Raw genomic sequence first — 111,295 nt, forward strand, 5'->3', positions numbered from 1 at the left:
CGAGCGCGTCCACGCTCTGGTAGTAGCCGCGGCGGGTGGCGACGGTGGCGAAGCCGGAGCGCTCGTAGAGCCCCCGGGCCGCGGCGTTGTCGGCGCGGACCTCGAGCATGATCCGCTGCGCACCGGCCTGGCGGGCCCGGGCCACGAGCTCGTCGAGCAGGCGCTGCCCCAGCCCGTGGCCGCGGCCGCGGGGGTGCACCGCGATCGTCATGACGTCGCTGACCTCGCCGCCGTGGTCCAGCCCGGCGTAGCCGAGCACGCCGTCGGGGTCGGTGAGCACGAGGTAGTCGCGGCGCGGGCGGCCGGCCAGCTCGTGCCACCACGAGGCGAGGTCCCACGCGTCCTGCGGGAAGAGCTCCTGCTCGAGCGCGGCGACCTGCTCCAGGTCGGGCCACCCCAGCTCGCGCAGCACGATCTCGCGCGTCGCGGCGCTCACTGCTGCCCCTCGCTCTGGTCCTCGGTCACGGCGGCGCGGGTCGGCTGCACCTGCTGGCGGCGGGCCCCGGTGCCGCGTCCCGCGGGGCGGTTGGGGCCACCGGCGGCCAGCGCCGACTTCGCGGTGCCGGGGGTGGCGGCGTCCGGACGGCGCAGGTAGAGCGGTTCTGCGGGCATCGGGGCGCCGGAGCGGATCCGGTGCACGGCGAGCTCGGCGAGCGCCGCGGCCGAGACGTCGAGGGGCTCGCCGCCACGGGTGAGCAGCTCGGGGTAGAGCAGCGGGCCGCGGCCGACGGTCGGCAGGGCCCGCACCTCGTCGGAGAGGTCACCGGGTCGGGTGACCGCGGGCTCCTCCAGCGGCTCGGCGCGACCCTCGGTGCAGCGGTAGCGGGCGTGGTAGACCTCGCGGCGCCGGGCGTCGGTGGCCACGAGCAGCTCGCCGGTGGCACCCGCCGCGGCCGCCTCGTGGGCCAGCGCGTCGAGGGAGCACACCCCGTGCACCGGGATGCCCAGCGCGAGGCCCATCGTGCGTGCGGTGACCAGCCCGACCCGCAGCCCGGTGAAGGGGCCGGGTCCGGTGCCGACGGCGACGTCGGTCAGCTGGTCCGGGGTCAGCCCGGCGAGGTCCAGCGCCTCCTGCACCAGCGGGGCCAGCAGCTCGGTGTGCCGGCGGGCGTCCAGCGCGGTGCGCTCGGCGAGCACCCGCTGCCCGTCGTGCACGGCGACGGTGATCGCCGAGGTCGCGGTGTCCAGCGCCAGCAACCTCACGACGTCTCCCCCGTCGGCCCGCCCGTCGTCTCCCCCAGCCGGGCCAGGACCGTCTCCGCGCTCGTGCCCTGCCAGCGCTCCCCGACCGGGCGCACGACGAGGTCGCGGGAACCGTCCCCGTCGGCGACCAGGGCCAGCTCGAGCCGGTCCTCGCTGAGGGTCTCGGCCAGCCCCTCGCCCCACTCGACGACGGTCACGGCGGCGGCCAGGTCGGTGTCCAGGTCGAGGTCGTCGAGCTCGGCGGCGCCGCCGAGGCGGTAGGCGTCGACGTGCACCAGCTCGGGTCCGCCGACCAGCGAGGGGTGCCGCCGGGCGATGACGAAGGTGGGCGAGGTGACCGGTCCGCGCACCCCCAGCCCCTCGCCGAGACCCTGGGTGAAGGTGGTCTTGCCGGCGCCGAGGTCCCCGGTGAGCACGACGAGGTCACCGGCCCGCAGCAGGCCGGCGAGCGCCCGGCCGGCCGCGGCGGTCTGCTCGGCGGTGCGCAGGCGCAGGCTCATGCCGCTCCCCCGGCGGCCGCCCCCTTCGTCCGGCGGGTGCGGCGACGACGGCCGCGTCGGCCACCGGCGCTGCCGGTCGCGGCCGCGGCGACGTCCTCGGCGTCCTCGTCGCGGCGGCGGCGCACCAGCGCCAGGACGGCGTCGGTGACCAGGTCCGGGCGCTCCAGGGGCAGCAGGTGGCCGGCGCCGGCGACGACGATGTGCTCGGCGTCCGGCAGCGACTCGACGAGCGAGGCGCTGTGCTGCGGCGGGGTGAGCTCGTCCTTGCTGCCGACGACCACGACCACCGGGACGCCGACCAGCCCGGGGAGGTTGGCGTGGATGTCCACCTCGTCGAGCTGCGGCAGCAGCTCGCCGATGGTCTCCAGCGGGGTGGAGAAGATGACGTCGCTGACCCGCCGCAGCAGGGCCTGGTCGACGGTGCCGCCGAAGCCGTAGCGCTGCACCGCGCCCATCTCCAGGCTGCCGCCGACCCGGCGCATCCCGGTCCACACCTCGGCGCGGCGGGCGAGGTTGGTCAGCACGCCCGGGCCGAGGCGGACGACGGCCAGGTCGAGCACCTTGCCGAGGCCGAGCCGGACCAGGCCGGTGCCGCCGGCGCTGGTGGAGACGAGGGCGACCCCACGCACCCGGGAGCGCACGAGGTCGGGGTAGTGACCGGCCAGGCTCATGATCGTCATGCCGCCCATGGAGTGCCCGACGAGCACCAGCGGCCCCTCGGGGGCGGCGGCGTCGATGACCGTGCGCAGGTCGCGGCCGAGCTGGTCGATGGTGCTGCGGTCGCGCTCGCCGATCCCGGACTGCCCGTGCCCGCGCTGGTCGTAGGTGACCACGCGATAGCCCTCGGCGACCAGGGCGTGCCGCTGGAAGCACCAGCCGGAGGCGTCCAGGCAGAAGCCGTGCGCGAGCACCAGGGTCGGGGCGCCCTCGGCGGGCTCGGTGGGCTCGTCGATCTCGACGTGCAGCACGGTGCCGTCGCTGGCCGCCGCGGTGAGGGTGCGGGTGGGCCGGCACTCCAGCAGGGGGACGTCCTCGGGCAGGCGCGGGCGGCGGCTGTGCCTCACTCCGAGACCGGCGGCCCCGGCGGCGGCGGCCGCGACCCCGGCGGCCCCGGCGACCTGGGCGACCCGCTTGCCGACGCCGGCCATCAGCCGGCCTCGCCGAGGTAGCGGCGCGGCACCCGCGCCCCCAGCCGGGTGACGATCTCGTAGTTGATGGTGCCGGTGGCGGCCGCCCAGTCCTGCGCGGTGGGCTCGCCGTCGGCCTCGCGGCCGAGGATGACGACCTCGTCGCCGGCGGCGGCGTCGCTGCCGGGGCCGAGGTCGAGGACGACCTGGTCCATGCAGACCCGGCCGGCGACGTGCAGCCGCTGAGCGCCGAGGGCCATCGGGCCGACGTTGCCGCCGGCCCTGGGGATGCCGTCGGCGTAGCCCAGCGGCACCAGGCCGAGGCGGGTGGCCTGCGGGGTCGTGTACTCGTGACCGTAGGAGACCCCCTGCCCGGCGGGGGCGTCCTTGACGTTGACCAGCCGCGCGGTCAGGCGCATCGCCTCGGTGAGCCCGAAGTGCGGCGGCCCGCCGATGTCCGGGGTGGGGCTGAGCCCGTAGACGGCCAGCCCGGGGCGGACCATGTCGAGGTGGGCGTCCGGGTTGGTCAGGGTGGCCGCGGAGTTGGCCAGGTGGCGGATCCGTGGCCGCAGCCCGGCCCGCTCGGCGTCGCCGATCGCCTCGAGGAAGGCCTCGCGCTGGCGCTGCACGGTGGGGTGGGCGGGCGCGTCGGCCCAGGCGAAGTGGGACCACATCCCCTCGACGTCGATGACCCCTTCGGCCTCCAGCCGGGCCGCCTGCAGGAACATCTCGGCGAGGTCCTCGCCCCAGGCGCCGCCGCGGCCGAGGCCGCTGTCGACCTTGATGTGGACCGTCGCGGTGCGCCCGGCGCGGCGTGCGCCGTCGGCGATGAGGTCGAGCGACCACGGGGTGCCGGCGGAGAGGATGAGGTCGGCGGCGACAGCCGGCTCCAGGTCGGCGCCGGGCGGGTAGAGCCAGGTGAGCAGCGGCGCGGTGATCCCGGCCGCGCGCGCGGCCAGGGCCTCGCTGAGCTGGGCGACGGCCAGGTGGGTGGCGCCCCCGGCGAGCGCGGCGCGGGCCACCGGGAGCAGCCCGTGGCCGTAGGCGTCGGCCTTGAGCACGGCCATGACGGCGGCGTCGCCGCTGAGCTCGTCGAGGCGCTCGACGTTGGCGCGGATGGCGGCCAGGTCGATGTCCGCCCAGCCGGTGAGGCTCTCGGTCGGCACGGGAGCCGCGCTCCCTTCCCGAGGGGTCGGCGAGGTCGTGGGAGTGATCTCGGGCTGCGACATGACCGCTCGATCCTATGCCGGGTGCGAGTCTGGCTGTGAGAGGCAGCGCCGCACGGCGGTGGCGTGCCCGGCGCCCCGAGTCCCCGGCGCACAGCGGCCTTGGTCGGTCGACGACGCAGAGCCTGACCTCTTGACCGAGCGTTTCCTGATTAATACTGTTTCCTGGTGACAGGAAACGCCAGGAGTGAGGAAACATTGCTGCTGCGGTCCGCGGTCGACAGGCTGAAGACAGCACTTCCTCGCACATGGACCCTCGACCTCGATCTCGACCCTGGGCGAGACGGCACGGTGACAGCGGTCGCCCCAGACGCCCGGCTCACGATCAGGACACCCTCAGGAGCCAGCGCCACCTTCACCATCGAGGTGAAGCGCGCATCCCGAGGGAGCGTCCGAGGCGCGCTGGAACGGCTGCTCCTGCTGAGCGACGGACAGCCGGCACTCGTCATCACCGACTTCGCCAACCCTGCGCTTCGGAAGCAGTGCGAAGAGCTGGGAATCGGCTACGTCGACCTCACCGGCTGGGTCTTCATCAGGAACGACTCCGCCGGGATCTTCGTCCGCACGCAAGGACCGGCGCGCCAGGCACCGCTCCCCGACGGACGAACCACCGCGACCAAGCGCCTGGACGGCCCCGGCGCGAGCAAGGTCGTCCGTGCCCTCTGGGACGTGACGTCGACGACGGGGGTCAGGGAGCTTGCACAGAGGGCTGGCGTGAGCGCAGGAACGGTGACGAAGGTCCTTCCGGCTCTGGCGGCGTACGGCGCCGTGACCCGCCTTCGCGATGGCGGGGTCACGGACGTCGACCGGCGCCTTCTCATGGAGCGTTGGACTCTGGACTACAAGATCTACCGGACGAACCCGGAGGTCCTCTGGCGACTGGCGCCACGCGGCCCGGACCTCGCTTACGCCGATCTGCTGGCGACCGACCTCGGCAACGACCCGACGGGACGAACGATCGCCTACACAGGCTGGCTGGCGGCCACCGTCTCTCTGCCCGAGGGCAACTATCCGGTCGTCCCGAACACCCTCCTGTCCATCTACTCCGCTGATCCCGGTGCCCTTGGCGACGACCTGGGGCTCAGGACAGCCTCGCCGCAGACTGCCAACGTCGTCCTCATCCGTCCTCGCGACGAGACACTCCTGACAGGGGTTCCGCTCCCCGTGCCAGAGCCCCAGATCATCGCGGATCTCATGACCATGGGTGGGCGGTACGACGAGCTCGCGACCCAGCTCAGCGAGGCTACGAGCGTCAGGACAGAGACACCGTGACGCGTTCTCCTGACGAGTACATCGTCGCCAGACGCACCCTGCTCGACGCCCTCGACGTCCTCTCCGAGCACACGGAGGCGATGGTGCTCGTGGGTGCACAGGCGGTGTATCAACGCACCGGAGACGTGCCCGGCACAGGCATCCCGATGACCACTGACAGCGATCTGGCCATCGACGCGGACCTCCTGGCAGACGCACCGGAGATGTCGGGCCTGCTCACGGACGCTGGCTTCTCCGCAGCATCGCAGCCTGGTCACTGGATCAGCTCGCACGGTATCGGCCTCGACCTCATGGGCGTTCCTCATCAGGTACCGCGCGTGCTCGTCGATCTGCGGGCTTCACGGGGCACGACAGATCGGTTGCCCGGGTCACCCCCGGTCTGGAACCGTCGTTGGTCGACTGTTCCCACATGACGCTCGGGAGTCTGGAGGACACCGATCCACGCACAGCACGGATCAAGGTAGCTGGACCGGCAGCCTTGTTGACTGCCAAGGTCACCAAGCTCCGGGAACGCCACGCTGATCATCTCCGGAGGCCTGATCGGCCTTCGCGCCTCAAGCAGAAGGACGTGCTCGACTGCTACCGCCTCCTCGTCGCCATACCGACGGAAGAGCTGGTCGAGGGGTTCGCCCGCCACAACCGCAGTGCCGAGGCACGGCAGGTGTCCAGGCACGCAGTCGACTTCCTTGTCCGTCAGAGCCGCCCCGGGGAGCACGCGCTCCTGACGGATCTGCTGTCCGAAGCCTTGCCCGGCGACCTCACGGCACCAGCAGCGTTCGGTGCCTTGGTGGAAGATCTCGAAGCGGCACTCACCAGCTCCGAGCGGCCCGGGCCCGGCCCGTCGGGCAGCTAAGGGCTGGAGGCTCAGCAGCTCGCGGAGGCGGTAGCTCCACGGTCACCCTCGGCGCCACTCGTAGGGGGTGGTCGTCGTCACCGCGACCAGCCCCGAGCGCTCCAGGACCGGCCGGGACGCGGGCGTGGAGTCGGAGTGGATCCAGCGGATTCCCTGAGCCAGCGCCGAGCGGGCCCGGGCGGCGGTGAGCGCCCGGTAGATCCCGCGGTAGCGCCAGGTCGGCAGCGTGGCGCCACCCCAGACCCCGGCGACGCTGCTCCCGAGGACCGGTTCGAGACGACCGCTGCAGACCACCGCGCCGTCGCTCTCGGCCACCCACATCTCCAGGTCGCCCCGCCCGGATCGCACCCGGCCGACGATCTCGGCCTCGATCCGCTCGGCCTCCCGCGGCGGGGAGGCGAAGACCTCTGCGGCACAGCGCACGGCGGCCCGCACGTCACCCTCCCTGGTGACCTGCCGGATGCTCACCCCGTCGGGCGGGTCCGGGGCGTCCACCAGGGCTGCGGCGGCCCCGAGCATGACGACCTCCGGCTCCTGCGGCAGCAGCCCGTGAGCGCGCAGCGCCTCGTCCAGGCCGGGCGCGTCGTCGTGGCCGCGGGTCTTCCACTCGATCTGCTCGATCTGCGGGTCGGCGCGGTAGCGCTGCACCACCTGCGCGACCAGGTCGCCGATGCCGGCGGCGTCGAGGCCGCCCAGGTCGCGGTAGGTGACGAAGCCTCGCTCCCCGCCGTACCACCCCATGAGCACCGGACCGACCCGCTCGACGCGGTCGGCCGAGGCCATCTCGCCCTCGCGCAAGGTCGCGTCGTAGAGCGCGCGCAGCTCCGCGGGCTCCATCTGCTCCCCCCGCTCGTCCGGCGTCACCCGCGAGACTCGGCCAGCAGGCGGGCGACGGTCCGGGGGATCTGCTCGGCGACGCCGAGCGCCCGGACCGGGCCGCCGGGGTTGGCCTGCTCGGCGGCCCGCCCGTGGACGTGGGCGGCCAGCGCCCCGGCCAGCAGCGGCGGCAGCCCGGCGGCGAGCAGGGTGCCGGCGAGACCGGCGAGCACGTCCCCGGCCCCGGCGGTGGCCAGCCAGGCGGGGGCGGCCGACTGCACGTGCACCGGGCCGCCCTCGGGGTCGATGACGAGCGTGGTGCCGCCCTTGAGCAGCACCGTGGCTCCGGAGGCCTCGGCCAGCGCACGAGCGTGCGCAACGGGGTCGGCGCGCACCTGCTCCCAGGTGACCTCGTCGCCGAGACGGGAGAGCATCCGGGCGCACTCGCCGGCGTGCGGGGTCAGCAGGGTGGGGGCCTCACGGGGGGCGGTGAGCAGGTCGAGACCGCCGGCGTCGAGCAGCACCGGCTCGTCGCCGTCGAGCGCCTCCCGGGCCTGGCGCAGCTGGGCCGTCGCCCCCTTCGCCCGGGAACGCACGTCGAGACCGGGACCGATCGCCCACGCCTGGACGCGGCCGGCGCCGTGCACCGCCTCGGGGACGGCCGCGCGCACCAGCGCCTCCGGGGTGGGGGTGCCGACGTAGCGGACCATCCCGGCGCCGGCGCAGACCGCGGCGGTGACGCTCAGCAGCGCCGCCCCGGTGTAGCCCTCGCCACCGGCGAGGACCCCGAGGACGCCGCGGGAGTACTTGTCGTCGGCGGCGTCCGGGACCGGCCAGAGGGCGGCGACGTCGTCGTCGTCCAGCGCGGCGGCCACGGGTTCGCCGGCGCTGAGGTCGAGGCCGATGTCGATGACGGTGAGCAGCCCGCAGGCGGCCTCCGTCGGCGGCAGCAGGTGCACCGGCTTCGGCGCGGCGAAGGTGACCGACTCGTCCGCGAAGACCCCGCCGGGCGCGAGGTCACCACCGCTGACCGGCTGCCCGGACGGCGAGTCCACGGCGATGACATAGGCGTCCTCCGGGATCGCGGCGACCCACGAGACGGCCAAGTCGGGCAGCCCCGAGCGGCCGCCGAGCCCGACGAGGCCGTCGAGGACGACCTCGGCGTCGGCGATGACGTCGAGCGCGTCGGGGTCCTCCCCGGTGAGGATGCGGGCGCCCTTCTTGCGGGCCTTGCGGGCGGCCTCCGCCTGGGCGGCCTGCACCTCAGGGTCGCGGCAGACCGCGGCGGCGTCGTAGCCGCGCTTGGCCAGCCGGGAGATCGCCCAGAGCGCGTCGGCGCCGTTGTTGCCGGAGCCGACGAGCGCCACCACCCGTCGCGCGCCGCGCTCGTCCATCCGGGAACGGGTCACCGCCGCCAGCCCCTTGGCCGCGCGCTGCATGAGCGTGCCGTCGGTGAGCAGCTCTCCGGTGGCCTCCTCGGCCGCGCGGACGTCCTCGGTGCCGTATGCCTCGATCACCCGACCGACGCTACCGGGCCTCGAGCAGCACGATGGCCGTCGCGATCCCCCCGTCGTGGCTGATCGAGACGTGCCAGTGCGTGCCGCCGAGCGCCTCCGCGCGCAGCGCGCACGAGCCGGTGACGACGAGCTCCGGCTGACCGGACTCCAGGCGCACCACCTCGGCCTCCTGCCAGCGCAGGTCGCCGGGCGAGCCGAGCGCCTTGGCCACCGACTCCTTGACGGCGAAGCGGCCGGCGAGGTTGGTCAGCGGCAGGTCGCGCTCCCCCTCGGTGAACAGGCGCTCGCGCAGGCCCGGCGTGGACTCCAGCCGCTCGCCGAGGCGGGCGACGTCGCAGACGTCGATCCCCACCCCGACGATCACGGCCGGCTCACTCGACGGTGACCGACTTGGCGAGGTTGCGCGGCTGGTCCACGTCCAACCCCTTCGCCGTGGACAGGTGCAGCGCGAAGACCTGCAGCGGCACCACGGTCAGCAGCGGCTCCAGCAGCGGGGACGCCTGCGGCACCCGGATGACCTCGTCGGCGAAGGGCACCACGTCCTCGTCCCCCTCCTCGGCGATGACCAGGGTGCGCGCTCCGCGGGCCCGGATCTCCTGGATGTTGGAGACGACCTTCTTGTGCAGGTCGTGCGGGGTGTCCGGGCCGGGCACGACGATGAAGACCGGCTGGCCGGGCTCGATGAGCGCGATCGGTCCGTGCTTGAGCTCGCCGGCGGCGAAGCCCTCGGCGTGGATGTAGGCGAGCTCCTTGAGCTTCAGCGCCCCCTCCATGGCGATCGGGTAGCCGACGTTGCGGCCGAGGAAGAGCACCGAGCGGGTGTCCGCCATGAAGAAGGCGATCTCCTTGACCCGCTCGGTGTCGTCCAGCAGCGCCTGGATCTTGTCCGGGATGCCGTGCAGCTCGGCCATCACCTGCTTGGCGTCGTCGGCGTAGGTCTCGCCGCGCAGCTGGGCCAGGTAGAGGCCGAGCACGTAGCACGCGGCGATCATGCCGAGGAAGGCCTTGGTCGAGGCCACGGCGATCTCCGGCCCGGCGTGCAGGTAGAGCACCGCGTCCGACTCGCGCGGGATCGTCGAGCCATGGGTGTTGCAGATGGCCAGGGTCTTGGCACCCAGCGAGCGGGCGTGCTTGACCGCCATCAGGGTGTCCATGGTCTCGCCGGACTGGCTGATCGAGACCACCAGGGTGCGCTCGTCGACGATCGGGTCGCAGTAGCGGAACTCGTGCGCCAGGGCCACCTCGACCGGGATCCGGGTCCAGTGCTCGATGGCGTACTTGGCGGTCATCCCGGCGTAGGCCGCGGTGCCGCAGGCGACGATGTAGATGCGGTGGATCTGGGAGAGCTCCTCCTCGCTGATCCGCATGTCGTCGAGCACGAGGCGGCCGTTCTCGTCGGTCCGCCCCAGCAGGGTGTCGCGCACGGCGGCGGGCTGCTCGTTGATCTCCTTCTCCATGAAGGTGGCGTAGCCCCCCTTCTCGGCGGCGGCGGCGTCCCAGGTGATCTCGTAGGTGCGGCCGTCGGCGGGGGTGCCGTCGAAGCCGATGACCTCGTAGCCGTCGGGGGTGATGGTGACGATCTGGTCCTGGTCGAGCTCCAGCGCGCGGCGGGTGTAGCCGATGAAGGCGGCCACGTCGGAGCCGAGGAAATTCTCCCCGTCGCCGAGGCCGACGACCAGCGGGCTGTTGCGGCGGGCGGCGACGATCCGCTCGGGGCAGTCGACGTGCACGGCGAGCAGCGTGAAGGCGCCCTCGAGCCGGTTGACCACCGCGCGCATGGCGTCGGTGAGGTCGCCGGTGCGCTCGTAGGCGGCGGCGACGAGGTGGGCGGCCACCTCGGTGTCGGTCTCCGAGCGGAACTCGACGCCCTGCTCGAGCAGCTCGTTCCGCAGGGCGTGGAAGTTCTCGATGATGCCGTTGTGCACCAGGGCGAGCTTGCCGTCCTTGCCGCCGCGGTGCGGGTGGGCGTTGCCGTCGGTCGGGCCGCCGTGGGTGGCCCACCGGGTGTGCCCGATGCCGGTCACCGCGTCCGGGACGTCGTCCGCGGCGAGGGCGTCGCGCAGGTTGACCAGCTTGCCGGCGCGCTTCTCGGTGAAGACGTCGTCCCCGGTGACCAGGGCGACCCCGGCGGAGTCGTACCCGCGGTACTCCAGGCGGGCCAGCCCCTCCATGACGACGTCCAGCGACTTGGTGCCGGCGCTCGGGCCGACGTATCCGACGATTCCGCACATGGCAGGGAATGCTAATGGGCCGGAGCCCCCGCAGCCGCATCGCCACCGTCGCCCCCCTTCACCACCGGGCCCAGCACCCGCTCCCCTGGCCTCCCCTCCCGCTCCCCCCGACCGACAGTCCTAGGAGTGTCGCCCTGGACCGGCCGCGCGCGCGGGCCCGGGAGACAGTCCTAGGACTGTCCGGTTCGGCGCGGGGAGACCGTACCTGCCCCGCCGAAGGGGGCACTGCGCAACAATGCCCGGGTGTCCGTCGCCAGCCCGGGAGCCCTGTCCTCCCCGTACGTCGAGCTCGACCGCAGCGACTGGGCGCGGCTGCGCGACCACCACCCGCTCGACCTCAGCGCCGCCGACGTCGCCCGGCTCAGCGGGATCGCCGACCCGGTCGACCTCGAGGAGGTCGAGGAGGTCTACCTGCCGCTCTCCCGGCTGCTGACCTTCTACGTCTCCGCCTTCACCCGCCTGCACCGGGTGACCTCGACCTTCCTCGGGGAGCACCCACCCAAGGCCCCCTTCGTCATCGGCGTCGCAGGCTCGGTCGCGGTCGGCAAGTCGACCACCGCCCGCATCCTGCGCGAGCTCATGCTGCGCTGGCCGGACACCCCGCACGTCGAGCTCATCACCACCGACGGCTTCCTGCTGCCCAACGCGGAGCTGGAGCGGCGGGGTCTGCTGCAGCGCAAGGGCTTCCCGGAGAGCTACGACCGGCGGGCGCTGCTGCGCTTCCTCTCCGCGGTCAAGTCCGGCCAGCCCGAGGTGGCCGCGCCGGTCTACTCGCACCTGACCTACGACATCGTCCCGGACGAGCAGGTCGTCGTGCGCCAGCCGGAGGTGCTCATCGTCGAGGGGCTGAACGTGCTGCAGCCGCCGGGGGCGCACGCGGACGGCCGGACCGGGATGGCGGTCAGCGACTTCTTCGACTTCTCCGTCTACGTCGACGCCGGGATCTCCGACATCCGCGAGTGGTACGTCGAGCGGTTCCTGCGGCTGAGGGAGACCTCGTTCGCCGACCCGCAGTCCTACTTCCACCGCTACGCGGAGCTGACCGACCAGCAGGCCCGGGCGCGCGCGCTGCAGATCTGGACGACGATCAACGAGCCCAACCTCGTCGAGAACGTGCTGCCGACCCGCAGCCGGGCGACGCTGGTGCTGCGCAAGGGCAGCGACCACCAGGTGGCCCGGGTGCGGCTGCGCAAGCTCTGAGCCGGCGCGAGCCTCAGTGGCCCGTCAGTGGACGAGCCTCAGCGGCCCGTCAGTACCAGTGCGGGTCCTGCTTGTTCCAGAACTCCCAGGCCTCGCACGGCGATCCGTAGGCGTCCTTGATGTAGGTGATCCCCCACTGCATCTGGGTGATCGGGTTGGTCTTCCAGTCCTTGCCGGTGGTGGCCATCTTGTCGGCCGGCAGCGACTGCGGGATCCCGTAGGCGCCGGAGCTGGCGTTCTCCGCGTCCCAGGTCCAGTCGCTCTCGCCGGTCCACAGCGACTGCAGGCAGCCCCACTGGTCGTCCTCGAAGCCGGCCTCGCGCATCAGCTCGACGGCGTAGGGCTTCGGGTCCTTCTGCACGGCCTCGACCCACTCCGGGTCCTTCGCCTGCTCGGCGTAGCTCTCGGCGAGGCTCTGACCCTCGGCGCTGCCGCCGCCCGGCAGGGTCTCGGCCTGCTCCCGAGCCTCGGCGGCGGCCTTCTCCCGGGCCTCCTTGCGCTCCTTGGCGGCCTTCGCGGCGCGGGCGGCGGCCAGCCGGTCCTTCTCCCGGGACTCGCTGCGCGAGGCGTTGACCTCGCGGCGGTCCGAGGACAGGCGCTCGGTGTCGGCGGGCGCCACGACGGCCTCGACCGGGGCGCTCGGGGTCGGCGAGACGGCGGCCAGCGGGGTCTCGCCCTCGTGGCTGGGCTCGCCGGTGGCCACGGTCGCACCGACGGTCGCCAGCATCCCCACGGCGAGGGCGGACCCCACGACGGGACGACGGATCAGCGCACCCGCGCGCTGCGCCCGGCCGGTGCGGGCGGACCCGCCGTGCCGGGACTGATAGGTCGTGCGTGCCACGTGGCCACCCCTGCGAAGACGTGCTCGATACGTACGGCAGCCACCCCGGGTCGGGGTGGCTGCGTTACCAGATCGAGATGCTAACTCACGCGACGACCTGCGACAACGCGAGGTCCACAGGCCGGAGACCGGCGCGCGCCGGCCGGGGACGACGGCCCCTGCGGACCTCGCTCCCCCGGCCAGCGGGCCGCTCGGCTCAGCCGATGTCGTGCCCCTCCAGGAGATCGGTCACCAGCGCCGCCACCGGGCTGCGCTCGCTGCGGGTGAGGGTGACGTGGGCGAAGAGCGGGTGCCCCTTGAGCGCCTCGATGACCGAGGCCACCCCGTCGTGGCGCCCCACCCGCAGGTTGTCCCGCTGGGCGACGTCGTGGGTGAGCACGATCTTGGAGTTCTGCCCGACCCGGGACATCACGGTCAGCAGCACGTTGCGCTCCAGGCTCTGCGCCTCGTCGACGATGACGAAGGCGTCGTGCAGCGAGCGGCCCCGGATGTGGGTCAGCGGCAGGACCTCGAGCATGTCCCGGTCCATGACCTCCTCGACCACCTCGGCGGAGACCAGCGCGCCGAGGGTGTCGTGCACCGCCTGGGCCCAGGGGCCCATCTTCTCCTGCTCGCTGCCGGGCAGGTAGCCCAGCTCCTGGCCGCCGACGGCGTAGAGCGGGCGGAAGACGACTACCTTGCGGTGCTGGCGGCGCTCCATGACCGCCTCCAGCCCGGCGCACATCGCCAGGGCGCTCTTGCCGGTGCCGGCGCGACCACCGAGGCTGACGATGCCCACGTCGGGGTCGAGCAGCAGGTCGAGGGCGATCCGCTGCTCGGCGCTGCGCCCGTGCAGGCCGAAGGCGTCCCGGTCGCCGCGCACCAGGCGCACCTGCTTGTCGGCACCGACCCGGCCCAGGGCCGAGCCACGCGCGGAGATGATCTTCAGGCCGGTGTGCACCGGCATCTCCGCCGCGCCGAGGTGCTCGACCCGGCCGGTCTCGTAGAGGGTGTCGACGTCCTCGGCGGCCATCTCCAGCTCGGCCATCCCGGTCCAGCCGGAGTCCACCTTCGACTGCTCGGCGCGGTACTCCTCGGCGTCCAGCCCGACTGCCGAGGCCTTGACCCGCATCGGCAGGTCCTTGCTGACGACGGTGACGTGGTGGCCTTCGACGGCGAGGTTCTTGGCGACCGAGAGGATCCGGGTGTCGTTGTCGCCGAGCCGGAAGCCCGAGGGCAGCACGGTGGGGTCGGTGTGGTTCAGCTCGACCCGCACGCTGCCGCCGTCCTCGCCGACCGGCACCGCCGCGTCCAGCCGGCCGGCCTGGATCCGCAGGTCGTCCAGCAGCCGCAGCGCGGTCCGGGCGAAGTAGCCCAGCTCGGGGTGGTGGCGCTTGGCCTCGAGCTCGGTGACGACGACGACCGGCAGGACGACCTCGTGCTCGGCGAAGCGCAGCACCGCCCGCGGGTCGGAGAGCAGCACCGAGGTGTCGATGACGTAGGTGCGGCGGGGCTCGTCCTGGGCGGGGAGCGTCACGGGCGGCTCGTCGAGGGCCGGGGTCGCGGTGATGGTGGTCTCCACAGCAGTTCCTCCTGCACGCCCGCGCCGACGAGGCGCGCGCGCCTCACTCTCGGTGCTGGTGCCGGGACCGGGCCTGCCGGCTGAGCCGGGGCCGGGTCCGACCCCTTCTCCGGAGCGAGATCTGCTCCATGCCGTGGGCCTCCCGGAACGGGGATGCGGGTGCGTCCCGTTGTCGGCGACAGTACGCGCCGGGCGGTCCGCGACGACCCACCGACCGGGCGTGTCGCCCGGTGGCGGCCAGAGTTCACGCCCCGGTCACGCCCGCGTCAGCCGCCGAAGCGGCGGTGCCGGTCGGCGTAGGAGCGCAGCGCCCGCAGGAAGTCCACCCGACGGAACTCCGGCCAGTACACCTCGCAGAAGTAGTACTCGCTGTGCGCGCTCTGCCAGAGCAGGAAGCCGGAGAGGCGCTGCTCGCCGGAGGTGCGGATGACCAGGTCGGGGTCGGGCTGGCCCTTGGTGTAGAGGTGGTCGCCGATGTCCTCGACGGTCAGGTCGCGGGCGACCTCGGCCAGGTCGGCGCCCTCGGCGGCCCGGGTCAGCAGCAACGAGCGCACCGCGTCGGCGATCTCCTGCCGACCGCCGTAGCCGACGGCGACGTTGACCACGAGCCCGTCGACCCCTTCGGTCATCTCGGCGGCCCGGCGCAGGGTCGCTGCGGTCTCCACCGGCAGCAGGTCCAGCGCACCGGCCGGGTGCATCCGCCAGCGGCCGGACGCGGCCAGGTCGGCGACCACGCCCTCGATGATCCGCAGCAGCGGGGTCAGCTCGTCCTGCGGGCGGCGCAGGTTGTCGGTGGACAGCAGCCACAGGGTGACCACCTCGACCCCGGCGTCCTCGCACCACTCGAGGAAGTCGGCGATCTTGGCCGCTCCCGCCCGGTGCCCGGCATCCGCGGCCGCGCCACGGGCCTTGGCGAAGCGGCGGTTGCCGTCGACGATCATCCCGACGTGGCGGGGCACCGCGGTGCGGCCCAGCTCCTTGACGAGGCGGCGCTCGTAGGCGGAGTAGAGCGGGTTGCGCACCGGTGGCTCTCCTTCACGTCGACGGGCCGCGGGCCGGCCCGGACCGCGGCGTCGGGTCGGCGCCCGGCGGGGCGACCCGAGGGCCTCCAACGTACCCCGCGTGATCCGCGCCACCCGAGCGGGCCGACCGCTCAGCGCTCGGACAGGTCACACTCATGGGCAACTTACGGGTCCGTAGGTTACCGTCGTGGGTATGGAGTCCCCCCGTGCCGAGATGAGCCACCTGGCCCACGAGGTCGGCGAGCACGTCGAGCAGGTCGTCGACGCGGTCAAGCCGCACCTGCGCGGCTGGCTGCACCTGGTGATGGCCCCGCTGGTCATCGTCGGCGGCAGCATCCTCATCGGCACGGCCGCCACCGGCACCGGACAGGTCGCCGCCCTGGTCTTCACCATCACCGCGGCGCTGCTCTTCTCCACCTCGGCGCTCTACCACCGGGGTCGGTGGTCCAGCCGGACCGACGCCATCCTGCGGCGCTGGGACCACGCCAACATCTTCCTCATCATCGCCGGCAGCTACACCCCCTTCGGCCTGCTGCTGCCGCGCACCGAGGCGATCACCCTGCTGGCGATCGTCTGGTCCGGGGCCATCGCCGGGGTGCTCTTCCGGGTGCTGTGGATCAGCGCGCCGCGCTGGCTGTACGTGCCGATCTACCTGGCGCTCGGCTGGGTGGCGGTCTTCTACATCAAGCCGCTGCTGGAGCACGGCGGAGGGACGATCGTCACGCTGATCGTCGCCGGCGGGGTCTTCTACACGGCCGGCGCGATCGTCTACGGCACGAAGCGGCCGAACCCCTCACCGCGCTGGTTCGGCTTCCACGAGATCTTCCACGCCTGCACGATCCTGGCCTTCGTCTCACACTTCGCCGCGGCCGCGCTCGCCCTCTCCGCGCCGGTCGGGCTCACCGGCTGAGCCGGGCTCGGTGCCAGGGGCACGCTGCCCCGGGTCGGCTCCGGCCTGCTGCTCGCGCTGCCGCTGCTCGTCGGCCAGCCGCATCCGGCGCAGCCTGGTGAACATGCTGCGCATGAGCAGCCACAGCGCCACGGCCAGGAAGAAGAAGGCGACGAAGGCCCACCAGCCGGGGCCGATCTCGGTGCTCGGCCCGGTCATCGGGGCATCTCCACGGTCGGCTCCACCCGGTCGTCGATGACCAGCTCGGGCCGGGAGCGCGCCAGGGCGTCCGCCTGCGCCGGGTCGATGCCGGCGAAGAGGTCGCGCTCGTCGTCGTCGGTCGCCACGTAGGACATCGCCAGCTCGTACTCCTCGATCGGCCAGATCTCGGCCTGCAGCTCGTTGGAGACGGCGAAGAAGGCGCCCTTCGGGTCCACCTGGGTGGCGTGCGCGCGCAGCGCGTCGTCCCGCCGGGAGAACCACGGGGCGACGTCCACCCGGGTGGTCACCCGGCGGTCCGGGCGGTCCCCGCGGCGCTCCAGCCACTCCGCGAAGGGGGACTCCTGACCGCGCTCGGTGAGCGCCGCGTGGAAGGCCTCGAGCCGGGCCTTGGAGAACCCGCCGTTGTAGTAGAGCTTGAGCGGCTGCCAGGGCTCGCCCGCGTGCGGGAAGGCCTCCGGGTCGCCGGCGGCGAGGAAGGCGGCGACGCTGACCCGGTTGGTCATGATGTGGTCCGGGTGCGGGTAGCCGCCGTTCTCGTCGTAGGTGGTCATCACGTGCGGTCGGAAGCGACGGATCTCGCGGACCAGCGCCTCGCTGGTGACCTCCAGCGGCTCCAGCCCGAAGCAGCCGGTCGGCAGCGGCGGGCGCGGGTCGCCCTCCGGCAGCCCGGAGTCGACGAAGCCCAGCCAGGTGTGCTGCACGCCGAGGATCTCCTGCGCCTTCGCCATCTCCTCGCGGCGCACCTGGACGATGTCCCGCAGGATGTGCGGGTCGTCCTTGAGGGCCGGGTTGAGGATGTCCCCGCGCTCGCCGCCGGTGCAGGAGACGACCAGCACCTCGTGACCGTGGTCGACGTAGCGGGCCATCGTCGCCGCACCCTTGCTCGACTCGTCGTCGGGGTGGGCGTGCACAGCCATGAGCCTGAGCGCATCCACTGCTGAGATCCTCCACGGGTCGTCGGGCGAGCGCGACCCGGTCGGGGTGCCCGGCTCGCCGTCACGGACAATGGATCTCATCCTCTCACCGCGGGCGGACAGCGCCTGCACCGAGCCCGACGACCAGGGGCGTGCATGACCAGCCAGCCGGGGTCCTCCGCGGCCGAGCCGCCGGACCAGGAGCCGTCGGACCAGGAGCCGTGGGACGCGGAGGCCGAGGAGGCCGCCCTCGACCGGGCACGTCCGGCCCGCCGGAGCACCGACCGCCGCTGGTGGATCGTCGGTGGGGTGCTCCTCACGGCGGTGGTGGCAGTCATGGTGTGGTTCGGCCTGTCCGCGACCCAGGGCAGCGTGACCGCCGAGGTCATCACCTATGAGCCCGGGGAGCGCGAGACGTCGGTGACCTTCGAGGTGACCCGGCCCGAGGGCGAGGCGGTCAGCTGCACCCTGGAGGTCGTCGACGGCCAGCACGCCAGCGTCGGCCGTCGCGACGTGACCATCCCGGCCGGCCCCTCCCCCACCCGGACGAGCGCCGTCGTGCGCACGACCACCCCGGGCAGCAACGTCGACGAGCCGGAGTGCCGCCTCACCGGCTGATCGCCCACCTGTCGTGAGCGGCACCCGACAGCGAGCGCGGCGTCAGGCGTTGCGCCTCGGTGGAGGTGATACGCCCGGGTGGAGGTGAACCCACGCGCCCCGGCGCGTCCGGATACCTCCACCGAAGGGAGGCACCAGCCCGGTGGAGGTGAACCCACGCGCCCCAGCGCGTCCAGATACCTCCACCCGAGCCTGATACCTCCACCGAGACCGGCGAAGGGCGCGTCCGCCGAGTGGCCGGAGCGGGGTCGGGTGCCCCCTTCGCCCTCCTTCGCCGCCCACCTTCCCGCCTTCGGACCTGCGTCCGGCGCTCCGGTCCGTTAAACTGGGCGCTTCGCACGTGATCGAGGGTCTGGGCCGCTTGGTCCAGACCCCTTGTGCATGGGGGCGCTGATCGCCCGTCGTGCACGTCCGCACCACCCGCGACACCGGACATCGGTCCGGGTCGCGGCGCTACCCCGAGGAGTTCCAGTGAGCCAGACCGCGCCGGCCGGGTCGTACCTGACCCAGGATGCCTACGACCGCCTGCAGCAGGAGCTGACCGAGCTCTCCGGACCGGGCCGGGTCGAGATCGCCAAGCGGATCGAGGCCGCCCGGGAGGAGGGCGACCTCAAGGAGAACGGCGGGTACCACGCGGCCAAGGAGGAGCAGGGCAAGATGGAGGCCCGCATCCGCCAGCTGAAGCAGATCCTGGAGAACGCCACGGTCGGCGAGGCCCCGGCGGACGACGGCATCGCCGAGCCCGGGATGGTCGTGACCGTCGAGATGTTCGGCGACGAGGAGACCTTCCTGCTCGGCTCCCGCGAGATCGCCGACGGCAGCGACGACATCGACGTCTACTCCGAGCAGTCCCCGCTGGGCGCGGCCATCAACGGCAAGCGGGTCGGCGAGACCGTCAGCTACGAGGCCCCCAACGGCAAGACCATCGAGGCGAAGATCGTCTCGGCCAAGCCCTACGAGGTCTGAGCCAGCACGAGGGCTGATCAGGCCCGAGGTCTGCGGACCGCACGCCTGCCGACGGGGGCCCGCACCGGTCGGTGCGGGCCCCCTTCGGCGTGCGGGTGCTGCGGCGGTGCGGTCAGGCGCCGCCGCCGCTGACGTCGAAGCGGTCCAGCCCGAGCCAGCCCCCGACGTCCCCGCCGAGGCTGCTCGCCCCGGAGACCAGGTCGTGCGGGACGACGACCGACGTCTGGGTGCTCTCCCCGGCGCCGGGCCCCGGGTCGGTGGCGGGTGCAGCCTGCGCCTCAGCCGCACCAGCGGCGTCTGCTGCCGAAGAGCCCGGATCGGTGGGCAGCATCTGAGCCGCGGGCGCGTCGCCGCTGCCGGCATCCGCTGCGGCGGCCAGCTCGACCTGCTCGAAGGCCGCGCCCTCACCACTGCTGGCGTCCGTCCCGGCCCCCGCCTCGACCTGCTCGAAGGCGGCACCTTCGCCACTGCGTGCGTCCGTCCCGGCCCCCGCCTCGACCTGCTCGAAGGCGGCACCCTCGCCACCGGCACCCGCCGCATCCGCGCCAGGGGCCGCCTCGACCCGCTCGAAGGCCGCGCCCTCGCCCCCTTCGGCGGGCGGCACCTGCGCGAAGGCCAGCTCGCCGCCCTCGGCGTAGGGCTCCGCGGTCGGCAGCCCGCCGGTGGTGAGCTCGCCGCCCTCGGCATGCGGCTCTGCGGTCGGCAGCGCCTCGGTGAGCAGCTCCCCGCCGCCGATCCCGGGCTGGGTCCACAGCGCGTCCGACGGCTGGAAGCCGGTCTCCACCGGCACCCGCTGGAAGGCCACGCCCTCGGGGCTGGCCGTCGTCCCCTCCGCCGTCGGGCGCAGCACCCCGCCCTCGCCCTGCGCAGAGCTCGCCGGACCGGCCCCGCCGGTGGGCTGCAGGCTGAGCCCGGAGCCGTCGCCGCCGTGGCGGAGCGCGCCGCCCCCGCCGTGGGCGCCGCCGGCGGAGGGACCACCGGACGAGCCGCGCTGGCTGTCCGCCTCGTGGTTGAGCTTGCGGCTGTAGGTGCGCAGCGAGTCCTCGGCGTCGTCGATCTGCCGGTGCGCCGCCCGCCACTCCTTGCTGAACTCCTCGAAGTCGGGGCCGTCCCACAGCGCCCGCAGCTTCTCCAGCAGGGCAGAGCCGCGGCCGCCGACGTCGTGCATGCGCTCGCTCTGCCGACGCAGGCTGACGGCGATCTCGTCGAGCTGATCGACGTCCGCGCCGTGCGTGACGCGCTGAGGCATGCACCCTCCCTTCCTCGTGGGTGCTCTCAGGGTACGGAGAGGCCGCTGCGGCCAACAATGGGGAGCGCTCCCCTGCACAGCCGGCTGTCAGGTGGGAGTGCTTCAATCGAGGTATGTTCGGACTGCGCTCCCACCCCCCGATGCCGACCGCCGAGACGGCGCTGCGTGGCCGTCCCGAGCGCCTCGTCGACGTCCCCACCACCCACCGCGTGCTCGGTACCCCGCTGGAGGGACCCTGGCCCGAGGGCACCGAGGTGCTCTACGTGGCGATGGGCTGCTTCTGGGGCGCCGAGCGGATCTTCTGGCGGATGCCCGGGGTGGTGACCACGGCCGCCGGATACATGGGCGGCTTCACCGAGAACCCGACCTACGAGGAGACGTGCACCGGGCTCACCGGGCACACCGAGTCGGTCCTGGTCGCCTACGACCCCGAGCAGACCCGCCCCGAGCTGCTGCTCAAGGCCTTCTGGGAGAACCACGACCCGACCACCGCCAACCGGCAGGGCAACGACGTCGGCACCCAGTACCGCTCGGCGGTCTACTGGACGACGCCGGGGCAGCAGGCAGCACTGGAGGCGACCGCGGCCGCCTTCGGCGAGGAGCTGGCGAAGGGGGGCCACGGCCAGATCACCACGGAGATGCGACCGGCGAGCGAGGTCGGCCCCTTCTACTACGCCGAGCCCTTCCACCAGCAGTACCTCGACGCCAACCCGGCCGGCTACTGCAACCACGGGCCGAACGGGCTGACCTGCCCCGTCGGTGTGGCGAACCTGCCCGCACAGACGGACGTCGAGCCGCCGCGCTGAGCCTCGCCACGGGTGGGGGCGGGCGGTTCGTCCGCACCTGTCGGTCGTCGGTGCGGCTGAGTAGCGTCGCGACTCCCACCCCACCCGCGGCAGGAGCGAGCCATGGCCCACGGCGACATCACCCACATCGACATCCCGGTCTCCGACGCCGGACGTGCCCGCGAGTTCTACGCCGGGCTCTTCGGCTGGCAGATCAACGAGATCCCCGGCTTCGAGGGCTACCCGATGTGGCAGGCCCCGAACCAGATCAGCGGCGGTGGCCTGGCCCCGCGCGGCGAGGGCTTCACCCAGCCGCGCTCGTACGTCGAGGTCGACTCCATCGACGACACCCTGGCGAAGGTGACCTCCCAGGGCGGCACCGTCGTCATGGAGAAGAGCCCGATCAGCGAGACCAGCTGGTGGGCCATCTTCACCGATCTCGACGGCAACGTCGTCGGGCTCTACGAGGGCATCACCGAGGCGCCCGAGGCCTGAGCGGCGTTCTGGGGCTGGCCGGCCGAGGGGATCAGCGCGACGAGCGCCGGGCACGCCACCGCGACCACCACGAGCGCCGCGACGCGGCGGTGGGGCCAGGGTCGGCAGCTCCGGCAGGCCCGCTCACGCTCTCGTGCGCGGCGACCTTCTCCCGCAGCGCCCGCCAGCCGACCACCATCTCCTCGACGTCCACCGTGGGCGCGAGCACCGGGGAGGCCGGACCGGCCACGGGGCGGCGCCGCTCGCGCAGCACCCGGGCGTTGTAGTCGCGCAGGATCTCGCGCACGTCGTCCTCGACCCGGATACCGACGAGCGAGGCGGGGTAGCCGGCGGCCTCCCGGCGCAGCTGCAGCGCAGGGGGCAGCGCGTCGCCGGCGTCCAGCCCCTCGTCGGCCATCTTGCGACGGATCCACCAGTCCGGGTCGCTGGTGTCCACCTCGCGCAGCGGCCGACCGGCACCCGGCAGGTCGTCGAACTCGCCCCGCTCGGCGGCCTCACGGATCTGCCGCTCCACCCAGGTCTCCTGCGGACGCACCCGACGCTCCCTCAGATCGCCGCGGCCAGCTCGGTGCCCTGCTTGATCGCGCGCTTGGCGTCCAGCTCCGCGGCCACGTCCGCGCCGCCGATGACGTGCACCTGCACGCCCGCCTGCTGCAGCGGCTCGAGCAGGTCGCGCACCGACTCCTGGCCGGTGCAGACGACGACGCTGTCCACCTCCAGCAGCTGCGGCCGGCCGTCCACGGTGAGGTGCAGGCCGTCGTCGTCGATCTTCTCGTAGGTGGCGCCGGTGATCTGGCGGACCCCCTTCGCCGTGATCGCGGCGCGGTGCACCCAGCCAGAGGTCTTGCCGAGACCGGCGCCGATCTTGGTGGTCTTGCGCTGGACGAGGTAGACCTCCCGGGCGGGCTGCTCGGGGTGGGCCTGGGTCAGGCCGCCGCGCTCGGCCGAGGTGGGGTCGACGCCCCACTCGTCCTGCCACAGCTTGACGTCCAGGGCGGGTGACTCGTCAGTGGTCAGCAGCTCGGTGACGTCGACGCCGATGCCGCCTGCCCCGATCACCGCCACCCGGCGACCGATCTCCCGGGTGCCGAGCACGGCCTCCGGGTAGGTGACGACCATCGGGTGGTCGATGCCCTCGATCTGCGGCACGCGGGGCTCGACGCCGGTGGCGAGCACCACCTCGTCGAAGGCGGTGAGGTCGGCCACCTCGGCGCGGCGGCCCAGGTGCAGGGTCACCCCGCGACGCTCCAGCTCGCCCCGGTAGTAGCGGATGGTCTCGGCGAACTCCTCCTTGCCGGGGATGCGCATGGCCAGGGCGAACTGGCCGCCGATGTCCTCGCCGGCCTCGAAGAGCTCGACCTCGTGGCCGCGCTCCGCCGCCGAGACGGCCGCGGCCAGGCCGGCCGGGCCGCCGCCGACGACCGCGACCCGCTTGCGGGTGGCGGTGGGGCCGAGCACGAGCAGCGTCTCGTGCGCGGCGCGGGGGTTGACCAGGCAGCTGGTGGTGCGGCGCTGGAAGGTGTGGTCCAGGCAGGCCTGGTTGCACGCGATGCACGTGTTGATCTGCTGCGCCTCGTCGGCCTGCGCCTTGCGCGCCCAGTGCGGGTCGGCGAGCCAGGGCCGGGCCATCTGCACCAGGTCGGCCTCGCCGTCAGCGAGCGCCCGCTCGGCCTGGTCGGGCATGTTGATCCGGTTCGAGGTGACCACCGGGACCCCGACGTGCGGTCGCAGCCGGCCGGCGACCTCGGTGAAGGCGCCCCGGGGCACCGAGGTGACGATGGTCGGCACCCGCGCCTCGTGCCAGCCGATGCCGGTGGAGATGATCGTCGCGCCGGCCGCCTCGATCTCGGTGCCCAGGGCGAGGATCTCCTCCCAGGTCTGGCCGTCCTCGACGAGATCGAGCACCGAGAGCCGGTAGACGACGATGAAGTCCTCGCCGACCGCGGCCCGCACCGCCCGGACGATCTCGGTCGCCAGCCGGCGCCGGTTCGCCGGGGTGCCGCCCCAGCCGTCGCGCCGCTGGTTGGTTCGGGGGGCGAGGAACTGGTTGATGAGGTACCCCTCGGAGCCCATCACCTCGACCCCGTCGTAGCCGGCACCGCGGGCCAGCTCGGCTGCACGGGCGAAGCCGCGCACCTGCCGCCGCACCCCCCGCTCGGACAGCTCCCGCGGGCCGAACGGGGTGATCGGCGACTTGCGGGCCGACGCTGAGACCGACCACGGGTGGTAGGCGTAGCGCCCCGCGTGCAGGATCTGCAGGGCGATCTTGCCGCCCTCGGCGTGCACCGCCTCGGTGACCTGCTCGTGCCGGCGGGCCTCGCGGCGGGTGGTCAGCTTGGAGGCGAAGGGGTAGAAGGTGCCCTCGACGTTCGGAGCGAAGCCGCCCGTGACGATGAGGCCGGCACCGCCCTTCGCCCGCTCCGCGTAGAAGGCGGCCAGCCGCTCGAAGCTGCTGGCCCGATCCTCCAGGCCGGTGTGCATCGAGCCCATGATCGTGCGGTTCGCCAGCGTGGTGAAGCCGAGATCGAGCGGCTCGAAGAGCCGGGGATAGGCGGTCATGCGGGTCTCCGTCCGGGCCGGGCGCTGCGGGGGCACTGCCGATTCTGCCTGACAGTGACCTGGCCGCCGGTGGGTCGCGGGTCACGGCTGACGCCCAGGCTCGTGTGACAGGGTTGGGCGAGAGGACGATCCGAGCCGTGGGAGGAGACGCATGAGCCAGCTGGCACGGGTGGCCGGCCGGGCCGCGGTCGGCACGGCCGCCTCGGCGGCGGCCGGCGCAGCCTTGGCCGGTCTCGGCTACGGCCTGATCCAGGTCGAGGGGCGGATCGCCCGGCGGATCGTCGGCAACCCCTTCGACGGCGCACCGGACGACGACGGCACCTACGGCGCCGCTCCCGGCGACCCGGTCGGGCTCATCGTCCTCGGCGACTCCACCGCGGCCGGGATGGGCGCGGACCACCGGTACCAGACGGTCGGGGCGATCCTGGCCACCGGCCTGGCAGCGATCATGGGCCGCTCGGTGCGGCTGACCAACGAGGCCGTCGTCGGCGCCGAGTCGGCCGACCTCAGCGCCCAGCTGAGCCGGGTGCTGGCGCGGGTGGACCAGCCGGACGTCGCGGTGATCCTCGTCGGCGGCAACGACGTCACCCACCGGATCGACCGGGCCACCTCGGTGCAGCACCTGGAGCGGACGGTGCGCTACCTGCGCACCCTCGGCATCCAGGTGGTCGTCGGCACCTGCCCCGACCTCGGCACGGTCGAGCCGATCCCCTTCCCGCTGAGCCAGCTGCTGCGCCGGTGGAGCCGCGACCTGGCGGCCGCGCAGACCGTGGCCGCGGTCGGTGCGGGAGCCCGGACGGTGTCGATGGGTGACCTGCTCGGGCCGGAGTTCGCGGCCAGCCCGAAGGAGCTCTTCAGCCAGGACCGCTTCCACCCCTCGCCGGCCGGTTACGCCCGGGTGGCCTCGGCGCTGCTGCCCTCGGTGGCCGCGTCGCTGGACGCCTGGCCCGACGGCGCGACCGGGGACACCGAGCCCCAGGCGAGCCGCGGCGAGGGCATCGGCCTGGTCAGCGAGGCCGCCGACCGGGCGGTCGCCGTGGCCGGCACCGAGGTCGGCCCGGCCGAGGTCGGCGAGGGCGAGTCGACGCCGCGCACCCGCTGGGCGATGCTGCGCCGCCGCGCCCGCTCGGAGTCGACGGACGCCCCCGCCCACACCCCCTCCCCCTGACGCCCTCCCCCCTCCCTCCCGCTCCCCTTCCCCAACTTTGAGGTTGCCCCGGTTCGGCGGACATCTTGATGGCTCGGCCTGGTTGGGTCGGGCAGGGAAGGATGGCCCTTATGGGTGCGAAGAGGAAGAGCTACACCCCGCAGTACCGGCGTGATGCTGCGCGTCTGGTGATCGACTCGGGCCGCACGATCTCGGCGGTGGCTGCGCAGATCGGTGTGGGTGAGCAGGTGCTGGGTCGGTGGGTGGCCAGGGAGCGTGCGCGGATGGATCAGCCGCCGGAGGCGGTGGATCTCGACGAGCGTGCCGAGCTGGAGCGGTTGCGCGCGGAGAATGCTCAGCTGCGGATGGATCGGGAGTTCCTGAAAAAAGCAGCGGCCTTCTTCGTGGCGGAGGGGGCGTCGGAGCAGACGCCGCGTTCGCAGTGATTCACGCGGAGAAGGCCTGCGCCGAGGGTGTGCGGTCCACGGTCGGTGACATGTGCGAGCTGCTGGGGGTGTCGCGGTCGGGCTACTACGACTGGCTCGCCCGCCAGGCGGCTGGGCCGGGGCCGCGTGAGCAGCGGTTGCGGGATCTGGCCGCGAAGGTGGTGAGCGCGCACCAGGACTCCGACGGGGTGTACGGCGCGCCCCGGATCACCGCGCAGCTGCGGGCGGCGGGTGAGGTCGTGACCCGCAAGACGGTCGCGAAGGTGATGCGCGCGAACGGGATCGAGGGCATCAGCCCGCGCGCGTGGCGGCCGGCGACCACGGTCACCGGCCCGGCGCCGCACCGCATCCCGGACCTGGTCCAGCGCCGCTTCGACCAGGGCGAGCTGAACCGGGTGTGGACCTCGGACATCACCTACCTGGCCACCGGTCAGGGCTGGCTGTACCTGTGCGCGGTCCGGGACGGCTGCTCCCGGCGCGTGCTCGGGTACGCCTTCAGCGACAGCCTGCACACCGACCTCGTCGAGGACGCGCTGCGGCGGGCGGTCACCTTCCGTGACGGCCGCACGGCCGGGGTGATCCTGCACGCCGACCGCGGCTGCCAGTACACCTCCGACCAGCTCGAGCGCGCCGCCCGCGCCCTGGACGTGCGACTCAGCGCCGGACGTACCGGCGTGTGCTGGGACAACGCCCAGCACGAGAGCTTCTGGTCCACCCTCAAGACCGAGCACTACCACCGCCACGAGTTCACCACCCGAGCCGCCGCGATCCACAGCGTGACCCACTGGATCGAGACCGTGTACAACCGCCGACGACGCCACACCGCCCTCGGCAACATCAGCCCCGTAGCCTTCGAGCACGGACTCACCACGGCGGCACCAGCCGCCTAAACCGATGTCCACCAAACGGGGGCAGCCCCAAACTGCCTAGGTGTACCCGGCCAGGAGGTGGGTAGCAGAACGAGGCGGTTGACGTACGTGGAACCTCCGGGTGAGGTGTGGCTTGTCGAAGGCCCGTTCCATCACCCGGAGGTTCCATGTCCCACGGTAATGCGCGGCTGACCGTCTACGGTCGGCGGCTGATCGTCGAACGCCGTCAGAAAGGCTGGGCCAAGGCCCACATCGCGGCATCGCTGGGCGTCTCACGCAAGTGCGTGAACACCTGGATCGAGCGCTACGAGGCCGAGGGCGAAGCCGGGCTGGTCACCCGCTCATCCACGCCGCGGACCACCCCGACCAAGACCAGCGCCGAGGACGAGCAACGTGTCCTGGCGGCACGGCACGAGTACCGCGAGGGGCCCGACCTCCTGGGCCCAAGGGTGGGGGTCGCGCCCCGGACGGTGTCGCGGATCCTGCGCCGCCATCAGGTGCCCTACCTGCACGAGTGCGACCCCATGACCGGCCAGGTCATCCGCTCCTCGAAACAGACCACGCGACGCTACGAACGCGACCGTCCCGGCGAGCTGGTCCACGTCGACGTCAAGAAGATCGGCAAGATCCCCGACGGCGGCGGATGGCGCGTCCACGGCAGAGCCGCGACCGAAGCAGCCAAGACCTGCCGGCCCCGCATCGGCTACGACTACATCCACGCCATGGTCGACGACCACACCCGCCTGGCCTACTGCGAAGCCCTGCCCGACGAACAAGGCCCCACCTGTGCCGGGTTCATCCTGCGCGCCGCGGCCTACTTCGCCGCGCACGGCATCACCCGCATCGAACGCGTCATCACCGACAACCACTGGTCCTACCGACGCTCACGCCACGTCCGCGAGGCCCTGGCCACGCTCGACGCGCGCCACCTGTTCATCCGCCCCCACTGCCCCTGGCAGAACGGCAAGGTCGAACGGTTCAACCGCACCCTGGCCACCGAGTGGGCCTACCACCAGCCCTACACCACCAACGACCAACGCACCGCAGCACTTGCACCCTGGCTCGAGCACTACAACACTCAACGCCGCCACAGCGCACTCGGCGGACACCCACCCACCGACTGCCACCAACCTGATGGCCGAGTACACCTAGGTGTGAGGTCCAGGGACGTTGTTCAGGGCTCAGCGTGCTGGGGTGACGTGCGAAGGCCTCCTGTTGTGAAGTGGTGCTGTCAGAACAACCAGCTCTCATCCAGGAGGCCTTCATGGCTCACATTACCGGCGCGCTCTCACCGGGCGCGAGGCTCAAGCTGGCCCGGCTGATCGTCGATCAGGGGTGGACGTGCACCGCGGCAGCGCAGCAGTTCATGATCAGTGCCCGCACGGCCAGCAAGTGGGACTGCTGCACGAATCGGTGACATCTGATCTGTGGTGCCGAGGGGTGCCGCTGGAAGGATGTGGATCGTGCCCAAGCCCTATCCGAAGGAGTTTCGCGACGATGTCGTGCGGGTCGCGAGGAACCGTGAGCCGGGTGTCCGTCTCAAGCAGGTGGCTGCCGACTTCGGGATCAGCGAGTCGTGTCTGACGAACTGGCTCAAGCGGGCCGACGTCGAGGACGGCGTCAAGTCCGGGACCACCACCGCGCAGTCGGCGGCCGAGCGGGAGCTGCGCAAGCGGGTCCGACTGCTGGAGCAAGAGAACGAGGTCCTGCGCCGTGCTGCGGCGTATCTGTCGCAGGCCAACCTGCCGGGAAAATGATGTACCCGCTCGTCCGCGAGCTGGCTTCCACCGACGCCCCGCTGCGGGTGCCGGTGGCGGTGACGTGCCGGGTGCTGAGTCTCGCTCGCCAGCCCTACTACCGCTGGCTCGCCGCGCCGGTCACCGACTCTGAGCTCAAGGAGGCCTACCGAGCGAACGCGTTGTTCGACGCCCACCGCGACGACCCCGAGTTTGGCTACCGGTTCCTGGGCGACGAGGCAGCCGAGGCCGGCGTGAGTATGGCGCAGCGGACCGCGTGGCGGATCTGCTCGACCAACGGCTGGTGGAGCGCGTTCGGCAAACCCAGGCGCGGCAAAGCCGGACAGACCGGGCCACCGGTCCACGACGACCGGTGCGCGATCGTCGATCCCGACGGCCGGGTTCGGCACGAATTCACTGCGGGCGCCTCGAACAGGATGTGGCTCACCGACATCACCGAGCACTGGACCGGCGAGGGCAAGCTCTACCTCTGTGCCGTCAAGGACGCCTGCTCCAACCGGGTCGTGGGCTACTCGATCGACTCCAGAATGACATCGCGGCTCGCGGTCACCGCGCTCGAGTCCGCCGTCGCCAGACGACACGCTCAGGGCGCCGATGTCGCCGGCTGCATCGTCCACAGTGACCGCGGCAGTCAGTTCCGCAGCCGCAGATTCGTGCACGCCCTGAACCGCCACGATCTCGTCGGATCGATGGGCCGAGTCGGGGCCGCCGGCGACAACGCGGCCATGGAGAGCTTCTTCGCGCTGCTCCAGCGCAACGTCCTCGACCGCCGCTCCTGGGCCACCCGCCAAGACCTTCGGATCGCGATCGCGACCTGGATCGAGCGCACCTACCACCGCCGCCGCAGACAGGCCGCACTCGGACGATTGACCCCTGTCGAGTACGAGACCATCATGAACGCGTCAGCCACTCAGGCTGCCTGACCCAACCTGTCACCGATTCGTGCAGCAGTCCCTTCCTTTATCTGCCGGGATGACGTCTGGGCCAAGTTGGCCGCGATGGAGGAGTACGCGCTCACGAAGCTCGGCGACGACCCCTCTGCAACGTGCAGGTAGAGACGTGCGGGGTCGAGACTCCCTCCGTGGAAGCTGCATGTGAGGCATGGCACGAGCATGGGACCCCCTAGAGCGCAGTCACTGCTTCCACTCACACCGAACCGCTACGTTCAACGTCGCACTTGATGCCGCATCCTTAGACAAGTACGACGTCCCGATCCGCAGCAACAAACAGCAAGTTGTCTGCCACTTGCTGCATCAGGAGCGCTCTCCAGATGCTAAGCCCCCAAGCACTTCAGGAACGCGACACTAGAGCAGCAACGGCCCCTCTAGAGCCGTCCACAGGGTGCCGGCAACGATCCCGAGGGCCAGGCTCGCGGTGGCGGCGACACCGGCGGTGGCGGCAGCCCAGGCGTCCCCGCCCGTGCGGCGACGGGTCGCGGATTCCTGGGTGGGGCGGGCGAAGACGGGACCGAACCAGCGGAGGTAGTAGAAGAGGCTGAGCAGGCTGTTGAGCATCACGAGCAGGGCCAGCCAGCTGTGTCCACCGTCCCAAGCGGCGGTGGCGGTGGTGAGCTTGCCGACGAACACGGCCGTCGGTGGGGTGCCCACTAGGCCGAGCAGTGCGACGAGCAGGGCGAGTGCGAGCCCGGGGCGTTCGTGGACCAGCCCGCGGTAGGCGGTCAGGTCTCGGCGCTCGGGAAGGGCCGCGGTGACCGCGAAGGCGGCCACGTTGGTCAGGGCGTAGGCGGCGAGATAGAACAGCAGTGAGGGCAGGGCGAGGTCACTACGGCCGGCGGCGGCCACAGGAACGAGGAGGAACCCGACCTGGGCCACGGTCGACCAGCCCAGCAGCCGGCGGGGATCACGCTGCCAGTAGGCGGCGAGGTTGCCCAGGAACATCGAGGCCGTGGCCAGGGCTGCCGTGACGATCAACCATGTCTCGTTCCCGGCAGAGATCGTGGCCACGAACCGGTAGATGGCCACCAGCGCTCCAATCTTGGGCACGGTGGTCAGGAAGGTCGCGGCGGTGACACCGGCACCTTGGGCGGCGTCGGGCACCCAGAAGTGGACGGGCACCCCGCCGGCCTTGAAGAGCAACCCGACGAGCACACACAACACGCCTGCGCCCACGGCTGCGCCCGGCGCCCCAGGCAGTTCCTCCTTGAGCCGGGCGTAGTCGGTGGCGCCGGTCAGGGCGTAGAGCACGGTGACCCCGAGCATGAGCAGGATGCCCGAGAGGGCCCCCATGAGGTAGGTCTTCAAGGCCGCCTCGGCCCCGGTGCGCCCGCCGGTGAGTCCCACGATCCCGTACAAGGGAATGCTGGCGAGGAGGAATCCGACGATGAGCACGAGCAGATCGGTGGTTCCGGCCAGGACCATGACCCCCGTGGTGGCGAAGAGCAGCAGTGCGTAGGTGTCGGACTCGCGGGCTGAACCAGCGATCTCCCCGGAGGCCACGCCCAAGATCAGCAGGGTGGTCAGTGCGGCGATCACCCGGGCGGCGCCGGTGGCGGTGTCCACGGCAAAGGTTCCGGAGAACGCGGTCTGAGCGGGCCCGGCCATGGCCAGGACCGCTGCGGTCGCGGCGCCCAGCAGCGCGAGGGCGGCCACGGCGCGGGCGATCCACTGACGGTCTCGGGGGAGGAATGACCCGCCCAGCAGGACGATGAGGCCACCGATGAAGGTGGTGATCTCTGGTAGTAGCAGTGCCGGTTGCATCTGCATCGAGCCGTCCATCCGCTATCTCCCGACGAGGTCGACGAGGGCGGCGGAGGCCGGCTCGATCACCCCGAGCAGCACCTGGGGCAACACCCCGATGAGCAGCGACAGGGCCAGCAATGGACCGATCGACCACAGCTCCCGGCCGTGTAGGTCTGCAAATCCGGGCGATTGGCCCTGCGTGGGGCCGGTGAAGACTCGCTGCAGCGCTAGCAGGAACAAGGCGGCGGTGACCAAGATGCCCGGCAGAGCGATCGCGGTGACCGGGGCGACTGCGACGCTGCCGGCAAAGATCTGGAACTCAGCGATGAACCCGGACAATCCGGGCAGGCCCAGCGAGGCGAACGCCGCCACCGCGAACAGCGTCGCGTAGCGCGGTGCAGGCTTGGCCAGACCGCCGTAGGAACCCAAGTCGTAGGTGCCGGCGCGGGTGTGCATCACCCCGGCCAGGAGGAAGAGCGCGGCGGTGATCAGCCCATGGCTGACCATCTGCACGACCGCGCCGGTGACTGCCACCGAACGGGCTTGGGCGGAGTTGTCGACGACGAGGCCGACCGCACCCAGGGCGAGGACGATGTAGCCCATGTGGTTCACGGAGGTGTAGGCGATCATCCGTTTGAGGTTGGTCTGGGCCAGTGCCACGAACGCTCCGTACAGGACGGAGACGATGCCGATCACCACGATCGCCCAGGCCCATGCGCGCCAGGCCTCGGGCAGGATCGGCATGGCGATGCGCACGAAGCCGTAGGTCCCCATCTTCAGCAGCACGCCTGCCAGCACGGCCGAGCCGGTGGCCGGTGCGTCGGTGTGGGCTGGGGGCAGCCAGGTGTGGAACGGCACGGTGGGGGTCTTCACGGCCAGACCCACGAGGATCGCCGCGAGCACCAGCCCTCCGGCCAGCGGGTTGTCCTCCAAGGGCGCGGCCGCGACGAGCTCGGGGATGTCGAAGGTGTGCGGATCCGAGGCCACGTACAGCCCGATGAATCCCAGCAGCAGGGCGAGAGATCCCAGGAACGTGTAGAGGAAGAACTTCAGCGCGGATCGGGCGGCGTTCCCGTGGCCCCAGCCGGCGATCACGAAGTACATGCCCACGATGGACAGATCGAAGAACACGAAGAACAAGATGAGGTCGGCGGCCACGAACACCCCGAGACTCACGCCCTGCAGGAACAGGAACAGTGCCGTCTGCGCGCGGGGCCGTTCCCAGTCGCGAAGGGCGTAGACGGCACAGGCGAAGAAGACGACCGCCGTCATGGCCACCAGCGGCAACGACAGCCCGTCCACGCCAACGTGGTAGCTACTGCCGACCCCCGGGATCCACGGCACCTGCTCCTCGAAGGCCAACCCATTCGATCCGGGGTCTTCGTAGCCGGCCCAGAGCACGCCGACGAGTACCAGTTCCACGGCGCTTACCGCGACCCACACCCACCGAGCGGCTGCGGCGCCGAGCGTGGGAACCGCAGCCACGACCGCGGCGACGACCAAGGGAAGGAAGACGATCAGACTCAGCATGCTCAACCCATCACGGAGTAGACGGACCAGACCACGGCGCCTGCGGCGAGGACGGCGACGGTCTGAAGGAAGTACTGGTGGATGGCCCCTGTCTGCGGGGCCCGTGCCAAGTGTCCGAGGCGGCGGACCCGTCCGGCGACGGATGCAACGGCCCGGTCCACCACGACGTCATCGACACGCGCGGCGACCCGCGCCAGCACAAGGGCTGCCCCAGCCAGGGCATTTACAACCCTGTCCACCACGAGGTCATCGACGCGCGCGGCGACCCGCGCCAGCACAAGGGCCGTCCCAGCCAGAGCATTCACGGCCCTGTCCAGGACGTGGTCGTCGAACCGCGCCAGAGTGCGTGCCAAGGTCAAGGACGGACGCACGACGACTCCCTGCGCAGCCGCTTCCAGCCCCAACCACCCGAGCGCCCATCTCGGCGCAGGGGCACGCAGCCGCAGCATCAGCAGCACCACGACCACCGCGATCACGGCAGAGACGGCCAGTTCGACAGTTGGGACCTCACCGTGACCGCCCACTGCGTCGGCGAGCAGGCCACCGATCGGAGGCAGAGCGAGCACACCCAGGACGGCCGCACCAAGGGCGAGCATGACCAGCGGCGCCTGCTCCCAGGCGCTCACCTCATTGGCGCCGTCAACCCGGACTCCCGCGTGAGAGTCGCGCCGCCAGATCGCCCACAGTGCCTTGCCGGCATAGGCGGCCGACAATGCCGCGGCCAGTAACCCTGCGGCGTAGAGCCACGGGGATGTCTCGAGCGCAGCGGTGAGCACGGCCTCCTTGGTCGCCCACAAGGACAGCGGCGCGACCCCGGCCAAGGCCAACGCCGCCACGCTCGCGGCCACACCCACGACCGGCCACCGACGGGCGACACCCCGTAGTTTCGTGAACTCCTCGGTGCCCAGTGCCGTCAGCCACGCACCCGCGGCCAGGAACAGCAGAGCTTTGACCCAGGCGTGCGCCACCAGGTGGGCGGCGCCGCCGCTGACTGTGCCCACGCCGGCGGCGAGCACCACGAAGCCCAGCTGGGCGGCCGTGGAGGCGGCCAACAGCTGCTTGAGCTCCCGCTGCGCCAACGCCACGATCCCCATGAGCACCGCCGTGGACACGCCGACCCACGCAGTGAGCGGCCCGGCCCAGGCGGTCGAGGCCAGCAGGGGCTCCACGCGCAACAGCAGGTATCCGCCCATCGCGACCATCGCTGCGGAGTGCAGCAGCGCGCTGACTGGGCTGGGTCCTTTCATCGCTCCGGAGAGCCAGAAGGAAAAGGGCAGCTGCGCTGCCTTGCCCAATGCCGCCACCACGATCCCGGCGGCGGCGACGTGGCGCCACGATCCCTGCGCGGCCGGGAGGTCGGCCAAGGCCATCCCCGTCCCTCCGGCCAAGGCAGCGCCCGCAGCGACGTAGAGGCCCAGGTCGGCCGTGCGGGTCGTGACGAACGCAGTGAGGCCTGCTGAGACGCGGTCAACATCTCGCCACCAGAAGCCGATCAGGGCGTAGGAAGTCGCGCCCATCACCTCCCAGGCGAACAGCAGTGCCGGGATGCTGGCGGCGGTCGCAGTGACCAGGGCGGCCGCCGAGAAGATGAGCATCAGCCCGTGGAAGCGACCCTGGGACTCTCGAATGTTCCCGGCCGAGAAGACGAGGACGAAGAAGGTGACTGTGGTGATCATCGGCACGATCAGCGCGGCGAGAGCGTCGACGTCCAGCGCGAAGTCAGCGCCCACGATGAAGGGGTACGACACGGCCGGGCGAGTCAGCGCAGTGCCGAGCGCCAGGGCAGTCGCGAGCCCTGAGGTCACCAGAGCAATCGGTGCCGCGGCGCGGTGCGGGCGCAGAAGGGCGAGTGCACCGCCAACGGTGGCTGGGAGCACCACCATGGCCACGAGTGCGGTCTGGGCGCCGGTCATCGGGACAGTTCCTGGGCCATGTCGGTCATGTCCGTCTGCTGCCGGCGATGCAGCAGCGTGGCCACGGCGAAGCCCATGGCCATTTCCACCGTCATCGCGGCCAGCACCACCAGCAGCAGGACCTGCCCGGAAGGGTCCGGGGCGAGGAAGAACCAGAATCCTGCGGCAGCCAGGAGCACTCCGTTGATCATCAGCTCAAGCCCCATCATCACCATCACGACGACCTGCTGGGACAGGGCACCATAAAGACCTACCGCGAACAGTGCGGCAGCCACCACGAGCACGGCTTCGAGGGTCATCGGCCCGCATTTCCCCGTTGTGGGCCCTCGGCCGGGCGACGCTGCAGATCATCGCCGAACCGGTCATAGCGGGTGCGGTGGGCAGCCAGGACCACCCCGGCCACGATCGTTGCGACCATGACCGGCCCCAGCACGGCCATGACCAGCATCTTCTCGCCCATGATCTCCAGACCGAGGGCGCGAGTCAGGTCGTCGGGGGCGGCGCCGCGGCGCTGCGGCCAAGGGATGAGCAGGGCACCACCGGCCAGCAGCACGAAGGCCCCGACCGATGCGCCGATCGCCGTCTTCTTTCCGTGGGTCATGTCCATGGGCATCAGCGCCGGATTCATGCCCATGAACATCACCATGTAGATGGCCATCACAGCCATCTCCATCACCATCATCAGGATCGTGATCAGCCCGAGGTAGCCCTGTTGCAGCAGGAGGATCTGTATGCCCACGGCGATGAACGAGAGGGCCAGTGCGTACGTGGCTCGAGCCATGGAGTCCACCACGAACACGGCGACGCCCGAGGCCACAGCCGCTACGGCCAGCGTCCAGAACGCGACTCCGGTCAGCACGGTTCAGCCTCCCCGGATGACGATGAGGGACACGAGGAGGTCCTGGAGCACGGCCGCCGGGAGCAGCACCATCCACCCGATCTCCATGAACCGGTCCGGGCGCACCAGCGGAATCTTTCGGCGCAGCCACACCAGCACGGCCAGCACAACCACGGTCTTGGCGAGCATCCATGCCCAGCCAGGCATCACCGGCCCGGCGCCACCGCCCAGGAACAGCGGCACGGAGAAGGCTGCTCCGGCGGCCAGGAACAGGTAGCGCCCGGCCTGGAAGACCAGGCGGTCCACAGCCGAGAGCTCGGCCAGCACCCCACCGGCGATGTCTGGCGCCAGCGCGGGGGCGAACGGTCCCCACACGGAGAACCCGGTCACGCCCACCAGGTAGATGACAAACGCCACCGGCATCCACACCACGAACCACAGGCCGTCCTGCGCGGCCACCACGTCCCCGACGCCGAGGCTGCCGGCGGCGATCGCCGGAGCCACCAGGGCGAACATCAGCGGCAGTTCGTAGGCAAGTCCGTGGGCGAGAAAGCGGTAGCCCCCCACCAGGCTGTGGGTGGAGTTCGCGCCCCATCCCGTCAGCCACACCAACGCCCAGACCATGACGTCGACGACGTTGAACCACACAATGCCGACATCGGGATCGGCCAGCACCCACCGGCCCATCGGGATCACTGCGACCATCAAGAACGCGGCGACGAACATCCCGGCGCCACCGATCCGCCACAGCAGGGTGTCCGCGGCCACGGTGGTGCGTCGCCGCTGCCGCAGCAGCCGGGCAGTGCGGCTCAGTGGCGCGGCCCACCCGCCGCCAAGGCCGTGCTCGCGGGCCGACAGCACCGCATCCAGCGCCACCGCGAAGTAAGCCAGAGCGCACAGGAGGATGCCGGCCAGCACGGCCCACCCCACAGGAATGGTCACCAGCACACCTTCAGGCATGCCCCACCCCCTGGGTGGCAGCGAACGGTTCCAGACCCAAACTGGCCACGGCCAGTCGCGCGGTGGCCAGCTCCAACCCGACCACCAGCTGCGGCACAGCCTCCCACGGCACTGCGTCGGTCACGGCCGGCGCCAGACCCGCGCCGCCGATCTCGGCCCGAAGCCCCTCCACCATGGACGAAAGACGGTCGTGGGCGTCTCCTCGGCAGCCCTTCGGCAGGTCGTGACGTGCCAGATCGGACTGATCGAGCGGCAGTACACCACGTAGGGACCAGCGCAGGAGCCACGACTTCCGCACCGTGCGGTGCAGCGCCTCGATGGCCTCTCGGGCGGCGGGCTGATCACCACGCAACAGTGCGTCCCGGGCATGGCGAGCACATGTGGTCGCGTGCCCGGCCCCAGCGATCGCCAACAGTGCCATCACGCCGTCGCACCGCAGCGCAGTGGCTGACGCAGGATGCGCCTCAGGCTCGCTCCCGCCGGAAGTCTGGCCCGAAGCATCGACGATGGACGCCTCGGCATCGACCACGACGTCACCCTGCAGCGAGCAGAGCAGCACCAGACCGGCCGGCCAGAACGGAAGGACAGGACCAAGTGGGAGATGCAGGACATCCATCTCCAGACCGTCCCGGTCCTGACCGCCTTGGGCCAGCGCGATCCCAGCCGGGGCCATATCCATGCCTTCGTGGTCTCCGTGGTCCATGCCTTCGTGGTCTCCGTGGTCCATGCCTTCGTGGTCTCCGTGGTCCATGCCTTCGTGCCCGCCGTGGTCCATGCCTTCGTGCCCGCCGTGGTCCATGCCTTCGTGCCCGCCGTGGTCCATGCCCTCGTGGCCCATATCCTGATGGTGGCCGTGACCCTCAGGGTCCATCTGGCCGTGGTCGTCCGGAATCTGAGGCTCTCGCGCCCGTGCTTGGGCGTCCATCCGGTGATACGGGGTGTCGAGCAGGAGCGATGCGGCGGCATCGAGGGCGCCGCCCACAGCTGTGGGCGAGGGGACGTCGGCGCGCACCCGTGGGCCGGGCATCTGCTCCCACAGGCGCTCCACGAGTTCGCCTAGCTCGGGGCCTGGCACACCGCACACGACCAGCACGTCAGCCTCTGCCGGCGTCCATGCGGCACGCCAGCCTCGACGCAGCATCTGCTGCTCGAGCTCCGCGCGCGTGAGCCACTGACCCGGTGCCTCGACGATCAGGACACGGGCGGTGCGGATCGCCAGATGGGCGAGCATCCGGGTCAGACCCATCGGAAGACCCCCTCCCGCCATGCCCACGTCACGGCGATGAGCAGTGCTCCCAGGAACAGGAACATCTCCACGACCGCAGAGATCCCTTCCTCGGCCACGATTACTGCCCACGGGTACATGAACAGCATCTCGACGTCGAAGGCGAGAAAGACGATCGAGGCGGGATACCAGCGTGCATGGAACCGAGACAGAGCATGCTCCTGCGGAACCCACCCCGACTGAGCAGGAAGCGCAGTCAGCGGATCGGCCAACACACTCACAGCCCGGTGGAGCGCATAGAGGGACACCACAGCGAATACAGCCACCAGCGCCATGGCCACGATCCCGTACACCGCGATCCGCCCTTCTCGACCTTTAGACAACGAACTCTCGTGAGGCAGCAGATGGATCGACCCTACAAGGCGTCCTCTGCCACGACCTGCGCACTCAGCACCACCTCAGCGGAGTGACCACAGCCATCAGCTGGGTTGTCCTTGAGCGACCACAGGCATCCAGACGGCCCTGGCGCGGGGGTGCCGCACAGTTGCGCGGCACCCCGCGTCGAGGTCACTCGGCTGGTTGGATCTCGCTCTCGACGATCCATTTGTGGTTGGTCATCTTCATGCCGTCCATCGTGAGGTCGACCATGTACACCGTCTCGTCGGTCGAGCTCTCGATCGTCGCCTCGGCGCCGGCCATGCCGGCCATGTGGTCGGCGTTCAAGACGACCTCGGTGCCCTCTGCGAGCGGCGCCTCGCCGGGGTTCTCGAGCTCCTCGTGAACGACCCACTTGTGATCGGTGACCCGCTCACCGCCATCCATGGGCGTATAGCTGACGGAGTAGGCCGTCGTATCGAAGGCGCCCGAGATGGTCGCCTCGGCTCCGTTCATCCCCGGCATGTGATCCGCGGTCAGAGTCACCTTCGTGCCGATGGGATACGTCGGCGAGCTCGCCTCTTCAATGCCCTCCGGAGGAGGCCCGCCATCAGGCTTGTGGCTGCCCATTGCTTCGCTGGTCTCACTGCCGGACGCAGACGAGTCAGACGTCACCGACGACTGCGTCGCATCCTCCTCAGCTGTTCCTCCGCAGCCTGCAAGCAGCGCGACTGCCGCCGCGGCAGTCGCCGCCACGCGAACCCGCCGATTGGCCGTTGTCATGCCATCTCCCTTCTTTCGTGTCCTCCCACGCTATACCCCTAGGCGGTATCGCCTGTGCAGGGCGAACCGGGAAGCCCCTAGCGTCAGTCTGTCCAGAGAGAGGGCGCCATGCTGACCAGCAGTGGCAACGCCGGCATCCCAGCGACGATCCGCTCTTGGGCAATGCCGAGCGTGTTTCGGCATACCTCGCCCGGGTACCACGAACTCGTCTGCGCGCCGCACCGACCATCGTGCGCGCCGCACCATCGGATGAAGGAGCAATACATGCACACCGTGGAACAGATGCTCGATACCTACCCCAAGGACTTGGGTGGCATCGACAGGGCCAAGCTGACCGAGTGCATCCAAGCCTGCTTCGAGTGCGCCCAGACCTGCACAGCCTGTGCCGACGCCTGTCTGAGCGAGGACAAGGTGGCTGATCTCACCCAGTGCATCCGCGCCAACCTCGACTGCGCGGACATCTGCACCACGACCGGATCGGCGCTCTCGCGCCACACCGGTTACGACGCCAACGTGACGCGGGCCCTCCTCGAGGCCTGTGCAACAGCATGCACGTCGTGCGGCGACAGCTGCGAGCAGCATGCCTCGATGCATGAGCACTGCCGCATCTGCGCCGAGGCGTGCCGGCGTTGTGAGCGGGCCTGCCGCGAGCTGATCAGTTCGCTCACCTAACCGTTTACCCGAGTGCAGCTCGCGCGGCCATCGCTCGTCCGTTCAGCCGGACGTGCGATGGCTGTCGCGCTCAGAGTTCGCGCTGCATGGCCTTGATCTCGGCCTTCTGGGCCTTGACGATGGCCTTGGCCATCCTCTCGACTGCATCGTCCTCAGTCGTGGTGAGAACTTGCTCTGCCATGGTCACAGCGCCCTGATGGTGCTTGATCATGAGGGTGAGCCACTGCTTGTCGAACTCGGCGCCAGTGGCGGACTCGAGTTTGGCCATCTCCTCCTGCGTCATCATTCCGGACCCGTGGTCCATGCCGGAGGAGTTTGCGGTGGGGGCGTCCCAGTCCTCGAGCCAACCTTCCATCGTCTGGATCTCCAGGTCTTGGGCGTCCTTGATGTCCTTGGCGAAGTCACGGACCTGCCCTGATGCCTTGGCGGACGGATCGAGAGCGAGGTCGGCCATCGTGATCGCTTGCTCGTGGTGGGGGATCATCATCTGGGCGAACATGATGTCGCCTTGCCGACCGTCCGCCGTCGTAGAGGTATCGCTGGCGCTCATCGGTGTCTTGTCATGGTCCATCCCGGACATGGATCCGTCTGAGCCGCTGGAGCAGGCAGCCAAGGCGCCTGCGGTGAGGGTTGTCGCGACCACGAGGGCAGCGCGCCGTCCAGGGGGGGTCATTGGGGACTCCTTCGCAAAATTGTCGAGGACAGGGCCACCCTCACGTCGCGAGATGATGATTCGATCCCGCTTTCGTTGAGGTTGGATGAAGGCCACCCGGTGCCGGTGGAGAATCGGCGAATCGCAGCGCCTGACCTGCAACAGGGATGACGGCGACGAGTCACTGCCCCAACGTCTGGGTGGTCGCTCCTGCGTCCGTGGTGCTGATCACGCGCCCTTCGACAGACGCGATGATCTCCAGCTGCCCGTCACTGGTGCGGCCCGCCCACAGCGCTTCGGCTGGGCCGATGCTCTTGGGGTGGAGGGTCCAGGTCTGGCCGGCGTCGCTGCTGGTTGCCAGTCTTCCTTCGGCTGACGAGATCACGATGGTCTCTTCGTCGGCCCAGGCGGCGAGGACGGCGGTCTCCGGTGGGGCGAGGGAGGTCCAGGTGACGCCGTCGTCCTGGCTCATGAGCAGGCCAGCGCTGGTGGTGGCCAGCAACGTCCCGGACGTGGGAGAAGCGGCCAGTACCCGTGGTGGCGAGGGGATGTCCCGCGTGTCCCAGGTCTTTTTGTCGCTGGTGTGTCGAAGCGTTCCGTCGAACCCGATGACCCCGTTCGGGCCGGCGGTCAAAGCGTGGAAGTCCGAGCGTCCACCGAGTGAGGCGACCTGCCACGTGCGGCCCGTGTCCTGCGAGGTGATGAGACCCACCGGCTGGGGGAGGTCGGTGCCGGGCGCTGGGTGACCGGAGGCGTAGAGAGTGCCGTCGTCGCCGATGGTGAAGCCCATCAGGTCGATGGCAGGACCCTTGCGGACGAGCTCGCCGTCGACTCGATGGAACAAGCCGTGGTGAGTGGCCACCAGCAGGTCGTCGGTGCGTGGGTGACGAGCGATCCCATGAACATGAATCAGGGGCGTGGGCTGCCCGGCCGCGCCGTCCTGTGCTGTGCCCGTCGATGACTCGACGCCGGCGGACTCGTTCCCGGTGTCGGATGTTGAAGAGCAGCCGGCCAGCAGCGCCAGGACAGCGACGGCAGCGACACCAAGGACGCCGCGACGTCGACGGGGCCTCATGCGGTGTACTCCAGGGCGGTCATCATGCCGGCCTCTGCGTGGTAGATGTTGTGGCAGTGGATCAGCCAGTCACCCTTGTTGTCGGCGTCGAGGTCGATGGCGAAAGACTGCATGGGGGCCATGAGAACAGTGTCCTTCCTGAGCCCGGAGGGCAGGGCAAAGGTGTGGCCGTGCACGTGCAACGGGTGGGTCATCATCGTCATGTTGGTGGCGTTGATTCGCAGTCGTTGCCCGGCCTGGACGGTCAGGGGCTCGTTCTCGCCGAACGGCGCCCCGTTCATCCCCCACTCGTAGGGCTGCATCGATCCGTTGAGCGTGAGCCGCGTGGTCGCATCGGGTGTCCTGCTGGGCAGTTTGGCTGCCTGGACCGGTCTCAGGTCAGAGCCGACGAGGACTTCTCGAGTGAGTTCTCGTGGGTTGGCGTCCGCTGCGGGGGCGGCGCCGCTTCCGGTGCGGACCAGGGCCATGGCCTGGCCGCCGCTGGTCTTGCCGACCGGCTTGGCCACCAGGGGGAAGGCCCCGTCCTCGAGGGTGACGATCGCGTCGTAACGTTCGCCCATCCCGATGTAGAACGCATCCGTTTCGGTCGGCTCGACCGGGAACCCGTCGCTGTGCGTGATCGTCATCCGGTGTCCCCCGAGAGCGACGGTGAAGATGGTGTCGGAGGCGGCATTGATGATTCGCAGACGAATCTTCTGCCCCGGCTTGGCCGTGAGCGTCTCGGGGTCTGCTGGCGGCCGTCCGTTGATGAGGAAGTAGGGGTAGGTCACGTCGCCGGCGTCACCCCAGGGCGCGGCCTCGTCCATGGCGCCTTGGTTCATGCCATCCATCTCGCCGTGGTCCATGCCACCCATGCCTCCGGATCCGGAGTCGTTGGCCAAGAGCTTCTCCAGGACCTCGTCGGGCGTGGTGCCCGTTCCGTCGATCCAGTCATCGAGGACGAGGACCCACTCGGTGTCGTAGTCGCCTGGCTCGTTCGGGTCGTCGATGATCAACGGGGCGTACAGTCCCCGGTCGAGCTGGACGCCGACGTGGGGGTGGAAGAAGTACGTGCCCGGGTCGGGCGCTGTGAATTCGTAGACGTAGGAGGTTTCTGGCTTCACCGGGTCCTGGGTCATGCCGGGGACGCCGTCGGCCGGGTTGCGCAAGCGAAGACCGTGCCAGTGGATGGTGGTCTCGTCCGGAAGTCGGTTGTCGAGAGTGACCCGCAGGAAGTCGCCGGCGGTGGCCCGCAGAAGTGGGCCAGGCACGGCGTCGCCGTATCCCCAGGTCGAGACGGTGCGGCCCGCCAGATCGAGGGTGATCGGCTTGGCGGTCAACGTCTTGGTCACCACCCTCTGGCCCGGGTCAGGTGAGACCGGCGTCGGAGCACCGAAGGTGCCCCGCGGCATACCTGCACCCGATCCTTGGGTGGCGGCATAGGCTCCCAAGCCCGCTGCGCCAGCGGCACCGAGACCGCCGACAAGCAGGCCACGGCGAGTGATGGTGTTCATAGTTCCCTTCCAAGCGTCGATGTACCGACGCGCGTCAGCGGCCGTGAATGATCAGGTGACGTCGCTTCTCGTACTCATCCACGCTCAGGTCGCCGCGGGCCAGTCCTTCGTCGAGAAGCGTCAGCGCGTCGGCCCGGGTAGGGCCTGTGGCGGTGCTGCTCTGGCCGGGGAACAGTGCGCGCACGGCGAGCACGACGATCACCCAGAAGGCGAGGACGCCTGCGGCCATGCCCAGCCACATCATGTCGCAGCCGTGGTTCCACATCATCGGAGACTCCTTCCTGAAGCCGACCTCCCGGCATGCATACAGACTCCGGCAGGAAGGTCATGGGTTGGTGGTCGCCGCGTTGAGGTTTGACGAAGATCCTCATCGATTCACCGCTGACGTCGGCCGTGGTGCGGCCCTCGGGTGAGACTGTCTGTCGTGAGCACACGAAGCCCTGTCGAGCCGTTGGCGAAGGTGCTCATCATCGAGGACGAGAAGACGCTGGCGGAGATGATCGCCGCCTATCTCGCCCGCAGCGGGTACCAGACCACAGTCGAGCACGACGGCGTCGCGGGAGTACACGCAGCACGAGAGCAGTCCCCAGACGTGGTGATCCTCGACCTGGGACTGCCCGGACTGGACGGCATCGAGGTCTGCCGCCAGATCCGCACTTTCAGCGACTGCTACGTCATCGTCGTAACCGCCCGGACGGAAGAGGTAGACACCCTGATCGGCCTGTCCGTGGGCGCCGACGACTACGTCACCAAACCCTTCAGCGTGCGCGAGCTGGTGGCACGCGTGCAGACGGTCCTGCGTCGCCCGCGGGGCGGGAACCCCGGCAACTCCACCGCTGCGGCAACCCCATGGGTATTCGGCGATCTTCAGGTCGACCCGCTCGGGCAGCAGGTCCACCTGAAGGGGGAACCAGTTCCGCTGACACCTACCGAACGGGATCTGCTGATGACCCTGGCCCAACGGCCCTCGATGGCCTTCTCCCGCACGCAGCTCATCGAGGAGGTCTGGGGTGGCGGCTGGGTCGGGGACGAGCACCTGGTCGACGTCCACATCGCTCACCTGCGACGCAAGCTCGGAGACAACCCCGATCTCGCTCGCTACATCACCACGGTGCGCGGCATCGGTTACCGGATGGGGCCTGGATGAACAAGCGCGTCAACAAGCTCTCCAAGGGTCTGGCGCCTCGATTACTGGCGGGCCAGATCCTGGTACTCCTTGCGGGAGCACTGACAGCCGGGCTCGTCGCCGCCGTTATCGGCCCCCCGATCTTCCACGACCACCTCCTCCAAGCGGGGCACCAGGAGAACACGCCCGAGCTGGTCCACATCGAGATGGCCTTTCGGGACGCTTCGCTCATCGCCCTGGGCGTGAGCCTGCTCATCTCTCTGACTGGGGCGACTGCGGTGGCCTGGTTCCTCGCCCGACGGCTGCGCCAACCGCTGGCGCAGATGACCTATGCCGCGCGCGAACTGAGCCGTGGCCATTACTCCACCCGCGTGCCTCATGTCGGTGCGGGGACTGAGCTCGAGACCCTCGCCGGAGCATTCAACGTGATGGCGGCCCGCTTGGAAGGAGTCGAGGACACCCGACGGCGGATGCTTTCCGACCTCGCCCACGAACTTCGCACGCCGATCGCGACCTTGAGCGCCTACCACGAGGGACTGCACGACGGCGTGGTGACCCTGGGTGATGACTCTCGTCTCGCGTTGACCGCCCAGACGGAACGGCTGGCGCGACTGGCCGAGGACATCAACGAGGTCTCCACGGCCGAAGAAGGACACCTCGTCCTCGACATCCAGCGACACAAGGTGGCCGACTTGTTGTGGGCGGCCTACGGGGACATGCGTGACAGCTACTCGGAGAAGGGCATCAACCTGGTCCTGGACGTTGACCAGGCGACAGGACTCGAGACCCTGGTCGATCCCGTCCGATTCGCCCAAGTCATGACCAACCTCCTCACCAACGCACACCGGCACACCCCCGCAGGCGGAACAGTCACCCTGACGGCCACCCGTGAAGACGGTGAGGCCATCATCACCGTCACCGACACCGGCGACGGCATGACCCCCGAGCAGGTACAGCACGCATTCGAACGCTTCTACCGCGGGGACTCGGCCCGCACCAACGACCAACGAGGATCTGGCATCGGCCTGACCATCAGCAAGGCCATCATCGACGCGCATCACGGAGGACTCACCGCATCCAGCCCCGGTCCGGGGAAGGGTTCGTGCTTCACAATCTCCCTGTCGCTCGGGCGCTGAGGCGCAAAGGCATCCTGGGAGCCAGTCGCGTTGCCTATCGTCTACGCACACCGGTTCCGTTCCAGGCTCGGCGAATCGGGAGCACTGCTAGCGCTTGGACCGCCGCCGCTTGACGTTGGCCTTTAACTGGGTGCGGAGCGGATCTCCGCGACCGTTGTCCCAGTCGCTCGGAATCGCGTCACCGATGACCTGGTAGGTGTTCCGATTCGCTTCGCGCTCAAACGCCGCCCCGCTGTTCCCCTTACGGGCATGCGATCTGGGCTGACGCCTGTGACCGAGTGTTCAGTGCGCGCTGTATAGTTCAGTCCATGCTGACTATTGCTTCGCGTCTCGACGTGATGAACCGCCTGGGTCGTGCACTGGCCGACCCCACTCGATCCCGGATCATCTTGACCCTGCTCGACCATCCCGCTTACCCGGCGGAACTGGCCCGAGATCTGGACCTGACACGCCCGAACGTGTCCAACCACCTGGCATGCCTGCGCGATTGCGGGATCGTCGTCTCCGAGCCCGAGGGTCGTCGGACACGATATGAGATCGCCGATTCGCACCTGGCGCAGGCGCTGACGGCACTGGTCGATGCCACCCTGGCAGTGGACGAAGACGCCCCGTGCATCGATCCCGCCTGCTCGCTTCCCGGATGCGACGCAGCTGGGGAGGGCGCATGATCCTCACCTCGGTCTTGCAGGCGATGGGCCTGTTCGCAGCGACCAACATCGACGACATCATCGTGCTCTCCCTCTTCTGCGCGCGAGGGGCAGGCCAGCGCGGCACTACCGCCCGCATTCTGGCCGGCCAGTACCTCGGATTCGCCGGCATCCTCGGTGCCGCGGTCCTGGTGACCATCGGTGCCGGAGCATTCCTGCCCTCGGCAGCCATCCCGTACTTCGGTCTCATCCCTCTGGGCCTCGGCCTCTGGGCCGCATGGCAGGCCTGGCGCGGAGACGATGACGACGATGACGACGAGGCCAAGGTTGCCGGCAAGAAGGTCGGCGTGTGGACAGTCGCAGGCGTCACCCTTGCCAACGGCGGCGACAACATCGGCGTCTACACCCCTGTCTTCCTCAGCGTGGAACCTCTCGCAGTAGTCGCCTACTGCATCGTCTTCCTCGCGCTCGTCGCGGTCCTGGTGGCCCTGGCAAAGTTCGTCGCCACCCGCCCCCCGATCGCCGAAGTGCTCGAACGCTGGGAGCACATCCTCTTCCCCATCGTTCTCATCGGCCTCGGCATCGTGATCCTCGTCAGCGGCGGAGCCTTCGGACTCTGACGTAGCGGCAGCGATCCAAACGGCCCCGACCGGGCGCACCCCTCTCGGTTCAGACCGCGACACCTACCTGCAGCCAGTCCTGCGTGATCGCGGCAACAAGACCGCCACGGAGCGCTGCAAAAACCCGCCACCAAGCGAACGAAGCCACACGCTGGTGTCGGAGTCGGGTCCGACGGAACCCCTCGACCGATGATTGTCAGCGGTCGGAGGGACTGCTGAAGGTTCGATTGACACCAGTTCTGTGGGGCCGTGAGGTCCCGCTGAAGGATGTCGGCATGCCTGCACCCCATCCCAAAGAGTTCCGTGACGACGTGGTCGCTGTCGCCCGCAAGGGCGAGACTCCGATCGCGCAACTGGCGAAGGACTTCGGGATCTCGGAGTCGTGTCTGAGGAATTGGCTCAAGGCCGCTGACGTGGAGGACGGGATCCGTCCGGGCGTGACGAGGGCTGACTCCGAGGAGCTGAAGGACCTCAAGCGACGCAACCGGGCCCTGGAGCAGGAAAACGAGGTGCTGCGCCGCGCAGCGGCGTACCTGTCGCAGGCGAACCTGAGGCTGGGTCAGTCCCCAAAATGACGTACCCGCTGGTCCTGGACCTTGCCGCTGACGGGATCCCCGTTGCGGTGACCTGCGGGCTGCTCGGGTTCTCCCGGCAGGCCTTCTACTCCTGGAGAGCTCACCCGGTCGGTGAGCGGGACCTGGTCGACGCGTACGCCACCAACGCCGCCTTCGAGGTCCACCGCGACGACCCCGGGTTTGGGTACCGGTTCATCGCCGACGAGCTGGCCGAGGCCGGGCACGAGATGTCGGAGCGGCGGGTGTGGAAGGTGTGCTCGCAGGCCGGGATCGTCTCGGCGCACGCGAGGAAGCGGGGTCGTTCCAAGAAGCCGGGGCCGCCGGTGCACGACGACCTCGTCGAGCGGGACTTCACCGCGGCCGAGCCGAACCGGCTGTGGCTGACTGACATCACCGAGCACCCCACCGGTGAGGGGAAGTTGTACCTGTGCGCGGTCAAGGACGTGTGGTCCCGCCGGATCGTCGGGTACTCGATCGACTCGAGGATGACCAGCCACCTCGCGGTCGACGCCTTGGAGATGGCCATCGCCCGCCGCGGCCGCGAGCAGGTGGCCGGGTGCGTGGTCCACGCGGATCGAGCCAGCCAGTTCCGCTCCCGTCCCTACGTCGCCGCCCTGCACCGGCACGGCCTGCGCGGGTCGATGGGCCGGGTCGCCTCCTCGGCAGACAATGCCGCGATGGAGTCCTTCTTCTCCCTGCTCCAGAAGAACGTCCTCAACGTCCGTCGCTGGGACACCCGCGACCAGCTCCGCCTGGCGATCGTCACCTGGACCGAACGCACCTACCACCGCCGGCGCCGGCAACGCGCCCTCGGCAAGCTCACCCCGATCGAGTTCGAGACCATCAACCGAGCCGCTCACGCGGCCTGAAACACCACACCGGAAGTGTCAACCAGACCTTCAGCAGTCCCGCCGCCTGCATCCACACCGTCATCGACGACCACTCCCGCGTGGCCTACGCCGAGATCCACACCGACGAGACCGCCGCCACCGCCGCAGCCGTCCTGCGCCGCGCCGTGGCCTGGTTCGCCGACCACGGCGTACGCACCGAACGCGTCCTGACCGACAACGGCCCCTGCGACAGCTCCCACACCTGGGCCAGAACCTGCACCGAGCTCGGCATCACCCACCGCCGCACCCGCCCCTACCGCCCCCAGACCAACGGCAAGGTCGAACGCTTCCACCGCACCCTCACCGACGGCTGGGCCTACGCCCGCCCCTACACCTCAACCAGCCAACGCAACCAAGCCCTCCAGCCCTGGCTCCACTTCTACAATCACCACCGCATCCACACCGCCATCGGAGGCCACCCACCCATCACCCGACCGAACAACCTCCCTGAACATCACACCTAGGCAGCTGGAAACGCCCACACTGCAGCCTGAGCGGACACCACCAAGGTGAGCGTCTGTGCGGACCAGGGGGAACGGCGGGTGACCGGCGCCGTCAGAACCGGACCGACGGTGACGCGGTCAGGACCAGGAGAGGCGAAGGGCGGCGAGCCGGGCCGCGAGTCCGGTCTCCTGGACGTCGGCGCTCCGTGGAGTGCTGGCGTCGTCGGCGCAGGCGTCGTCGGCGCAGGCGTCGTGCGCGCAGGCGTCGTAGACCACCACGGCGAGCTGGTCGGGGATGACGGCCGGCCCGAGATCGGGCAGCGGCTGGCCGGCGAGCTGCTCCATGAGGGCGCGCACCCCCGGCGCAGACGCGAGCGCGCGGTCCAGCGGCAGCTGCTGCCACCGCCGGACCGCGCGGACGAGCTCGGTGCGGACGTCCTCGGGGACGACGTCGCGGGGCGTGCTCACGCCCGACGAGCCATGGTCACTCGCTGCGCAGGCGACCCAGCAGGCGCAGCAGCTCCAGGTACAGCCACACCAGCGTGACGATGAGGCCGATGGAGAGCATCCAGCTGTACTTCTCCGGGGCGCCGGTCTGGATGGCGATGTTGATGTTGTCGAAGTCGATCGCCAGGTTCAGCGAGGCCAGCCCGACGGCGAAGAGAGAGATGCCGATGCCGAGCATCCCCGAGCCGCCGATGCCGAAGGCGGTGTCGGTGATGAGGGCGTAGCCCAGGTTGATGAGCGCGAAGACGAAGTAGCCGAGGGTCATCATGCCGACGACCGCGCGGAACTTCTGCCCGACCTTGACGATGCCGCTCTTGTAGAGCACGAGCATGGCGCCGAAGACGCACACCGTGGCCAGCACCGCCTGCACGACGATGCTGTCGAAGACGCTGGTGGGCTCGGCGCCGGTGGCCGCGACGTCGAAGACGTCGTAGTAGGAGCGGCTGATCGCCCCGACGAGCACGCCCTCGGCGGCGGCGAGCGCGACGATGAGCGGCACGTTGACCGTCTTCATGAAGGCCAGCGCGATGCCCAGGCCCAGGGTGGCGGCGATGCCGAGCAGTCCGAGGAAGGGCATCGTCGGCGCCAGGTACCAGGCGGGGGCCGCGGCCGCGAGCACCACCGCGAAGAGGCCCGCGGTCTTCATGAGCACGTCGTCGAGGGTGACCGCACGCTCCTGGGTGGGGGCCGGGCCGCCGTACTGCCGGTAGCCGGTGGGCTGTCCGGGGCCGCCCGGCTGCCCGAGCTGGTGACCGTGGCTGGCCTGCTGGACGCCGCCGGACTGGTCGTAGCCCTGCTGGTAGCCGCCCTGCTGGCCGTAGCTCTGCTGGCTGTAGCCCTGCTGCTGGGTCTGCTGACCGGCCGCGCGCTCCTGCGCGGACGGCTCGTGGAAACCGGCGTAGCCGGAACGCGCGTCCTTCTCGACACGCTCGAGGAAGGGGTTCGACATCAGGTCCTCCTGTCGGGGGGCCCGACGGGACGTCCGCCGGCTCCCCTTCATGCTACGGGGCGGGGCGCACGACGCCGCTACCGACCTGGGTCTACCTGTGGACGCGCCGCCCCCTTCCCCCGCCCACGACGCGGGCTACCACGCAGTAAGTGCTGTGATCACGACACTTACTGCGTGGTAGCCGGGTCGTTAGGGCGCGACGACGTGAGCGCGAGGGGGCTGCCAGACCGGGGTGGATCAGATCCCGTCCAGCGCCTGCTCCAGGTCCGCCAGCAGGTCGCCGGCGTCCTCGATGCCCACCGAGAGCCGCACGAGGTCGTTTGGCACCTCGAGCATCGAGCCGGCCGTCGAGGCGTGGGTCATCGCGCCAGGGTGCTCGATGAGCGACTCGATCCCGCCGAGCGACTCGGCGAGGGTGAAGATCTCGGTCCGCGCGCACAGCCGCTGCGCCGCCTCGCGACCACCGGCCATCCGCACCGAGACCATCCCTCCGGCGCGCCGCATCTGCCGCGCGGCTACCTCGTGCCCCGGGTGCTCGGGCAGCCCCGGGTAGAGCACCGAGGCGACCTCGGGCCGCTCGGCGAGGAGACCGACGACCGCCTCGGCGTTGTCGCAGTGCCGGTCCATCCGCACCGCGAGGGTCTTGATGCCGCGCATCGTCAGGTAGGCGTCGAAGGGCCCGGGCACCCCGCCGGACCCGTTCTGCAGGAAGGCGACGTCGGCGTCCAGCTGCTCGTCGTCGGTGATCAGCAGACCGCCGACGACGTCGCTGTGCCCACCGAGGTACTTGGTGCTCGAGTGCAGCACGACGTCGGCGCCCAGGCTGAGCGGCTGCTGCAGGTAGGGCGAGGCGAAGGTGTTGTCCACGACCAGGCGCGCCCCGGCCTCGCCGGCCACCTCGGCCACCGCGGCGATGTCGCCGATGTTGAGCAGCGGGTTGGTCGGGGTCTCCAGCCAGACCAGCTTGGTGCTCGGCCGGATCGCCGCCCGGATCGCGTCGACGTCGCCGACCGGGGCCGGGGTGTGCTCGATGCCCCACTGCGAGAAGACCTTGTCGATGAGCCGGAAGGTGCCGCCGTAGGCGTCGTCCGGGATGACCAGGTGGTCCCCGGGGCGAAGGGTGGCCCGCAGCAGTGCGTCGGTCGCGGCCATCCCGGAGGCGAAGGCGCGCCCGTAGGTGCCCCCTTCGATCGAGGCCGCGTTGGCTTCCAGAGCCTGCCGGGTCGGGTTGCCGGTGCGGGCGTACTCGAAGCCGCCGCGCAGACCGCCGACGCCGTCCTGGGCGAAGGTGGAGCTGGCGTAGATCGGAACGTTCACCGCGCCGGTCAGCGGGTCCGGCTCGTGCCCGGCGTGGATCGCCCGGGTGGCGATGCCCTGCCCGGAGCGTGCATCGGCGGCGCTCTTGCGCTCTGACATCTCTCAGCCCTTCGCTCGTGTGGAGATCTGGCCCAGCAGATCCTGCCGGGTGACGACGCCGACCGGCTTGCCGCCCTCGACGACCAGCAGCGCGTCGCGGTGCTCCAGCGCCGCGACCGCGTCAGCCGCCGGCTCGCCGGCACCGATCTGCGGCATCTTCTCGCTCATGTGCTGGCTCACCGGGTCGGCCAGCGAGGCGTGCCCCTCGAAGACCGCGGTGAGCAGGTCGCGCTCGGTCACCGACCCGGCGACCTCGCCGGCCATCACCGGCGGCTCGGCGCCGACCACCGGCATCTGGGAGACGCCGTACTCGCGGAGGATCTCGATGGCGTCGCGGATGGTCTCGGTGGGGTGGGTGTGCACCAGGTCGGGCAGCGCGCCGGACTTGCCGCGCAGCACGTCGCCGACGGTGGTCCGCTCGCCGTCGCCGGTGAGGAAGCCGTAGGAGGCCATCCAGCCGTCGTCGAAGATCTTGCCGAGGTAGCCGCGGCCGCCGTCGGGGAGGATGACGACGATCTTCGCGTCCGGCTCGCGCTCGGCGACCCGCAGAGCGCCGACGACGGCCATCCCGCAGGAGCCGCCGACGAGCAGCCCCTCCTCGAGGGCCAGCCGCCGGGTCATCGCGAAGGACTCGGCGTCGGAGACGGCGACCACCTCGTCCGGGACGGACGGGTCGTAGGCGCCGGGCCACATGTCCTCGCCGACCCCCTCGACGAGGTAGGGGCGGCCGCTGCCGCCGGAGTAGACGCTGCCCTCGGGGTCGACGCCGACCACCCGGACGCGGCCCTCGGCCCGGTCCTGGGAGATCTCCTTGAGGAAGCGGCCGGTGCCGGTGATGGTGCCGCCGGTGCCGATGCCGGCGACGAGGTGGGTGATCTCGCCGTGGGTCTGCTCCCAGATCTCCGGGCCGGTGGTCTCGTAGTGGCTGGCCGGGCCGTTGGGGTTCTCGTACTGGTTGGGCTTGAAGGCGCCGGGGATCTCGGCGGCGAGCCGGTCGCTGACGCTGTAGTAGCTGTCCGGGTGCTCCGGCGGGACCGACGTCGGGGTGACCCGCACCTCGGCGCCGTAGGCGCGCAGCACGTCGATCTTGTCCTTGCCGACCTTGTCCGGGCAGACGAAGATGCACCGGTAGCCGCGCTGCTGGGCGACCAGCGCCAGGCCGACGCCGGTGTTGCCGCTGGTCGGCTCGACGATGGTGCCGCCGGGCTGGAGGTCCCCGGCCTCCTCGGCCGCGGTGACGAGCTTGAGCGCGATCCGGTCCTTCACGCTGCCGCCGGGGTTGAGGTACTCGATCTTCGCGGCGACGAGGCCCGATCCGGGCGGGACGACGCGGGACAGGCGCACCAGCGGGGTGCCGCCGATGAGCTCGGTGATGTGGTCAGCGATCTGCATGCCCACATCGTGGCACGCCTCACAACCCCTCCCCTTCGCCCTGCCCCCACTCCCCAACCCCCTAGGCAGCTGCACCCGCTCAGGCTGCAGGCTGAGCGTCTGGGACGAAGGTGAGCGCCTGTTGTCCAGGACGTCCGGAGGGGGTCTGGGACGGCCCAGAGCGACCCGCTCACGTCCGGCGCGGCGCCAGCCAGGCGCGGCGCGTCACGCTGTGTCTCGTCGGTGCCCCCGACGGGAGTCGAACCCGCACCGGAAGCGATTTTAAGTCGCCTGCCTCTGCCAGTTGGGCCACGGGGGCAGGGCCACCCTAGGGCGCACCGCCGGTGCACCAGGTGCACCGAGCCGCTCACGTCGTCCAGACCCGCACCTGGCCGGGCAGCTGCGCACCTGAGCCAGACAACTGCCCGGGCAGTTGCGCATGTGAGCCGCAATTTGCCCGGGCAGTTGCGGAGGTGGCTGCAATTTACCCGGGCAGTTGCGCATGTGGGCTGCGATTTACCCGGGCAGCTGCGGAGGTGGGCTGCAATTTGCCCGGGCAGCTGCGGAGGTGGGCTGCAATTTACCCGGTCAGCTGCGGAGAGATGGGGCGCCAGGTGGGGGTGGGCGGGTTACGGCGGGTGTGCGGGACCGGGGAGGTCAGCCGTCCTCGGGCGCCCCGGCGTGCGACGCGGCCTCGATCGAGAGCGCGATCCCGTCGAGGATGTCCTGCTCGGAGGCGGTGACGGTCACCTCGGGCCCGGTGGCGGCGACCACGCGGGCGATGACCTCGTGCCAGACGAGCGCGCCGGCGCCGATGACGTCGACCCGCCCCGGGTGCATGAAGCCCAGCGCGGCCCGCTCGTCCCGGGTCATCGCGAGCAGCTCGGCCGAGGAGGTCATCATCTGCTCGGCGCTGAGCCGAGCCAGGTGGATGGCCGAGCGGTCGTACTCCGTCAGCCCCAGGGCGTGCGCGGTCACCGTGGTCACCGAGCCGGCCAGCCCGACGAGGGTGCCGACGCCACCGAAGCCCACGCTGGCCTCGGCCTCGTCGAGGGCGGTGGCGATGTCCCACCGGGCGGCGTCCACCTCCTCCTGGGTCGGCGGGTCCGAGCGCAGGTGCCGCTCGGTCATCCGCACGCAGCCGATGTCCAGCGAGGTGGCCCCGACCACCTCGTGCGTGCCGCGCACCACCTCGGTCGAGCCGCCGCCGAGGTCGACGACGGCATAGCTGCCCTCGAAGCCCGCCGCGAGCAGCCCACCGGTGGCACCGGCGAAGGACAGCCGGGCCTCCTCGTCGCCGGAGACCACCTCCGGGCTCACCTCGAGCTCGCCGAAGGCCCGGCGGATGCCGGTGACGAACTCGTCCGCGTTCTCCGCGTCCCGCGAGGCCGAGGTCGCCACGAAGCGCACCGCGCCGGGAGCCACCTCGTGCTCGCGGCACAGCTGGGCGTACTGCGCGGCCATGTCGATGGTCCGCGCCAGCGCCGCCTGGTCCAGGTAGCCGGTGCGGTCCACCCCCTGCCCCAGACGCACGACCTCGGTGCGTCGCAGCACCTCGGTCAGCGTCGGCACTCCGGTCTCGGCATCGGTCTCGACGTCCGCGACGAGCAGGCGGATCGAGTTGGTGCCGCAGTCGACGGCTCCGACCCTCATCGGGTGCTCCCTTCGTCATCGCTGCCGCAGCAGCCGCCCCGCCACCACTGCGGCAGCATCTCCAGGGCTTCGTCTCCGAGCGGGTTGACGCCCGGCCCGGCGGCCAGGCTGTGTGCCACCAGCACGTGCAGGCACTTGACCCGCGTCGGCATCCCGCCGGCCGAGACCCCCGCGATCTCCGGTACCTCTCCGAGCTCGGCCCGGTCGGCCAGATAAGCCTCGTGCGCCCGCCGGTAGGCCGCGGCGAGGTCGGCGTCCTGCTCCAGCCGCGCGCTCATCCGCGCCATCACCCCCTCGCTCTCCAGGGTGGAGATCGCCCCGGTCAGCCGAGGGCAGGTGGCGTAGTAGGTGGTGGGGAAGGGGGTTCCCGCGGGCAGCCGGGGGGCGGTCCGGACGACGGCCGGGCAGCCGCAGGGGCAGCGCGCCGCGATCTCGAGCACGGCGCGCGCGGGCCGCCCCAGCTGGCGGGTCACGGCATCGAGGTCGGCCTGGGCGACCCGGGCGAGGTCGTTGCCGTCGGCGTCGTGGCTCACGGGGTGGCGTTCGGGTCGTCGGCGGCCTCCACCGACGAGGACAGCTGGTCGTACCACGGCTGGTCGGCCGACCCGGTGGCCGTGCCGGTCTCGGCGTCCACGCCGCTGCCGTCCTCGGCGTCGATCACGGTGTAGGACTTCTCCCCCACCTTCACGAACTTCAGCCGCTGGCGTGCCTGGGCCTCGACGTACTCGTCGGTGGACCACAGCTCCTTCTCCCGCTCCAGCCGGGTGACGTCGACCTCCTGCTCGCTCACCTGCGCCTGCAGGTCGCCGAGCTCCTGGCGCTGGTCGTAGTAGGACTTCGCGGTCGGGAAGAGCATGACGCCCAGCAGCGCGACGAGGACGCCGAGCACGGTCCAGCGGGCCGGGTTCATCTCGTCCCGCAGCCGTCGCCGCGGACCGCCGCCTCCGCGGCCCCCGCCCGTGGGTCGTGCGCCGGCGGCGCTCCTAGCTCCCGAGCCCTTCGTGCCGGCACCCTGCGTGCCCGAGCCCTTCGCGCCAGGCGCCGTCGCGCTCCGCGCCGACCCGGCGGGTCGACGGTTGGCCGACCCCGTGCCGGGACGCGCGGACGACCGCGCCCCGCCGGGGGTGCGCCCCGACCCGGACGGGCGCGCCGAGCCGCCCCGCCCGCCCGGGCGGGCGGCGGGGCGTCGGCTCGGCGTACCGGCCATGCTGGATCAGGCGCCGAACCGCGGGAAGGCGCTCGCGCCGGCGTAGACCGCCGCCTCGTCGAGCTCCTCCTCGATCCGCAGCAGCTGGTTGTACTTGGCGACGCGCTCGGAGCGGGCCGGGGCGCCGGTCTTGATCTGCCCGCAGTTCGTGGCGACGGCGAGGTCGGCGATGGTGACGTCCTCGGTCTCGCCCGAGCGGTGGCTCATCATGCAGGTGTAGCCGCTGCGCTGGGCGAGGGCGACCGCGTCGAGCGTCTCGGTGAGCGAGCCGATCTGGTTGACCTTGACGAGCAGGCTGTTGCCGGCGCCCTCGTCGATGCCGCGGCCGAGCCGCTCGGGGTTGGTGACGAAGAGGTCGTCGCCGACGAGCTGGACCTTCTCGCCGAGGGCGGCGGTGATCTCCACCCAGCCCTTCCAGTCCTCCTCGTCGAGCGGGTCCTCGATGGAGACCAGCGGGTAGCTGTCGACGAGCTCGGCGTAGTACTCGACCATCTGCTTGGCGGTCTTCTTCTTGCCCTCGAAGGTGTACTTGCCCTTGTCGAAGAACTCGCTGGCGGCGACGTCGAGGGCCAGCGCGATGTCGGTCCCGGGGGTGTAGCCCGCCTTCTTGATGGCGTCGACGATGAGGTCGAGGGCGGCCCGGTTGCTGTCGAGGTTCGGCGCGAAGCCGCCCTCGTCGCCGAGCCCGGTGGACAGGCCCTTGTCCTTGAGCACCGACTTCAGCGCGTGGTAGACCTCGGCGCCCCACCGGACCGCCTCGCGGAAGCTGGGCGCGCCGATCGGCGCGATCATGAACTCCTGGATGTCGACGTTGGAGTCGGCGTGGCTGCCACCGTTGAGGATGTTCATCATCGGCACCGGCAGCAGGTACGCGTTCGGCCCGCCGACGTAGCGGAAGAGGGGCAGCCCGGCGGACTCGGCGGCGGCCTTGGCGACGGCCAGGGAGACGCCGAGGATCGCGTTGGCGCCGACCTTGCCCTTGTTCTCGGTGCCGTCGATGCTCAGCATCTCGCCGTCGATCAGCCGCTGGTCGCTGGCCTCGAAGCCGACGAGCTGCGGCATGAGGTCGTCCTCGACGGCGCGGACCGCGTCCTCGACACCCTTGCCGAGGTAGCGCTTCTTGTCGCCGTCGCGGCGCTCGACGGCCTCGAACTGGCCGGTGGAGGCGCCGCTGGGGACGGCCGCCCGGGCGATGGTGCCGTCGTCGAGGGCGAGCTCGACCTCGACGGTGGGGTTGCCTCGGGAGTCGAGGATCTCGCGGGCGCCGATGGCTTCGATCGTGGCCACAGTCGTGCTCCTGTCGATGGTCGCGGGGTCGTGGGAGGCGTGGGCCTCGTCTCGACCCTATGACCGAGGGTATCCGCGGGGCCAGCCGAGGACGCCGAGCGAAACGCGGCCACGGTCGGGCCCGGCACGTCCTCGGCCGGGGCTGACCGGGACAGACCGGGCTCAGCGGCGGCGGGCTGCCTTCGCCGCCCGCTCGGCCGCCTTGATCTCCTGCCACTGCGCCTGGACCTCTTCGGGGGTCGAGGCGTCCGAGTCACCGAAGACGTGCGGGTGCCGGCGGACGAGCTTGGCCACCAGGGTGGCGGCCACGTCGTCGATGTCGAAGGGGGGCCAGCTCGCGCCGTCCTCCCCGGCCACCGGGGTGGCTCCCTCGGCGCCCACCCGGGCGTGGAAGAGCACCTGGAAGAGGACATCCCCGAGCTCCTCGGCGACGTCCTCGACGTGCCCCTCTGGGGTCTGCAGCGCGGCGATCGCCTCGGCCGCCTCGCCGGCCTCCTCGGCGAGGTAGGGCAGCAGGCTGGTGTGCGTCTGCTCCCGGTCCCACGGGCAGCCGCCCTCGGAGCGCAGCCGGTCCATCACGGCGACCGCGTCGAGCAGCCGCCCGCCGGGCACGTCCCAGGAGCCGACGAGCACCTCGACCTGCGGCGGGTCCTGACGGCGGCTGACCTCGGCGGCGAGCGCGTCGGACAGGCCGGGGTCGCCGTCGGCGGAGCCCAGCCAGACGACGTCACCGTCGGCGGTGGCCTCGACCAGCCGCACCGCGGTGCGGTCGGGGTGGCCCAGGGCGTCACCGACCAAGGTGACCTCGATCCCTTCGGCCATGACCGCGCCGGCCAGCGGGTCGTCGAGGTCTCCGGCGAGCACGGCGCCGCTGGCGGAGACCCGGTCCAGGGTGCGCCAGGCCTCGCGGCTGAGCAGTCCCGGGGCGACGCGCGGGCTGCTGACGAGCAGCGTCAGCGTGGCCGCCGCGGTCACTGGGTGGGCATCTCCGTCAGGCCCGGGTCGCCGGCCGGCTCCTCGGTGACCTCCAGCCAGGCCGGGTCCTGCTCGGCGTAGCGCGGGCTGAAGGAGACGTCCTTGGCGGCCAGCTCCGCCTCCAGCTCGGCGGACTCGGGCAGCTGCGCCTGCTGCACGACGCTGCCGACGACGTAGGCCTTGAGCACCTGCACCGACTCCTGGGTGGGCGTCACCTCGATCTCGCCGAAGGCCCGCTCGATGATGCCGTCGCTGGGCACGGTGAAGTTCTGCTGGGCCAGCGCCGGCACCTCCGCGAGCACGTCCGTGCCGAAGGTGGCGTACTCGTCCGCGTAGGCCAGGTAGTGGCTGACCTCCTCGGGCGTGAGCTCCTGGGCCTGCTGCCCCTGGCTGAGGAAGGTGTTCACCTGGGTCGTGGCGGTCTGCACCTCGCCGACGGTGTAGGTCTCGTCGCCGCTGACCACCGCGGTGGCCCCGGAGCCCCCGGCCGCGGCCTCGTCCTCGTCGCTGGCGCCGCAGGCGCTGAGGGTGAGGGCGCCGGCGAGCGCCAGCGCGGCCAGCGCGCGGGGGCGGGAGGTGCGGGTCACGGGGTTCCTTCCGACGACAGGTGACGTGCTGCCGGTCACGTCCGGTCCCAGCGTAGCCGCGCGCATCAGCGCACCCGGGAGGTGTCCCGGGCCCGGTCGGGCGCGTCCGGGACGACCTGGTCCAGCAGCACCTGCCGGATCAGGTCCGCCGCCCAGGTGAGCACCTCACGGTCGCGAAGGGGGGTGCCGCCCACCTTCGCCGTGGTCGGCCGCGGCACGAGGACGGTGCTGGTGCCCTCCTTGTAGAGCGAGCGCGGGTAGAGCCGCTGCAGCCGCAGCTGCTGGCTCTCCTTGAGCGAGACCGGCGCCAGCCGCACCTGCTGCCCCTGGCCGACGACGTCGGTGAGCCCGGCGGCCCGCACGAGGATGCGCAGCCGGGCCACCTCGACGAGGTTGACCACCGCCTCGGGCAGCTCGCCGTAGCGGTCGACGAGCTCGGCGACGATCTCGGCGAGCTCGTCCTCGTCGCCGGCCTGGGCGAGCTTGGTGTAGGCCTCCAACCGCAGCCGCTCCCCCGGGATGTACTCGTGCGGCAGGTGCGCGTCCACCGGCAGCTCGATCTTGACCTCGGCCGGGGCCTGGCCCCCTTCGCCCTTGAAGTCGGCGACCGCCTCGCCGACCATCCGTACGTAGAGGTCGAAGCCGACCCCGGCGATGTGCCCGGACTGCTCGCCGCCGAGCAGGTTGCCGGCGCCGCGGATCTCCAGGTCCTTCATCGCCACCTGCATGCCGGCGCCGAGGTCGGTGTTCGCGGCGATGGTCTGCAACCGGTCGTGCGCGGTCTCGGTGAGCGGCTTGTCCGGAGGGTAGAGGAAGTAGGCGTAGGCCCGCTCCCGACCCCGCCCGACGCGGCCGCGGAGCTGGTGCAGCTGGCTGAGCCCGAAGCGGTCGGCGCGGTCGAGGATGAGCGTGTTGGCGTTGGAGATGTCCAGACCGGTCTCGACGATCGTGGTGCACACCAGCACGTCGAAGCGGCGCTCCCAGAAGTCCAGGACGACCTGCTCCAGCCGGTGCTCGCCCATCTTGCCGTGGGCGGTCTCCACCCGGGCCTCGGGCACCATCTCGCGGATCTTCGCGGCGGTCCGCTCGATCGTCGAGACGTTGTTGTGCACGTAGAAGACCTGCCCCTCGCGCATCAGCTCGCGGTGGATGGCCGCGGCCACCTGCTTGTCCTCGGCCGGACCGACGAAGGTGAGCACCGGGTGCCGCTCCTCCGGCGGGGTGGCCAGGGTGGACATCTCCCGGATGCCGGTGACCGCCATCTCCAGGGTGCGCGGGATCGGGGTCGCCGACATGGCCAGCACGTCGACGGCGGTGCGCATCGCCTTGAGCTGCTCCTTGTGCTCCACCCCGAAGCGCTGCTCCTCGTCGACGACGACCAGCCCGAGGTCCTTGAAGCGGACCTCGGTGCCGAGCAGCCGGTGGGTGCCGATGACCAGGTCGATGCTGCCGTCGGCCAGGCCGGCCAGCACCTCCTGCGCCTCGCGGTCGCTCTGGAAGCGGCTCAGCGAGCGGACCGTCACCGGGAAGCCGGCGTACCGCTCGGAGAAGGTGCTCAGGTGCTGCTGCACGAGCAGGGTGGTCGGCACGAGCACGGCCACCTGCTTGCCGTCCTGGATCGCCTTGAAGGCGGCCCGCACGGCGATCTCGGTCTTGCCGTAGCCGACGTCGCCGCAGACCAGCCGGTCCATCGGCACCGGCTTCTCCATGTCGGCCTTGACCTCGTCGATGGTGCTCAGCTGGTCCGGGGTCTCGACGTGCGCGAAGGCGTCCTCGAGCTCGCGCTGCCACGGGGTGTCCGGGGCGAAGGCGTGCCCCTGGGTGGCCATCCGGGCGCTGTAGAGCCGGATCAGCTCGCCGGCGATCTGCTTGACGAAGCGCTTGGCCCGGGACTTCGTCTTCTGCCAGTCGCTGCCGCCCATCTTGTTGACCGTCGGCGACTCCCCGCCGGTGTAGCGGGAGACCTGGTCGAGCTGGTCGGTGGGCACGAAGAGCCGGTCGCCGGGGTGACCGCGCCGGGAGGCGGCGTACTCGATGACGAGGTACTCGCGGGTGGCGCCCTGCACGGTGCGCTGGATCATCTCGACGAAGGAGCCGACGCCGTGCTGCTCGTGCACGACGTAGTCGCCCGGGCGCAGCTGCAGCGGGTCGACCTGCTTGCGCCGCTTGGAGGGCATCCGGCGCATATCCCGGGTGGAGCCGCCGCTGCCGCTGGTGCCGAGCAGGTCGGCCTCGGCGAGCACGGCCAGCCCGTCCTGCGCGGCGACGAAGCCGGTGCCCACGGCCGCGGTGGTCACCGCCACGACGCCGGGGGTGAGCGCGTCCGCCCCGGCCGCGGGGTCGAGCTGGCGTACCGGGACCTCGGCCTCGCCGAGCACCTCGGTGACGCGCTGGGCGAGACCGGAGCCGTCGGTGGCGATGAGCACCCGGCTGCCGGCGGTCGACCAGCCGCGGATCACCTCGACCGCCTGGTCGGTGTTGCCGCGGAAGCGGGGTGGCTCCTCGGCCGGGACCCGGAGGGTGACGTGGTCGTGCGCGACCGCGTCCTCCATGGCGCTGCTGCTGGCGGCGATCTCGTCGAGCTCGGCGTCGACGGCGAAGGGGGTGAGCGTCCACCACGGCAGCCCGACGTCCAGCGCGTGCTCCCGGGCCTCGGCCAGGGTCCAGTGCGAGGCGGTGCCGAGCACCCCTTCGAGGTCCACCGGGACCTCGTTGCCGGCGGCCGCGTTCGCCCAGGAGGCCTGCAGGAACTCCTCGCTGGTGGCCACGAGGTCGTGCGCCCGGGCCCGGACCCGCTCGGGGTCCATGAGCAGCACCCCGGCGTCGTCGGGCAGGACGTCGAGCACCGACTCCATGCCGTCGACCAGGGCCGGGCCGAGTGACTCCATGCCCTCGACGGCGATCCCCTCGGCGACCTTGCCGAGCATGTCGGCCACGCCGGGCAGCTGGCCGGCGAGCTCGGCGGCCCGGGCGCGGACGTCGTCGGTGAGCAGGATCTCCCGGCAGGGCGGGGCCCACAGGCCGTGCTCGGCCGGCCCCAGGCTGCGCTGGTCGGCGACCTTGAACCAGCGGATCTCCTCCACGGTGTCGCCGAAGAGGTCGACCCGGACCGGGTGCTCCTCGGTCGGCGGGAAGACGTCGAGGATGCCGCCGCGGACGGCGAACTCGCCGCGGCGCTCGACGAGGTCGGTGCGCACGTAGGCGGCCGCGGCCAGCGCCTCGACCACCTCGGTCAGCGGCCGCTCGTCCCTGACCCGCAGCGCCACCGGCTCGAGATCGGCCAGCCCGGTGGCGATCGGCTGCAGCACGGCCCGAACCGAGGCGACGACGACCGACAGCGGGCCGTAGTGGGCGTCGTCCGGGTCGGGGTGGCGCAGCCGCCGCAGCACCGCCAGCCGTCGACCGACGGTGTCGCTGCGCGGGCTGAGCCGCTCGTGCGGCAGCGTCTCCCAGGAGGGGAAGGTGGCCACCCGGTCCTCGTCGAGCAGGCAGCCGAGGGCCGCGGCCAGGTCGTCGGCCTCACGGGCGGTGGAGGTGATGACCAGCCGGGGCCCGGCGGAGCGCCCGGCCAGGGCGGCCAGCACCGGGGCCCGCAGGCCGGTCGGGGCGACGAGGTCGAGCACGTCGGTGCGCCCGACGTGCGCGGGCAGGTCGCGGACACCGGGGAGCGCCTCGACGGCGCTGAGCAGGGGGGAGAGAGCAGAGGCGTTCATACCTCGGTCCAGTCTGCCGCACGCCGCCGACAACCCGAACCACGAGCACCGGGACGGCCCAGCAGGGCGCGGGGACGGCGCAGCACGGCGCGGGGACGGCGCAGGATGACGTGGACAGCAGGCGAAGGGGTGGACATCCGGCCCGGGCGGTCACCGGACTGTGGCAGGGTCGTCACCGGCGGCGGCCGTGGGGTCGTCGTCGACGTGACCGAGCGGTGCGCCCGCGCACCTCGACGCGACAGGGGGTCGCTGGCGGATGGGTCGTGCACGACGGGTGGCGGGCGCCTCCCTGGGCGCCGGGCTGGTGCTCCTCTTCTCCGGCGCGCCGGTCGGCGCTGCCGTGACGCCGTCAGCATCCTCGACCGCAGCGGCTGCTGCCGTGGCTCCTGGCCCGGCGTCGACCGCGATGCTCCCGACGGACGCCCCCTTCGACCTCCCCCAGCAGCTCACCGACAACGCCGACGCCCTGAGCGACGCGGACGCGCTCGAGGACGACCTCGCCGCCCTCGAGGACGAGCACGACCTGCAGCTGTGGGTCGCCTACGTCGGCTCCTTCGACGGGGACGACGGCGAGACCTGGGCGCAGGCCACCTTCGAGGAGTCCGGGATGGGCGGCAACGACGTGCTGCTCGCGGTCGCCGTCGACGACCGCCGCTACGGCATGTGGACGACCGGCGACTCCGGGCTGAGCGACTCCGGGCTGCAGGAGGTGCAGACCTCCTACGTCGAGCCCGCGCTCGGCGACGACGACTGGGACGGCGCCGTCTCGGCTGCCGCGCAGGGCCTCGGCGAAGTCGCCGACGGGGGCGGCGGGCTGGGCGACGTCGGCTCGGGCACGGACTACTACTCCTCCGGAGGGGACAGCTCCGGGACCAGCTGGTTCGGCGGGCTCTTCTGCCTCTCCTTCCTCGCGATCATCGGCTTCGGCATCGTGCGAGCCGTGCTCGGCATGGTGCGCGGGTCCGACTCCGACGGCTCGCGACGTGGCGGCCCGACCGGCGCACCGCCGGCTCCCACGGAGGAGCCGGCCCAGGCGGCCGTCCCGACCGAGCAGCTGCGCCAGCAGGCCTCCTCGGCGCTGGTGGCCCTGGACGACGCGATCCGCTCCTCCGCCGAGGAGCTGACCTTCGCCCAGGCCCAGTTCGGCGAGCAGGCGACGCTGCAGTTCACCAGCGCGCTGGAGGCCGCACGGGAGAAGTCGGGCGAGGCCTTCCGGCTGCAGCGCGAGCTCGACGACGCCCGGCGGGCGGGTCGGCTCGGCGAGACCGACGAGCGGGCCCGGCTGCGCCAGATCCTCGACCTGACCACCCAGGCGGACGCCGACCTCGACGCCCAGGAGGAGGAGTTCTCCCGGCTGCGCGACCTCGAGGCGACGGTGCCGGAGGTGCTGCGCGACCTGCGCGGACGGGCCGGCGAGGTGGAGCGGCGATTGCCGGTAGCCGAGCAGGAGCTGTCCGGGCTGGCCGCCACCCACGCCGACGCCGCCCTGGGCAGCCTGCGGGCCCGGGTCCCCCAGGCGCGACGGCTGGTCGCCTCGGCACGCTCCTTCGTCGACACCGGTGAGCAGCAGGTGGCGGCCGGGGACCGGTCCTCGGCCGTCGCCGCCGCCCGGGCCGCCGAGGACGCGGTCGGCCAGGCCGCGGCCCACCTCGACGCGGTGATGGACGCGCGCCAGGTGCTCGCCGACGCCGGCCAGGCTCTGGACGAGGCGCTGTCCTCGATCTCCGCCGACCTCTCCGACGCCGACCGGCTCGGCGCCAACGACCAGCTCACCCTGGACGCGGTGACCGGCGCCCGGGAGGCGGTCGGGGTCGGCACCCGAGCCCGCCGCGGCGGCGACGTCCTCGGCGCGCTGGCCCGGCTGGACAGCGCCGAGCAGTACCTGGACACGGCCCTGGCCCGCTACCGGCAGGACGAGGAGCGCCAGCAGAAGCAGGCCACCCTGCTGCAGCGCCGGCTCGCCCACGTCGGCAGCCGGGTCAGCACGGTCGAAGGGGCGGTGAGCAGCGCCCGCGGCGCGGTCGGAGCCGGCCCGCGGACCGACATCTCCGAGGCGTCGCGGCTGCACCGTGAGGCGCGCTCGGTGAGCGAGTCCGACCCGGAGCGGGCCGCCGAGCTGCTCGACCAGGCGGAGCGGCTGGCCGACCGGGCCGACGGCGCGGTCCAGGCGAGCAACGACGACTGGTACTCCGGCGGCGGCTTCGGAGGAGGGTTCGGGGGCGGCTTCGGCGGCGGGCGGCGCGGCGGGATCGACGTCGGCTCGCTCGTCCTCGGCGGCATCCTCAGCGGCGGCTTCAGCGGTCGCGGCGGCGGCTGGGGCGGCTCGTCCGGCGGCTTCGGCGGCGGAGGCGGAGGCTTCGGTGGCGGCGGCGGTTTCGGCGGGGGCGGCGGCTTCGGCGGCGGCGGAGGCGGCTTCGGCGGGGGTGGCCGCTTCTGAGGAGCACCGACGAGACCGGCACCGAGACCACCGGCACAGCGCACGCACGCACAGACCAGCACCGATCAGCACCCGCACCGACCAGGAGGCACCGATGACCCAGAAGCAGACCATCCTCGGCCGCGTCAGCCAGCTCGCCAAGGCCAACATCAACGCGCTGCTCGACCGCGCCGAGGACCCCGAGAAGATGCTCGACCAGCTCGTCCGGGACTACACCAACTCGATCGCCGAGGCCGAGGAGGCGGTGGCCCAGACCATCGCCAACACCCGGATGGCCGAGGCCGACCTGCGCAGCGACCAGGAGGCCGCCCAGGAGTGGGGCCGCAAGGCGGGCGCCGCGGCGAAGAAGGCCGAGGAGATGCGTGGCGCCGGGGACACCGCCGGGGCCGACAAGTTCGAGAACCTCGCCAAGGTCGCGCTGCAGCGCCAGATCCAGCACGAGCGCGAGGTCACCGAGGCGGAGCCGCGGATCGCCCAGCAGAACGCCACGGTCGACCAGCTCAAGGACGGGCTGACCCAGATGCGCACCAAGCTCGACGACCTCAAGGGGCGCCGCGACCAGCTCGTCGCCCGGGCCCGCAGCGCCGAGGCTCAGGAGAAGGTGCAGGACGCCCTCGGCTCGCTCGACGTCATGGACCCGACCAGCGAGCTCTCCCGCTTCGAGGACCGGGTGCAGCGCCAGGAGGCGATGGCCCAGGGCCGGGCCGAGGCGCGCGCCACGACGCTCGATGACCAGTTCGCCGAGCTCGAGGACCACAGCGACGACGCCGAGATCGAGGCGCGCCTGGCGGCCCTGAAGAACCAGGGCTGAGCGCCGGCGCGGGCCACCCACGCGCCGCGGATGGTCGGTCGGGCCGGACGTCGGTCCGACCGACCATCGCTCATCGGGGTGCGTGCACCCGCTGCTGGGCGTCGGTGAGCCCGAGGGTGACGAGCAGCTCCACGGCGTCCGCCGCCTCGTCGAGGACGAACGGCAGCTCCTTGCGCTCGGTGGAGGAGAAGTCCTTGAGCACGTAGGCGGCCGCGTCCATCCGGCCCGGGGGCCGGCCCACGCCGACCCGCACCCGCAGGTAGTCCTTGGTGCCCAGGCTCGCGCTGATCGAGCGCAGCCCGTTGTGGCCCCCTTCTCCCCCGCCGCGCTTGAGCCGCAGCTCGCCGAAGGGGATGTCCAGCTCGTCGTGCACGACGACGACCTGCTCGACCGGCACCGAGTAGAAGGAGGCCAGCGCCTTCGTCGGCCCGCCGGAGAGGTTCATGTAGGAGTGCGGCACCGCGATGACGCCTCGCGGGCCGGGGCCGCCGCCCGGATCCGTGCCGAGCCGGACGGACTCCACGCTGGCCCGCGCCTTGTGGCTGCGCAGCCGGCCGCCGGCGCGGTCGGCCAGCTCGTCGACCACCATGGCGCCGACGTTGTGCCGGTTCCCGGCGTACTGCGGTCCGGGGTTGCCCAGCCCGACGACCAGCCAGGGCGCGCTCGCTTCGCTCACGGGCGGTCACTCTAGACGGCGACGGGCCGACCGCTGGTCGCGGTCGGCCCGTCGTACGTGCCTGGCAGGGCGCGGTCCCTCGCGAACCGCTGCCGGATCACTCCTCGGAGGAGCCCTCGGACTCGCCCTCGCCGTCGCCGGACTCCTCGGAGTCGCCCTCGGCGGCCGCCTCGGCAGCCTCCTCGTCCGACTCGTCCTGCTCGATGCCGGCCTCCGCCTCGGCCTCGGCGAGCTCGGCCTCCAGCTCCTCCGCGGAGATCTGCTGGGTGACGTTGACGACGAGCAGCTCCGGGTCGGAGACCAGCGTGGAGCCCTCGGGCATCTCCAGGTCGCCGGCCAGGATCTGGCTGCCGACCTCGAGGCCCTCGACCGAGACGGTGAGGTACTCGGGGATGTTGGTGACGTCGGCCTCGACCTCGAGGCTGGCGTTGTCGACGGTGACGACCGTCTCCGGTGCGGCCTCGCCCTCGAGGTGCACCGAGACCTCGACGGTCGCCTTCTCGCCGCGGCGGACGATGACGAGGTCGATGTGCTCGATGAAGGGCTTGATCGGGTCGCGCTGCACGTCCTTGGCCAGGGCCAGGCGGTCCTCGCCGTCGAGGCCGATGGTCAGCAGGGCGTTGGGGTTCTTCAGCGCCATCATGGCGTCGTGGCCCGGCAGGGTGATGTGCACCGGGTCGCCGCCGTGGCCGTACATGACGGCGGGGATCTTGTCGGCGCGGCGGATGCGGCGGGCCGCACCCTTGCCGAACTCGGTGCGGGTCTCTGCCGGGATGCGGATCTCGTCCTGGGCCATGGGTGTGCTCCTCGGGTTGTCACGTCGGTGGGCCGGGCGGCCGGTGGTCGCGGTGGCCTCAGCGCGGGACGCGGCGCGGACGGGTCACGCGCTCGCCGGGAGGCGCACCGCGTCGATCACGGAGGCTGCGGCCGTGCAGCGTCCCTCGCCGAGGCAACCCCGCGATATTAGTCCACGCGGTCGAGGTCGGCCAAACCCTCGGGGCCGGCCGGGGCGGCGGACCCGGCGGCGACCTCGGCGGTGGCATCGGCGGCGGCCCCGACGGCAGCATCGGGCCCGGGGATCGCGGCCGTCGCAGCCTCGCGCTGCTGGCCCAGCCGGACGCAGATCACCCCGACGAGGATGGCCAGGCCACCGAGCAGCTGCACCGGCGCCATCGACTGCCCGACGAGCAGCCAGGCGACCAGCACGGCGAGGACGACCTCGCTCAGCCCGACGAAGGAGGCCACGGTCGCGCCGAGCATCCGCGCGGCGATGACTCCGGTGAGATAGGCGAGGACGGCGGCGACGAGGACCAGCTCGACCACCGCGACCCACCACGGCAGGCTCGCCCCGGCGACCGCGATGTCGCGCGTGCCGGCATCCATCGGCAGCACGCCCACCGCGCCGGCCCCGGCGAGGGCCAGCGCGCCGACGACCAGGCCGCCGCCGGCGAGGACCTGCGGCGGCAGGTCCGAGTCGTCCTGCGCGGGCAGGGTGAAGAAGGCGACGAGCCCGAGCGCGGCGAGCAGGCCGTAGACCACGCCGAGCGCGTCGATCCGGGCTCCGGAGGTGACGTCGAGGACGAGCGCCAGCCCGAGCAGCGCGGCGGCGCAGCCGGCCAGGGTGAGCCGGGCCGGGCGACGCTGGTGGCGCAGCCAGGCCCAGCCGACGATGAGCACCGGGGCGAGGTACTCCAGCAGCAGCGCGACGCCCACCGACAGCCGGTCGACGGCGCTGAAGTAGGCCAGCTGGCACCCGGCCACCGCGACGAGGCCGTAGGCCAGCACGGTCACGGCGTGCCGCCGCAGCACCGACCAGCGGCCGCGCAGGGCGATCACGGTCGGCACGAGCAGCACCAGGGCGGCACCGCCGATGCGCACGGTGACCACGGCGCCGGCGCTCCAGCCGGTGTCCATGAGCATGGTGGCGAAGGTGCCCGAGGTGCCGAAGGCGAGCGCGGAGAGCAGCGCGATCCCGAGCCCGAGGGCGGTGCCGCCCGGGCGGCTGGTGGCCGTGGCGGTCGGCGTCGGCGTGGCGGGCGCCGTCGGCGTCGGGACGGACGCCTCCGGGGCCGGCGATGCGGTCACGATGGCGAGGTCGTTGGTCGGGCGGTGGCTTTGGACGGTCACGTCTCTCCTCCTTCGTCATGAGTCATATACGCTGTTGCCGATGACGCTACCGATACGAGCCGTCAGGAGTCAAGATGCTCTTTGCCCATGACACAGTGATCGCCCTGCACGGCGCCGCCGCGCTCGTGAACACCATGGGCGGGATCGGTCCGGACACCGCCGACGAGCGCCCGGAGATCCTGCACGAGCCCGCCGACCTGGCCCGCTTCGTCCAGGAGTGGGAGTGGAGCGGGCACCCGACGGTGGACCAGCAGGCTCTCGCCGACGTCCGGGCGTTGCGCCCCCGCCTGCACGAGCTGTGGCAGGAGGTGCCGGACGCGGCCTTCGCCGACGTGGTGAACGCGCTGCTCGCGGACGCCGACGCGCGCCCGCGCCTGGTCACCCATGACGACCTCGGCTGGCACATCCACGCCACCCCGGACGACGCCCCGATCGCCCGGCGGATGCAGGTGGAGGCGGCGATGGCGATGGTCGACGTGCTGCGCGCCGGGGAGCGCTCGCGGCTGCGGGTCTGCGCCGCCGACGACTGCGACCGGGTGCTCGTCGACCTCTCCCGCAACCGCAGCAAGCGCTACTGCGACCACGGCTGCGGCAACCGGGTGGCGGCTGCCGCCTACCGCTCGCGCCGCTCCGGCTGAGCCACACCCCCTTCGGCACCCCCTCCCCTCGCCCGCTCCCCCTCCTCTTCCCCTCCCTCACCCCACCTCACCCGCGCGAACGAGCGCGGATGGTCGCCTCGCCGGTGGCGGAGGCGACCATCTGCGCTCACTCAGCCGGGCCTGGGGACAACTCGACGGCCGGCTGCGCGCATCCGGGCAGTCTGCGGGGCATGCCCGTCGATCCCGAGCCGCTGCCACCGGACCTGCGCCAGGCCCACGCCTTCCGCACCCGGGAGGCCACCGCGGCAGGCGTGCCTGCCGAGCGGCTGCGGCGCGCGGACGTCCGGTCGGTGACCCACGGGGTGCGCACCTGCCAGGACATCTGCGGCGAGGAGGTCCTGGCCGCGCTGGCCCTCGGGCTGTCACCGCCCTTCGCCTTCTCGCACCAGACCGCAGCCGCCGTGTGGCGGCTCCCGCTCCCGGGCGCCACCGGCGACGAGCCGGTGCACGTGACCCGGCCGAGCGCACTCGCCCAGACACGACGCCGCGGCGTCGTCGGGCACCGAGGGCTCGAGTCACGGACCACGACCACCCTGCGCGGGCTGCCGGTGACCGACCTGATGGACACCTGGGCCGACCTGGCCTCGTGCGGCCTGCGCACGGACGACCTCGTCGTGGTCGCCGACGTCGTCGTCCGGCGCCGGCCCGACCTGCTCGTCGGGCTGCACCAGGTGGCCGCCCGGCGGCGTCGCGGCGGGCGGGCGCTGCGGGAGGCGGCCGCCCTCGTCAGGGTCGGGTCCGACTCGCCGATGGAGACCCGGACCCGGCTGGCGCTGGTGCGCTCCGGGCTGCCCGAGCCCGAGCTCAACGGGGACATCCACGACGACACCGGCGGGTGGGTGGCCCGGTGCGACCTCGTCTGGCGGGAGGCGCGGGTGGTCGTGGAGCACGAAGGGGACCAGCACCGCACCGATCGTCGCCGGTGGCGCCACGACATCGCCCGGCTGCGTCAGCTCGAGGCGCTGGGGTGGCGGGTCGTCCGGGTGACCGCGGACGACCTTCACGGGCGCCGGCTGCAGGAGCTGGTGGCCCTGCTGGCTCAGCTGCTTCTCACCCCGGCCCGGTGAGCGAGCGCATCCGGTCGCCTCGGACGGGTCCGAGGCGACCGGATGCGCTCACTGACAGGTCGACGGGCGGAGGGCAATCAGGCCTTGCCGTCGAAGAGGCTCGTCACGGAGCCGTCCTCGAAGACCTCCTTGATCGCGGCCGAGATGAGCGGCGCGATGGACAGGACGGTCAGGCCCTCGAAGTCGTGCTCCGGGCCGAGCGGCAGGGTGTTGGTGACGATGATCTCCTCGGCGGCGCACTCCTTCATCCGCTCCACCGCGGGCGAGGAGAAGATCGGGTGCGTCGCGGCGATGATCACGCCGGCGGCGCCTTCGGCCATGAGGGCGTCGGCGGCCTTGGCGATGGTGCCGCCGGTGTCGATCATGTCGTCGACGAGCACGCACCAGCGGCCCTCGACCTCACCGACGACCCGGTTGGCGATGCTCTCGTTGGGCCGGGAGATGTCCCGGGTCTTGTGGATGAAGGCCAGCGGGGCGCCGCCGAGCTTGCGCGACCAGGACTCGGCGACCTTGATCCGGCCGGCGTCCGGCGAGACCACCGACAGCGGCCGGTCGCCGTACTTCTCGCGGACGTAGCGGGTGAGGATCGGCATCGCCATGAGGTGGTCGACCGGCCCGTCGAAGAACCCCTGGATCTGGTCGGTGTGCAGGTCGACCGCGATCAGCCGGTCGGCGCCGGCGGTCTTGAAGAGGTCGGCCATGAGGCGGGCGCTGATCGGCTCGCGCCCCTTGTGCTTCTTGTCCTGGCGGGCGTAGCCGTAGAAGGGCTGGACGACGGTGATCCGCTTGGCCGAGGCGCGCTTGAGGGCGTCGACCATGATGAGCTGCTCCATCACGGCCTCGTTGATCGGCGCCGCGTGGCTCTGGATGACGAAGGCGTCGCAGCCGCGCACCGACTCCTCGTAACGCACGTAGATCTCGCCGTTGGCGAAGTCGTAGGCCGAGGTCGGGACGAGGTCGGTGCCCAGCTCGGCCGCGACCTCCTGGGCGAGCTCGGGGTGGGTCCGCCCGCTGAAGACCATGAGGTTCTTCGCCGGGGTCTTGAGGATGCCGGTCACTTACGCGCCCTTCTCGTCACGGTGCTGGTCGTCCTGGTGCTCGCTCTGGTCCTGCGTGCCCTGGCTGGTCTCGGAGCCGCCGCTCGCGGCCTGCGCCGCGTCGGCGGTGGGGGTGCCGGCGCGACGGCGGGCGACCCAGCCGTCGACGTTCTTCTGCCGGCCCCGGGCGATGGCGATCTGTCCCGGGTCGACCGCCGCCGTGATGGCCGATCCGGCGGCGACGTAGGCCCCGTCGGCGATCTCCACCGGGGCGACGAGCACCGAGTTCGAGCCGACGAAGGAGTGCCGGCCGACCCGGGTGCGGCCCTTGGCGACCCCGTCGTAGTTGGCGACGATGGTGCCGGCGCCGATGTTGGCACCGTCGCCGATCTCGGCGTCGCCGCAGTAGGTCAGGTGCGGCACCTTGGCGCCGTCACCGATGGTGGCGTTCTTGGTCTCGACGAAGCCGCCGATCTTCCCCTTCGCCCCGAGCGTGGTGCCCGGCCGCAGGTAGGAGTAGGGGCCGACAGTGGCCTCCGCGCCGATCACCGCGAGATTGGCCTCGGCCCGGCGGATGCTGGCCCGGTCGCCGACCTCGCAGTCGGTGAGGGTGACCTCGGGGCCGATGGTGACCTCGGCGCCGATCGTCGTCGCGCCGAGCAGCTGGGTGCCGGGCTGGATGGTGGTGTCCTGGCCGATGGTGACGTCGGCGTCGATCCATGTCGTGGCCGGGTCGACGATGGTCACCCCGGCGCGCATGTGGGCCTCGCAGGTGCGCTGGTTGAGGATGCGGCCGAGGTCGGCGAGCTGGACCCGGTCGTTGACCCCTTCGGTCTGCGGCAGGTCGTCGAGGACGTGCGCGACCACCCGGCCGCCGGACTGGCGGGCCAGCCCGAGGACGTCGGTGAGGTACTTCTCGCCCTGGGCGTTGTCGGTGCTCACCCGGGCGAGCTCGGCGCGCAGCACGGCGGCGTCGAAGGCGTAGATCCCCGAGTTGATCTCGCGGATCGACCGCTCCTGCTCGGTGGCGTCCTTGAACTCGACCACCCGCTCGACGTGGCCGTCGGCGTCCCGGACCACGCGGCCGTAGTTCAGCGCGTCCGGCAGCACCGAGGTGATCATCGTCACCGCGGCGCCAGCGCTCTCGTGGTGCTCGGTGAGCGCGGCCAGGGTCTGCGTGGTGAGCAGCGGCACGTCGCCCATCGTCACGAGGACCGTGCCGGTGAGGTCGTCGGGCAGGGCGGCCAGGCCGCACTCGACGGCGCGGCCGGTGCCCTTGACCTCGTCCTGGTCGGCGATGACCGCGGGCTGCTCGAGCCGCTCGTTCATCTCCTCGACGTGGGCGGCGACCCGGTCTCGCTGGTGGCGGACGACGACGACCGTCCGCGCGGCGCCGCTGCCGGCGGCGGCGTGCATGGAGTGGCCGAGGAGGGAGCGGCCACCGATCCGGTGCAGCACCTTCGGGGTGCTCGACCTCATCCTGGTCCCCTCGCCTGCGGCGAGGATGATGACGGCAGACGGGCGGACGTCGCTCACGTGCGGTCTCCCACGGGGTCGGGGGCGTCGATGTGCCCCGCAGCCCGCACGGGACCTCGCTACTGTACCCGCGCGCCGCGGCCCCCTTCGCCGGGACGGGCGAAGGGGGCCGGGCCGTGAGGTCGTCGGTCGGGGACAGGGGGTGGATCGACGCCGCACGGTGGGGGCCGGACGGGCCGGCCACAGGTCAGCTGTTGTCGTCCTGGTCGTCGTCGGTGTCGTCCGAGCCGTCGTCGTCCTGGTCGTCGGACGAGTCGTCGTCGTTCGAGTCGTCCGAGTCGTCCGAGCTGTCGTCGCCCGAGTCGTCGGCGTCGTCCGAGCCGTCGTCGTTGCCCTGGTCGTCGGCGTCGTCGTCCGTGCCGTCCGAGTCGTCGGACTGGTCGCCGCCGTCGTCGGACTGGTCCTCGCCGGAGCCCTCGTCCGTCTGGGTGACGCTGGTCTCGTCGTTCGTCTCCTCGTCGTCAGCGCTCCCGCAGGCGGCGAGGGCGAGGGGCAGGGCGGCGATCAGGGCGATGGTGGTTCGTCTCATGGCTCTACGAGACCACCCCTGGATGAAGTCCAGATGAGGCACGCACCGATCCGCATGAAGGTCTTGTCATCGAACACATGTTCGACTACGATAGGTGCATGTCAGCAGCCCCGCTCACCGCGACGTCCACGGCGGACCGTCTCCAGGCGGCGCTGGCGGACGCGCACGCGGCGGTCGATCGGCTGCTGTCCGCGACCGACGGGGAGCAGCCCGACGGCCGACAGGGCGTGGGCGCCGGTGGCAGCATGCGTCAGCAGCTCACCGAGGTGGAGCGGCTGGCCCGGCGGGTTGATGCCGTGCGGCTGCGGGTCCTGGCGCGTGCTGAGCGGGAGAGGCTGGTCGATCGCACCGGCCACACCGACACCGGCTCGTGGGCGGCCGACGCCACCAACGGGGACCGGCGACCGGCAGCGCGGGACGTCATGCTCGCGACCGCGCTCGACGCGCCGGGCGAGGCGCTGGTGGACCTCACCGGCGATGGCGGTCAGAGCAGCGACGCCGGCGGCCCCGGGACCAGCAGCGGCACGGGCAGCGGCACGGAGACCAGCAGCGGCACCGAGGACCGCCCTGCCAGCGGTGCTGAGCCATCCTTGGCAGGCGACCGAGCGGGTGAGGCACCCGGGCGTCGTCGGATGCAGGCGACCCGGGCGGCGCTGTCCGCGGGAGACATCAGCACCGAGCACGCCCGCGTCATCGCGCGCGCCCTGGACGACCTGCCTGATCGCGTCGGTGAGCTGGGTCGGCGCCGGTGCGAGCAGCGGCTGCTCTCGCTCGCCGCGCGCCTCTCCCCCAGCCGGCTGCGCAGCGCGGGCCGGCGGATCCTGGCCGAGGTCGAGCCGGACCCCCAGGTGGCCGACGCGCACGAGGATGCGCTTGTCTCGCGCGACGAGGACCGGGCGCACGAGCGCGCGGAGCTCTGGATCAAGGACAACCACGACGGCACGATGACCGGTCACTTCACGGTCCCCCGGGCCTCGGGCATGGTGCTGCGCAAGGTGATCGACGCGATGACCGCGCCGCGTCGCCATGACGGGCGCGACGGGGACGGGCCGGTTCCCGCAGCGGCGCGCGGCGCCGGGACGGGGTTCGGCGGCGAGCGCATCGGGGCCGACCGGAAGGCCGCCGGCCTCGACTGGCAGCACCGCCGGGGCCTCGCGCTGGCCGACCTGCTGCTCCGGCTCCCCACGGATCACCTGCACGCCAAGGTCGCCGCGACGCTGCTGGTGACGACGCGGCTCGAGGACCTGCAGGGCGAGCTGACGAAGGTGGGCGGCACGGACATGGCCGAGCCGGTCGGTGCCGGCACGGTCCGGCGGATGGCCTGCGGTGCCGGGATCGTCCCAGCGGTGCTGGACGGGGAGTCGGTGCCGCTCGACCTCGGGCGGCAGCGCCGGCTCTTCAGCGACGCTCAGCGGGTCGCCCTGGCGAGCAGGTACACCGAGTGCGCGGCCGAGGGCTGCGACCGCCCCTTCGCCTGGACCGAGATCCACCATCTGAGGGCCTGGCAGTCCGGCGGGCCGACCGACCTGGACAACGCGGTGCCGTTGTGCGGCCGACATCACCGGATGATCGACGGGCCAGACTGGCAGCACTCGCTGCGGCGGGGCACCGACGGGACCACGACCATCCGCTTCCACCGCAGGACGTGAGCGCGCGGGTAGCACGCCTGACGCCCGCGCCCGCTGCCGACAGCATCAGTGGGGCGAGGTCTTCGGCGCGCGGCTCCCCGGGTAGGAGTCGAACCTACGTCGCTTGTCCTGATTCAAAGTCAGGCGGGCCCTGCCGGCAGACCAACCGGGGAACGCCGTGGTCGCCGCCACGGCTGCCAGCCAGGGTAGATCACCGCCCAGGTGCGAGGATGGCGCCCGTGAGCCAGGTCCGACGTGCCCGCATGACCGGTCAGCAGCGACGCGAGCAGCTGGTCGCGGTCGGGCGGTCCCTCTTCGCCGAGAAGGGGGTCGACGGCACCTCCGTCGAGGAGATCGCCGCCACCGCCGGCGTCTCCAAACCGGTGGTCTACGAGCACTTCGGCGGCAAGGAGGGGCTCTATGCGGTCGTCGTCGACCGCGAGATCCAGGCGCTGACCACGGCGATCACCGACGCGCTGATGTCCGACGGCTCCTCGCGCGAGCTCATCGAGCGGGCCGCGATGGCGCTGCTGGACTACATCGAGCACTCCACCGACGGCTTCCGGATCCTCGTGCGCGACTCGCCGCACCCCGGCAGCGCCGCACCGACCGAGGACGCCACCGAGACCACACCGGCGGGCGGCACATACGCGAGCCTGCTCAGCGACGTCGCCGCCCAGGTCGAGCACCTGCTCTCCGCCGAGCTGGGCCGCCGCGGGTTCCCGGCGCGCACCTCGCCGCTCTATGCGCAGATGCTCGTCGGCATGGTCAGCCTCACCGGCCAGTGGTGGCTCGACTCGCGCGGCATGCCCCGCGAGGAGGTCGCCGCCCACCTGGTCAACCTCGCCTGGAACGGTCTCACCGGCTTGCAGCCGGACCCCGAGCTCACCGACGCGCGCGGCGGCGGCGAGCAGGCCGGCTAATCCCGCACGCTCGGTGGACGGTGAGCGACTCTCCACCGGTGCGGGGCGGCGGGTCTGCTCAGGGCTTGCGGCCCACCGCGAAGACCCGACGGAAGGGGAAGATGACCCCGGCCGGGGTCCGCGGATAGGCCTGAGCCACCCGCTCGGAGTAGTCAGCGAGGAAGGCCTCGCGCTCCGCCTCGTCGCTCAGCAGGTCCAGCACCGACCGCAGGCCCGTGCCGCTCACCCAGTCCACCACCGGGTTCTCCGACGCACCCTCCGGGTCGAGCACGTGGTGATACGTCGTCTCCCAGGCGTCCACGGCCAGCCCGTGCTGCGACAGGATCTGGATGTACGTGCCCGGCTCGCCCGCGCCGAAGCGCTTGGTCGCCGCCTCCAGCTCGCCGCGACGCTCGTGCCGGGTCGCGGCCTCACGCATCAGCGCGTGCGTCGGCGCGTCGAAGTTGCCCGGCACCTGCAGCGCGAACCAGCCGCCCGGCGCCAGCGCGTCCGCCCACTCCCCGACCAGCGGCAGGTGCTTCGGGATCCACTGCAGCGTCGCGTTGGAGACGATGACGTCCGGCGCGGCCCCGAGCGAGCCGATGTCCCAGCTCGCGAGGTCCGCCTCGACCCACTCGACCCGACCGTCCTGGTCGTGCTCGCGGGCGGCGGCGAGCATCTCCGGCGAGCTGTCCACGCCGACCACCCGTGCCTGCGGCCAGCGCTCGGCCAGCGACAGCGTCAGCGGTCCGTTCCCGGCACCGAGGTCCACCACCAGGCCCGGCTGCTCGGCCCCGACCCGGGACAGCAGGTCGACGAATGGGCGAGAGCGCTCGGTCGCGAACTGCGCGTAGGCCTGCGGGTCCCAGCTGGGCGACATGTGTCCTCCTGACGTCGACGGTCGGTGTCTCCCCCCGATCCTGCCTGGCCACCGATCGTAGACGCGGCACCGCCCCCGCATCTTGATATCGAGATACTCGGGAACGGTATTCTTGACGGGTGACCGACCAGCCGGGGCTGCGTACCCACGACGACGTCGACGAGATCGTCGACGCGTGGCGGCGTGAGCGGCCGGACCTCGACCCGGCGCCGCTGCAGGTCTTCTCCCGGCTCTCCCGGCTGGCCCGTCGGCTCGACCTGGACCGGGCCGGGGCCTTCGCCCGGCACGACCTCGACGGCTGGGAGTTCGACGTCCTCAGCGCCCTGCGCCGGGCGGGCGAGCCCTACGTGCTCTCCCCCGGCCAGCTGGTCCAGCAGACCCTGGTCACCTCCGGGACGATGACCAACCGGGTGGACCGGCTTGTCCGCCGCGGCTGGGTCGAGCGCGAGCCCTCGCCCACCGATCGGCGCGGGGTGCTGGTGCGTCTGACCGCGGCCGGTCGCGCCACCGTGGACGCCGCGATGGCCGACCTCATCGCCCGCGAGCGCGACCTGCTCGCCGACCTCGACGCCGATCAGCAGGCCGAGCTCGTGGGGCACCTGCGGCGCCTGCTGGCGCCCTTCGAGGGCTGAGCCCAGCTCCCTTCGCCCCCGGACATGACCGTCCGGCTGGCCCTCCCCCTTCGCCCGGGTCGGTGGCGCAGCAGGGACCGGCCCTCAGAAGTACACGGCCAGCGGTCCCTGCGGACCGTCGATGCAGGTCACCGGCGTCTCGAAGACCCGGGTCAGCACCTCGTCGGTGAGGATCTCCGCGGGCGGGCCGAGCTCGACCACGTCGCCGTCCTTCATGGCGCAGATCTGGTCGGCGTAGTGGCCGGCGAAGTTCACGTCGTGCAGCACGACGACGATGGTCCGGCCCAGCTCGTCGGCGGCCCGGCGCAGGTGCTGCATCATCAGCACCGCGTGCTTCATGTCGAGGTTGTTCAGCGGCTCGTCGAGCAGGACGTAGTCGGTCTCCTGGCTGAGGATCATCGCCACGTAGGCGCGCTGCCGCTGCCCGCCGGAGAGCTGGTCGAGGTAGCGGTGCTGCAGCTCGCCGAGGTCGAAGAAGTCGATGGAGCGGCTGATGATCCGCTCGTCCTCGACCGTCAGCCGCCCCCGGCTGTAGGGGAAGCGACCCAGCCCGACGAGCTGGCGCACGGTGAGCCGGGTGACGAAGTGGTTCTCCTGGCGCAGCACCGAGACGATCTTCGCCAGCTCCTTGCTGGGTGTCCTGGTGACGTCGTGCCCGGCCACCGTCGTGGTCCCGGCGTCGGCGCCGAGCAGCCGTCCGATGATGGTCAGCAACGTGGACTTGCCGGCGCCGTTCGGCCCGACCAGCGCGGTGATGCCGCCGGCCGGCAGGACCACGTCCACCGGGCCGATGCGCACCTCGCTGGAGTAGTCCTTGCGCACGCCCTGCAGCTCGATCACAGCCGACCCTTCCTGAGGATGACGATGAGGAAGACCGTGCCGCCCACGGCCTCGATGATGATGGAGACGACGCCCTCGGCGTAGAAGACGTTCTTCAGCACGACGTAGGCCCCCGCGAGCACGACGAAGCCGAGCAGCGCGGCCACCGGGAAGAGGTGGCGGTGGTCCCAGGTCGGCGCCAGCTGGTAGGTGAGCGTGGCGACGAGGAACCCGAGGAAGGTCATCGGCCCGATGAGCGCGGTGGAGACTGCCATGAGGATGGAGACGAGGAAGAGGGTGAGCATCACCTCGCGGCGGTGCGCCACCCCGAGGTTGGTGCTCACGTCGCGGCCCAGGGAGACGAGGTTCAGGTGGCGCCCGCGCCACCACAGCCCGGCCGTGGCGAGCACGCACAGCGGGATCGCCAGCGGGAAGTAGTCGGCGTCGGCGTTGGAGACCGAGCCGAACATCCGGGCGGTGAGCACGTCGAACTCGCTGGGGGTGAGCAGCCGCTGCATGAAGGTCGAGACCGAGCGCAGGCCGCCGCCGATGATGATGCCGACGAGCAGCATCACCTGGATGTTGCCGTAGCGCCCGGAGAGCAGCCAGCCGAAGAGGACCAGCGAGAAGGCGACCATGAGCACGACCTGCAGCGCGAACTGCGGCACCCCGGTCAGCGCCACGACCCCTGCCACGCCCATGAGGTAGACCGCGCTGGTCTGCACCGCGACGTAGAGCGCCTCGAAGCCCATGATCGAGGGGGTGATGATCCGGTTGCTCACCGCGCTCTGGAAGGCGACCGTGGCCACGCCCTGGCAGATCACGACGACGGTGATCGCGGTGAGCGTGGTCGCGCGCAGCTCGGCGATCCGCCAGAAGCCGGTGGTACCGAACGGCATCGGGTTGTCCCAGGCGAGGATCCCGGCGGCGAAGAGGGCGGCCAGCACGCTCAGGCCCGCGACCAGGCCCCAGTAGCGCCGCCGCGCCTGGCTGGTCGAGAAGGGGCCGGCGCCGACGGTGACCGTAGGGGCGCCGGCCGCGGGGTCCGGTCCCGGTCCCTGGGCGAGCGGGGCGCCCGGCGTGGCGGTGCTCGCCTCAGCCATGACGCCGGCTCCGCAGCAGCAGCGCGACGAAGACCACTGCGCCGACGATCCCGAGGATGAGCGAGACCGGCACCTCGAAGGGGGCGATGATGGTGCGGCCGATGATGTCGCAGACGGTGACGATGGCGATGCCGAGCAGGCACACCCACGGCAGGTTGCTGCGCAGGTCGTCGCCTCGGAACATCGAGACGACGTTCGGCACGATCAGCCCGAGGAAGGGCAGGTTGCCGACCACGACGGTGACCACCCCGGTGGCCACGGCGACCAGCCCGGTGCCGACGAGCACGACCGCCTGGTAGTTCAGGCCCACGTTGGTGGCGACGTCCTCGCCGAGCCCGGCGATGGTGAAGCGGTCGGCGACGACGAAGACCGCGACCGCGACGAGCGCGACGACGTACAGCGCCTCGTACTGCCCGCGTACCACCGAGGTGAAGCTGCCGGCGAACCAGATGCCCAGGCTCTGCAGGGTGTCGGTGAGCAGCGCGATGTAGGTGGTCACCGAGGCGACGACGGCCCCGAGCATGATCCCGACGATCGGCACGATGAGCGAGGAGCTCAGCTGCACCTGGCGCAGGAAGAGGAAGAAGATCATCGTGCCGATGAAGGCGGCGACGATCGCGCCCAGCATCCGCGGCAGCAGGCCGGCCGTGGGGAAGAGCACCATCATGAGGATCAGGCCCAGCCCGGCCCACTCGGTGGTGCCGATGGTGGTCGGCTCGACGAAGCGGTTCTGGGTGAGCAGCTGCATGACGAGGCCGGACATCGCCATGGCGGCGCCGGCCAGCACGAGGGCGACGGTGCGCGGCACCCGGGTGATGGCGAACATCTCCCGCCCCTGCTCGCCGCCGCCGATGACGTCGACCACGCCGGTGAAGAGGGAGAGCACGAGCAGGGCGGCGACGGCGAGGGTGCCGAGCAGCAGCTTGCCGTCGATCAGCCGGCCCTTGTCCCGGGCGGGGCGGGCGTCGGGCTCGGTCATCGTGGACATCGGGCTCCGTTCACGACGGGCGCCCTCGTCCCGCGGCGGGTGGCCGCGGGACGAGGGCGGTCAGCGGGTCGCGGGTCAGCTCTGCTCGAGCTCGTCGGCGATGCTGTTGAAGTACTCGGTGTAGGTCTGGATGCTCTCGTTGGTGTAGGTGTCGTCCGGCATGTAGATGACCTTGTCGTCCTGCACCGCCGGCACGTCCTGCAGCGCCTCGGACTCCTCGATGACCTCGGCGGCCGGCTGGTACTCCTGGCCCTCCTCCGGGCCGACGGCGGCGTCGCGGTCCATGACGAGCATGATGTCCGGCTCGGAGTCGGCGATCGCCTCGACCGAGATGTCGTCGCCCTGGTGGTCGTCGGAGCCCTCGACCTCCAGCGCCGGGGTGAAGCCGAAGATGTCGAAGAGCGGGCCCATGGTGCGGCCGGTGCTCGGCACGACGTAGCCGATCTCGCCGCCGGAGACGATGACCGCCATGACGGTCTGCTCGTCGTCGTAGGCGTCCTCGACGCGCTGGATGCTCTCGTCGAGGGCGGAGTTCAGGTCGTCGGCCTCGCTCTCCTTCTCGAAGATGGTGCCCAGCGCGGAGGTCTGGCGCTTGAGCTCCTCGTCGAAGGGCTCGCCCTCGCGCGGGTCGAGGTTGACCAGGGTGGCGTCCGGCACGAGCTCCTCGAAGTCGCTGGCGTAGTCGGCGTAGCGCTGCCCGTTGATGATGAGGTCCGGCTCGGCGGCGACGACCGCCTCCAGGTCGGGCTCGGTGTGCAGGCCGAGGTCGACGATGTCCTGGTCCTCGGTGTAGGAGATCGTGTCCGGCATCAGCGAGACGGCCGCGGCGGACAGCTCGACGTCCCAGGAGTCGAGGGTCTCGAAGGTCCGGTTGTCGGTGGCGACGACGGACTGCGGCGGGACGCTGACCTCCTTCTCGCCGTCGTTGTCGGTGATGGTCACGGTGTCGCCGGAGGCGGCCGAGCTCTCGCCCGAGCCGGAGCCCTCGTCGTCGGAGCTGCCGCAGGCAGCCAGGGTCAGGGCGGCGATGGTGCCGAGGGCGAGGCCTCGGTAGGTCCGGGTGGCGTTCATGGTGAGCGTCCTCGTGGCGTTCGGGATGGTGATGTGCTGATCCGTCCCGCGGGTGACGTGGCGAAGGGAGACACGCACCGCGAGTGGATAAGGGCAGCCTATCCTTGGCTGACGCCAGCGCGCACGCCGGGGGGGCGGAGCGGCTACTCGACGAGCTCGGCCGCCTCGAGCCACTCCCCTTCGAGCGTCTCACGCTCCTCGTGCAGAGCGCGCAGCCGGGCGTCGAGGTCACGCAGCCGCTCGTGGTCGTCGACCTGCTCGGCCATCTCCTCGTGCAGCCGCTGCTCGCGGGTGTCCACCTTCGACAGCTGCTTCTCGACCCGGGCCATGATCTTGCGGGCCTCGCGCACCTGCCCGGGTGACGCTCCGGACCCGCCGTCGGAGAAGCTCTCGGAAACCCCGGAAGCCTTCTCCGGCGACCGAGCCTTTATCGGGTTACCCGATAAAGCTGGGGAAGGTGAGGTGGCCCGGAGACGGAGGTACTCGGCGACGCCGCCGGGGAGGTCGCGCACCCGGCCGTCGCCGAGCAGGGCGACCTGGCGGTCGCTGAGCCGCTCCAGCAGGTAGCGGTCGTGGCTGACGACGAGCAGGGTGCCGGCCCAGCCGTCGAGGACGTCCTCGAGCTGGGTGAGGGTCTCGATGTCCAGGTCGTTGGTGGGCTCGTCGAGCAGCAGCACGTTGGGCTCGTCCATGAGCAGCCGCAGGATCTGCAGCCGGCGCCGCTCGCCCCCGGAGAGGTCGCCCACCCGGGTCTGCTGGCGGCCGCCGGAGAAGCCGAGCCGCTTGGCCAGCTGCGAGGCCGAGACCTCCTTGCCGCCGACCATCGTGCTCGCCCGGACCTCCTCGACCGCGTCGATCACCCGGCGCTGCCGGAGCGCCTCGAGCTCGCGCACCTCCTGGGTCAGGTGGCCCACCCGGACGGTGATCCCCTGCTTGCGGGTGCCCGAGGTCAGCGGCAGCTCGCCGGAGAGGGCGCGCAGCAGGGTGGACTTGCCGGCGCCGTTGACCCCGACCACGCCGATCCGCTCACCCGGCGCGAGGTGCCAGGTGACCCGGTCCAGCAGGGTGCGCCCGCCGACCTCGAGGGAGGCGTCGTGCAGGTCGATGACGTCCTTGCCGAGGCGGGTGGTGGCGAAGCGGACGAGCTCGACCTCGTCGCGCGGCGGCGGCTCGTCGGCGATCAGCTCGTTCGCCGCGTCGATCCGGAACTTCGGCTTGCTGGTGCGCGCCGGCGGCCCGCGGCGCAGCCAGGCGAGCTCCTTGCGCAGCAGGTTGTTGCGGCGCTCGGCGGTCACCGCGGCGATCCGCTCCCGCTCGGCCTTGGCCAGCACGTAGGCGGCGTAGCCGCCGTCGTACTGCTCGACCCGGCCGTCGACGACCTCCCAGGTGCGCTCGGCGACCGCGTCCAGGAACCACCGGTCGTGGGTGATCACGGCCAGGGCGTTGTCCGGCCGGGACCAGCGCCGCACCAGGTGCTCGGCCAGCCAGGCCACCCCTTCGACGTCGAGGTGGTTGGTCGGCTCGTCCAGCAGCAGCACCTCGGGGTCGGCCACGAGGGCCCGGGCGAGCGCCAGCCGGCGCCGCTCGCCGCCGGAGAGCGGTCCGACGAGGGCGTCCAGGCCGCCCATGGCCGGGGCCTGGAGCCCACCGAGCAGCCCGTCGAGGACGTCGCGGATGCGGGCGTCGCCGGCCCACTCGTGCTCGGCCATCCCGCCGAGCACCGCCTCGGCGACGGTGGCGGCCGGGTCCAGGGTGTCGCCCTGGCTGAGCACGTCGACCCGGGTCCCGCCGGCGCGGGTGACCCGGCCCTCGTCGGGCTGACGGGTCCCGGCGAGCACCGACAGCAGGGTGGTCTTGCCGCCGCCGTTGCGGCCGACGATGCCGACCCGGGAGCCGGTGCTCAGCCCGAGCGAGACGTCGTCGAGGACGGCGGCGGTGCCGAGGGTGAGCCGGGCGCGCTCGACGGAGACGAGGTTGGCCATCAGGTCAGGCGCGGGGTCGGCAGCACCTGGGCGCCGTGCACCGGCCCGGTGGCCCGCAGCACGTCCTCGGCGGCGCCGGAGGCGGTCAGCGAGACCGCCAGGTCGATGGCCGCCTCCTGCCCGGAGGCCAGCGCCGCCACGGTGGGTCCCGACCCGGAGACGATCGCGGCCAGCGCGCCGAACTCCAGCGCGGCCCCGATGATCTCGCCGATCCGCGGCTGCAGGGCGACCGCGTCCGGCTGCAGGTCGTTGCTCAGCGCGGCGGCCAGCGCGGACGGGTCGCCGGAGCGCACCGCGCTCATCACCTCGGCGCCCGGCGTCGGCTCGCTGACCCGTCGCCCCTCGTGGCGGGCGTCGAAGGCGGCGTAGACCTCGGGGGTGGACAGCCCCTCCCCCGGGACCGGCACGAAGACCCAGTGATAGGTGCCCTGGGCCAGGACCGGGGTGACCAGCTCGCCCCGACCGGAGCCGACGGCGGTGCCGCCGTGCAGCAGGAAGGGGACGTCGCTGCCGACCTCGGCGGCGAGCCGGTCCAGCTCGTCCCGCTCCATCGCCACCGACCACAGCTCCTGGCAGGCCACCAGCGCGGCGGCCGCGTCGGCCGAGCCGCCGGCCATGCCGCCGGCCACCGGGATCTGCTTGTGGATGCTCAGGTGCACCGGCTGCCGGGCCCCGGAGCGCTCGGCGAGCAGCCGGGCGGCGACCAGCGCGAGGTTGCCCTCGTCGGTGGGCACCGAGCCGGCGTCCCGGCCGGTCACGGTGCAGCCCCACTCGTCGGCGGGGGCCGCGGTGACGTCGTCGTGCAGTCCCACGGCCTGGTAGACCGTGGCCAGGTCGTGGTAGCCGTCGTCGCGCCGCGGACCGACGCCGAGCTCGAGGTTGACCTTGGCCGGCGCCCGGGCCGTCACCGCTGGCTGCAGCTCGAGGGCGGAGGTCATGTCGTCACCCTAGCCTCGCCGGCGAGCGCCTCGGCGATCGCGGCGAAGGCGGCGACGTCCAGCTGCTCGCCGCGGCTGCGCGGGTCCACCCCGGCCGCCAGCAGGGCCGCCTCGGCGGCCGGTCCGCCGCCGGCCAGTCCGCTGAGCGCGGAGCGCACCGTCTTGCGGCGCTGGGCGAAGGCGGCGTCGACCACGGCGAAGACCTGCTCCCGGTCGGCGGTGGTGGCTGGCGGGTCGCCGCGCTCCAGGGAGACCAGCCCGGAGTCGACGTTGGGCACCGGCCAGAAGACGCTGCGCGGCACCCGACCGGCCAGGCGCACCTGGCCGTACCAGGCCGCCTTGACGCTGGGCACCCCGTAGGTCCGCGAGCCGGGCGGCGCCGCCAGCCGCTCGGCCACCTCGAGCTGGACCATGACGAGCACCCGCCGGATGCTCGGGAAGGTCTGCAGCAGGTGCAGCACCACCGGCACCGAGACGTTGTAGGGCAGGTTCGCCACCAGCGCGGTGGGCGGCTGCGGCAGCTCCTCCAGCCGGAGCGCGTCGGCCTGGACCACGGTGAGCCGGTCTGCGGCCGCCGGGGCGAGCTCGGCCACGGTGCCCGGCAGCGCCGAGGCCAGCACCGGGTCCACCTCCACTGCGGCCACCCGGCAGCCGGGCTCCAGCAGCGCCAGGGTCAGCGAGCCGAGGCCGGGACCGACCTCGAGCACGGTGTCGTCGGGGGCGACCTCGGCGGCCCGCACGATCCGGCGCACCGTGTTCGCGTCGACGACGAAGTTCTGCCCCCACTGCTTGGTCGGCCGGACCCCGAGCCGGTCGGCGAGCTCACGCACGCGCGCGGCGCCGAGCAGGCCGGCCCGCGGCTCGGGGGACGAGGGGGTCATGGCTGGTCACTCTAGGCGGGTGCGGGCCCCGGGCTGGCACCGGACGCGACGAACCCCCGAGCGGCAGTCGCTCGGGGATTCGTCGGGGCCGTCCGGCCGACGTGAGGTCGGGTCAGGCGGCGTGGGCGCAGCCCCACGGCTGCAGGCCGCGGTCGGCGTAGACCCGGTTGGCCACGGTGATCTGCTCGGCGCGGCTGGCCTGGTCGGCGCGCGGCGCGAAGTCGCCGCCGCCGGCGCTCTGCCAGGTCTGGATGTCGAACTGCAGACCGCCGTAGTAGCCGTTGCCGGTGTTGATCGACCAGTTGCCGGTGGACTCGCACTGGGCGATCCGGTCCCACATGCCGGAGTTGGCCAGGTTGATCCCGGAGGAGCTGGAGCTGGAGCTGGACGAGCTCGAGCTGCTGGAGGAGGACGAGCTGGACGAGCTCGAGCTGCTGTCGCTCGAGGAGCTCTCGCTGGAGGAGCTGCTGTCGCTGGAGCTGCTGGAGCTGGGCTCGGGGGCCGGCTCGGGCTCCGGCTCCGGGGCGGGCTTGGTGCCCTCGACGACGACCCGGTCCACCGGTGCGCTGGTCACCTCCGAGGAGACCTCGGTGCGCCACGCGGCGTCACCGTTGCGGTAGGTCACCTTGTAGGTGGTCCGCTCGGTGCCGGCCTGACCCTCCTGCTCCACCTTCGTCGTGCCCTCGGCGAGGCTGGAGTCCTCCTTGACCACGGTCTCGAAGGGGATCGAGGTGGTCTCGGTGGTGCTCTTGCGGTTGATCTTGTCGACCTTGATGGTCATGCCGTCCTTGACGTCCGACCACTTGCCCGGGTTGATCTTGTCGTTGGAGTCGACGGTGGCCTCGGCCTCGCGCAGCGCCTGGCTGACGTTCACGCCGGTGACGGTCTCCTTGGACTTCTTGCCGGAGACGACGAGGGTGACGTCCTTGGGGGTGGCCATCTCGATGGAGAGGCCGTCCCGGCCGATGCTCTTGCTGCGGGAGGCGGAGAGCACGGCGTCCTCGCCGCCACGGATGCCGAGCTGCTTGAGCGCGCCGCCCACGGTCAGGGCGGTGGTCCAGTACTCGCGCTTCTCGCCGTCGACGGTCACGGTCAGCTTGCGGCCGTAGCGGACGACGATCTCCTGACCGTCCTCGACGTCCTGCGAGGCGGCCGGGGTGACGACGTCGTGCTTGCCGAGCTCGATGCCCTGCTTGTCGAGGACGTCGCCGACGGTGCCGCCGAAGGAGTGGACGGTGCTGGACTCGCCGTCGACGTCGAGGGCGACGGACTTGTCCATGACGGCCACGCCGGTACCGCCCAGGATGAGGGCGCCGGCGACACCGACCTGGGTGACACGGCGAAGGGGGATGACGCTCACGATGCTCCGATGGGGTTGCACTTCCCGGGCACCGGTTCGTGCTCGCACGCCTCGACCCGGCAGCGGTGCCTGGGGCGGCGTCGGCGAGCATCAGGGGATTCAGGGGTAACCGGCCCCGGCCAACGGGACACCACGATGCACGCTCCACCACCCAAAGGTCAAGTTTCGGTAACGGTGAGGTCGCGAGACGGTCACCACAGCCCCGACTGCCGCCGCGAGGCGGGCGCCTACCAGGGGCCGTAGGCGCGCTCGCTGGTGTCGCTGATCGCCTGGCACAGCGTGGGCACGTCCACCCCGAGCACGCCGGCCATCACCCGCACCGTCAGCGGCACGAGGTAGGGGGCGTTGGCCGAGCCGCGGTGCGGGGCCGGGGTGAGGTAGGGGGCGTCGGTCTCGACGAGGATCTGCTCCAGCGGGGTGACCGCGAGCGCGTCACGGAGCCCGGAGGCGCTCTTGAAGGTCACGGTCCCGGCGAAGGAGAGCAGGTAGCCGCGCTCGACGCACTCCCGGGCCATCGTCAGGTCGCCGCTGAAGCAGTGCAGCACCGTGGTCTCCGGCGCCCCCTCCTCGGCGAGGATGCGCAGCACGTCCTCGTGGCTGTCCCGGTCGTGGATCTGCAGGGCCAGGCCGTGCCGCTTGGCCAGGTCGATGTGCCGGCGGAAGGACTCGTGCTGGGCCGGGCGGCCGTCGGGACCGGTGCGGTAGTAGTCCAGCCCGGTTTCACCGACCGCGCGCACCCGCGGGTGGGCGAGCATCTCCTCGATCTCGGTCAGGGCGGCCTCCAGCGCGCCGCGCTCGGCCAGCAGCGGGGCCTCGTTCGGGTGCAGCGCGACCGCTCCGAGCATGCTCGGGTGGTGCTCGAGCTGCGCCACGGTGAAGCGGGCGCTCTCCAGGTCGCAGCCGACCTGCACCACCCGGTCGACGCCGACGGCGGCCGCCTGCCGCAGCGCCCGGGCGACGTCCTCGGTGCTGCGGCCGCCCTCGTCGACCTGGTCCTCACCCGCGGGCTGCACCCCGGGCGGCTCGGCAGCCAGCGGGTCGGGCAGGTCGGTGCGCCGGATGTCCAGGTGGGTGTGGTTGTCCACCACCGGGACCGGCAGCGGGTCGGGCGCCGGGGCGACCGCGGCGTGGCCGCTGGAGCGGGGCACCGCTCAGCCCTGGCCCGGCTCGGCCAGCTCGGCGCGCTCGCGGCCGACGACCTCGTCGGGGTCGAGCTTGGTGAAGACCGGCGACGGCTTCGCCACCGGTGCGCCCACGGTCACCGGCGTCGGCGCCCAGGCGGGGGTGGCGCTGTAGTCGCCGGTGATCACCGGGTAGCCGGGGCCGCCGTCGAGGTCGTCGACCTCGCGCACCTGCGGCATCGGGACCAGCTCTCCGGTGCCGCCGAGCACGAGGTGGACCCGGTTCGCCGCGTGCGGCAGGAAGGGCGCCAGCACGAGGTTGAGGTCGCTGACGCTCTGGATGAGGGTGTGCAGCACCGTGGCCAGGCGCTCGCGCTCGTCCTCCCCCTTCAGCCGGAAGGGCTCGGTGTCGGTGACGTACTTGTTCACCTCGGCGACGGCCCGCATCGCGGCGGCCAGCGCCGCCTTCTGCCGGTGCCGCCGGATGAGCTCGCCGACCTCGTCGAAGGCCTGCGCGACCCGCTCCCGGACGGCCTCGTCGACCGGCTCCAGGGTCCCGGGCGCGGGCACCTCGCCGAAGCTCTTGGCGACCATCGAGGCCGTCCGGTTGACCAGGTTGCCCCACCCGCCGACGAGCTCGGAGTTGTTGCGCTGCACGAACTCCGGCCAGGTGAAGTCGGCGTCCTGGCTCTCCGGGCCGGCCGCGCAGATGAAGTAGCGCAGCGGGTCCGGCCCGTAGGTCTGCAGCACGTGCCGCAGCCCGATGACGTGGCCCCGGCTGGAGGAGAACTGGCGCGACTCCATGGTGAGGAACTCGCTGGAGACGACCTCGGTGGGCAGGTTCAGCCGGCCGTACTCCCCCGGCTCGCCGCCCTTGTCGCCGGCGCCGGCGTAGGCCAGCAGCTCGGCCGGCCAGATCTGGGAGTGGAAGGTGATGTTGTCCTTGCCCATGAAGTAGTAGGACAGCGCCTCCGGGTCGTTCCACCACTCCCGCCAGCGGTCCGGCTCACCCAGGCGCCGGGCCCACTCGATCGACGCGGAGAGGTAGCCGATGACCGCGTCGAACCACACGTAGAGCCGCTTGCTCGGGTAGCGGGTGCCGAGCTCGCCGGGCAGCGGGATGCCCCAGTCGATGTCCCGGGTCATCGCCCGCGGCCGGATGTCGTCGAGGATGTTCAGGCTGAAGCGGATGACGTTGGGCCGCCACGTGCCGGTGGCCTCACGGCCCTCGAGGTAGGTGCGCAGCGCCCCGGCCAGCGCGGGCAGGTCCAGGAAGAAGTGCTCGGTCTCGCCGAACTGCGGGACCGCACCGTCGATCTTGCTGCGCGGGTCCTTCAGGTCGGTCGGCTCGAGCTGGTTGCCGCAGTTGTCGCACTGGTCGCCGCGGGCCTCGGTGTAGCCGCAGATCGGGCAGGTGCCCTCGATGTAGCGGTCCGGCAGGGTGCGCCCGGTGCGCGGGTCGAGCGCGACCTGCTGGGTCTGCTCGAGGAAGTAGCCGTTGGCCAGCACCTGCTCGAAGAGCTCCTGGACGACCGCGTAGTGGTTGCGGCTGGTGGTGCGGGTGTAGAGGTCGTAGGAGCAACCGAGGTCGGCCAGCTCGTCGGCGATGACCCGGTGGTTGCGGTCGGCCAGCTCGCGCGCGGTGAGCCCCTCCTTGTCGGCCTGGACGAGGATCGGGGTGCCGTGCTCGTCCGAGCCGCTGACCACGAGCACGTCGTGGCCGGCCATCCGCATGTACCGGCTGAAGACGTCCGAGGGGACCCCGATGCCGGCGACGTGGCCGAGGTGGCGGGGGCCGTTGGCGTACGGCCAGGCGACGGCGGAGAGGACCTTCATGGTGCTCAATCCTAGGAGCAGCCGCGCGGCCGCCCGGACCGGCCACCGGGCCCGGGGGTCACTCCCCCTTCACCTGGGTGACGAAGGCGTCGATGATCACCCGGGCCATCACCCGCACGTACTCCTCGCGCTGGTCGGCGGGGCGGGAGAGCGCGTCGACGAGTACCCCGTCGATCGCCGAGATGATCGCCGAGGAGTACAGCTCCACCTCGACGACGCCGACGGTGGTGAGGATCTCCGTGACGGTGTCCAGCAGCCGTTGCCGCCACGAGCCGGAGACGGCCTGCAGCTCGGGCTGGCGCAGCGCCTCGCGCTCCAGCTCGAGCCGGGCCAGGGTGAGGTCGGGCGCGTCCAGCCAGCCGACGAAGAGGTCGATGGCGTGCTCGATGACCTGCTCGCTCTCCGCCCCGTCGCGCAGCTCGGCCGCCAGCCCGTCGATCGGCTCCTTGCACAGCCCGGCGACGTGGTCGGCGAGCGCTGTCAGCAGCGCCATCCGGGTGCGCAGGTAGGCGGAGGTGCTGCCCTGGGGCAGACCGGCCTCGGCGTCGACCGCTCGGTGGGTCAGCCCGCGCAGCCCGGCGCGGGCGGTGACCACGACGGCTGCGTCGAGGATCTGCCGCATCCGCGGGGTGAGCTCCTTGGCCTGCTCGTCCTGGTTCGGCGGCGAGCTCGTGGGTGCGGTCATCGGTGGCGCCTCCCTTCGGCCCGCCAGGCTACCCCGCCGCAGCGGTCGACGGCGCCGGACCGGCCGGGCTTGACACCGGTCTTCTACATCCGTAGTGTCGTTACTACAGACGTAGAAAGGAAAGCGCACCATGAGCATCGAGAGCATCGTCCCCTTCATGACCGTGATCGCCGCCATGGTCGGCCTGGCCGCCCTGGTCCTCGTGGTCTCGGTCACCATGGCCACCATCGAGTTCTTCGCCGAGCACCGCGCCGAGCGGGTCGCCAGCCACCAGCCGATGGGTCGCTACTACCGCCAGCTGGCCCTCGGTCACTGAGCGGCTCGGAGGATCCGACCCCGGGGGCGGTCGCTGCCTGACGCAGCGGCCGCCCCCGCTGCGTGCCCCTAGGGTGAGCCCATGCCCGACGGCGACCGGCCACCCCTCCCGCCGCGGACGGCGCTGACCGAGACGGCGCTGGTCCTGGGCGTCTCGCTCGGCGCCTCCGCCGTCTGGGCGGTGCTCTCGCTGACCACCGCGCTGCTCGAGCCGGGCGGGCTGGCGGAGCAGACCGCGACGCTGAACTCGTCGGCGGTGGCCGGCGGCGGCTGGCTGGACGCGACCTACCAGCTCGCCGGGATCGCGATCGCGCTGGTGCCGGTGGCCCTGGCGCTGCACCTGCTGGCCCGCCAGCACCGGCACCCGGCGCGGATGATCGGCCTGGACACCCGAGAACCGAGCCGCGACCTGCTGCGCGGCGCCGGTCTGGCCGCGCTCATCGGCATCCCGGGGCTCGGCCTCTACCTGCTCGGCCGGGCGCTGGGCGTGACCACCACGGTGGTGGCCGCCGACCTCCAGGGCGGCTGGTGGGTGGTCCCGGTGCTGCTGCTCGCAGCCGTGCAGAACGCGCTGCTCGAGGAGGTCGTCATGGTCGGCTACCTCTTCACCCGGTGGGCCGAGGCGGGCTGGTCGAGCGTGCAGATCGTCGTGGTCAGCGCCCTGATCCGGGGCAGCTACCACCTCTACCAGGGGTTCGGCGCCTTCCTCGGCAACGTGGCGATGGGCCTGCTGCTGGGCGTGGTCTACCTGCGCACCCGCCGGGTGGGACCGCTGGTCGTCGCGCACGCGCTCATCGACGCGGTGGCCTTCGTCGGCTACGCCCTGCTCGCCGACCACCTGGGCTGGCTCGGCTGAGCGGTCTGCCTGCCGGCCTCACATCTCGATGTCGCCGGCCTCGTCCTCCTTCAGGGAGCGCGCTCCGGCCGGGGCGCCCCACCGGCTGACGTCGGTCTCGTTCCAGTCGCTGAAGCGCATGGTGGTGCTCTGCTCGCCCTTGGTGAAGGCCAGCTGGAGCATCTGCGGCTCGGCGCCCTGCGCGATCCACAGGACCCGGGAGCCGCTGCCCCCTCCCCGGCCGGCGGCCGCGTCCATCTGCAGCGCGGCCCGTCCGCGCAGCTCGGTGCAGCGCACCCCGCTGCCGTCGACGTCCCAGGCGTCCAGGCTCTCGCCGAAGAAGTTGAGGTCGACGAGCGTCGCCGGGCTGAGGCTGTCCAGGGACTCGCTGTCGGCGTCCCAGCCGAACTTCACCCACTGGTCGGCGTGCTCGCGCAGGGGGTTGTCCTTCTCGGTGCCCTCCAGGTAGGCCTCGTCCGCCTTGACGAAGCGGGTCCAGCCCACCTTCCGCATCTCCAGCGTGCCGCCCTCGTCCTGCTCCAGCAGGACCCGCCAGCTGCCGTTCTTCTTGTCCTCGCTGGCACCGGCCGCGCTCAGCGTGTAGTCCCCGGTCTCCTCGTTGCTGCCGTCGACCTCGATGGTGACGTTCTGGCTGGCCGCCATGTAGTCCTTGGCCTGGGTGAGCAGGTCCGTCGGCTGCCGGGCCTCGCAGGTCTGCTCGCCCCCGCCGGACGCGCTGCTCGAGCTGCTGCTCGACGAGTCGGTGCTCGTCGTGGTCAGCGGAGCCGAGGACGGCCCGGAGGACTCCTCCTCGCCCTCCCCGGGCAGGCAGCCGGCGAGCACGAGGGAGGCCGAGCCGGCCAGCGCCGCACAGCGGACCGGCCAGAGCCGCCAGGACGCGGCCGTGGACGGCCGCTCCCGAACGTCCGACGACGCTGCGCTGCTCCCGGGCCGCACCTGGCTCGCTCCCCCCGACCGACGCCCTCAGCCGCGGTGGAAGGCGGCCGAGCGCAGGTCCTTGTTCAGCTGGGAGATGACGTCCAGCGGGATCTCCTTGGGGCAGGCACCGGCGCACTCGCCGATGTTGGTGCACCCGCCGAAGCCCTCGAGGTCGTGCTGGTCGACCATCGCCAGCACCCGCGCCGGGCGCTCCGGCTGGCCCTGGGGCACCTCGCCGAGGTGGGTGACCTTGGCGCCCATGAAGAGCATCCCGGAGGCGTTCGGGCAGGCCGCCACGCAGGCGCCGCACCCGATGCACTTGGCGGCGTCGAAGGCGCGGTCGGCGTCCGGCTTGGGCACCGGCACCGAGTGCGCCTCGGGGGCGGCGCCGGTGTTGACCGAGATGAAGCCGCCGGACTGGATGATCCGGTCGAAGGCAGTGCGGTCGACGACGAGGTCGCGCACCACCGGGAAGGCGTCGGCCCGCCACGGCTCGACGGTGATCGTGTCGCCGTCGTTGAACGAGCGCATGTGCAGCTGGCACGTCGTGGTGCGCTCCGGGCCGTGCGCGTCGCCGGAGATCATCAGGCCGCACATCCCGCAGATGCCCTCGCGACAGTCGCTGTCGAAGGCGATCGGCTCGGTGCCCTCGGCCGCCAGCCGCTCGTTGAGGACGTCGAGCATCTCCAGGAAGCTCATGTCCTCGGAGACGTCGGTCATCTGGTAGGTGACCAGCTCGCCGGAGGCGTCCGGTCCGGCCTGCCGCCAGATCTTGAGGGTCAGATTCATGCCGCTCACTTGTAGCTCCGCTGCTTCAGCTCGATGAACTTGTAGCTCAGGTCTTCCTTGTGCAGCACCGGCCGGTCCGCGTCGCCGGTGAACTCCCAGGCCGCGACGTAGGCGAACTCGTCGTCGTGCCGCAGCGCCTCGCCGTCCTCGGTCTGGCTCTCCGCGCGGAAGTGCCCGCCGCAGGACTCGCGCCGGTGCAGCGCGTCGATGCACATCAGCTCGCCGAGCTCGAGGAAGTCGGCCACCCGGCCGGCCTTCTCCAGGCTCTGGTTGAGCGAGTCGGCGGTGCCCAGCACCTTGAGGTTGCGCCAGAACTCCTCGCGCAGCCCCCGGATGAGGTCGATCGCCTTGCGCAGACCGGCGTCGGTCCGCTCCATCCCGCAGTACTCCCACATGACGTTGCCGAGCTCGCGGTGGAAGGAGTCGGGGGTGCGCTCGCCGTTGATCGACAGGAAGCGGTCGATCCGGCTGCGCACCGACTGCTCGGCCTCGACCACCGCCGGGTGGTCCTCGGCGACCTTCTCGAAGGGGCCCTTGGCGAGGTAGTTGCGGATGGTGTTCGGCAGCACGAAGTAGCCGTCGGCCAGGCACTGCATGAGCGAGGAGGCCCCGAGCCGGTTGGCGCCGTGGTCGGAGAAGTTGGCCTCGCCCACGGCGTAGAGACCGGGGATCGAGGTCTGCAGGTCGTAGTCGACCCACAGCCCGCCCATCGTGTAGTGCACCGCCGGGTAGATCCGCATCGGGACCTGGTAGGGGTCCTCACCGGTGATCCGGGCGTACATGTCGAAGAGGTTGCCGTACTTGGCCTCGACCGCCGACCGGCCCATCCGCTCGATGGCGGCGGCGAAGTCGAGGTAGACCCCGCGGCGGAAGTCGCCCACCTTCGGGCCCACGCCGCGACCCTCGTCGCACATGTTCTTCGCCTGCCGGGAGGCGATGTCCCGGGGCACGAGGTTGCCGAAGGCGGGGTAGATCCGCTCCAGGTAGTAGTCGCGGTCCTCCTCCGGGATCTGCCGCGGGTCCTTGTCGCAGTCCTCGGCCCGCTTGGGCACCCAGATCCGGCCGTCGTTGCGCAGCGACTCCGACATCAGGGTGAGCTTGCTCTGGTGCTCGCCGCTGACCGGGATGCAGGTCGGGTGGATCTGGGTGTAGCAGGGGTTGCCGAAGTAGGCGCCCTTGCGGTGCGCGCGCCAGGCCGCAGTGACGTTGCAGCCCATGGCGTTGGTGGAGAGGAAGAAGACGTTGCCGTAGCCGCCGGTGGCCAGCACCACGACGTCGGCCAGGTGGGTCTCGATGTGCCCGGTCATCATGTCCCGGGTGATGATCCCGCGGGCGACGCCGTCGACGACGACCACCTCGAGCATCTCGTGCCGGGTGTACTCCTGCACGGTGCCGGCGGCGACCTGGCGCTCCATCGCCTGGTAGGCGCCGATGAGCAGCTGCTGCCCGGTCTGGCCGGCCGCGTAGAAGGTGCGGGCCACCTGCACGCCGCCGAAGGAGCGGTTGTCCAGCAGGCCGCCGTACTCGCGGGCGAAGGGGACGCCCTGGGCGACGCACTGGTCGATGATCTTGGTGCTCACCTCGGCCAGGCGGTAGACGTTGGTCTCCCGGGAGCGGTAGTCGCCGCCCTTGACCGTGTCGTAGAAGAGCCGATAGGTCGAGTCGCCGTCGTCGTTGTAGTTCTTGGCGGCGTTGATCCCGCCCTGGGCGGCGATCGAGTGGGCCCGGCGGGCGCTGTCCTGGTAGCAGAAGGCCTTGACGTTGTAGCCGGCCTCGCCCATCGTCGCCGCCGCCGAGGCGCCGGCCAGGCCGGTGCCGACGATGATGACGTCGAGCTTGCGGCGGTTGGCCGGGTTGACCAGGGCGTTGTCGAACTGGGCCTGGGTCCACATCTGGGCGATGTCGACGTCCGGGGCGCGGGTGTCGACCAGCGGGGTGCCGTCGGTGAAGTACTCGCTGAGCGTGTCGGTGTCGTTCAGGGTGTCGGTCATGTCGTGCCTCCGCGGGTCAGACGAGGTCGAGGAAGAGCGCGTACGGCGGGATGAGGAAGCCGACGACGACCACCGCGGCGATCAGCGCGCCGAGCGCCTTGGCCCGCGAGCGGGCGGTCGCCGAGCCGGTCAGGCCCATCGTCTGCGCGGCGCTCCAGACGCCGTGGTAGAGGTGCATCCCCAGCGCGGCGATGGCCACCGTGTAGATGAGCACGACCCACCACAGGTCGAAGGAGGCCGAGATCATCACGTACGGGCTCTCCTTGACCGCCTCGGCGCTGGCCTCGCTGTTGAGGTTCGGCTTGGCGATCGTGAAGTGGATGAGGTGGAAGACGATGAAGGCGAGCAGGGCCACCCCGCCCCAGCGCATCGTCCGCGACGCGAGCGTCGAGTGCGCCGCCTTCTTCACCGCGTAGCGCTGGCTGCGGGCGCCGCTGTTGCGCGACCACAGGGTGAAGGCGGCGTACAGGTGCCCGACGATCGCCAGGATGAGCACGACCCGCACGATCCACAGCAGCCCCTCGTAGGGCAGCATCGGCTCGCCGAAGGTGCGCAGGTGGTGGGCATAGGTGTCGAACGACTCCTGCCCGGCGAGCGCCTTGAGGTTGCCGTACATGTGCAGCAGCACGTACAGGATGAAGATGACGCCGGTCCCGGCCATCAGCAGCTTCAGGCCGATGGAGGAACGCGCCGCCCCCTTCCGCTTCGTCGGGAGTGTCGTCGTAGCCACCCCCTCAAACTACCCCTTCGTGGCGGCGGTCACGCAGCCACCCTCGGCCCCGTCGGGTGTGACCTCGGCCCGGTTACCAAGGCGTAATAGACAACGGTCGATGCGTGAAACTCGTTGCGCGGGGCGCGTGCTGCCCGGCCGCGCGTGCGACGATGACGGCCACGACGTCAGGAGGACGATGACCCACGAGGACCCGCGCACCGTGGTCCGTGCCGAGACCCCGCGCGGCGAGATCGCGCTGCGGGAGCGGACCGTCGACGGCGCCACCGTGCACGAGCTGGTGGTCGCCGGGGTCTTCGCGATGGACTCGCGCGACACCAGCACCGAGACCGCGCTGGCCGAGCGCACCCTGGCCCTGCTGAGCAGCCCGGAGCGGGTGCTGGTCGGCGGCCTGGGGCTGGGCTTCACGGCGCTCAGCGTGCTCAAGGACTCCCGGGTGCGGCGGCTGGACGTCGTCGAGCTCGAGGAGGACCTGGTGATGTGGGCCCGGCTCGGGCTGACCCCGACGCTCGGGGTGCTCGGGCGCCACCCGCGGGCGCGGGTGCACGTCGGCGACGTCGCTGACGTGCTGGCCGTAGACCCGTCGCCGGGCGCGGCCGAGTACCTGCCGCCCGGGCCCTGGGACCTGGTGCTGCTCGACGTGGACAACGGTCCGAGCTTCCTGCTGCACCCGGGCAACGCCCGGATCTACGCGGCGGACGCGCTGGCGTCGGCGCTGGGCCAGGTCTCCCCCGGCGGTGCGCTCGCGATCTGGGCGGCGCAGCGCGAGCCGGAGCTGCTGGCCCGGCTCACCGACCTCGCCCCGACTCAGGAGATCCCCTTCGCCGTGGAGCGTGAGGGCCGGCAGCTGGAGTACGCGATCTACCTCGCCCGCCCCTGAGCCAGGCCGCGCCCCCCGGTCGGACGCGCCCGGTCCTTCGCAAGAACCCGGGCAGTTGCGCACCGTTCTTCGCAAAAGCCCGGGCAGTTGCGCAGCGTCCTCCGCAAAAGCCCGGGCAGTTGCGCACCGTCCTCCGCAAAAGCCCGGGCAGTTGCGCACCGTGGGGGTGAATTGCCCGGGCAGTTGCGCAGTAAGGGTGAATTGCCCGGGCAGTTGCGCAGCGTCCTCCGCAAAAAACCCGGGCAGTTGCGCACCGTGGGGGTGAATTGCCCGGGCAGTTGCGCAGGAGTCGGTCGCGGGGTCAGGCGGAGGCGGCGGCGCGGGCGGCCGCGGGCAGCGCGTCGAGGATCACCTGCACCGCCGCCTCGTCGTGCGCCCCGGAGACGAACCAGGACTCGAAGCTGCTCGGCGGCAGGTGCACCCCGCCGTCCAGCATCGCGTGGAAGAAGCGGCCGAAGGCGGCGGTGTCCTGCCCCTGGGCGGCGGCGTAGTCGGTGACCGGCCCCTCCCGGAAGAAGATGCTGAACATCGACCCGGCCCGCTGCACGGTGTGCGGCACCCCCTGCTGGGTGAGCGCCTCGGACGCGGCGGTGGAGACGGTGTCCGCGGTCTGCTGCAGCCGTCGGTAGAGGTCGTCGTCGCAGCCGCGCAGGGTGGCCAGCCCGGCGGCGGTGGCCACCGGGTTACCGGACAGGGTGCCGGCCTGGTAGACCGGCCCGTCCGGGCTGAGCCGGGCCATGAGGTCGGCGCGCCCGCCGAAGGCGGCGGCCGGGAAGCCCCCGCCCATGACCTTGCCGAAGGTGAAGAGATCAGGAGCGCCACCGGCGTACCCGCCGGGGTGGGCGCCCTGGGGCCCTGTCTCCAGGCCGTACCAGCCGCTCGGGCTGCACCGGAAGCCGGTCATCACCTCGTCGCTGATCAGCAGCGCCCCGTGCGCCGCGGTCACCCGGCGCAGCGCCTCGGTGTAGCCGGGCGCGGGCGGCACCACGCCCATGTTGCCGGGGCTGGCCTCGGTGATCACCGCGGCGATCTCGCCGCCGCGCTCGGCGAAGGCGGCCTCGAGCGCGGCCACGTCGTTGTAGGGCAGCACGAGGGTCTCCCCCGCCGAGCTGGCCGGCACCCCGGCCGAGCCGGGCAGGGCGAGGGTGGCCACCCCGGAGCCGGCCTCGGCCAGCAGCGCGTCGACGTGCCCGTGGTAGCAGCCGGCGAACTTCACGACGACGTCGCGGCCGGTGGCGCCGCGGGCCAGGCGCAGCGCGGACATCGTCGCCTCGGTGCCGGAGCTGACCAGGCGCACCTGCTCGACCGGCGCGACCCGGGAGACGATCTCCTCGGCCAGCAGCACCTCGTTCTCGCTGGGGGTGCCGAAGGAGAAGCCGCGGGCGGCGGCCCGGGTCACCGCGGCCAGCACGTCCGGGTGGGTGTGCCCCAGGATCATCGGGCCCCAGCTGCCGACGAGGTCGACGTAGCGCTGCCCGTCGACGTCGGTGAGCCACGGCCCGCTCGCCTCGCGGATCACCCGGGGGGTGCCGCCGACGGCGCGGAAGGCCCGGACCGGGGAGTTGACCCCGCCCGGGGTGACGGCGCGGCCGCGTGCGATGACGGCCTCGGAGGCTGCGGTGATCGGCTGAGGGCTCATCCCCCCAGTCTCGCTCAGCCGTCGAGCCCGATCTCCTGGTGGTCCGGGGCGAGGGCGTCCCGGACCGTGCCCATGGCGTCACCGAGGGCGGCGAGCTGGGCCGGGGTGAGGGCGTCGACGAGGTGGCGGCGCACCGAGTCGACGTGCAGGCCGGAGACCCGGTCCAGCACCTCTCGGCCGCTGTCGGTGAGCTCGATGTCCACCCCGCGCCCGTCGTCGGGCGCGGGCGCCCGCGACACCCAGCCGCGCCGCTCCAGGCGGGCGGCGGTGTGCGTCACCCGTGAGCGCGACTGGACGATCCGGTCGGCGAGGTGCGACATCCGCATCCGCTGGCCCGGCGCCTCGGACAGCATCGAGACCAGCTCGTACTCGGCCAGCTGGATGCCCAGCGGCGCGAGGTCCTCGCCCAGCGCCCGCTCCAGGAGGCGGGAGCCGCGCAGGTAGGCGCGCCAGTGGTGCTGCTGGTCGTCGTCGAGCCAGCGAGTCTCGTCCGGCATCTCGGTCATGCGTCCCCCTACGGGTTACCTTCGACGGTCGCCGTCGGGCGCGCGGTGTCCCGTCGCGTGCTCGATGGCGAAGTAGGTGAGGATGATCCGGGCCCCCGCCCGGCTCAGGTGGGTCAGCGACTCCGCCACGGCCGCGTCGCGGTCGATCCAGCCGCGCTCGGCAGCCGCGACGATCTGGCTGTACTCCCCGGAGATCTGGTAGGCGGCGACCGGCACCGGGGAGACCTCCGCGGCGGCGGCGATGACGTCCAGGTGCGGCTGGCCGGGCTTGACCATGATGATGTCGGCGCCCTCGGCGACGTCCAGCGCGATCTCGCGCAGCGCCTCCCGGCCGTTGGCCGGGTCCTGCTGGTAGGTGGCCCGGTCCCCGGTGAGCGAGGAGTCCACCGCCTCGCGGAAGGGGCCGTAGAGCGCCGAGGTGTACTTCGCGGCGTAGGCGAGCAGGGCGACGTCGGAGTGCCCGGCCTCGTCCAGCGCCTGCCGGATGCGGGCGATCTGCCCGTCCATCATCCCGGACGGGCCGAGCACGTGGGCGCCCGCCTCGGCCTGGGCGATCGCCATGCTGGCGTACCGCTCCAGGGTGGCGTCGTTGTCGACGACCACCTCGCCGCGCTGGTCGGTGCTCAGCACCCCGCAGTGCCCGTGGTCGGTGAACTCGTCGAGGCAGAGGTCGGTCATCACCACCAGCTCGTCGCCGACCGCGTCGACGACCGCCCGGGTGGCGACGTTGAGGATGCCCTCGGGGTCGTCGGCGCCGGACCCGCGGGCGTCCTTGGTCGCCGGTACCCCGAAGAGCATGATCCCGCCGATCCCGGCGGCGACGCACTCCCGGGCGAGGTCCACCAGGCTGTCCACGGTGTGCTGGTGCACCCCGGGCATGCTGGAGATCTCGACCGGCGCGGTGATCCCTTCGCGGACGAAGGCGGGCAGCACCAGCTGGGCCGGGTGCACCCGGGTCTCGCGGACCAGTCGTCGCAGCGGCGCGCTGCCGCGCAGCCGCCGGGGTCGGACCAGCGGTCCGCTCGCGGCTGTCATCAGGTCGCGGAGCGTCGGCCGGAGGTCTTGCGACGACCGCTGCTGCGGCGGCGCTGGGAGGGGCGCACCGCCTCGTCGCCGGCCTCCGCGGCCGCCTCGAGCAGCGCCCGCCCGTGGTCGGCCAGCGCGTCCACCAGCGAGACGGCGTCGGTCTGCGGAGCGATCACGTCGACCCGCAGCCCGGCCTCCTCGGCGGTCTTCGCGGTGGCCTGCCCGATGCAGGCGATGACCGTGCTGGTGTGCGGCTTGCCGGCGATGCCGACGAGGTTGCGCACGGTCGAGGACGAGGTGAAGACCACCGCGTCGAAGCCGCCCTGCTTGAGCGCGTCCCGGATCGGGGCGGCCGGCGGGGCCGCCCGGACGGTCCGGTAGGCGGTGACGTCGTCGACCTCCCAGCCGCTCTCCTGCAGGCCGGCGACGAGGGTGTCGGTGGCGATGTCGGCGCGGGGCAGGAAGACCCGGTTGATCGGGTCCAGCACCTCGTCGTAGGGCGGCCAGTCCTCCAGCAGACCACGGGCCGAGGACTCCCCGGACGGGGTGAGGTCGGGCTCGATCCCCCAGTCGCGCAGGGCGTCCGCGGTGACCCCGCCGACCGCGGCGATCTTCAGGCCGGAGAAGGCCCGGGCGTCCAGGCCGAACTCCTCGAACTTCTCCCGGACCGCCTTGACCGCGTTCACCGAGGTGAAGCCGATCCACTCGTAGCGACCGGTGACCAGGCCGCGGACGGCCCGCTCCATCGCCTGCGGGGTGCGCGGCGGCTCGACGCTGATCGTCGGGACGACCTCGCTGGTGGCGCCGTGGTGGACCAGCCGCTGCTGCATCGAGCCGGACTGCTCCTTGGTCCGCGGCACGAGCACCCGCCAGCCGAAGAGCGGCTTGGTCTCGAACCAGGACAGCCGCTCGCGCAGCTCCACGGTCGGTCCGACCACGGCCAGCGTCGGCACCGACAGACCCTCCAGGGCCTGCTCGACGTCGGCCAGCGTGGTGGTCCGGGTGACCTGGGTGGTGGTGGTGCCGCCCTGGGTGAGCGCCACCGGCGTCTCCCCAGGACGACCGGCCTCGCGCAGCGCGGCCACGGCCGGACCGAGCTGCTCGGGCAGGCCCATGACGACGACCGTGACGTCCTTGGCCACGGCGGCGCTGAAGTCGTGGCTGCCGGCGCGGGCGGCGTCGACGACGTGCACCCCGGAGACGGCGGAGCTGCTCAGCGGCACCCCGGCGTAGGCCGGGACCGCGCTGACGGCGGAGACCCCGGGCACGATGTCGAACTCGATGCCGGCCTTGGCCAGCGCGGCGGCCTCCTCGGCGAGCCCGTTGAAGACCGCGGGGTCGCCGTCCATGAGGCGCACCACGACGCCGCCCTTGTGCGCCTTCGCCGTCTTGACGACGAGCTTGGCCCGGGAGGCGTGGGTGAGCTCCTTGCCGTGCTCGCCGTGGCTGGCGTCGACGACCTCGACCCCCTCGGGGGCGAGCTCGTCGACGAGGCCGCCGGCGGTGAGCTGGTCGGTGATCACCGCGTCGGCCCTCCCGAGGAGGTCGACGGCGGCGAGGGTGAGCAGGTCCTTGGCCCCTGGTCCGGCCCCGACGAAGGCGACCCGCGCGGGCCGCCGGGCGGCGGGGGTGGAGGGGGCGGACGAGTGCTGGCCGGTCACAGGGCACGCTCCGGACTGGTCGTGGTGGAAGGGGTCGGGGTCTGGCTCGCGGCGGCGACGATCTCGTCGGCACCGTCCTCGAGCAGGATCTGGGCGAGGCGGTCGCCGAGGGCGTCCGCCTCCGTGAGCGGGCCGGTCAGCGACCGGCGCAGCTCGTCGCCCCCGTCGGGGGCGACCACCGCGGCACGCAACGAGAGCACCGGGCCGTCGACGTCCTCGACGACCTCGGCGAGCGCACCGACGGGTGCGGAGCAGCCGGCCTCCAGGGCCGCCAGCACCGCTCGCTCCGCGGTGACCGCGGCGCGGGTGTCGGGGTGGTCCAGCGGCGCCAGAGCGTCGCGGACCCGGGTGTCCTGCTCGCGGCACTCCACGGCCAGGGCTCCCTGGCCAGGCGCCGGCAGCACCTGCAGCGGGTCGATCGCCTCGCTCACCTGCTCGGTCAGCCCGAGGCGGGCGAGGCCGGAGAGGGCGAGCACCACGGCGTCGAGGTCCTCGCCGACCCGGGCCAGCCGGGTGCCGACGTTGCCGCGGATCTCCACCAGCTCCAGGCCGAGCCCGAGGGCGGCGAGCTGGGAGCGGCGGCGCGGGGATCCGGTGCCCACCCGCGAGCCGGCGGGCAGCTCGCCGAGGGTGAGCCCGTCCCGGGCGACGAGCGCGTCCCGAGGGTCCTCGCGGGGCGGCACGGCGGCCACCACGAGGCCCTCCTCGGGGGCGGTCGGCAGGTCCTTGAGGGAGTGCACGGCGAGGTCGACCCGGCCCTCGTGCAGCGCCTCGCGCAGCGCGCTGGCGAAGACACCGGTCCCGCCCATGGAGGCCAGCGGGGCGCGGTTGGTGTCGCCCTCGGTGACGATCTCGACGAGCTCGACGGTGTGGCCGGCGGCCCGCAGCCGGTCGGCCACCAGCCCGGACTGGGTGGTGGCCAGGGCGGAGCGGCGGGTGCCCAGACGAAGGGTGGTCATCGCAGCCCCCCGTCGGAGTGCAGGTCGAAGAGCTGCCGGATGGCCTCCTCGTACTCGCCGATCCGGCCGTCGACGGCCATCTCCTTGACCCGCACCGTGGGGCCGTGGAGCAGCTTCTCCACGATCCGGTGCATGGCCAGGCGCACCTCTTCGCGCTCTCGGTCGCTCATCTGCGGGGTGCGCTGGTGCAGCCGGTCGAGCTCGCGCTCCATCACCTGCTGGGCGGCCTCGCGCATCGCCCGGACGGCCGGCGCCGCGGCGCTGGCGGCGCGCTCGGTGCTGTGCCGGGAGACCTCCTCGGCGACGATCGCCCGGGCCCGGTCGACCTCCGGGGAGGTGCTGGCGCCGTCGACGGCCTGGCCGAGCTCGGCCAGACCCACCCGGAGCACGCCGCGCAGCCCGGCCACCTCGCTGGCCACGTCGTGCGGCAGCGCCAGGTCGACGTAGGCCTGCCGTCCGCCGCCGCGGGCCACCTGCGCGTCGGCCACGTCGGCGAGCTGGACGACCAGGCCGGCCGAGCCGGTGCACGAGATGACGACGTCGGCCCGGGCCAGCGCATCGGTGAGCCGGGTGGTGTCCACCGCGCTGGCGTCCAGCCGGGCGGCGAGCGCCTCGGCGCGGGCCAGGGTGCGGTTGAGCACGGTGAGCGAGCCGGCGCCGCGGCGGGCGGCCGTGGTGGCGGCGAGCCCGCTCATCGCGCCGGCGCCGATGACCAGGACGTGGGCGCCGCTCAGCGGGCCGACGTGCTGCTCGGCCAGGTCCAGCCCGGTGCTGACCAGCGACCGGCTGACCGCATCGATGTCGGTGTCGGTGTGCACCCGCTTGCCGGCCCGCAGGGCGCGCTGGACCAGCGCGTTCAGGGTGGGACCGACGTGCCCCTCGCTCTGGCTGAGGGCCAGCGCCTCACGCAGCTGGGCGAGGATCTGGGACTCGCCGACCGCCATCGAGTCCAGCCCGGCGGCCACGTTGAAGACGTGCGCCACCGCGGCCTCGCCGTACTGCAGGTCGAGGTGCTCGCGGAGCTGGTCGCGGCTGACCAGGGTGGCCTCGACTAGCGCGTCGGTGAGGTCGGCCACCGCCCCGTGGAAGGTGCCCACCTCGGCGTAGATCTCGGTGCGGTTGCAGGTCGAGACGACCACCGACTCGACGACGTCGTCGCTCTGCGAGGCCAGCGTCGCCAGCCGGGCGCGGCGGGTCTCGTCCAGGGCCGCCCGCTCCAGCACGTCGATCGGCGCGCGGTGGTGGCTCAGCCCGATGACCAGCAGGCTCATGACATCCCCCTGGCGACCTGGGCGACGTCGGGCAGACCGGCTCCGCCGGCGCGGCGCTGCTCGTGGAAGGCGAGGATCTGCAGCTCGGTGGAGAGGTCGACCTTGCGCAGGTGGACCTCCTCGGGCACGTGCACCACGCCGCCGGCGAAGTTGAGCACCGAGGTGACCCCGGCGGCGACGAGGGCGTCGGCGACCGTCTGCGCGGAGCCGGCCGGGGTGGCGATGACCCCGATGGAGGCGCTGCCCTCGGCGGAGAGCCGGGCCAGGGCGCTCATCGGCTCGACGGTCAGCCCGTCGATGACGGCCCCGACCACCTGCGGGTCGTGGTCGAGCAGGGCGACGACCTCGAACCCCTTCGTGGCGAAGCCGCCGTAGGAGGCCAGGGCACGGCCCAGGTTCCCCATGCCGACGATGACCACCGGCCAGTCGCGGGTCAGGCCCAGCGCCCGGGAGATCTGGTAGCTGAGGTGGGAGACGTCGTAGCCCACGCCGCGCACCCCGTAGGAGCCGAGGTGGCTCAGGTCCTTGCGGAGCTTGGCGCTGCTGACGCCGGAGGACTCGGCCAGCTCCTCGCTGGAGACCGAGGAGACGCCCCGCCCGGTCAGCTGGCCCAGCGCCCGCAGGTACCCAGGGAGCCGCGCCACCGTCGCGTCGGGGATCCCCGGCTTGGCGTTCGGCTCGGCGGACACGGGTGGCCTGCGCTCCTCTCCGGACCCATTCTCTACAGATGTCGAGAGGGTGGCGGGCCCGGAGCCGAGGTTACGCCCTTGTGAACAAATGCACAAAGTCAGCGCGGCCCGCTCCGGGTGAGCCTGGGCACGTGGCCGCCGGCTCAGCCGAGCGCGCGCCGCAGACGGGCCGGGTCCACCCGCCAGTAGTCGTGCTGACGACCGTCGACGAAGGTCACCGGGACCTGCTCGGTGTAGCGGCGCTGCAGCTCGGGGTCGCTGTCGACGTCGACCTCGGCGAGGTCTCCCCCGACCTCGGCGAGCACCTGCTGGATGACCGCGCGGGCCTCGTCGCAGAGGTGGCAGCCGTCCCGGCCGAGCAGCACCACGCGCGCGTCCGGCAGGCTCGGCCCGGGCCCGCCGGGCATCAGAAGAAGACCGAGCGCCGGGTGACCAGCACCGAGTACAGCGTCTGCTGGATGGTCTCGCGGACCTGATCGGTGAGGTCGAAGACGAGCATCGGGTCGTCCGCGGCTGCCGGGCCCAGCGAGGCGGTGTCGATCGGCGGCCCGAACTCGATGATCCACCGGCTGGGCAGCGGGATCAGGCCGAGCGGCCCGAGCAGCGGGAAGGTCGGCGTGATCGGCGCGTAGGGGGCGCCGATCAGCCGCGCGACCGTCTTCATGTTGCCGATCATCGGGTAGATCTCCTCGGCCCCGACGACCGAGCACGGGATGATCGGCACCTCGCTGCGGATAGCGGCCGAGACGAACCCGCCGCGGCCGAAGCGCTGCAGCTTGTACCGCTCGCGGAAGGGCTTGCCGACCCCCTTGAAGCCCTCGGGCCACACCCCGACGAGCTCGCCGGAGCGCATCAGCCGCTCGGCGTCGGGGTTGGTCGCCAGGGTGGCGCCGGTCTTGCGGGCGAAGTCGCCGACGAAGGGCATCTGGAAGACGAGGTCCGCGCCGAGCATCCGCAGGAAGCGGCTGCGAGGGTGGGAGTCGTGGATCGCCAGCTGGGTGATCACCGAGTCCATGGCGACGGTCCCGGAGTGGTTGGAGACCACCAGCGCGCCACCGTCGTCGGGGATGTTCTCGATCCCGCGCACCTCGACCCGGAACCACTTGTCCTTCAGCAGCCGCAGCACCGGGAAGGCGGTGTGCGTGGTGAAGTCCTCGTCGAAGCCGAAGTCGTCGACCCGGTAGTCGCCGGTGACCCGCCGGCGCAGGAACTCCAGGGTCTCGGCGAAGCGGCGCTCCCAGTCCTCGCCGGCGGCCGCGCCGGCCGCCTGACCCAGCGTGCGCGAGGCCAGCTGCCCGCTGGAGAGCAGGATCGAGAGCAGTTCGGCGACGCCGGGCGCCACCGTCTGACCGGAGTCCGGGGTGCGGCGCCCGGCATCCCCGTCGGCCGCCGCGCTCGCCGCAGGAGCGCTCGGCACGGCCGTCGGGCCGGTGCGCGCGGCGCTCGGGCGGCGACGCGGGCGGGAGGCTCCGGTGACCTGGGCGGTGGGCGGGGTGCAGTCGGGGTCGGGCACCACCCGCAGCGCCGGCTTGGTGGGCCGACCGGCGCGGCCCTCCTTCGTGCTCTTGGCGGCCTTCGTGCTCTTCGCCGGCGCGCCCCTGGTCGCCTTCGCGCCCTTGGTCGTCCTCGTGCTCTTGCTCGTGGTGGGCCGGGTGCTCGTGGCCGTGGTGCCGCTCCGGCTCGACTCCGCGGTCCCGGTCTCGACCGCGGCGACGGCCTCGGCGGACGGGCCGGTCAGCAGCGGGGTGCTGCGGCGCCGGGCCCGCTCGCCGCCGGCCCGGTCGGCGGCGGCGGCGACGCTGCCCGAGGTCTTCTTCGCCGGCCGCGCGGGGCTGGTCCTCGTGGTCTTGCTCGCCGCGGCCTTCGTGGTCGCCGTCTTGCGCGCACCGGCCTTCGTGGTCGCGGACCTCTTCGCCGTCGTCTTCTTCGCCGTGCTCTTCGCGGCGCCCTTCGTCGCGCTCGTCGAGGCGGTGGTCTTCTTCGTCGTGCCGGCCATCACTTCTCGCTCTCGTCGTTCGCGCCGACCAGTCGCATCGCCGACTCGGTGGCGTGCACGGCCGCCCAGCCCGGGCGCCCGAGCGGGAGCCGGTCCAGCACCCGGCCGGAGGTGGAGCGGGCGAAGTCCTCGAAGGCCGCCCGGGAGGAGTACACCGGCTCGAAGCCCATCTCGTCGTGCATCCGGGTGGTGTCCAGGCCGCGGCCGAAGGTCAGCATGTCGATCTGGTCGGCGCCGATGTCGACCAGCCCGAGCCGCTTGGCGACCCCGGCGATGGCGCCGGTGGACATGCGTGGCACCAGGGCGTAGGGGCGCCCGGAGATGTTGGCCGCCTGGCTGGCGGTGATGATCCCGTCGCCGACCACGTTCACCGCGCCCACCCCGGGGTTGCTGACCGCGTGCGCCATCGCGGCGACGCAGTCGTCCTCGTGGACGAACTGCAGCCGGGCGTCGAAGCCCATCGGGATCGGGATGACCGGCAGGCTGAAGTGCTCGGTCATGGCGGTGCGCACCCGCGGCCCGATGACGTTGGCGAAGCGCAGGGTGGTGATCTCGACGTCCGGGCGGCGCCGGGCGAAGCCGCGCACGTAGCCCTCGACCTCGACCGAGTCGCGGGCCCAGCCGGCCGGGGGCAGCCGCTTGGCGGACATGTCCTCGGTGAACATCGCGGGGTCGCGCGGGCTGGACCCGTACACCCCGGCGGTCGACTTCACGACGAGCTTGCGCACGCTCGGCGCCTTCTGGCACGCGGCGAGCAGCTGCATCGTGCCGATGACGTTGATCTCCTTCTGGGTGGCCCGTCCGCCACCGGCCCGCGGGGTGGCGATGACCCCTGCGTGCACCACGGTGTCGACCTCGTTGTCCCCGATGATCCGCCCGATCAGCGGGCTGCGGATGTCGGCCCGGACGAAGTCGGCGCGGCCGATCCCGTGCCGCGGCGGCACCACGTCCACCCCGATGATCCGGGAGACCGACTCGTCGTTGGACAGGCGGCGGGCGAAGGCGCCACCGAGGTGACGGGACACCCCGGCGATGAGCACGGTTCCAGGCACCGGCGGGTCCTCACTCGTCGTGGCTGCTGACGGACCCGTGAAGCCTAACCGGCCTCGGCCACCGGTGGTGCGGCACCGGCCACATCGCGGACCGGTGACCAGCAGCCCCCTTCACGGGCAGCGCCCCGCAGGCACGACGAAGGGGACGACCTGATGTCGTCCCCTTCGTCCTCGCACCGGCCGGTGGCCGGTCAGCGCGTCACTTCTTGTTGCGGCGCTGGTGGCGCGTCTTGCGGAGCAGCTTGCGGTGCTTCTTCTTCGCCATCCGCTTGCGGCGCTTCTTGATGACAGAGCCCATGGGTGGTCCTCACGGTCGTGGTTGCGACGGGTTGCTCGCGCTGGGACGGCAGGTGCCGCCGCTCACGAGCGAGTCGGTGCGGCAGTCTACGCGACCGGCGGGCTGGCCCCGACCGCGGTGCGACGGGGCCGGAGCAGCCTGGTGCTCAGGCCGTCTCGACGTAGCTGTCCTTGAGGTAGGCGTCCACCGCGTCCTTGGGCACGCGGAAGCTGCGCCCGACGCGGACCGCCGGCAGGTCGCCGTTGTGCACCATCCGGTACACCGTCATCTTGGACACGCGCATGATCGAGGCGACCTCGGCCACGGTGAGGAACCGGACCTCGGCGAGACGCTCGTTCGACATGGTCACCTCAGAACTCGTGCACGCTCGCAGCGCCGGCTCTCCCGGCGCGGACTGGCGAACCCGTGCAGGGGCAACCATAGGGGCAGTTGTGACGACTGTGAAGCGGACGTGACCACTTCGTGGCTGCACGTCCAGCCGACACGCCGTGCCTGCCCCGAGAATCCGGGGAGAACGGTCAGTCGTCGGAGACGGCTCAGTCGAACCAGACGTCCAGGCCCCAGGCGGGGAAGACCGCCTCACGGGTAGCCATGACGGCCCGGTCCACCTCGCTGTGCGGGTTGTAGCCCATCGACCACGGCTGCACCCAGATGGGCAGCTCCGACGGCTCGAGGTCGCCCATCGTCTCCGGCGGGGTGCGCTCCAGCGTGCTCTGCACGTGCTCGCGCCAGGCGGCGGGCAGCTCGGTGCGGTTGGCGACCGGCTGGTGCGAGGCGATCGCGGTCAGGTGGGTCCAGGCCCGGGGCACGACGTTGACCAGGTCGTAGCCGCCGCCGCCGGTGGCGACCCAGCGCCCGTCGCACACCTCGTGGGCCAGGCGGTGCAGCAGCACCGCCGCGTGCCGCTGGGCGTCGACGGTCAGCCCCATGTGCGCCAGCGGGTCGTCGCGGTGGGTGTCGCAGCCGTGCTGGGTGACCAGCACGTCCGGGGCGAAGGCGTGCACCAGCGGCGAGGCGATCGAGGAGATCGCCCGCAGCCAGTAGCTGTCGACGACCCCTGGCGGCAGCGCCACGTTGACCGCGGTCCCCTCGGCACCCGGCCCGCCGGTGTCGGCCGGCCAGCCGGTCCCGGGGAAGAGGGTGCGGCCGCTCTCGTGCACCGAGATCGTCATCACCCGCGGGTCGTCGTAGAAGATCTCCTGGACGCCGTCGCCGTGGTGGACGTCGACGTCGACGTAGGCCACCCGTTCGGCGCCGTTGTCCAGCAGCCACCGGATGCCGGCCGCGATGTCGTTGTAGACGCAGAAGCCGCTGGCCCGGTCGCGCATCGCGTGGTGCATCCCGCCGGTGAAGTTCACCGCGTGCTCGGCCTCGCCCTGCCAGACCCGCCGGGCGGCCTCGACGGTGCCGGCGACCAGCCGCGCGCTGGCCTCGTGCATCCCGGCGAAGGCGGGGACGTCCTCGGTCCCGCAGCCGTTGCTCCCGTCGGCCAGGTGGGGCTGCTCCGAGACCGACCGCACGGAGGCGATGTAGTCGCGGTCGTGCACCGTGGCCAGCAGCTCGTCGTCGGCCTCGCCCGGCTCGACAACCTCGACGTGGTCGAAGACGCCGAGGTCCCGGCACAGCCGCGCGGTCAGGGCGATCCGCAGGGGCGCCATCGGATGTCCCAGCCCGAAGTCGTAGTGGACGAGATCGTCCCCCCAGATCGCGCACGCCTGTGTGGCCATGAGATGAACGCTACCCCGACTAGGCTCTGCCCAGGTCATCAACCCCGTACCACCAACTCCGTGCCTGAGGGAGGCAAGACCTTGTCCCGCATGCGCCTGCACAACGAGGACGTCCTCGTGATCGGGCTGGGCCGCTTCGGCGGCGCCGTCGCGACCGAGCTGCACCGGCTCGGCAACCGGGTCACCGCGGTCGAGCTCGACCCCGAGCTGGCCGAGTCCTACCTGGGCCGGGTCGGTCGGATCGTCCAGGGCGACGCGACCACCGTGCAGTTCATGGAGGAGATCCGGCCCAGCGCCTTCTCTGGGTGCGTGCTGGCTATCGGCTCCTCGGTGGAGGCCTCGGTGCTGGCCGCGGTGAACCTCATCGACGCCGACGCCAAGAAGGTGTGGGCCAAGGCGGTCAGCCCCGAGCACGCCCGCATCCTCAACCGGATCGGGGTGCACCACATCCTCTCCCCCGAGATCGAGTCGGGGAAGCGGCTGGCCCACCTCGTCGGCGGCAAGCTCATGGACTACATCGAGTTCGACGACGACTTCGCCATCGTCAAGATGGCCCCGCCGAAGGAGGCGATCGGCTTCACCCTCGACCAGTCGCAGATCCGCAGCAAGTACGGGGTGACCATCGTCGGGGTGAAGTCACCGGGTCAGGACTTCACCTACGCCCGCCCCGAGACCAAGGTGCACGCCGGCGACCTCATCATCGTCAGCGGCCCGACCTCGCTCATCGAGCGGATGGCCGCCCGCCCCTGAGGACCCGCAGCCCCCCTGCGCAACTGCCCGGGCAATTCACGGACTCCCTGCGCAACTGCCCGGGCAATTCACGGACTCCCTGCGCAACTGCCCGGGCAAATCACCTCTCCCGCGCAACTGCCCGGGCAAATCACCTCTCCCGCGCAGCTGCCCGGGCAAATCACGGCCCCCCTGCGCAACTGCCCGGGCAAATCACAGCCCTCCCGCGCAGCTGCCCGGGCAAATCACGGCCCCCCTGCGCAACTACCCGGGCAAATCACCACTCCCGCGCAACTGCCCGGGCAGATTCGTGGGCCGGGGGCCTGGAGCCGCTGGGCTCAGCGGCGGTCCTCACCGAGCGCCAGGACCATCGCGATCTCCTGCTCGGCCTCCGGGTCGTCCTTCTTCGTGCGCATCGGCCGCCGGTCGTCGGTGGGCCGGAAGCCGAAGCTGCTGGCGAAGGCGACGCCGCGGGCGTTCTCGGTGCCCACCCAGTAGTAGAGGTGGCGCACGCCTCGTTCCAGCGCGACCTCCGAGCCGCGGCGGACGAGGCTGGCGGCGACGGAGCGGCCGCGCCACTGCGGAGCCACCCAGAGCCCGAAGAGCTGGCCCGCGTCCTCGGCGTCCTCGTCGGCGGTATCACCGATGCTCACCACGCCGACCGGGCGGTCCTCGTCGGCCACCTCGGCGATCAGCCGGGCGCTGCGGGCCATCCGGGCGCGCCAGAAGTCCTCGCCCTCGTCGGCCTCATCGGTGTGGTCGGCGACGAAGGCGTCGGGCGACTCCTGGAGGGCTTCCAGGCGCACGGACCGGTAGGTCTGCCACTCGTCCTCACCCAGTGCTCGCACGCTGATGTCGCTCATGCCGCCCTACTCTGTCACGACCGCGGGGTCCCCGACGTGATGGGTCACGCAGTGTTCACCTGGTCACGTCGCGGGCCATCTGGCCGCACCCGGGCACGTCACCGCGATCCCCGGTGACGACGAAGCCGTGCCGCTGGTAGAGCCGCTGCGCGGCCGGGTTGTCGTCCATGACGTGCAGCGTCACCCGGGACGCGCCGGCGCGGGCGGCCTCCTCGAGGCAGGCGGTGACCAGCTCGTCGGCCACCCCGCTGCCGCGGGCGTGGCCGGCGACCCACATGCCGACGATCTCGGGGTCGTGCCCCGGCAGCCGGCGCAGCGTGGCCACGCCCAGGGGCAGCCCGTCGTCGAGGGCGAGGAAGGCCGGGGTGGCGGTGCGCCCGCGCCAGATGTCCTCGTCGAAGCCGATCTCGCGCAGGAAGGACGATCCGTAGGCCGCCGGGCTGTCCATGAGCATGGCCAGACGGGTCGCCCGCAGCAGCGCCCAGTCGTCCGCGACGACCCGGCGGACCGTGCGGCTCACGGTCGGCCGGTCCCGCCGCTGGCCCGGTCGGTGCAGGCGCGCACCGCCTCGGCCATGGTGTGCCGCAGCCCGTGCCGCTCCAGTGCGGCCAGCGCGGCGGCCGTCGACCCGCCGGGCGAGGTCACCTGGGCGCGCAGCTCGCCGGGCTCGGCGCCGGTCTCGCGCAGCAGCGCGCCGGCCCCGACGACGGCCTGGACCGCCAGCTCGCGGGCGGTGGCCCGGGGCAGCCCTTCGGCCACCCCGGCGTCGACCATCGCCTCGACGACGAGGAAGAGGTAGGCGGGGGCGGAGCCGGAGAGCGCCGTGGCGGCCGGCTGCTGCGCCTCGGGCAGCACCATCGTCCGACCGGTGGCCGCGAGCAGGTCCCGCACGGTGGCCAGCCGCTCGTCGGTGACCCGGTCGTCGGGGCTGAGCACGGTCATCCCTTCGCCCACCCGGGCCGGGGTGCTGGGCATCGCCCGCACGGCGGCGACCTGCTCCGGCAGCCCGGCGCGCAGGTCGTCCAGGGTGATGCCGAGGGCGGCGCTGACGACGACCGAGCCAGGACGAAGGTGCGGGGACAGGCTGGCCAGC

General features: G+C 72.0%; 108 protein-coding genes, 2 tRNA genes and 3 pseudogenes (2 of these 113 running past the window's edge). 32 read left to right on the forward strand and 81 right to left on the reverse strand.

From position 1 onward, the window contains the following. The 5 genes in view from rimI to alr are tightly spaced (each overlapping or abutting the next) and all read right to left on the reverse strand, a layout consistent with a single transcriptional unit that may run on beyond the window. Window positions 1-436 carry the 5' portion of a ribosomal protein S18-alanine N-acetyltransferase gene (rimI, locus tag BJY28_RS01300; RefSeq protein WP_343036902.1) on the reverse strand. It extends 74 nt beyond the left edge of the window, so only the first 436 of its 510 coding nucleotides appear in the window; the start codon lies at window positions 434-436; its stop codon lies beyond the left edge, outside the window. Beyond that, window positions 433-1,203, reverse strand: coding sequence for a tRNA (adenosine(37)-N6)-threonylcarbamoyltransferase complex dimerization subunit type 1 TsaB (gene tsaB, locus BJY28_RS01305; RefSeq protein ID WP_179461409.1), 771 nt, complete (start codon window positions 1,201-1,203; stop codon window positions 433-435). The genes rimI and tsaB overlap by 4 nt, the downstream gene beginning before the upstream one ends. Next, a complete protein-coding gene (gene tsaE / locus BJY28_RS01310; protein ID WP_179461410.1) occupies window positions 1,200-1,703 on the reverse strand; it encodes a tRNA (adenosine(37)-N6)-threonylcarbamoyltransferase complex ATPase subunit type 1 TsaE in 504 nt (167 codons plus the stop codon). Before tsaE ends, tsaB begins: the two co-directional genes overlap by 4 nt. Then, the gene (locus BJY28_RS01315; protein ID WP_179461411.1) at window positions 1,700-2,851 is read right to left on the reverse strand and encodes an alpha/beta fold hydrolase; all 1,152 of its coding nucleotides are present in this window, start codon (window positions 2,849-2,851) and stop codon (window positions 1,700-1,702) included. Before BJY28_RS01315 ends, tsaE begins: the two co-directional genes overlap by 4 nt. Further along, the gene (gene alr, locus BJY28_RS01320; protein ID WP_179461412.1) at window positions 2,851-4,059 is read right to left on the reverse strand and encodes an alanine racemase; all 1,209 of its coding nucleotides are present in this window, start codon (window positions 4,057-4,059) and stop codon (window positions 2,851-2,853) included. The genes BJY28_RS01315 and alr overlap by 1 nt, the downstream gene beginning before the upstream one ends. Window positions 4,060-4,224: 165 nt before the next feature. Here alr and BJY28_RS01325 point away from each other — a divergent pair, with 165 nt between their 5' ends. Genes BJY28_RS01325 through BJY28_RS01335 form a run of 3 tightly spaced genes read left to right on the forward strand, consistent with a single transcriptional unit; the run spans window position 4,225 to window position 6,181 of the window. After that, the gene (locus tag BJY28_RS01325) at window positions 4,225-5,328 is read left to right on the forward strand and encodes a hypothetical protein (RefSeq protein ID WP_179461413.1); all 1,104 of its coding nucleotides are present in this window, start codon (window positions 4,225-4,227) and stop codon (window positions 5,326-5,328) included. Then, the gene (locus BJY28_RS01330) at window positions 5,325-5,741 is read left to right on the forward strand and encodes a hypothetical protein (RefSeq protein WP_179461414.1); all 417 of its coding nucleotides are present in this window, start codon (window positions 5,325-5,327) and stop codon (window positions 5,739-5,741) included. Before BJY28_RS01325 ends, BJY28_RS01330 begins: the two co-directional genes overlap by 4 nt. After that, on the forward strand, window positions 5,738-6,181 hold the full coding sequence (locus BJY28_RS01335) for a hypothetical protein (RefSeq protein ID WP_179461415.1): 444 nt from the start codon (window positions 5,738-5,740) through the stop codon (window positions 6,179-6,181). The genes BJY28_RS01330 and BJY28_RS01335 overlap by 4 nt, the downstream gene beginning before the upstream one ends. Window positions 6,182-6,223: 42 nt before the next feature. Here BJY28_RS01335 and BJY28_RS01340 read toward each other — a convergent pair whose 3' ends face one another. From BJY28_RS01340 to glmS, 4 genes are read right to left on the reverse strand one after another with little or no spacing between them, the layout of a single operon-like run. Continuing rightward, window positions 6,224-7,045: a GNAT family N-acetyltransferase gene (locus tag BJY28_RS01340; protein ID WP_343036903.1), complete on the reverse strand. Its 822-nt coding sequence runs from the start codon at window positions 7,043-7,045 to the stop codon at window positions 6,224-6,226. Continuing rightward, complete coding sequence (locus BJY28_RS01345; protein ID WP_179461416.1) at window positions 7,042-8,514, reverse strand: NAD(P)H-hydrate dehydratase; 1,473 nt, start codon at window positions 8,512-8,514, stop codon at window positions 7,042-7,044. Before BJY28_RS01345 ends, BJY28_RS01340 begins: the two co-directional genes overlap by 4 nt. Window positions 8,515-8,524: 10 nt before the next feature. Further along, entirely contained in the window at window positions 8,525-8,878 is a 354-nt protein-coding gene (locus BJY28_RS01350) for a holo-ACP synthase (protein WP_179461417.1), read from the reverse strand. Window positions 8,879-8,885: 7 nt separating this feature from the next. Beyond that, the gene (gene glmS / locus BJY28_RS01355) at window positions 8,886-10,745 is read right to left on the reverse strand and encodes a glutamine--fructose-6-phosphate transaminase (isomerizing) (protein WP_179461418.1); all 1,860 of its coding nucleotides are present in this window, start codon (window positions 10,743-10,745) and stop codon (window positions 8,886-8,888) included. Window positions 10,746-10,988: 243 nt separating this feature from the next. Between glmS and coaA the strand changes: the two genes are divergently transcribed. Further along, the gene (gene coaA, locus BJY28_RS01360; protein WP_179461419.1) at window positions 10,989-11,945 is read left to right on the forward strand and encodes a type I pantothenate kinase; all 957 of its coding nucleotides are present in this window, start codon (window positions 10,989-10,991) and stop codon (window positions 11,943-11,945) included. Between the two features lie 49 nt (window positions 11,946-11,994). Here coaA and BJY28_RS01365 read toward each other — a convergent pair whose 3' ends face one another. The 3 genes from BJY28_RS01365 to BJY28_RS01375 all read right to left on the reverse strand — a co-directional run bounded on the left by BJY28_RS01365 (window position 11,995) and on the right by BJY28_RS01375 (window position 15,369). Beyond that, on the reverse strand, window positions 11,995-12,786 hold the full coding sequence (locus tag BJY28_RS01365; RefSeq protein WP_179461420.1) for an aggregation-promoting factor C-terminal-like domain-containing protein: 792 nt from the start codon (window positions 12,784-12,786) through the stop codon (window positions 11,995-11,997). A gap of 196 nt (window positions 12,787-12,982) precedes the next feature. Beyond that, complete coding sequence (gene phoH2 / locus BJY28_RS01370) at window positions 12,983-14,302, reverse strand: RNA 5'-3' helicase PhoH2 (protein WP_343037155.1); 1,320 nt, start codon at window positions 14,300-14,302, stop codon at window positions 12,983-12,985. A 311-nt stretch (window positions 14,303-14,613) separates the two neighbouring features. After that, the gene (locus BJY28_RS01375; RefSeq protein ID WP_179461422.1) at window positions 14,614-15,369 is read right to left on the reverse strand and encodes an isoprenyl transferase; all 756 of its coding nucleotides are present in this window, start codon (window positions 15,367-15,369) and stop codon (window positions 14,614-14,616) included. A gap of 193 nt (window positions 15,370-15,562) precedes the next feature. On the opposite strand from BJY28_RS01375, the gene trhA reads away from it, so the two are divergent. Next, window positions 15,563-16,279 (forward strand): PAQR family membrane homeostasis protein TrhA, encoded by a 717-nt coding sequence (trhA, locus tag BJY28_RS01380; RefSeq protein ID WP_179461423.1) that lies wholly within the window; start codon window positions 15,563-15,565, stop codon window positions 16,277-16,279. On the opposite strand, the gene BJY28_RS01385 is transcribed toward trhA, so the two are convergent. Further along, a complete protein-coding gene (locus BJY28_RS01385) occupies window positions 16,223-16,477 on the reverse strand; it encodes a hypothetical protein (protein ID WP_179461424.1) in 255 nt (84 codons plus the stop codon). The genes trhA and BJY28_RS01385 overlap by 57 nt on opposite strands. Beyond that, window positions 16,474-17,397: a mycothiol conjugate amidase Mca gene (gene mca / locus BJY28_RS01390; protein ID WP_179463870.1), complete on the reverse strand. Its 924-nt coding sequence runs from the start codon at window positions 17,395-17,397 to the stop codon at window positions 16,474-16,476. Before mca ends, BJY28_RS01385 begins: the two co-directional genes overlap by 4 nt. A gap of 153 nt (window positions 17,398-17,550) precedes the next feature. Here mca and BJY28_RS01395 point away from each other — a divergent pair, with 153 nt between their 5' ends. Beyond that, window positions 17,551-18,012 (forward strand): DUF4307 domain-containing protein, encoded by a 462-nt coding sequence (locus tag BJY28_RS01395; RefSeq protein WP_179461425.1) that lies wholly within the window; start codon window positions 17,551-17,553, stop codon window positions 18,010-18,012. 471 nt (window positions 18,013-18,483) lie between these two features. Next, on the forward strand, window positions 18,484-18,978 hold the full coding sequence (greA, locus tag BJY28_RS01400; RefSeq protein ID WP_179461426.1) for a transcription elongation factor GreA: 495 nt from the start codon (window positions 18,484-18,486) through the stop codon (window positions 18,976-18,978). Between the two features lie 112 nt (window positions 18,979-19,090). Here the strand turns inward: greA and BJY28_RS01405 are convergent, their stop codons facing one another. After that, window positions 19,091-20,227: a WXG100 family type VII secretion target gene (locus BJY28_RS01405; RefSeq protein WP_179461427.1), complete on the reverse strand. Its 1,137-nt coding sequence runs from the start codon at window positions 20,225-20,227 to the stop codon at window positions 19,091-19,093. Window positions 20,228-20,340: 113 nt separating this feature from the next. Between BJY28_RS01405 and msrA the strand changes: the two genes are divergently transcribed. After that, window positions 20,341-21,033, forward strand: a complete 693-nt coding sequence (gene msrA, locus BJY28_RS01410) for a peptide-methionine (S)-S-oxide reductase MsrA (RefSeq protein ID WP_179461428.1) — start codon at window positions 20,341-20,343, stop codon at window positions 21,031-21,033. Window positions 21,034-21,135: 102 nt separating this feature from the next. Beyond that, window positions 21,136-21,507, forward strand: a complete 372-nt coding sequence (locus BJY28_RS01415; RefSeq protein WP_179461429.1) for a VOC family protein — start codon at window positions 21,136-21,138, stop codon at window positions 21,505-21,507. Window positions 21,508-21,538: 31 nt separating this feature from the next. Here BJY28_RS01415 and BJY28_RS01420 read toward each other — a convergent pair whose 3' ends face one another. Both BJY28_RS01420 and BJY28_RS01425 read right to left on the reverse strand, forming a co-directional pair. Beyond that, window positions 21,539-22,042 carry a DnaJ family domain-containing protein gene (locus BJY28_RS01420; protein WP_179461430.1) on the reverse strand — a complete coding sequence of 168 codons (504 nt, stop codon included), beginning with the start codon at window positions 22,040-22,042 and terminating at the stop codon, window positions 21,539-21,541. Window positions 22,043-22,053: 11 nt separating this feature from the next. Continuing rightward, window positions 22,054-24,066, reverse strand: a complete 2,013-nt coding sequence (locus BJY28_RS01425; RefSeq protein ID WP_179461431.1) for an NADPH-dependent 2,4-dienoyl-CoA reductase — start codon at window positions 24,064-24,066, stop codon at window positions 22,054-22,056. 151 nt (window positions 24,067-24,217) lie between these two features. On the opposite strand from BJY28_RS01425, the gene BJY28_RS01430 reads away from it, so the two are divergent. From BJY28_RS01430 to BJY28_RS01445, 5 genes and pseudogenes are all read left to right on the forward strand, one after another. After that, window positions 24,218-25,234, forward strand: a complete 1,017-nt coding sequence (locus tag BJY28_RS01430) for an SGNH/GDSL hydrolase family protein (protein ID WP_179461432.1) — start codon at window positions 24,218-24,220, stop codon at window positions 25,232-25,234. A 101-nt stretch (window positions 25,235-25,335) separates the two neighbouring features. After that, window positions 25,336-26,549, forward strand: a protein-coding gene (locus BJY28_RS01435; RefSeq protein ID WP_179461433.1) for an IS3 family transposase whose coding sequence is annotated in 2 segments (ribosomal slippage) — window positions 25,336-25,597 and window positions 25,597-26,549 — 1,215 coding nt in all. Because the reading frame shifts where the segments join, the coding sequence is not laid out codon by codon here. Between the two features lie 146 nt (window positions 26,550-26,695). Then, window positions 26,696-27,661, forward strand: a pseudogene (locus tag BJY28_RS01440) (IS481 family transposase); the annotation flags it as partial. A 131-nt stretch (window positions 27,662-27,792) separates the two neighbouring features. Beyond that, window positions 27,793-27,924, forward strand: a pseudogene (locus BJY28_RS15950) (IS481 family transposase); the annotation flags it as partial. A 67-nt stretch (window positions 27,925-27,991) separates the two neighbouring features. After that, window positions 27,992-29,208 (forward strand): IS3 family transposase gene (locus BJY28_RS01445; RefSeq protein WP_179461434.1). Its coding sequence is split into 2 segments (ribosomal slippage): window positions 27,992-28,276 and window positions 28,279-29,208, totalling 1,215 coding nucleotides; the frame shifts between segments, so codons are not numbered across the junction. A 381-nt stretch (window positions 29,209-29,589) separates the two neighbouring features. Here the strand turns inward: BJY28_RS01445 and BJY28_RS01450 are convergent. From BJY28_RS01450 to BJY28_RS01490, 9 genes are all read right to left on the reverse strand, one after another. Next, window positions 29,590-31,020, reverse strand: coding sequence for an NADH-quinone oxidoreductase subunit N (locus tag BJY28_RS01450; protein ID WP_179461435.1), 1,431 nt, complete (start codon window positions 31,018-31,020; stop codon window positions 29,590-29,592). Between the two features lie 3 nt (window positions 31,021-31,023). After that, on the reverse strand, window positions 31,024-32,514 hold the full coding sequence (locus BJY28_RS01455; RefSeq protein WP_179461436.1) for a complex I subunit 4 family protein: 1,491 nt from the start codon (window positions 32,512-32,514) through the stop codon (window positions 31,024-31,026). Between the two features lie 2 nt (window positions 32,515-32,516). Further along, window positions 32,517-34,427, reverse strand: coding sequence for a proton-conducting transporter transmembrane domain-containing protein (locus BJY28_RS01460; RefSeq protein ID WP_179461437.1), 1,911 nt, complete (start codon window positions 34,425-34,427; stop codon window positions 32,517-32,519). Then, window positions 34,424-34,726, reverse strand: a complete 303-nt coding sequence (locus BJY28_RS01465) for an NADH-quinone oxidoreductase subunit NuoK (protein WP_084453106.1) — start codon at window positions 34,724-34,726, stop codon at window positions 34,424-34,426. Before BJY28_RS01465 ends, BJY28_RS01460 begins: the two co-directional genes overlap by 4 nt. Then, the gene (locus BJY28_RS01470; RefSeq protein ID WP_084453108.1) at window positions 34,723-35,286 is read right to left on the reverse strand and encodes an NADH-quinone oxidoreductase subunit J; all 564 of its coding nucleotides are present in this window, start codon (window positions 35,284-35,286) and stop codon (window positions 34,723-34,725) included. The genes BJY28_RS01465 and BJY28_RS01470 overlap by 4 nt, the downstream gene beginning before the upstream one ends. Before the next feature lie 3 nt (window positions 35,287-35,289). Beyond that, on the reverse strand, window positions 35,290-36,225 hold the full coding sequence (locus BJY28_RS01475; protein WP_179461438.1) for a complex I subunit 1 family protein: 936 nt from the start codon (window positions 36,223-36,225) through the stop codon (window positions 35,290-35,292). Further along, window positions 36,218-37,471, reverse strand: coding sequence for a hypothetical protein (locus BJY28_RS15955; RefSeq protein ID WP_246313321.1), 1,254 nt, complete (start codon window positions 37,469-37,471; stop codon window positions 36,218-36,220). The genes BJY28_RS01475 and BJY28_RS15955 overlap by 8 nt, the downstream gene beginning before the upstream one ends. Next, window positions 37,462-37,803, reverse strand: a complete 342-nt coding sequence (locus BJY28_RS01485) for an NADH-quinone oxidoreductase subunit A (RefSeq protein WP_200811261.1) — start codon at window positions 37,801-37,803, stop codon at window positions 37,462-37,464. The genes BJY28_RS15955 and BJY28_RS01485 overlap by 10 nt, the downstream gene beginning before the upstream one ends. Window positions 37,804-38,017: 214 nt before the next feature. Then, complete coding sequence (locus tag BJY28_RS01490; protein WP_179461439.1) at window positions 38,018-38,608, reverse strand: YdhK family protein; 591 nt, start codon at window positions 38,606-38,608, stop codon at window positions 38,018-38,020. A gap of 264 nt (window positions 38,609-38,872) precedes the next feature. On the opposite strand from BJY28_RS01490, the gene BJY28_RS01495 reads away from it, so the two are divergent. Beyond that, complete coding sequence (locus tag BJY28_RS01495; protein ID WP_084453131.1) at window positions 38,873-39,280, forward strand: four-helix bundle copper-binding protein; 408 nt, start codon at window positions 38,873-38,875, stop codon at window positions 39,278-39,280. A gap of 70 nt (window positions 39,281-39,350) precedes the next feature. Here the strand turns inward: BJY28_RS01495 and BJY28_RS01500 are convergent, their stop codons facing one another. From BJY28_RS01500 to BJY28_RS01515, 4 genes are all read right to left on the reverse strand, one after another. Then, window positions 39,351-39,830: a DUF305 domain-containing protein gene (locus BJY28_RS01500; protein ID WP_246313322.1), complete on the reverse strand. Its 480-nt coding sequence runs from the start codon at window positions 39,828-39,830 to the stop codon at window positions 39,351-39,353. A 283-nt stretch (window positions 39,831-40,113) separates the two neighbouring features. Beyond that, entirely contained in the window at window positions 40,114-41,007 is an 894-nt protein-coding gene (locus BJY28_RS01505) for a F510_1955 family glycosylhydrolase (protein ID WP_084453113.1), read from the reverse strand. Beyond that, on the reverse strand, window positions 41,004-42,500 hold the full coding sequence (locus BJY28_RS01510) for a multicopper oxidase family protein (RefSeq protein WP_179461441.1): 1,497 nt from the start codon (window positions 42,498-42,500) through the stop codon (window positions 41,004-41,006). Before BJY28_RS01510 ends, BJY28_RS01505 begins: the two co-directional genes overlap by 4 nt. A 34-nt stretch (window positions 42,501-42,534) precedes the next feature. Then, window positions 42,535-42,768 (reverse strand): SHOCT domain-containing protein, encoded by a 234-nt coding sequence (locus BJY28_RS01515; protein WP_179461442.1) that lies wholly within the window; start codon window positions 42,766-42,768, stop codon window positions 42,535-42,537. 156 nt (window positions 42,769-42,924) lie between these two features. Here BJY28_RS01515 and BJY28_RS01520 point away from each other — a divergent pair, with 156 nt between their 5' ends. The 6 genes and pseudogenes from BJY28_RS01520 to BJY28_RS01545 form a co-directional block, all read left to right on the forward strand. Further along, window positions 42,925-43,647 carry a response regulator gene (locus tag BJY28_RS01520; protein WP_343036904.1) on the forward strand — a complete coding sequence of 241 codons (723 nt, stop codon included), beginning with the start codon at window positions 42,925-42,927 and terminating at the stop codon, window positions 43,645-43,647. Then, window positions 43,644-44,762, forward strand: a complete 1,119-nt coding sequence (locus BJY28_RS01525; RefSeq protein WP_179461443.1) for a sensor histidine kinase — start codon at window positions 43,644-43,646, stop codon at window positions 44,760-44,762. Before BJY28_RS01520 ends, BJY28_RS01525 begins: the two co-directional genes overlap by 4 nt. A 308-nt stretch (window positions 44,763-45,070) precedes the next feature. Continuing rightward, window positions 45,071-45,430, forward strand: coding sequence for a Cd(II)/Pb(II)-sensing metalloregulatory transcriptional regulator CmtR (gene cmtR / locus BJY28_RS01530; protein WP_006590980.1), 360 nt, complete (start codon window positions 45,071-45,073; stop codon window positions 45,428-45,430). Then, window positions 45,427-46,029: a cadmium resistance transporter gene (locus BJY28_RS01535; protein ID WP_179461444.1), complete on the forward strand. Its 603-nt coding sequence runs from the start codon at window positions 45,427-45,429 to the stop codon at window positions 46,027-46,029. Before cmtR ends, BJY28_RS01535 begins: the two co-directional genes overlap by 4 nt. Window positions 46,030-46,304: 275 nt before the next feature. Continuing rightward, a protein-coding gene (locus tag BJY28_RS01540; protein ID WP_425485692.1) for an IS3 family transposase occupies window positions 46,305-47,473 on the forward strand; the annotation gives its coding sequence in 2 pieces (ribosomal slippage) (window positions 46,305-46,565 and window positions 46,568-47,473; 1,167 coding nt in all). A gap of 44 nt (window positions 47,474-47,517) precedes the next feature. Beyond that, window positions 47,518-47,958, forward strand: a pseudogene (locus BJY28_RS01545) (integrase core domain-containing protein); the annotation flags it as partial. Between the two features lie 117 nt (window positions 47,959-48,075). Here BJY28_RS01545 and BJY28_RS01550 read toward each other — a convergent pair. From BJY28_RS01550 to mfd, 12 genes are all read right to left on the reverse strand, one after another. Beyond that, the gene (locus tag BJY28_RS01550) at window positions 48,076-48,405 is read right to left on the reverse strand and encodes a hypothetical protein (protein WP_179461445.1); all 330 of its coding nucleotides are present in this window, start codon (window positions 48,403-48,405) and stop codon (window positions 48,076-48,078) included. A 16-nt stretch (window positions 48,406-48,421) separates the two neighbouring features. Continuing rightward, a complete protein-coding gene (locus tag BJY28_RS01555; RefSeq protein ID WP_246313323.1) occupies window positions 48,422-49,393 on the reverse strand; it encodes a Bax inhibitor-1/YccA family protein in 972 nt (323 codons plus the stop codon). Window positions 49,394-49,630: 237 nt separating this feature from the next. Next, window positions 49,631-50,809 (reverse strand): cystathionine gamma-synthase, encoded by a 1,179-nt coding sequence (locus tag BJY28_RS01560; protein ID WP_179461446.1) that lies wholly within the window; start codon window positions 50,807-50,809, stop codon window positions 49,631-49,633. 3 nt (window positions 50,810-50,812) lie between these two features. Then, on the reverse strand, window positions 50,813-52,201 hold the full coding sequence (locus BJY28_RS01565) for a cystathionine beta-synthase (RefSeq protein WP_179461447.1): 1,389 nt from the start codon (window positions 52,199-52,201) through the stop codon (window positions 50,813-50,815). A 223-nt stretch (window positions 52,202-52,424) separates the two neighbouring features. Continuing rightward, window positions 52,425-52,499 (reverse strand) — tRNA-Leu (locus tag BJY28_RS01570). Window positions 52,500-52,837: 338 nt separating this feature from the next. Next, entirely contained in the window at window positions 52,838-53,833 is a 996-nt protein-coding gene (locus BJY28_RS01575; RefSeq protein WP_179461448.1) for a Ppx/GppA phosphatase family protein, read from the reverse strand. After that, window positions 53,830-54,366 (reverse strand): DUF501 domain-containing protein, encoded by a 537-nt coding sequence (locus tag BJY28_RS01580; RefSeq protein WP_343036905.1) that lies wholly within the window; start codon window positions 54,364-54,366, stop codon window positions 53,830-53,832. The genes BJY28_RS01575 and BJY28_RS01580 overlap by 4 nt, the downstream gene beginning before the upstream one ends. Beyond that, complete coding sequence (locus tag BJY28_RS01585) at window positions 54,363-54,743, reverse strand: FtsB family cell division protein (protein WP_179461450.1); 381 nt, start codon at window positions 54,741-54,743, stop codon at window positions 54,363-54,365. The genes BJY28_RS01580 and BJY28_RS01585 overlap by 4 nt, the downstream gene beginning before the upstream one ends. A 303-nt stretch (window positions 54,744-55,046) precedes the next feature. Then, complete coding sequence (eno, locus tag BJY28_RS01590; protein ID WP_179461451.1) at window positions 55,047-56,327, reverse strand: phosphopyruvate hydratase; 1,281 nt, start codon at window positions 56,325-56,327, stop codon at window positions 55,047-55,049. Between the two features lie 162 nt (window positions 56,328-56,489). Then, the gene (locus BJY28_RS01595) at window positions 56,490-57,302 is read right to left on the reverse strand and encodes a MazG nucleotide pyrophosphohydrolase domain-containing protein (protein WP_179461452.1); all 813 of its coding nucleotides are present in this window, start codon (window positions 57,300-57,302) and stop codon (window positions 56,490-56,492) included. Further along, a complete protein-coding gene (locus BJY28_RS01600) occupies window positions 57,299-57,889 on the reverse strand; it encodes a hypothetical protein (protein WP_179461453.1) in 591 nt (196 codons plus the stop codon). Before BJY28_RS01600 ends, BJY28_RS01595 begins: the two co-directional genes overlap by 4 nt. Before the next feature lie 65 nt (window positions 57,890-57,954). Beyond that, window positions 57,955-61,602, reverse strand: coding sequence for a transcription-repair coupling factor (gene mfd / locus BJY28_RS01605; RefSeq protein ID WP_179461454.1), 3,648 nt, complete (start codon window positions 61,600-61,602; stop codon window positions 57,955-57,957). Window positions 61,603-61,858: 256 nt separating this feature from the next. Between mfd and BJY28_RS01610 the strand changes: the two genes are divergently transcribed. Both BJY28_RS01610 and BJY28_RS01615 read left to right on the forward strand, forming a co-directional pair. Then, on the forward strand, window positions 61,859-64,039 hold the full coding sequence (locus BJY28_RS01610) for a TPM domain-containing protein (protein ID WP_179461455.1): 2,181 nt from the start codon (window positions 61,859-61,861) through the stop codon (window positions 64,037-64,039). Window positions 64,040-64,133: 94 nt separating this feature from the next. After that, window positions 64,134-64,850, forward strand: a complete 717-nt coding sequence (locus BJY28_RS01615; RefSeq protein WP_179461456.1) for a PspA/IM30 family protein — start codon at window positions 64,134-64,136, stop codon at window positions 64,848-64,850. 70 nt (window positions 64,851-64,920) lie between these two features. Here the strand turns inward: BJY28_RS01615 and pth are convergent, their stop codons facing one another. The 3 genes from pth to BJY28_RS16710 form a co-directional block, all read right to left on the reverse strand. Then, entirely contained in the window at window positions 64,921-65,526 is a 606-nt protein-coding gene (pth, locus tag BJY28_RS01620; RefSeq protein WP_343036906.1) for an aminoacyl-tRNA hydrolase, read from the reverse strand. A gap of 97 nt (window positions 65,527-65,623) precedes the next feature. Beyond that, complete coding sequence (locus tag BJY28_RS01625; protein WP_179461457.1) at window positions 65,624-66,322, reverse strand: 50S ribosomal protein L25/general stress protein Ctc; 699 nt, start codon at window positions 66,320-66,322, stop codon at window positions 65,624-65,626. A gap of 167 nt (window positions 66,323-66,489) precedes the next feature. After that, a complete protein-coding gene (locus tag BJY28_RS16710) occupies window positions 66,490-67,653 on the reverse strand; it encodes an EamA family transporter (RefSeq protein ID WP_343036907.1) in 1,164 nt (387 codons plus the stop codon). 74 nt (window positions 67,654-67,727) lie between these two features. On the opposite strand from BJY28_RS16710, the gene BJY28_RS01635 reads away from it, so the two are divergent. Both BJY28_RS01635 and BJY28_RS01640 read left to right on the forward strand, forming a co-directional pair. Further along, window positions 67,728-68,291: a CGNR zinc finger domain-containing protein gene (locus BJY28_RS01635; RefSeq protein ID WP_179461458.1), complete on the forward strand. Its 564-nt coding sequence runs from the start codon at window positions 67,728-67,730 to the stop codon at window positions 68,289-68,291. Window positions 68,292-68,482: 191 nt separating this feature from the next. Continuing rightward, entirely contained in the window at window positions 68,483-69,379 is an 897-nt protein-coding gene (locus tag BJY28_RS01640; RefSeq protein ID WP_179461459.1) for a DUF559 domain-containing protein, read from the forward strand. 77 nt (window positions 69,380-69,456) lie between these two features. Here the strand turns inward: BJY28_RS01640 and BJY28_RS01645 are convergent, their stop codons facing one another. From BJY28_RS01645 to BJY28_RS01655, 3 genes are all read right to left on the reverse strand, one after another. Beyond that, complete coding sequence (locus BJY28_RS01645) at window positions 69,457-70,437, reverse strand: ribose-phosphate diphosphokinase (protein ID WP_179461460.1); 981 nt, start codon at window positions 70,435-70,437, stop codon at window positions 69,457-69,459. Continuing rightward, on the reverse strand, window positions 70,438-71,952 hold the full coding sequence (gene glmU / locus BJY28_RS01650) for a bifunctional UDP-N-acetylglucosamine diphosphorylase/glucosamine-1-phosphate N-acetyltransferase GlmU (protein WP_179461461.1): 1,515 nt from the start codon (window positions 71,950-71,952) through the stop codon (window positions 70,438-70,440). It abuts the gene before it with no gap. 187 nt (window positions 71,953-72,139) lie between these two features. Next, entirely contained in the window at window positions 72,140-72,481 is a 342-nt protein-coding gene (locus tag BJY28_RS01655) for a hypothetical protein (RefSeq protein WP_179461462.1), read from the reverse strand. A 98-nt stretch (window positions 72,482-72,579) separates the two neighbouring features. On the opposite strand from BJY28_RS01655, the gene BJY28_RS01660 reads away from it, so the two are divergent. Beyond that, entirely contained in the window at window positions 72,580-74,130 is a 1,551-nt protein-coding gene (locus BJY28_RS01660; RefSeq protein ID WP_179461463.1) for an HNH endonuclease signature motif containing protein, read from the forward strand. Between the two features lie 73 nt (window positions 74,131-74,203). Here BJY28_RS01660 and BJY28_RS01665 read toward each other — a convergent pair. Further along, window positions 74,204-74,282, reverse strand: a tRNA-Gln gene (locus BJY28_RS01665). 57 nt (window positions 74,283-74,339) lie between these two features. On the opposite strand from BJY28_RS01665, the gene BJY28_RS01670 reads away from it, so the two are divergent. Further along, window positions 74,340-75,032, forward strand: coding sequence for a TetR/AcrR family transcriptional regulator (locus BJY28_RS01670; protein ID WP_179461464.1), 693 nt, complete (start codon window positions 74,340-74,342; stop codon window positions 75,030-75,032). Between the two features lie 58 nt (window positions 75,033-75,090). Here BJY28_RS01670 and BJY28_RS01675 read toward each other — a convergent pair whose 3' ends face one another. After that, a complete protein-coding gene (locus tag BJY28_RS01675; protein WP_179461465.1) occupies window positions 75,091-75,891 on the reverse strand; it encodes a methyltransferase domain-containing protein in 801 nt (266 codons plus the stop codon). Between the two features lie 119 nt (window positions 75,892-76,010). Between BJY28_RS01675 and BJY28_RS01680 the strand changes: the two genes are divergently transcribed. Continuing rightward, window positions 76,011-76,523: a MarR family winged helix-turn-helix transcriptional regulator gene (locus tag BJY28_RS01680; protein WP_343036908.1), complete on the forward strand. Its 513-nt coding sequence runs from the start codon at window positions 76,011-76,013 to the stop codon at window positions 76,521-76,523. Between the two features lie 84 nt (window positions 76,524-76,607). Here the strand turns inward: BJY28_RS01680 and BJY28_RS01685 are convergent, their stop codons facing one another. The 11 genes from BJY28_RS01685 to BJY28_RS01735 form a co-directional block, all read right to left on the reverse strand. Beyond that, window positions 76,608-77,363, reverse strand: a complete 756-nt coding sequence (locus BJY28_RS01685) for an ATP-binding cassette domain-containing protein (protein ID WP_179461466.1) — start codon at window positions 77,361-77,363, stop codon at window positions 76,608-76,610. Continuing rightward, entirely contained in the window at window positions 77,360-78,445 is a 1,086-nt protein-coding gene (locus tag BJY28_RS01690; protein WP_179461467.1) for an iron chelate uptake ABC transporter family permease subunit, read from the reverse strand. The genes BJY28_RS01685 and BJY28_RS01690 overlap by 4 nt, the downstream gene beginning before the upstream one ends. Beyond that, entirely contained in the window at window positions 78,438-79,433 is a 996-nt protein-coding gene (locus BJY28_RS01695) for an ABC transporter permease (RefSeq protein ID WP_179461468.1), read from the reverse strand. Before BJY28_RS01695 ends, BJY28_RS01690 begins: the two co-directional genes overlap by 8 nt. Before the next feature lie 75 nt (window positions 79,434-79,508). Continuing rightward, window positions 79,509-80,504, reverse strand: coding sequence for a siderophore ABC transporter substrate-binding protein (locus BJY28_RS01700; protein WP_179463876.1), 996 nt, complete (start codon window positions 80,502-80,504; stop codon window positions 79,509-79,511). Between the two features lie 143 nt (window positions 80,505-80,647). After that, complete coding sequence (locus tag BJY28_RS01705) at window positions 80,648-82,486, reverse strand: ABC-F family ATP-binding cassette domain-containing protein (protein WP_179461469.1); 1,839 nt, start codon at window positions 82,484-82,486, stop codon at window positions 80,648-80,650. Further along, a complete protein-coding gene (locus tag BJY28_RS01710) occupies window positions 82,486-83,424 on the reverse strand; it encodes a 4-(cytidine 5'-diphospho)-2-C-methyl-D-erythritol kinase (RefSeq protein ID WP_179461470.1) in 939 nt (312 codons plus the stop codon). Before BJY28_RS01710 ends, BJY28_RS01705 begins: the two co-directional genes overlap by 1 nt. Next, the gene (gene rsmA / locus BJY28_RS01715; RefSeq protein ID WP_179461471.1) at window positions 83,421-84,305 is read right to left on the reverse strand and encodes a 16S rRNA (adenine(1518)-N(6)/adenine(1519)-N(6))-dimethyltransferase RsmA; all 885 of its coding nucleotides are present in this window, start codon (window positions 84,303-84,305) and stop codon (window positions 83,421-83,423) included. The genes BJY28_RS01710 and rsmA overlap by 4 nt, the downstream gene beginning before the upstream one ends. A gap of 112 nt (window positions 84,306-84,417) precedes the next feature. Next, entirely contained in the window at window positions 84,418-85,665 is a 1,248-nt protein-coding gene (locus BJY28_RS16550) for a resuscitation-promoting factor (protein ID WP_343036909.1), read from the reverse strand. Between the two features lie 227 nt (window positions 85,666-85,892). Continuing rightward, window positions 85,893-86,813 carry a TatD family hydrolase gene (locus BJY28_RS01725; RefSeq protein WP_179461472.1) on the reverse strand — a complete coding sequence of 307 codons (921 nt, stop codon included), beginning with the start codon at window positions 86,811-86,813 and terminating at the stop codon, window positions 85,893-85,895. Between the two features lie 3 nt (window positions 86,814-86,816). After that, window positions 86,817-88,622: a methionine--tRNA ligase gene (gene metG, locus BJY28_RS01730; RefSeq protein WP_179461473.1), complete on the reverse strand. Its 1,806-nt coding sequence runs from the start codon at window positions 88,620-88,622 to the stop codon at window positions 86,817-86,819. 58 nt (window positions 88,623-88,680) lie between these two features. Then, window positions 88,681-89,307: a TetR/AcrR family transcriptional regulator gene (locus BJY28_RS01735; RefSeq protein WP_179461474.1), complete on the reverse strand. Its 627-nt coding sequence runs from the start codon at window positions 89,305-89,307 to the stop codon at window positions 88,681-88,683. Window positions 89,308-89,437: 130 nt separating this feature from the next. Between BJY28_RS01735 and BJY28_RS01740 the strand changes: the two genes are divergently transcribed. Further along, window positions 89,438-89,623, forward strand: coding sequence for a hypothetical protein (locus tag BJY28_RS01740; protein ID WP_179461475.1), 186 nt, complete (start codon window positions 89,438-89,440; stop codon window positions 89,621-89,623). Window positions 89,624-89,704: 81 nt separating this feature from the next. Beyond that, window positions 89,705-90,478 carry a CPBP family intramembrane glutamic endopeptidase gene (locus BJY28_RS01745; protein ID WP_179461476.1) on the forward strand — a complete coding sequence of 258 codons (774 nt, stop codon included), beginning with the start codon at window positions 89,705-89,707 and terminating at the stop codon, window positions 90,476-90,478. An 18-nt stretch (window positions 90,479-90,496) separates the two neighbouring features. On the opposite strand, the gene BJY28_RS01750 is transcribed toward BJY28_RS01745, so the two are convergent. The 4 genes from BJY28_RS01750 to BJY28_RS01765 are packed head-to-tail and all read right to left on the reverse strand — an operon-like array spanning window position 90,497 to window position 94,906. Next, window positions 90,497-91,414, reverse strand: a complete 918-nt coding sequence (locus tag BJY28_RS01750) for a hypothetical protein (RefSeq protein ID WP_179461477.1) — start codon at window positions 91,412-91,414, stop codon at window positions 90,497-90,499. 27 nt (window positions 91,415-91,441) lie between these two features. Beyond that, entirely contained in the window at window positions 91,442-92,185 is a 744-nt protein-coding gene (locus BJY28_RS01755; protein ID WP_179463878.1) for a succinate dehydrogenase/fumarate reductase iron-sulfur subunit, read from the reverse strand. Window positions 92,186-92,190: 5 nt separating this feature from the next. Then, window positions 92,191-94,176, reverse strand: coding sequence for a fumarate reductase/succinate dehydrogenase flavoprotein subunit (locus BJY28_RS01760; RefSeq protein ID WP_179461478.1), 1,986 nt, complete (start codon window positions 94,174-94,176; stop codon window positions 92,191-92,193). 16 nt (window positions 94,177-94,192) lie between these two features. Next, window positions 94,193-94,906 (reverse strand): succinate dehydrogenase/fumarate reductase transmembrane subunit, encoded by a 714-nt coding sequence (locus BJY28_RS01765; RefSeq protein ID WP_179461479.1) that lies wholly within the window; start codon window positions 94,904-94,906, stop codon window positions 94,193-94,195. 178 nt (window positions 94,907-95,084) lie between these two features. Here BJY28_RS01765 and BJY28_RS01770 point away from each other — a divergent pair, with 178 nt between their 5' ends. After that, on the forward strand, window positions 95,085-95,786 hold the full coding sequence (locus tag BJY28_RS01770) for a spermidine synthase family protein (RefSeq protein ID WP_179461480.1): 702 nt from the start codon (window positions 95,085-95,087) through the stop codon (window positions 95,784-95,786). Window positions 95,787-96,087: 301 nt separating this feature from the next. Here the strand turns inward: BJY28_RS01770 and hemL are convergent, their stop codons facing one another. The 13 genes from hemL to BJY28_RS01835 all read right to left on the reverse strand — a co-directional run bounded on the left by hemL (window position 96,088) and on the right by BJY28_RS01835 (window position 108,610). Further along, window positions 96,088-97,425 (reverse strand): glutamate-1-semialdehyde 2,1-aminomutase, encoded by a 1,338-nt coding sequence (gene hemL / locus BJY28_RS01775; protein WP_179461481.1) that lies wholly within the window; start codon window positions 97,423-97,425, stop codon window positions 96,088-96,090. Between the two features lie 14 nt (window positions 97,426-97,439). Beyond that, a complete protein-coding gene (locus BJY28_RS01780; RefSeq protein WP_246313325.1) occupies window positions 97,440-97,931 on the reverse strand; it encodes a MarR family winged helix-turn-helix transcriptional regulator in 492 nt (163 codons plus the stop codon). A gap of 15 nt (window positions 97,932-97,946) precedes the next feature. After that, window positions 97,947-98,966 (reverse strand): porphobilinogen synthase, encoded by a 1,020-nt coding sequence (gene hemB, locus BJY28_RS01785; RefSeq protein ID WP_179461482.1) that lies wholly within the window; start codon window positions 98,964-98,966, stop codon window positions 97,947-97,949. Continuing rightward, window positions 98,966-100,618 carry a uroporphyrinogen-III synthase gene (locus BJY28_RS01790; RefSeq protein ID WP_179461483.1) on the reverse strand — a complete coding sequence of 551 codons (1,653 nt, stop codon included), beginning with the start codon at window positions 100,616-100,618 and terminating at the stop codon, window positions 98,966-98,968. The genes hemB and BJY28_RS01790 overlap by 1 nt, the downstream gene beginning before the upstream one ends. Then, window positions 100,615-101,577, reverse strand: a complete 963-nt coding sequence (gene hemC, locus BJY28_RS01795; protein WP_179461484.1) for a hydroxymethylbilane synthase — start codon at window positions 101,575-101,577, stop codon at window positions 100,615-100,617. Before hemC ends, BJY28_RS01790 begins: the two co-directional genes overlap by 4 nt. Beyond that, window positions 101,574-102,848, reverse strand: coding sequence for a glutamyl-tRNA reductase (locus BJY28_RS01800; protein WP_179461485.1), 1,275 nt, complete (start codon window positions 102,846-102,848; stop codon window positions 101,574-101,576). Before BJY28_RS01800 ends, hemC begins: the two co-directional genes overlap by 4 nt. After that, window positions 102,845-103,537: a redox-sensing transcriptional repressor Rex gene (locus BJY28_RS01805; protein ID WP_179461486.1), complete on the reverse strand. Its 693-nt coding sequence runs from the start codon at window positions 103,535-103,537 to the stop codon at window positions 102,845-102,847. Before BJY28_RS01805 ends, BJY28_RS01800 begins: the two co-directional genes overlap by 4 nt. A gap of 143 nt (window positions 103,538-103,680) precedes the next feature. After that, window positions 103,681-103,944 carry a glutaredoxin family protein gene (locus BJY28_RS01810; protein WP_179461487.1) on the reverse strand — a complete coding sequence of 88 codons (264 nt, stop codon included), beginning with the start codon at window positions 103,942-103,944 and terminating at the stop codon, window positions 103,681-103,683. After that, window positions 103,944-105,533, reverse strand: a complete 1,590-nt coding sequence (locus BJY28_RS01815; protein ID WP_179461488.1) for a 1-acyl-sn-glycerol-3-phosphate acyltransferase — start codon at window positions 105,531-105,533, stop codon at window positions 103,944-103,946. Before BJY28_RS01815 ends, BJY28_RS01810 begins: the two co-directional genes overlap by 1 nt. Beyond that, a complete protein-coding gene (locus BJY28_RS01820; protein ID WP_179461489.1) occupies window positions 105,533-106,585 on the reverse strand; it encodes an NAD-dependent epimerase/dehydratase family protein in 1,053 nt (350 codons plus the stop codon). Before BJY28_RS01820 ends, BJY28_RS01815 begins: the two co-directional genes overlap by 1 nt. A gap of 199 nt (window positions 106,586-106,784) precedes the next feature. Continuing rightward, entirely contained in the window at window positions 106,785-106,883 is a 99-nt protein-coding gene (locus BJY28_RS01825; RefSeq protein ID WP_003792170.1) for a 30S ribosomal protein bS22, read from the reverse strand. Window positions 106,884-107,028: 145 nt separating this feature from the next. Next, window positions 107,029-107,226: a helix-turn-helix domain-containing protein gene (locus BJY28_RS01830; protein ID WP_179463880.1), complete on the reverse strand. Its 198-nt coding sequence runs from the start codon at window positions 107,224-107,226 to the stop codon at window positions 107,029-107,031. A gap of 193 nt (window positions 107,227-107,419) precedes the next feature. Then, window positions 107,420-108,610: an acetoin utilization protein AcuC gene (locus BJY28_RS01835; protein ID WP_179461490.1), complete on the reverse strand. Its 1,191-nt coding sequence runs from the start codon at window positions 108,608-108,610 to the stop codon at window positions 107,420-107,422. Window positions 108,611-108,700: 90 nt separating this feature from the next. On the opposite strand from BJY28_RS01835, the gene BJY28_RS01840 reads away from it, so the two are divergent. Then, a complete protein-coding gene (locus tag BJY28_RS01840; protein ID WP_179461491.1) occupies window positions 108,701-109,360 on the forward strand; it encodes a potassium channel family protein in 660 nt (219 codons plus the stop codon). Window positions 109,361-109,677: 317 nt separating this feature from the next. Here the strand turns inward: BJY28_RS01840 and BJY28_RS01845 are convergent, their stop codons facing one another. The 3 genes in view from BJY28_RS01845 to proC are tightly spaced (at most 55 nt apart) and all read right to left on the reverse strand, a layout consistent with a single transcriptional unit that may run on beyond the window. Next, on the reverse strand, window positions 109,678-110,202 hold the full coding sequence (locus BJY28_RS01845; RefSeq protein WP_179461492.1) for a GNAT family N-acetyltransferase: 525 nt from the start codon (window positions 110,200-110,202) through the stop codon (window positions 109,678-109,680). A 55-nt stretch (window positions 110,203-110,257) separates the two neighbouring features. Next, window positions 110,258-110,722 (reverse strand): GNAT family N-acetyltransferase, encoded by a 465-nt coding sequence (locus BJY28_RS01850; RefSeq protein WP_179461493.1) that lies wholly within the window; start codon window positions 110,720-110,722, stop codon window positions 110,258-110,260. After that, window positions 110,719-111,295 carry the 3' portion of a pyrroline-5-carboxylate reductase gene (proC, locus tag BJY28_RS01855; protein WP_179461494.1) on the reverse strand. 215 nt of this gene lie beyond the right edge of the window, so the window shows 577 of its 792 coding nt (coding positions 216-792); the start codon falls outside the window, past its right edge; its stop codon occupies window positions 110,719-110,721. The genes BJY28_RS01850 and proC overlap by 4 nt, the downstream gene beginning before the upstream one ends.

It is taken from the genome of Janibacter alkaliphilus (genome assembly GCF_013408565.1).
In the GTDB taxonomy this organism is placed as follows: Bacteria; Actinomycetota; Actinomycetes; order Actinomycetales; family Dermatophilaceae; genus Janibacter; species Janibacter alkaliphilus.

Coding starts and splice junctions, on each gene's coding strand:
- mfd (WP_179461454.1), bottom strand. CDS start 61,602: ATGAACGCCTCTGCTCTCTCCCCCCTGCTCAGCGCCGTCGAGGCGCTC.
- BJY28_RS01710 (WP_179461470.1), bottom strand. CDS start 83,424: ATGACCTCCGCCCTCGAGCTGCAGCCAGCGGTGACGGCCCGGGCGCCG.
- BJY28_RS01315 (WP_179461411.1), bottom strand. CDS start 2,851: ATGGCCGGCGTCGGCAAGCGGGTCGCCCAGGTCGCCGGGGCCGCCGGG.
- BJY28_RS01640 (WP_179461459.1), top strand. CDS start 68,483: ATGCCCGTCGATCCCGAGCCGCTGCCACCGGACCTGCGCCAGGCCCAC.
- BJY28_RS01825 (WP_003792170.1), bottom strand. CDS start 106,883: ATGGGCTCTGTCATCAAGAAGCGCCGCAAGCGGATGGCGAAGAAGAAG.
- BJY28_RS01455 (WP_179461436.1), bottom strand. CDS start 32,514: ATGCTGAGTCTGATCGTCTTCCTTCCCTTGGTCGTCGCCGCGGTCGTG.
- hemL (WP_179461481.1), bottom strand. CDS start 97,425: ATGAGCCCTCAGCCGATCACCGCAGCCTCCGAGGCCGTCATCGCACGC.
- BJY28_RS01430 (WP_179461432.1), top strand. CDS start 24,218: ATGAGCCAGCTGGCACGGGTGGCCGGCCGGGCCGCGGTCGGCACGGCC.
- BJY28_RS01505 (WP_084453113.1), bottom strand. CDS start 41,007: ATGAGGCCCCGTCGACGTCGCGGCGTCCTTGGTGTCGCTGCCGTCGCT.
- BJY28_RS01335 (WP_179461415.1), top strand. CDS start 5,738: ATGACGCTCGGGAGTCTGGAGGACACCGATCCACGCACAGCACGGATC.
- BJY28_RS01800 (WP_179461485.1), bottom strand. CDS start 102,848: ATGAGCCTGCTGGTCATCGGGCTGAGCCACCACCGCGCGCCGATCGAC.
- BJY28_RS01675 (WP_179461465.1), bottom strand. CDS start 75,891: ATGTCGCCCAGCTGGGACCCGCAGGCCTACGCGCAGTTCGCGACCGAG.
- BJY28_RS01700 (WP_179463876.1), bottom strand. CDS start 80,504: ATGAACGCCACCCGGACCTACCGAGGCCTCGCCCTCGGCACCATCGCC.
- BJY28_RS01490 (WP_179461439.1), bottom strand. CDS start 38,608: ATGACAACGGCCAATCGGCGGGTTCGCGTGGCGGCGACTGCCGCGGCG.
- BJY28_RS01745 (WP_179461476.1), top strand. CDS start 89,705: ATGCCCGACGGCGACCGGCCACCCCTCCCGCCGCGGACGGCGCTGACC.
- BJY28_RS01615 (WP_179461456.1), top strand. CDS start 64,134: ATGACCCAGAAGCAGACCATCCTCGGCCGCGTCAGCCAGCTCGCCAAG.
- BJY28_RS01515 (WP_179461442.1), bottom strand. CDS start 42,768: ATGATGTGGAACCACGGCTGCGACATGATGTGGCTGGGCATGGCCGCA.
- BJY28_RS01425 (WP_179461431.1), bottom strand. CDS start 24,066: ATGACCGCCTATCCCCGGCTCTTCGAGCCGCTCGATCTCGGCTTCACC.
- BJY28_RS01565 (WP_179461447.1), bottom strand. CDS start 52,201: ATGCAGATCGCTGACCACATCACCGAGCTCATCGGCGGCACCCCGCTG.
- rsmA (WP_179461471.1), bottom strand. CDS start 84,305: ATGACCCCCTCGTCCCCCGAGCCGCGGGCCGGCCTGCTCGGCGCCGCG.
- BJY28_RS01690 (WP_179461467.1), bottom strand. CDS start 78,445: ATGGCTGAGGCGAGCACCGCCACGCCGGGCGCCCCGCTCGCCCAGGGA.
- BJY28_RS01830 (WP_179463880.1), bottom strand. CDS start 107,226: ATGTCGAACGAGCGTCTCGCCGAGGTCCGGTTCCTCACCGTGGCCGAG.
- glmS (WP_179461418.1), bottom strand. CDS start 10,745: ATGTGCGGAATCGTCGGATACGTCGGCCCGAGCGCCGGCACCAAGTCG.
- BJY28_RS01535 (WP_179461444.1), top strand. CDS start 45,427: ATGATCCTCACCTCGGTCTTGCAGGCGATGGGCCTGTTCGCAGCGACC.
- BJY28_RS01585 (WP_179461450.1), bottom strand. CDS start 54,743: ATGAACCCGGCCCGCTGGACCGTGCTCGGCGTCCTCGTCGCGCTGCTG.
- hemB (WP_179461482.1), bottom strand. CDS start 98,966: ATGACAGCCGCGAGCGGACCGCTGGTCCGACCCCGGCGGCTGCGCGGC.
- BJY28_RS01475 (WP_179461438.1), bottom strand. CDS start 36,225: ATGCCTGAAGGTGTGCTGGTGACCATTCCTGTGGGGTGGGCCGTGCTG.
- BJY28_RS01510 (WP_179461441.1), bottom strand. CDS start 42,500: ATGAACACCATCACTCGCCGTGGCCTGCTTGTCGGCGGTCTCGGTGCC.
- BJY28_RS01670 (WP_179461464.1), top strand. CDS start 74,340: ATGGCGCCCGTGAGCCAGGTCCGACGTGCCCGCATGACCGGTCAGCAG.
- BJY28_RS01635 (WP_179461458.1), top strand. CDS start 67,728: ATGCTCTTTGCCCATGACACAGTGATCGCCCTGCACGGCGCCGCCGCG.
- BJY28_RS01560 (WP_179461446.1), bottom strand. CDS start 50,809: ATGTCAGAGCGCAAGAGCGCCGCCGATGCACGCTCCGGGCAGGGCATC.
- trhA (WP_179461423.1), top strand. CDS start 15,563: ATGGAGTCCCCCCGTGCCGAGATGAGCCACCTGGCCCACGAGGTCGGC.
- BJY28_RS01625 (WP_179461457.1), bottom strand. CDS start 66,322: ATGGCCCAGGACGAGATCCGCATCCCGGCAGAGACCCGCACCGAGTTC.
- BJY28_RS01740 (WP_179461475.1), top strand. CDS start 89,438: ATGAGCATCGAGAGCATCGTCCCCTTCATGACCGTGATCGCCGCCATG.
- BJY28_RS01495 (WP_084453131.1), top strand. CDS start 38,873: ATGCACACCGTGGAACAGATGCTCGATACCTACCCCAAGGACTTGGGT.
- msrA (WP_179461428.1), top strand. CDS start 20,341: ATGTTCGGACTGCGCTCCCACCCCCCGATGCCGACCGCCGAGACGGCG.
- BJY28_RS01405 (WP_179461427.1), bottom strand. CDS start 20,227: ATGCCTCAGCGCGTCACGCACGGCGCGGACGTCGATCAGCTCGACGAG.
- BJY28_RS01525 (WP_179461443.1), top strand. CDS start 43,644: ATGAACAAGCGCGTCAACAAGCTCTCCAAGGGTCTGGCGCCTCGATTA.
- BJY28_RS01755 (WP_179463878.1), bottom strand. CDS start 92,185: ATGAATCTGACCCTCAAGATCTGGCGGCAGGCCGGACCGGACGCCTCC.
- BJY28_RS01415 (WP_179461429.1), top strand. CDS start 21,136: ATGGCCCACGGCGACATCACCCACATCGACATCCCGGTCTCCGACGCC.
- BJY28_RS01835 (WP_179461490.1), bottom strand. CDS start 108,610: ATGGCCACACAGGCGTGCGCGATCTGGGGGGACGATCTCGTCCACTAC.
- BJY28_RS01840 (WP_179461491.1), top strand. CDS start 108,701: ATGCGCCTGCACAACGAGGACGTCCTCGTGATCGGGCTGGGCCGCTTC.
- BJY28_RS01735 (WP_179461474.1), bottom strand. CDS start 89,307: ATGACCGCACCCACGAGCTCGCCGCCGAACCAGGACGAGCAGGCCAAG.
- hemC (WP_179461484.1), bottom strand. CDS start 101,577: ATGACCACCCTTCGTCTGGGCACCCGCCGCTCCGCCCTGGCCACCACC.
- alr (WP_179461412.1), bottom strand. CDS start 4,059: ATGTCGCAGCCCGAGATCACTCCCACGACCTCGCCGACCCCTCGGGAA.
- BJY28_RS01500 (WP_246313322.1), bottom strand. CDS start 39,830: ATGAGCGCCAGCGATACCTCTACGACGGCGGACGGTCGGCAAGGCGAC.
- BJY28_RS01660 (WP_179461463.1), top strand. CDS start 72,580: ATGTCAGCAGCCCCGCTCACCGCGACGTCCACGGCGGACCGTCTCCAG.
- BJY28_RS01655 (WP_179461462.1), bottom strand. CDS start 72,481: ATGAGACGAACCACCATCGCCCTGATCGCCGCCCTGCCCCTCGCCCTC.
- BJY28_RS01460 (WP_179461437.1), bottom strand. CDS start 34,427: ATGACCGGCGCCCAGACCGCACTCGTGGCCATGGTGGTGCTCCCAGCC.
- BJY28_RS01610 (WP_179461455.1), top strand. CDS start 61,859: ATGGGTCGTGCACGACGGGTGGCGGGCGCCTCCCTGGGCGCCGGGCTG.
- BJY28_RS01395 (WP_179461425.1), top strand. CDS start 17,551: ATGACCAGCCAGCCGGGGTCCTCCGCGGCCGAGCCGCCGGACCAGGAG.
- metG (WP_179461473.1), bottom strand. CDS start 88,622: ATGAAGGTCCTCTCCGCCGTCGCCTGGCCGTACGCCAACGGCCCCCGC.
- BJY28_RS01770 (WP_179461480.1), top strand. CDS start 95,085: ATGACCCACGAGGACCCGCGCACCGTGGTCCGTGCCGAGACCCCGCGC.
- BJY28_RS01465 (WP_084453106.1), bottom strand. CDS start 34,726: ATGACCCTCGAAGCCGTGCTCGTGGTGGCTGCCGCACTGTTCGCGGTA.
- cmtR (WP_006590980.1), top strand. CDS start 45,071: ATGCTGACTATTGCTTCGCGTCTCGACGTGATGAACCGCCTGGGTCGT.
- tsaE (WP_179461410.1), bottom strand. CDS start 1,703: ATGAGCCTGCGCCTGCGCACCGCCGAGCAGACCGCCGCGGCCGGCCGG.
- BJY28_RS01810 (WP_179461487.1), bottom strand. CDS start 103,944: ATGCCCGGCGGGCCCGGGCCGAGCCTGCCGGACGCGCGCGTGGTGCTG.
- BJY28_RS01555 (WP_246313323.1), bottom strand. CDS start 49,393: ATGTCGAACCCCTTCCTCGAGCGTGTCGAGAAGGACGCGCGTTCCGGC.
- BJY28_RS01705 (WP_179461469.1), bottom strand. CDS start 82,486: ATGGCCAACCTCGTCTCCGTCGAGCGCGCCCGGCTCACCCTCGGCACC.
- mca (WP_179463870.1), bottom strand. CDS start 17,397: ATGGCTGTGCACGCCCACCCCGACGACGAGTCGAGCAAGGGTGCGGCG.
- BJY28_RS01815 (WP_179461488.1), bottom strand. CDS start 105,533: ATGGCCGGCACGACGAAGAAGACCACCGCCTCGACGAGCGCGACGAAG.
- BJY28_RS01780 (WP_246313325.1), bottom strand. CDS start 97,931: ATGACCGAGATGCCGGACGAGACTCGCTGGCTCGACGACGACCAGCAG.
- BJY28_RS01450 (WP_179461435.1), bottom strand. CDS start 31,020: ATGGACGGCTCGATGCAGATGCAACCGGCACTGCTACTACCAGAGATC.
- BJY28_RS01385 (WP_179461424.1), bottom strand. CDS start 16,477: ATGACCGGGCCGAGCACCGAGATCGGCCCCGGCTGGTGGGCCTTCGTC.
- BJY28_RS01845 (WP_179461492.1), bottom strand. CDS start 110,202: ATGAGCGACATCAGCGTGCGAGCACTGGGTGAGGACGAGTGGCAGACC.
- BJY28_RS01695 (WP_179461468.1), bottom strand. CDS start 79,433: ATGTCCACGATGACCGAGCCCGACGCCCGCCCCGCCCGGGACAAGGGC.
- BJY28_RS01760 (WP_179461478.1), bottom strand. CDS start 94,176: ATGACCGACACCCTGAACGACACCGACACGCTCAGCGAGTACTTCACC.
- BJY28_RS01575 (WP_179461448.1), bottom strand. CDS start 53,833: ATGAGGGTCGGAGCCGTCGACTGCGGCACCAACTCGATCCGCCTGCTC.
- BJY28_RS15955 (WP_246313321.1), bottom strand. CDS start 37,471: ATGGGTCTGACCCGGATGCTCGCCCATCTGGCGATCCGCACCGCCCGT.